Source organism: Mesorhizobium sp. ESP7-2 (genome assembly GCF_020164715.1).
Lineage (GTDB): Bacteria > Pseudomonadota > Alphaproteobacteria > Rhizobiales > Rhizobiaceae > Mesorhizobium.
Genome location: NZ_JAIUGQ010000027.1, coordinates 1 through 91,988, shown reverse-complemented (window position 1 = coordinate 91,988; position 91,988 = coordinate 1). Strand labels below are relative to the sequence as shown.

The following is a 91,988-nucleotide window of genomic DNA, read 5'->3' as shown; positions in this document are numbered from 1 at the left end:
GGCCCCCGGCGGCGATGAGAGCAAGAAGGTCATCCTCTGGAACAACCCGCAGTGAGCGATCGGTGGCCGGCCCCGCAGGGGCCGGCTTCCCCGCCAGGCAAAAGGAGGATGCAATGAGCCGCTACACGATCACGGTCACTGGCACCGTCACCGGACAAGGCCACTCGGACCCCGAAGCCGTCATCGGCTACGACCCGCCGCTTCGGACTTATTTCCTGCAGGCGTTCCCCCACGAAGTGACCGACGAACCCGCGCTCTGGCTTGGCACCCACGATCGCGCGTTCGAAGCGCTTGACGATCTTCACCACGCGGCAATTGCGCATGGCTACGACTTCATGCCGCTGCCGCCAGAGGTCGCCACGAAGCTGGTCGAGGACAAGGCCGCTGCCGGCGATCGTCCGCAGCGCGATGGAATCCTCGGGCGTCTTCTAAAGCGCCTCAACGACCCCGACTAGGCGAACGAACAAAAAGGGCCGGCGACAGAGCTCCGTCGCCGGCCCTTTTTTTGCACATGGCAAAGAGCCGTAACCGGCCCTCATCACCCGATGGGACAGCGACATCCGGCAAGCGGCTTATCCCTTCGGCAGTTTATGCTTGTGGGTGTGGATGTAGTCCTGCACCGCCTTGCGCAGCAACTCGGTCATGCTGTGTCCGTTGTTGATCGCCAGCAGCTTGAACTGGCGCTGCTCTACAGCGGTCAGATAATAACCGCAGCGCACCATCTCCTCCTCCCGCATTTTCCTTCCGGCGATCGGGTCCTTCTTCTGGCCCTGCCGCACCAGTTTGCGAAAATCGGGTGGAGTGGCCGATGCCGGCTCGGCCGGTTGCATCGCCGCTGATTTAGCCTTTGCCTGCGGTGTCTCGGCTTTCGGCGGAATAAACATGCTTGGAAGGGCCGGCAGCTGTGTCGAGATCGCCTTCATCATGCGGGCTTTCTTGTCGGCGCCGGCCTTGGTTTCGTCGATCATGCCACATGCCTCGTTGCTTCAATGAAGGTTTTCAGGACGTCGTCAAAGACGCCCTCGCTCTCGGCAATCGCCTTGGCGTCGGGTTCCGTCGGGGTGTAAAGCGTCTGTCCGGTCTGGAGATCGCGATAGGCGACGCGGTTGTGGAGCATGTGCTCGGCGACCGGCGTGCTGTTGGCCTGGATGATGGCGCGCAGCTCGGTCAAGGCGCGCGCCCTGCCATCGATGATCGTCTGTTTCGTCAGCACGAACACCGTCGGCAGTGGCCGGCCACGACTTTCGACTGCGAGCGGAATATAGTGATCGGTGACCTGGATGGCGGCGGTTACGTCATCGAGCGCGAGATAGATCGGTACGACGACGATATCGGCGGCAAACAGCCCGGCCATGAGATTGTCATTGGTCGTGCCTTCGGTGTCGATCAGGACGACGGAGCGTTCGCCATTGTGGTGAGCCGCCGCTTCGAGAATTTCCTGCGGCGTCATCGCGCTGACCAGCTGGAGGCTGTCGGGACGATTGCCGGCGTCACCCAGCATCTGGAACCACCGGCTCATGTTCTGACGACGGTCGCCGTCGATGAGGGTGACCGAATAGCCTCGGTGCAGCGCGACGGATGCGAGCGCGCGTAGCATGGTGGACTTGCCAGTGCCTCCCTTGGGGATCACAGCGGACATGATCAAGGCGGCCTCCTTCCCGCGTTGTCTCCTTGTCTCCTTGTTTCCATGTTAACATGGAAACAAGTCATCATGGACACATGGATTAATGTCACGGTCGAAACATGCTGACATAGTCAACGCGGCAGACCGGTTTGGCAACCCAGGAGCGCACCAGTAAGGGGCCTGCTCCGGGTGACAATCATGACGCAGCTTATCTTCAGTGGGGAAGGGTTCCGCTCGGACGAGCCGACTGCGAAAGCGCTCATTGTTTCCATGTTAACACGGAAACATCACGACGCGTTGCGCGCCGTCGGACTGAAGTGACTGGGCTGGTTGCGAGGAGGGACTGTTCGCGTGGTCTCACCGCTTCTCTTTCTTGTGGCAGGATAGCCTATTTTGTGATACACACAAAATAGGCGGCGCAGCCCTAACGGGCCTTAGCGCCCGCAAGCGGGCTTGAGAGATGGATGCAGACGCTCAGAAAGCTGCGGTGAAGAGCGCGTCACGACGCTATGGCGAGGTGACGCACATCCGGTTTTCGGCTGACGAGCTGGCCAGTCTCAAAGCCATTGCGGAACGGGAGGGCGCAACCGTCAGTGAGGTCGTCCGACGTCTGGTGCGGGCTGAGGCCGGACATCTGCCTGTCGCGTCAGAGGCGGTGCGGCCGGCGATCGTGGACATGACCGATCAGTTGCGGCGCGTCGGCGTCAATTTCAATCAGGCCGTGCGCGCCATGAACGACGGCCGAGTTGCCCATGATGAGGATCTTGAGCGGGCGCTGATCGCCGTGGGCGACCTCGTGCGGCGGTTCCGCGAGGAACTGAAGGCGATGACTGGCGGGTCCCGCAAGACGAGGGAGGCCAGGCCATGAGCGGTCGTCTTGCTGGTTACGCGGCCGAAATCGAACGCTATCTGCGGGGCGAGCCCGGCGTGCAGCGTGAGGAGCTGGACGACGACAAGTCCGAGACGGGCGCCCGGCGCGAGGCCGGTGAATTCCAGGCGATGAAGAATTATGAGCGGACCGGTGGCGGGGGCCTCGGGCAAGGACAAGCCGGCTCGATGGTAAGTGGCGGCAGGAGACCTCCTCGTTCGTCGCCGGGAGTAACAGGAGTGGCGGGGAGCTCCATGTCCAGCAGGGCACCGAAGTCCGCCGCGGCTGCGAGCTCCCCCAAGGCCGCTAGCGCCCCGATCATGGTCTATGGCGCCACGCTTGCCGGTTTTCGGCCGGAAGAGGAGGAGGAAGACTGGAAGCGGCGCGGCGGCGGTGGCGGCCGTGGTGCGGGTCGCCCGAGCGGTACCGGGCGAGCGGCGCGGGTCACCTATCAGGCGCGGGCCGTGGCGGCGAGGGCAGGCTATGCGGCGGGCGCGCAGCCTGCTGTGTTCAAGGTCATGCCCAATCCGCCATCCACGAAGGACGCGGCGTCGCGGCTGCTCAATTACATCGGGAAGCGCGAGGACGAAAAAGGCGAGAAACACGATATCGAAATCTTCGACGAGGACGGACAGGTTCTTGCGACAAGCGGCGCACGAAAGGCGTTCCTGGAAACGTTTTGCGAGACGTTCGAACCACCCTTGGAAAACACCAATTTTATCGAGGTTCGTTTCGACCTCGCCGGCGAGGTCACCGATGCTGCCTTGAGCGAGGCGTTGAATAAGGCATTCGGTTCGAAACCGTTCATCTATGCGCAGGACGGACAGACGGTGCAGGTATACGCGCACACCGATGAGCGGGCCGGGCCGCTTGCGAGGGTCTTGGCCGGTGGTCGGGAGAATTCGCGCAGCAAGGCGCTCGACAAGATCGAGGCGCGGTTGTCCGAGGCCATGGGCGCAGCGGGGGTAGTAGCCAAGGCAGAGGTAAAGGCGGCCGTCAGCCGTGAACCCAAAGCGAAATATTTCCTGCAGAAGTTCATCCGCACCCACAGCCAGGTCCGCCACGCAAATGGCGAGCCCGCGCCTGGGGCGAAGAATTCCACCAAGGCGGCGGCTTCGGTCTATGAACAATGGCGCCCGCAGTTTTCGGGGCGTGAACGCCGCAATGCCTATCACCTGCTTTTCTCGGCGAAGGCCGGCACCGATGCCAACGCCGTTATGGCCGCGGCGCGCGCCGTGCTCGAGGAGCGCGCGCCAGGATACAAGTTCGTCCTGGCGCATCACAAGGACACCAAGCACGTCCATATCCACGCGATGGTGCAGGCACGGTCAGCCGACGGCGAGCGCCTGAAATTCTACAAGCCAGATCTGGCAGCCTGGCGCGAGACATTTGCGGAAAAAGCACGCGAGAACGGCATTGCGATGGTGGCGACGCGGCGCATGGATCATGCGATGACGCGGCCCTTCACGAAGGAGCATGCCGGAGCCTACAGCCGCGCCCAGAGCGATCCGCGCTACCAGGTCAGCGCCAGGACGATCGAGCGGGTGGAGGCCAAGCGGCAACGCCGTTTGGATGGACAATCCCTTGTCGTTAACGGCGATGCAATCGCTGCCGCATGGCAAAAGACTGTGACGACGATGCGGACCGTGGGCGTAGTCGGTCAGGCTCTCACGGCAGCAGAGTCGATCGGCAACAGTTTTCTGCGGTTGCGTCGCGATCGGACAGTGGAGGGGCAGCCAGGTCCTGCCGCGGGTCGCGGAGCTGATCAATCGGGGCAGAAGTCTTTCCTGTCCCATCCCGGTATGAGAGAATTGAATGCAATGATAGGAGATTTGAACATGGCGCAAACCCCCTTGGAAATGCGGCGTCAGATGGCCCGCGTCAATCAGGCTCTGGACAACATGCGCGAGACGCTGCCGCCGGCGCATCAAGGACAGTTCGAACAGTATCGTGAAGAGGTGAACGACAAGATGCACGATCGTCTCGCGCGGCTGCAATTCGAGCGGCAGCAACAGCGTCGTGGTGGTGGCAGTGGCGAGCCGATCCCCGAGCGCGAGGCGCGAGGGCGAGACCTTCCAACTCGGGACGATCCCCGCCAGCCGGAGCAGCCACGCACAGGCACCGAGCAGGAGAAGGTGGGAGCCAAGCAGAAGGACGCGAACAAACAGAAGGCACGGCAGTCGGAAGAGCAGGACCGCAAGACACAGCGCTCGAACGATAACGATTACGAGCGCTGAGCAAAGATTGCTTGCCGGCCCTCTGAAGCGCGGGAGAGTGCGGAGAACTGTCGCCGAGACTCGTTCGGGCCTCGGAGGTTCAGGATCAAGAGCCAGGCATCTCATTGCGAGGATGATATTGAAATCCGCTAACCTGCCGCATCGCGGGTGATCAGATGCTGGTCCCGTTTCCGGCGAGCGCAAAAGGCATTCGTCAATGAAGCTGATGCACGACGCGGCATTAGCCACCCATCAGCCTGCGGCGCTGCTACCCATGATCGTCGGTGGAGGAAAGCCCGGACTAACGCCTCGACATTTGTGAGGCGACTGCGACGTTCCCGGTTACGCTGATCGGATCCGTTGGAGATCTTCGTATTCACGTTGATGACCCATCCGTGACCATCATTGTTCGCGTTGCGAATGGCTGCAATGCGCCGCCTGATTTCGGCCGTTCAAGTCATCGCGGCCATTCCCAAAAGCTGCCATTCCGCTGAGTTCACCATTACTAAATGCCGGGGTTTCTCCCAAGCAATCACGATGTCTGCAGGTCTCTTCCTCTTGGCGACTCTTGAGACGACACTCGCCGACCTGGATACTAGTCTAACTGAACCGTCCTTGCCTGATGGCAGTTGTTCCGAACGGGGGTGGGCGGCATCCAGCCAGCCCGAGGTCGTCGACAACGTCCGGCTCCAACTCCCAGGTCACCCCTTGGTGGAAACCCGAATCCTCGACCTTGCTCAGATAGCCTGCTTCATCTTGAGCAGTTGCTGCGCGGCGGCCGCGTTGTCGCCGCCACCCGCCACATGCACGGTGGGAACGGCGAGCTTGATGCCGTTCTCGTCGAATGCCTTCTTGATCATCATGAACGCTCGCCGCTTGATGCCGAACTGAGTTCCCGGCTTGGTCATCAGCTTCATCCTGAGGTCGATCCCGGAGTCGCCAAAGCTGTCGACACCTTGCATTTTCAGCGGCTCGATCGTATCGGCCGCGAACTCAGGATCGGCGGCCAGCTCCTGACCGATCTTCTTGATGAGCCTGCGAGCGAGGTCCACGTCGGAATCGTAGGTGATGCTGAGAGCCATCTTGTCCATCACCCAGTCACGGCTCATGTTCTGGATGGCGCCGAGCACGCCGAACGGCACGGTGAAAATTGGGCCGCGGTGATGCCGCAGCCTGACTGACCGCAGGCTGAACGATTCGACGGTGCCCTTATAGCTGCCGCTCTGGATATACTCGCCGACACGGAAAGCATCGTCGAGCATATAGAAAACGCCGCTCAGCACGTCCTTGACGAGTGTCTGCGAACCGAAGCCGATGGCGACGCCGAAAATGCCCGCGCCGGCGATCAAAGGTGCGATCTGCACGCCCAGTCCGGACAGGATTGTCAGCACAGCGACGGCCGAGATGAAGACAGCGAGCACGTTGCGGAATATCGGCAGCAGCGTACGCAGCCGGCCGCTGCGGGCAAGGTCGTCCGCACTTGACCCTTCCTTTGGCGCGAGCTCCATCCGATGGGCGATCAACGCCTTCGCCAACTGCCAAAGCAGATCTGCAACCAGGAGGACGATGATGCTATTAAGCAGGCCCGAAATCACGAGCGCGCCTGTTTCGCTGCCGGCAAGGGCTGCAGTCCTGACACGCCAGATATAGGCGAGCCAAGCGACCGCGGCGCCGATCACCGCTGCCCTGGCTCCCCTGACGATCAGCACGTTCAGCATGATGCCGAGGGCACCGCTGCGCTGCGCTCTGCCGGCGAAGGCCTGTGCGACGTTGCCAACCCCACGCACCGCCACCGGCAACAGCAACGCATAGAGGCCAAGCCACAGCACGCCGAGCAGTCCTGCCACCCAGGCCAGCCAAAGCGCGATCAGATAGAGCGTCAGCAGCGATTGCCTGACAGTGGAAGCTGCGCAGCCCGGCCGCCGCCAGACGATTTCGATGGCGATGGCCAGTATGCCCAGGCCACAAAGCAGGGCAACCACGCGCGCCACGTCGATCGAGAAACCGATGCCAGGCATGAGGCTGACCACGGCCCAGCCAAACAGCAGAAAGCCGGCGATGAGGCTCACGCGGCGAAGCCAGAAACGCTGCACTGTCTCGCTTGCGACAGGGACTGCCGTCAGCGTCTCATCCGACGTTCTGGTTTCCGCGCCGGCAAGTCCAAACAGCAGCCTGGCAGTTGCGCGGACGACACGCACGGCGATGAAGGCGAGCAGCAAGGTCAGCACGATGCGGCGTAGCAAAGGCGGCCATTCGAACGCGAGGAACGAACCAATGGCTGCCAGAGCAAACGTCAACAAGGCAGCGACCTCGGACAGGGCCGCCTGTCCGGGATCAACTGTTCGGTCAGAACCGCCCAGCGCCAAAGCCCGGCGGACCAGCCACTCGGCGCCGAAGCCGACGACAGTCAGGACTGCCAGGATAAGGACCACCAGGCCGGGCCTGCCTGAATTCACGTCGCGCGACACGATGTCGGCGGCGTTAGCTGCCTCCTGCGGGATGCGAGGAATGGCATCGGTGAGCGCGACGAGACGTGCGCGAACGGCCAGCTCCCAGTTCGAGATCGCGTCGGCAGGCGATGCGGCAGACGGTTCCTCGGCGGCTGCCGGTACCTTTCCTTCGAGCCATACCTTAACCTCCGGATCGGACAGCAGGTCGAGGAACTGCCGTGCCTTTTCGGGCGGCACGCCGACGGGAGGCTGCTGGGCCTGGGCCCAGGAGGTTCCAACGAGCACCCAAAAGAGAATCGGAATGACGGCCGACAGCAGAATACCAATTTTAGTGGGCAGTGCGTTCCTCATCGTGCGCTCCCGCAATTTTCGGTCGACAGTGCGACCAGACGTTCCTGCAATCGACCGAACCATGCCGGATCGAACCATGCTATTTGACCCCCTCGAACTCACCCGGCCGCCAAGCCTTGTCGAACCAGGGTTCGAGTTCGAGCGACACAGAACTTATCCGCACCATCAGCACATAGATTGCGGCGCCTTCATTCTTCCCGGGCAGACCACCTCGAACGGGGCGGTCACGAGAACCTCCGCCCGTTTACTGAAACGCGAAAACGCGCTTCCAGTCATTCTTCATGTCAACCACGGCCCATTTGTTAGAGGGCGCCGCGTCTAGTCCCTTGTCGAGCTTTCCGATGTTGGAATGGCGGTCGTAAGCCCATTCGCGCTCGGCATCGGTGTGGTGAACGATGCCGGCGAATCGTGCACCTTGTCCGCTCGTTGTCCACTGCAGCATCGGAACATCGCCATCGGAATTGCCGAAGGCAAAGATCGGCCTTCGTCCGATGAACCGGTTGATTCCAACTGGCTTGCCAGGCCCATCACTGAGGAACTCGAATTCGGCAAGCTTCACCAGCACGGGCTTGCCGTCCGCCCCGATCTCGAATTGCGTCTTGCCCGACGAGCCGACCGCCTGCTCGGGAGGAATACCGTAGACCTTGTCCGTCCATGGGCGCATGAAATCAATGCCGCCGCCGGATACGATAAATGGCTTGAACTCGTGGGCGCGCAGGTAGGCGAGCAGCTCCAGCATCGGCTGGTAGGCAAGATCAGTGTAAGGACGATCGAACCGGGGATGGCGTGCCGTTGTGATCCAGTCGAGCACGGTCTTTTGGAACGCATCCACCGTGGTTCCAGTGTGGGCCACAGTCAGGATCTCCAGCAGCTCCTTCTGGCCGACCGCCGCCAAAGCCTCCGCGTCCTGGTCGAGCACCGCCTGGAATGGCTGCTTTGCTCTCCATTCCGGATGCAGCGGGGCCAGTGCCCTTATCTGGTCGAATGCGAAGGCCGCCTGGGCGTATATCGGTTGCTCGCACCACAACGTGCCATCGTTGTCGAAGACGGCGATACGCTCGGCGGGAGGGACGAAATCGGCCCCGTCCGGAGCCGTGACGCGCGCAACGAACTCGATAATCGAGGCCTTGACCGGCCCTTCGTTCCACGACTGCAGCCAGTCGCCCTGCGTCTGAGCCTGTGCGTTTGCGCGCCTAAGCGGTGCGACCAGAACCGGAACCGCAGCAAGCGCCGAGAGCACCGTCCGGCGACTGATGCCATTTGATTTTGATGTCATTGTGGCGTCCTCGCGAGCTCTCGTTGAACCTTCGTGATGGCCTGAAGTCTAGGCGGCAGTAAACGCACCGCGCGGTGCTGGTAGAGTTTCGCTCTGCACACGTGCCGGCATCGACCGCAACAGTGCGTCCTGCGCCACACGTCGCTCGCCTATCATGGCGTCGCCTTCCGCAGGACAACTGAATTAGGGCCCCACGCCCGCAGCGACGCCGATTTTCGATATCGCTGCAACGCAGTCCTTCCACCATACCGGTTGAAAATTCGATGGAATGGATCAGCCTGACTTTTGTTCGGCCAGGCACTTGCGACCCGTTGCCATTGCCTTGAAGGTGCCCTTCAGATCGACGACAAAGGTACCCTGGGTTTGCGGAAACACCGTCATCGTGTATTTCTTCGCCACGTCGCGTTTGAAAGCTGGGTCATCCGTCAAAATGTAACCTCCCGAATACCCGCCTTTGAGTAGGCCGGTCGTTGTGGTTACCACGCCGCGGTAAAGATGGCCGTCGATATCGACGAAGATGTCCTTGACTCCGTTCTTGATGCCTATGTCCAGCTTCGTGAACACGCCAAGGTACCCGACCGCCTGGTTTGCGGCTACGCCCATTTGCACCGAACCTGGGCCAAACGCACTCACGATCAGGCAATCTCCGCGTGTTTTATTTGCGTAGACAGTCCAACCCTCGACGTCATCCCCGTATTTGACTAGCTTATCGCTAGCCTTGGGGAGGGGATTTTCTTCCGCGTAGACTGCCGTCGCGGATGAAAGTGCCACCGACGTTGCCATGATGAGTGCCGTAAAATTTCGCATGATGGTTATCTCTCTCAGACGTGTAAGAGTTGTTTTTAGATCATGGCCTTGGAAGACCGCGGGAAGCGAGGGTGCTGTCGACGAATGCCAGCACCCTTAATTGCAACCTTAGTTTTGCGATCGAACGCGGAACCCTGCTATTTGACCACCTCGAACTCACCCGGCCGCCAGGTCTTGTCGAACCAGGGTTCGAGCGGACCATAAAGCCGAAGCAGCGTGTACCAACCCTTGCCGGGAACGGTTTGGATCCAGTTGGCTTCCTTCCCCTCGGGCGCGGTCGGGCCGAAGTAGAGGTCGACCGAACCGTCGGAATTCTCGATGAGCTTGTCGCGCTTGTTATTCTTGCTCGGGAAGGTCTGGCCCGTCTGAAGCTCCGAGCGCGTCTGCGGATCGTAGATCACCACGGACCAGAAATCCTTGGCCGGCGGATTAGCGGGAATGCGGAGGCTATAGGTCTTGGCGCCATCCAGATAGTCGCCGTTCCGGTCGGTGGCGGCATAGGCGTATTGGGAACCGACGCCGACCATTTTCTGCACCATGGCAGGCGTGTTGACCGTCGCCTGGTAGAAGTAGAGGGTCCTGGCGTCGAGATTGCGGCCGCCCTTGCCTTCGTCTCGGAGCCATTGATAGCTGCCGCCCACGAAGGCCACGTTCCAGGCGCTGTTCGGATAGAGTTGGACGTCGTCCAAGCGCGGGCGGAACACCAGCGCGCGGGCGGTTGCGTTGCCGACAGCGACCGCTTCGACCAGCAGCTTCTTCATCCGTTCGTCCGGTTTGAAGGGCTTGCCCTTCTGAATGCCGACAGAGGCAAACAGGCCCAACATTTCGGGGTCGAGCATCGAGCTCGGCTCACGCTCGATGACCGTGTGAAGCTCTTCATAGAACTCGTAGTCGTTGGCGTGGATGGTGTTCCACGGCTTCTGCGATCCGCTGATGAATTCCATCTTCGGCGGGTTGTCGCGTTTGCTGAGCGGATAGACCTTCAGGCCCTTTTTGAACGATGCCACCGAGGCGTCGGTCTTTCCGTCGACCAGGAAACCGCGCAGGATCAGCCAGTTCACGTAGCTGGTCGACTTTGAGACAAAGTACTTCTGACCGTTGACCTTGGCCTCCATGCCGCCGACAGGCGGATTGAGATCACCCTTGTAGTCGGGCGGGAGGATCAGGTACTTGCCCCCCTTTCCTCGATCGGGACCCGGGCCGCCCATGTCGGTCACGAAGCGGAAATAGGCATCATTGACCGTACCGGGGCCGGAGCCGGGGGGAATCTCGACGACGGTTGGCCCGTCCTTCGCAAGATCGAGGAACACGCTGCAATATACGGTATCGGTGTTGCCAGTCAGGAACAGCGGCGCGGAGTCCAGCAACTGGTCAAGAATGAGCGCCTTGTTGGGGGTGTCGGCGCCCAGTTCCAGGTGACCGAGACGAAGCCCCTCGATGGAGGTCGCAGGAATGCCGTTGAGGAATGTCTCCACGCCGCGCATAATATCGAGATTGTCATAGAGTTTGCCGACCGTTGCGTCGTCCGGCATCCCGTCGAAGAAGTTCAGCGTTCCGATCGACGTCTCGACCTTGTCGGGCGTCATAATCTTCTCTGGAATCTTGTGATTGTAGCCGGGGGTGTTTCCCTCCTGAGCTGACGCGATATTGATCGCAAGTAAACTTGCGCCGACTAAAGCAAAAGATCGCATACCATACCGAAGCATCGTCGTCTATTCCCTCTAAAGATGTTGAATAATTCCTGGTAGACTCACACGCAGCGAGAAGATGCACAAGGCATACTTACAGTTGACGTAAAGTAATCGCAGATTCCCTTCCATCATTCAGACAATGTAGTTCATCCAACTTTTCATCCGCAGCAGGATTCGCCGAACGACCGCGACCGACGCCATATGGGTGCTGTACACGGCGACCTGAGCTGTCGATCCGGCAGGCAGCTCGTAACCCGAAACATCATCCGTTATTTCGATGCCGACGAGCGCGAGGCCCTGTGTCTGTCCGCGATCCTCAGGATTGAGAAGAGTGGGGCTTGCTTGCAGCTGCCCTTGCGAAACTGCATCCGCAACCCCGCTGACCTTGCCCTGAAATACCTTCCCGGGAATTGCATCGAACGCGATCTCGGCTTCCGAGCCAACGGTCAGACGTTGAACGACAGCTTGCGGGAAGGCTGCTGCAAAAACCCTGTCGCCCTCGTGAATGAAGATCAATGCCGGTGCCGTTCCTGCCATCATGCCGGGGCGGAGGAAGAGCTGGGTTACGTAGCCGGCGGTTGGTGCTCTCACCACGGTTTGATCGAGGTCGTATTCGGCGTCGCGCAAGTCGGCCGTCAACCTGGCGACTGTCGTATTTACGCCGCCGATCTCCGACAAATAGGCCAATCGAGCGCGTTCCAGTGCCGCCTGACTCTCGGCCAGCGACTGGTTGGCCGCCTCGAGGTTATGCGACGCCGTATCGACAGTAGCCTGCGCAACCACCTTTTTTTCGAGAAGTTGTGTTTGGCGATCGAAGGCCTGCTGGGCCAGCTCGACCTGCGCCTCGGCTTTCGCAACACTGGCGGCAGCCTGGTCCTGCGCCGACTTCAGCTGCTTGACGCCTTGTTCCGCTTCCGCGACAGCAGCTTCTTTCTGTGCAACGACGAATTTGTAGGGCTCCGGATCGATCTTGAACAGGACGTCACCCTTCTTAAGGGCGATGTTTGGCTCAACTGGAACCTCGACCACACGGCCTTTCACTTCGGGAATGATCGGTGTGGTGAAGAAATAGAGGCGTGCTTCCGTCGTAAACGGATGATTGTAGTTAATGATTGCGAGTAGCCCGCCGACGACCACCACGCCTCCCAGGCATGCGGTGGTCGCGGTCCATTTGTTGACCGGCAGACGCAGGAATTTGAAGACGACAACGCAGATCGCCGCATAGCCAAGCAGGAGAAGTGCACCCATGGCGTCTACTCCGCGACCTGCTCAAGCGCTGAATGCCGTCTGTCAAGCTGGGAGGTTTCGGCAGAATTTCCCGGAGCCGCGGCCGGTGAAAGTCCCCAGCCGCGATCTGGGTGGTAGAGGAACGCCCAGATCCATAGGAAAGGCCACAGCGCCCCCAAGGTAAGGAGGCTGACCCAGGTTGCAGCACCGATCGCGTCCTGATGTGGGTGGTTGCGGGCCTTGGCGATCTCGTAAGGGATTGCCCAGACAGCGACCGCGCCGTAGGCAACCAGCAAAAGTACGATGATCAAGGTAATGAGCGCGACGCTGTCGAGCATTGTTGTTTCCATCCGAAGCCGTCTTAAGTCCGCTTCCCGAAGTCGCCCGGCTTCGTGCTGTTCGAGCAATGCAGCCGGCGGGAAAGAAAAACCAAAGTCATGCAACCACAGTTGTGCATTGAAGGGAGCAATGCATCACCCACCTACGTTGGGGCATTGTCCTCTTGTTCGGAAGGTAACTAACTGTAGTCTACCCGCTAAAAATGCGGTCTGGCCGCTGCCGGTTCGTGGACACCGATAAGGCGTTTGACGGAACTGGAGGAATGCAGAGCCTGTCCTGCCGTCGGCTTCGTATCGAGCGCACGGCGTGCAAGGTCTACAGGAAGAAAGATGGCGCTAGGGCGGATGTGTTCGACTACCTCGAGCGCTTCGATAATCCTCAGCGACAGCACTCGGTACGGTACGAGACTGTCTCACCCGTCGAGTTCAAGGAGGGAGCTGTGCTAGCTTGACTGCGCGTCCGAAACTGGCAACAGCCAGTCAATCAGGGATCACAAGGCCTGCTTTTCTCAGCGAGCCGAGAAAGGTCTCGACATCTTGCGGGCGAGCCAAACGCATTGACACCTGCCCCCGCAGGTTTTTCACCAATGCCGGAAGATTCTTTTGAAGCCATTCGCTCTCGCGCTGGGCTTCCGCAACGTTCCCTGCCTCACCGTTTATCGCAGCGCCGATCAAATGATAGATCGGATTCATCGGGGAAGGAGTTTTCTTTAGCCAGTTTGCTGCTTGCACATAGTCGCCGTCAAAATAGGAGCAAAGGGCCAAGTCCGCCTCATAGTTGGCTGAGGCTCCCGGATTTGATTGACGCGACTCCGCTATCATCGGGCAACCTTGCTTCCATTTTCCCGAAACTGCCAGGCGCTCGCCATATTCGCTCAGGAACTCGGTGTCGTTGGGATTGAGTTTCAAGCTCTCCTCGCCTAGCTCCAACGCGGCATCAATCTGCCCGTCGAAATAGAGAGCCAGCATTTTTGCCTGGCGCGCTGGCAAATTTAGGGGATCGAGCGCCACGGCGTGCCGGGCGGCAGCGAAAGCGCGCTCAAGCGCTGATGCCGGGGGCGTCCCATCGGCTGAAAATCCAAACCGGTAGTCATCGACATAGACCGATGACAGGAGACCCCATGCCGTGGCGTAGCTGGGGAAGCGATCCACAGCTTTCTCGAGGCATGTACGCACCGCAGGACGGCGCTCCGGATCAACGCCCAGCCGATATGCATAAAAAGAAAGTGTACAATTATACGCTACCCAATCATCGGGAGCGTTGCTCACGTCGAGATCCTCGTCCGCTTGGAAGATTACACCGTAAACCTGAGCCAGATTTTGCGCTACGCTGCGCGCAATTTCCTTTTGCGTGTCCCGAAATGCCGAGACTTTCAATGGACCGTCGTAGCTATTTGCCCAAATTACCGACCCAGTGCCGCGATTGATGAGCCGGACCCGAAGCTGAAAGGCTTCGTCCGACAGCGTGATACTTCCCTTGATCACAAATCGTGGTGGCGCCAATGAGGCATCGTCCGGCTTCGGAGCTGACTCCATAACCAGCAAGTCTCTGAACTTGGAAAGTTGCTCGACAATTTCCTCCTTCAATCCACTTGCAACCACGCCTGCGGCCTGAGTGCCGCCCGGATTGTCAAACGCCTGCACAAGCACACGGGGCTTTTCTGGCCCGCCGTGTCGGGCGGGCCCCCACCACCACGCCGATACAGATGCCACGATCGCCAGAAGGACCATGAGCACGGCTATTAGCAGTCGCGGCAGGGTTCTCCACAAAGGCGGGCGCTCTGTGACTGGCTGCGTGACAAGTGGGGCTGGGAGCGGCGCTAACTGGGTTTCCGCCCGGCGTGCGAAGGAAGGAACATATCCACCCTTGGGAATGGTTATGAGTACAGGATCCCCTTGTCCTGAGGTCAGGTAGTAGCGTTCCAGCGCCCGACGAAGGTGGCCGGCCTCAATGCGGACGATCGGGTCCGTCTGAGGGTCGAATGATTGGCCGCGGCCGAACACTTCGACTGCGACGGTATACGCCTTAATGCGATCGCCACGCCCGGATAACGCTTCTTCGACCACGTAGCTAAGGAAACGGTGCTCACGGCCGGTGGCATCGAAGTCCGCGCTGCCGAGGATCAGGGCAAGCTGGGCGCGACAACTCTCAGCCGGGAGAGCAGCCTCCGCTGTGAAGAATGATTCAGGCTTATTCACTGACCCCTCGCACCGACCGATGATTACATGGTCTCCCACGTAATTTACATTCCGCTACTGGCTTTGGGCAATATACGATTCGTTCAGGTCGCGAATTGGCGAATTAAAAGCGTTAATTTCGGTCAGATCCCAGTCAGATCAACGAATTATGGCCAAACAAGACGGACCGTCCGACAGACAAAGAGCGATCCTAGCGGCAGTACGCCGCTTTCCGCAGTTTGAGTTGGCGATCCATCGACTGATCGTCCGGAGTGAGAGCTTTCTGGAGATTTGCGAGGAGCTTGCGGACGCGGAGCTGGCGCTTTCAAGCGTCGACAAGACCACAACAACGGCGTTGGTCGAGGCTAGACGAGCCGAATGGCAGGAACTCGTGGACCGGCTGGTTGGAGAAGTCGGCGAAGCGGTGCGGGACTCAGAGGCTGCTCGAAACTGGGGTGTCAATCCTCGGCCGCCGCCACGGTGAGCGCCACGAATGGTACAACTGGTCGGTAGTCAGCTTACAATTTTCCGCCATTCGGGACTTCAGGATTCGATTGCAATTGCACAATGGTGAACAAGATGAACCAGATCATGAAATCCGGCTTACTTTCGAGACTGCGCCCCAAGGGCGCCAGCCTGCTGGCAGCATCCGTAGGCCTGGCACTCTCATGTGCTTCGGCCTGGAGCCAGAGCGCAATAGACAAGGATGCTAACGACGTCCTCGTCACTTCGATGAACTACTTGAAAGGTCTGAAGACGTTCAGCGCCGACTACGATACCGACCACGAGGTCGTCGACACGACCGGCCAGAAGATCCAGTATAGCGCTTCGGGCTCTCTGACAGCCTCGCGCGGCGAGGGTTTCCGCATCAGTCGGAAAGGCCCTGTTGCCGATGTCGAGGTCACCTTCGACGGCAAAGTCATCTCGCTCTACGGCAAAACGATAAATGCTTTCGCCCAAATCGACAGCCCTGGTCCGAGCATTGACGACGCCGTCGAGGAATTCAGGGTGTCGACCGGCCTGGATGCTGTCGGCGCGGACCTGATGTCCGCGGACCCATATTCGGTCCTCACGGAAGGAGCCGTCGAAGGTACGCTCATCGGCGAAGCCGTTATCGGTGGCCAAGTCTGCGACCATCTAGCGTTCCGGACAGACGCCGTCGACTGGCAAATCTGGATCCGCCAGGGCGACCAGCCGCTGCCGCTCAAATATGTCATAACGACCAAATGGGTGACCGGAGCGCCCCAGTACACGCTGAGGCTGAGCAACTGGACCGTCGACCCCAAGGTCGACGGCAAGCTGTTCTCCTTCACGCCGCCAGCCGATGCAAAAAAACTGGAACACATAGATTCTGGCGAAATCGGCCAACTTTCCCTGGAGGACGCAGAATGAGAACGATCGCGCGAAATAGAACCGGGTTGGCCTTGAGCCTCGTCACGGCGCTCATAGTCGCTGACTGTGAACTCTTTCCCTCCGTTTCGTTCATCTCCAGCGCCGAAGCACGGGTCGGGAGGCCTCTGACCCCGGGAAGCGTTGCTGGCGTTGCCCGTCGCACAACGCGCCGCGTGGTTCGACGATCCACCATCTACGTGCCCGCGCTGCCGCCCGCCTGCGTAAAAGTCAATGTTAATGGCATGACGCTGTCGCAATGCGGTGGTGTCTACTATCAGCCCTACGGCGGTCGCTACGTTGTGGTCTATGTCGACTAAGCCTTCCAATGAAACCGGGACTGCGAGCCCGACTCAGAACCGAGCAAAGATCATGAAAACTTTCTGTCGGACGGTGACTGGTGGCTATGCAGCGCTTTGTATCCTTTGCCTTGCCAATAACGCCGGCGCGGCCGATCTGGTCTCCCCGGTGACGCCGGACCTGAAGCCAGTCGTGACCGAGCAGGGATGGACGTTCAGCGCCGCGCCGTATTTCTGGGCGGCTGGGCTCTCGGGTAACGTGGGGCAGTTCGGTTTGCCCTCCGTCGAGGTTGATTCTAATTTTGGCGACATCCTGAAAAATCTTGATTTCGCGGCCATGGCCGTCATCGAGGCACGCTACGACCGCTACAGCATTTTCGGCGACCTCCAATACGTCAAGATTTCCGCCGGCAATGGAACGCCCAAAGGCATCTTGGCAGACAGCGTCGATCTTACGTCCCAGACTTTTTCAGGTCTGGGCGGAGCTGGTTATTCAGTTCTCCAGAGTGACGCTGGACGTCTCGATGTGGTCGGCGCCATGAGGGTCTGGTCCGTGGATACGGAGCTTGACTTCCATGGTGGGATCCTTGACGGCCGCTCCGCCAGCGACGGCAAGACCTGGGTAGACGGGCTGGTTGGTATTCGTGCGAACTATTCGCTCACACCCGAGGTCTATGTCACGGGATGGGGAATGGTGGGAGCAGGTGCCGCCAATATCGATTGGGACGTCGCGGCCACGCTGGGCTATCGGTTCAATGATCGGTTTTCGGCGGTCGTCGGCTATCGCGCCTTGGGCGTCAACTACGACAATGACGGGTTTGTCTTCGATGTCGTGCAACAGGGTCCGATCATGGGTCTGATTATGCGTTTCTAGGATGGCGATTTGTTGCTGGTCCTAAAGCCCGCCTGCTGAAGTCAATTTCCGGCCGGGAGCTGCGGGGATCTGCCCGTAGGATACAGTTAGTTACCTTCCTTCCAGGGCACTCGAAACGTAAGCGGTTCCCGGGCCACCTTTCGGGAGTGATCGCAATCAGTGAGGCCGCCGATCCTGTATTGAGATCGGAGATCGGGTTGTGTCTGGACTTGACCTCACGCAAGTCGCGTCGCGCGACGACTTGTTTCCGATACAGCCAAAACTCGACGCGGGGAGGCACGGTCGCCTTCTCGGGGATGACATCGGGGTGCACGAGACAATGAAGCTGGTAAATTGCTGCTGGGGACTGGTGGGATTGAACATGCGAGCAAGGCGAAGCCTGGCAATATCCTTTGCTTGTGCGTTCAGTCTCGTCAGCCTCTCGTCTTGCGCAAGCAGGCCTGAGACCGGGGCCCTGTTGTCGAATACCTCCGTAGCTCAAGGTGCAAGTTCGCATACCATCCTCGTTGCCACCACTCGAGCGCGCGATGCTCGACCGGGAACTTACTTTGATGGTGAACGGTCATCTGCCCTGAACTTTGCGTCGATCACCGTCAGCGTTCCGCCGAACCATAAGGCTGGCAATGTCGAATGGCCTTCCTCGAAGCCGGGAAATGCTCAAACGGATTTTGTCACGCGAGATGGCGAACTCCTGCCGAACGACAAGCAGTTTCTGGCGGAGTTGAACCAGGGTTTGAAGGCTCAGCCCAAAGGCCAGCGCAAAGTGCTGCTCTTTGTACATGGTTATAACACGCTGTTTGCCGAAGGGCTCTACCGCTTCGCGCAAGTCGTTCATGATTCCCATGCGTCTAGCGTTCCCGTCTTCTTCAGTTGGGCGTCGCGGGGCAAGACGCTAGACTACGTGTATGACAACAACAGCGCGACCATCGCTCGCGACGGATTGGAGCGGACGCTGCGCGTTTTGCTGGCCAGCGATGCCGATGAAATCAACGTCCTCGCGCATTCGATGGGCAACTGGGTGACCGTCGAGGCATTTCGGCAAATCAAGATATCGGGAAACGTCACTTCCGCCAGCAAGCTTGGCACGGTGATACTCGCCGCTCCCGACATCGACGAGGACGTATTCAAATCGGAAATGCAGCGAATTGGGAAACCAAAAAAGCCGTTTTTGATCATTGTCTCGCGCGACGACAAAGCATTGGGTCTGTCGAGACTTATCGCTGGCGGCAAAGATCGGCTTGGGGCGAGTAAAGACAGTGCGGGCCTCGCAGCTCTCGGCGCGATAGTGGTCGACTTGTCGAATGTGAAAGCCACGGATGCGACCAATCACGGCAAGTTCGCCCAAATCGCGGAAATTGCGCCGGATCTTCGCAAGGTCCTAGCACAGGGGATTCCAGATCAGGAAGAGGGCGGGCTGGCCGGCGCGACTACCCGCGTTCTCACTTTGCCAGTCGCGGCGCCGATAACGATCCTGACGGCCAAGTAGAACTTGCCGCAGGTATTTGAATTTAGAGAGGATGAACGATGACAAGACTTAGCTTGAGATTGGCCGGTGGTGCGGCTGCGATAGCCTTCGCCATGATTTTTGGCGGACTGATCGACGAAGTTGTACCGCTCCCCTCTTTCGTCGGCGACGCGCAGGCGCGAGTTGGTCATCCGCTCACGCCTGGCAGCGTCGCTGGCGTTGCCAGGCGCACCACTCGCCGAACAATCCGCCGGACGAGTATCTACGTGAACAGCCTTCCGGCCGCGTGTGTGAAGACTACCGTCTACGGCCCCGTGCTGTGGCACTGTGGCGGCAGGTATTATCAGGCCTCCAGCGGGCGCTACGTCGTCGTCAACATACAGTGACTGAGGACGGCTCTGGCAATAGTTGCTACGGGAGAGGCGCGATGCGCCTGTCCGTTGGGGCCGTGCGAGCCGTCTGCGGTCCCACCGTTCCGGTTTTTCGCCGAAGCAGATCCATTTGTTCCGGAGCGCAGCGCTGTTGCTGGACCGCATGCGCCGCGCAAGCCACTGACGAAGCCCAGCCTCACAACTGAAAGCTGTTGAACTGGGAAGCTAAGGGCAGCGCCGACAACCGCTACAAGGAGTTGCGCCGTCGTGGCGTGCCAAAGCTCCGGGCCGCGGTTGCCGGTTCACCGACGGGATTCTGGCGCATGTCAGGACACCCGGCGGTCCAACAGGCCCTGCGCAACCACCACTTCGAGTCGCTCGGTCTCCCCAGTCTCTATGTCTCTGTCCAAGCTTAATCCGGTCGAACCGCCGTGGTACGTTATCCGTATGCCCGGTGGTGTGGGGGGGCGGCGCCGCGAGGCGTCCCCCTATCCCGATCTCCGGCCCCAATCGCGACATTTGCAGAATGCTCTAAAAAGGCGGCTCCTGGCGCAACTTTGTCGTCCCGGAGCAACCGGCTCGAGGCCACTAGCCCGTGAAACTGAATTGCACCGAAGAGCGTGCGACCTAGCCCGGCGGCTCGGCATGGAAATCCTTCGACAGGAGCAAAGAGGTACATACCCGTCCGACTTGTGGGCCGCGATTGTTCGCTTCCTTGCTGCAGTCGCGCGCCGACGTGTTGGTCAAATCCCGTGCCGGAGGGAACCTCTGGCACCCCTTTACGTGGCTGCTGGCGCATCAAATGCGGCCCGTGCGGTTGGTTCGTTGTCGGCGATCGCCGTAGGTTGCTCGGCTAATCGACTAGATCAGGCAAAGCATCTTCGACGATTCTGAGATTTCGATCGAAAGTCTCGGTGTCGGATGCGTTGGCGCGCAGGGACCGCACCTTGTTCAGGATCGCCGCAACCGCTGCCTCTTTGTCGGGCGCTATGCGTGTTGTCACCGCTTTGGCCGCCAAGGCGGAAAAATCTATGGCGGCATAAGCCGGTACGGCTGCAGCGTCTGTTGCTTTCAGCCGTTCTTTTACGATTGCGCGCCGGCCTGGCGGTGGAGCTACAGAGCCCGCTTTTGCGGCAAATGTTGCGCCGCGCTGCAGGCGGGTCTGCAAGAGGCCTGAGTGGTAGGCGGGTGGTGTCGGCAAAATCGTCGGGAGCCCAGGAGATGGAACCGCCGCGGAAGCGTCCAAAGCAGGTCTTTTCGTGCGCGAAACCTCGACAGAGGCGGGGAGGGGCATGAACGCACGTTTGGCTAGCGGGGCGTCGGCGAAATAGAAATTGCGGGTGCCGAGGATCGGCAGTTCCCCACGCGGTAATATGATGACCTTGTTCTTATCGAGCGTACGGATTTCGTCCGGCCGCATCAGGGGCCGCCGCACTTCCTTGCGGTGCTCCGAGCGCGTGTAATAAGTGTCGAACAACGTTGCCTTGGTGCGCGTCACGTCCTTTTGCACGTCCGACGTTTCGCCGAGCTGCTCAGAAACGTAGCGCAGATCGTCGGCGTCCTGCGCACCGAAAAAGATCTGCACGCGAGCAGCGTTGATGAGCGTCTTGCGCCCTTCCTGGCGATAGATCTCGTCTACGGCCTTCAGCGACTGCACGAAAAACCACATGGAAACGCCGTTGCCGCCAAGCACGCTCGCCATTTCGGTCACGTTCTCGAGCTTGCCGAGGTTCTGAAACTCGTCGAGCAGCACAAGCACAGGATGCTCGTCCGGACGCGGCATACTTTCCGACATGAAGTTCATCATCTGCGTAATCAGGACGTTGAACAACGGTCCAAGCGAGGTGATCTGCTCGCGCCGTACGTCGAGATAAAGAGAGATCCGCTCGCGCTTGAGTTTGCGAATATCGAACGTGCTGCGCGAGGTAGCTCGCATCAGGCGCTCGTTGAGAAAGGGGGCCATGCCGGTCCGCACGCCGGCGTAAATTCCGGAAAACTGCCGCTCAGACATTTCGAAATACGGCAGCAGGGTTTGCAGCGTAAAATGCGAGCATTCGCGGCGGCGTTCCTCGCGTAGCGAGCCGATGAACTCCAGGAGTGGCTGCTCGGCACCGTTCATAATCTCGAGAATTGTAGAGAAGGTCTTCTTCTCGTTTAGGATCGCAGGCGATTCCATTACGAAGGATGCTATGCCGGTAAAGAGGAGGCGGGCATCGTTGACCCAATAGGGATCCGCGTTCGAAGGGGGGCGCGGAAACAATGCCGCAGCGATGTTGCGAAGGTCGATGTCGCGCTGTGCTGAGTCCAGCGAGATGAAGTCCATCGGATTATAGCATGCGGTATTTCCGTCCGGATCAGCCGGCGCGAAACGCACCACGCGGCTCATGGTCGAACGGTAACCAGCAGTCGCCGCATAGGTCTCGCCGCGCAGGTCGAGAACCACGAGCGAATGCGGCCAGGTCAAGGCGTTCGGGATGATGAGAGACGTGCCCTTACCGGAGCGCGGCGGCCCTATGACGAAGCCGCCGACATCATCGCCATCAATCCACAATTTCTTGCCGCCGATCAGCTTGTGCTGCGTCAAGCGGATCTTGCCGGAGCGCTGATCACGGCCGGGCGACAGAATTTCGGCAAGCTTGCCGCCGACTCGCCCGACGAAGACGCCGCTAACTTTCGTCATACCGGTTTTTGCTACGTCGTTCATAGTCATGAAGCGAGAGTCATTGCGTTTTCTCGGACGCATGAGAAACAAGCTGACCAGTGGCAAAAGAAACCCTAATGCTCCTGCCGCAACGGCGTATTGCATCCGGCTAAAATTTTTCGCCATCGTGTCCGCCCAGGCCTGACGGACGACCGGCCATGGATTGGCGTTCAGCTGGTCGAACAGGACGTGGGAGCCCGTCCGATACCAATCTGTCGCGGCATAGGCGACCGTGAAGAGCAGGGCGCCCAGGGCCATAGCCAGGAGCACCATGAAAATTGCTGTTGCGAATTTCTGCATGGGGCCCCGCTAGATCGTCTCCGCCTTGGTGAACTTGATCTCGCTGATGCCGCGCCGGCCGCCCTCGGTGCGGACCATCTGGACGACCACCGGAATGACCTCGCGCAAGTAGTCGAGAATTTCGCTTCGTGAGAGGCCCGAACTGCTCTGCATGACCATGAGCGCCAGCCGCTCATAGGCGGACCGGGCGGAATTGGCATGAACGGTCGTAAGCGAACCCGGGTGGCCAGTGTTAATCGCCTGCAGGAACGCGAAGGTTTCAGCGCCGCGTAGTTCGCCCAATAGGAGACGGTCGGGTCGCATGCGAAGCGCTGCCTCGAGCAGTTGTTGCGCGGAGACTTTGGCAAGGCCCTGGTCGCCCTTCGAGGCTATCAGGGTAACGTTGTTGGGAGCCGGCAGCCTCAGTTCGCGGCTGTCTTCGATTGTGATGATCCGTTCATGGGCTGGGATTTCCTTCAGGAGTGCGTTCAAAAACGTCGTCTTGCCGGTCGATGTACCGCCTGAAACGACGATCGAGACGCGGTTGCGCACCGCATAGCGCAGGAAGTCCATCGGCGACGTGTCGTTCAACATCTCGACAAGTCGCTTTTCTTCGACTGACAGCGCCAGGCCGCTGCCCATCGCCGTATTCTCGAACGCGCCGAGATCCTTGTAGGCATCAAGGCCCATATCCATGATGGCCTGCTTGCGAATCGAAATCGCCCCGCCTTCGGGGGCCGCGGGCGGCAAGATGCATTGGATGCGCTCACCCGAGGGTAGAGCAGCTGACAGGACCGGCTTTTCTTCGTTGATGACCTGATTTGTCGCCGAGGCGACGCCCGTCGAGATGTTGCGGATCCAGCCGGGCGTGACCTCGCGCTTGACGACGTGCTCCATTTCCTTAGCGCCGAGGCGTTCGATGAACAATTCACCTGGCCTGTTGATCGCAATCTCGGAAACCGAGTCTTCGTTCAAATAGGACCATATTGGCTCCAGATGGGCGCGCAGGACCGGGGCTCTTACCCAAGGGTCGGGGAGGAGATACACGGCGTTCATTTCACCACGCTTCCATAGCCGGAGTAGAAATGATCCTTCGGCGTCCAGTAGAGAGGCGTTGGATCGATCGCCATCTTCGGCCGCCCACCTGCCTTCATTCTTGCAACTTCTTCCTGAACGGGATCGGCATACAAATCCGAGAAATCGAGATCTCGCCGCACCAGCACGACAACCGATGTGCCCTGGTCCACGTAGACTGTCGGGCCAATGTTCTGCGTGTCGCGAAACGCCTCTTGCGCGAGTTGCTGCAGGGCGGTCGATGACTTGTCGAACGCGATGCTGCGGGCGTCGCGCTGCGAGCCATTGCCACCATAAGTTACGGTCGTGCTCTCACCGGTTACGGGATCGATCGTCGTCACCTGGCGCTGTTGTCCATCCTGGCCGCTATCCCCAAGCGAGGACAGATATTCAGAGACGCCGCCAACGACGGAAAGCATGATGGCGTTGCCGTACCGTTCAACCCAGTGCGTATCGACATGGCCGCCCATGCCACCGCGGCCGAGTGCATCTGCACCGGGCGACTTGATATCGACGGAAATGCCGTCCGAGCGGATGACTCTGTTCCAGACGATGAAAACACGCTTCTGACCGCGCGCAAGCCCCGAGCGGTATTCCCCGGTCAGGCGCGACCCTTTCGGGATGAGAATCCGCCTGCCGTCGAGCGAGAAGACATCCTCACGCACGATAGCGCGCACGGCACCGGGAAGGTCGGTGTTAACAGCGGTTTCCAAATAGCCGCGAAGGATCGTTCCTTCAGGGATCAACGCATCGGTGCGTCGGAAGACCCTGGCTTTGACGACGCTGGAAGAACTTGCCTCAGACTGTGCCAGGAATGCCTTGTTGGGATCGCTGTCGGCGCCGGGGACCGGGATGATCTGACCGTCGGGCGCGATTTCTACCTGCGCCGCCTCGACGCCGGCATTCGTCGATCCGGTTTCATCATTCGTCACCATCTGGTTCGACCGCAGGCGTTCCCACACCGCCTTTTCATGCTCGGCGGCCTCAGCCTTGCGACGAGCATCTTCATCAGCCGCGGCCTTGCGGCGGGCTTCTTCCTCTTCGGCCTTGCGGCGAGCTTCCTCGGCCGCCATTTGCGCCTCCAGTGCGCGCCGCTGCGCATCAAGGTCGGCGCCGTCCTGAACGGTCTGATCGACATTGTCAGCTTGCTGCGTGCCCTTCTGGTCGGCGGCCGGTGGCGGCACCACGATCTGGTCGATCGTGCCGTCGGCAGGCTGTGGCGGCTCGTTCAACGCCGGCGGGCGAAACTCCGGCGGGCTGAAGTTTTCCTCGGCATCGCTGCGAAGATCGCGCGACACCGGCTCTCGAGGCCAGTTCAGCCATATCAGCGCGCCCACGAGAAACACACCGAGGCCGACCAGGGCGATCCTGGTACCGACTCCCGCACCGCGGCGTGCGACAGACGGGCTGCCGTCCAGTTGGTTATAGTCGATCTGCGTCATCACCGCCCCCCGCTGGATCCGAACAGGGTGGAACCGCGTGTCAGTTTCGTTGGACCGTAAACCTGCTCGACCGGGTCGACGGCGTTGGGTCGCGCCCGGTTGTAGAGGCAGAGCGTCTTGCCGTCGGCTCGCAGTGTGAATTGGCGGGCCACCTTGTCGATGACGGTGTATTTGCCCTGCGTGCGGACGTTGACCAGTGACTCATGGCGCTTGTCGTCGACCACGAAAATCGCCGGAATGTCACCCTTGAACTCAAGAAACACCTTCGTGCCGTCGTCGAATACGGTGCGCGGCTTCAGGCTGTCATCGCCTTTGTACGCATAGTCATAGTTGAGATCGGCATAGTTCAGATTCTTCAAATCCGGATCGGCGGCGCTCTCCTTGGCCTGCGAGAGCAGGCGCGCGTTGATATCCTCGTCCGGGTATTTGAACCGGACCTGGAAAGATGCCCGGTCGCGGTCATTGTCAGTCCCCTGCAGCAGCAGGGAATAGACGCGCCGGTTGGTGACGACGTTGACATTGGTCCAGGCATCGCGCTCCAGCGGCTTGACGAACAGAAATCTGGATCCACGTTTGGGAATGATCGACCAGCCCTTCGTGTCGCCAGCGGAGACGGTTTCGATGACTTCGGTCGGACTGAGTTCGACCATGGTTGAAATACCGAGAGCGGCGCGCACCGTGGTCACGTCGTCATTGTTGAAGGTGACATATCGGATGCGGCCATCGCGTGCGGCCGTGCCGTGGATCGTGCCGAGCAGAAGAGCGGTCGCCAGGGCGAGTCTCACGTGCCCTTTCATTGCAGGCTACCCGCAGCCGGCGCCGATTCCTGGTCGCGGCGGTAATCCGTAACCTGAAATCCCAACGGGTTGTCGAAACGCCATTCGTTCTTGAGTGGTGTCGAGGTGTAGCGGAATTTTATCACCGCCACCCAATTGTCGGCGGTGGACGAATTGTCCCGCCGCGTCGTCGTGGCAAAGCGCACCGAGGCCGTGTTGCGATTGAGCAGGGAAACCGACTTGATCTCGACCGCGACAGTGACATTGCGGCCATAGGTCTTGTCCAGCGATTGCGGATTTGCAGGCGTGAAAAGCCATGTCAAATCCTTGGAGGCCGCGTCGGTGGAGTAGAGCTGCGCCAGGTCGTAATTCTGTTTCAGTTCACGGGAATCGTATGTTTCCCGGGCCCTGATGTAGCGGACGAGATTTGCCGCCGTGACGGCTTCGTTCTGGGACAAATCTCCAGGCTTCAGCGCGCGCATGATCTCGAGGTAGCCCGTCGATTTGTCGACCTCGACAACGTAGGGTTCGAATTGCCGGAGCGGCAGGATCAGCACGAGCGCCAGCAGCGACAGCACCGCCACCAGTCCGGAAACGCCGCTGACGATCCATGCCAAGGTGCGCGATCGCCGCATTGACCTGTGCGTATCGTCTTCCCAGGTCGCGCCTGCCTTGTAATAGCGTCTGTCGACGAGTTCGCTGCCGCTGCTAGCAGTGGTTTCCGATGGATTTGACACTTTCCTATTGCCTCGTTTGCGCCGCATCCCGATCCAGCGTCGCGACCCATGATCGTTCTTGTGTTCTAGGCTAGAGGCCTGGCGTTATCGCGCGCACCTTGCTGGATGGCGGACCGAGCCGCTTCGTCTGCCCTTGCTTCGCGGGGAGATCGGAAGCTGTTTGCCGCTAACTGTCGGGCGCTCCGAGCGGCGCGGCCGGCGGCCCATTGGGCACCAGAGTAGCGCACGGCATTTCTGCCGAACCTCCCATATGAGTAGCGAGCTCCCACGGTGCTGAGATACCCGCCGCCATTCAGGATCGAAGCAATCGATGGGATCTGCATGAGAACGTAGATCCCGATGATCGTCACCAGCACCAGGGGCAGCACCAGCGACATTTTGCTGTCCATGGTAGCTCCGCCGGTCGTGGCGGTGTTCAGCGCCGCATTGACGAGCGAGAAGTAGAATCCGAGAAAGCCGTAGATCAGGATTTGCTGGATCATCAGAAAGGTGGTGAGCGAAAGGAAGCCTTCGCTCATTCGCGAGGACCAGCGGTAAAGCCAAAGAATGATCCATATCGGCGCCAGAGCGAGTGTGATGAACAACATCACCTTGGCGGCGATGATTGCGGCAATTGCAAGCGCTGCAAAGATGATGGCTGACAGCAGAACGAGCAGCGACAAGAGCGCGCCGAAAATGTCATAGAAAGAACCGCTATAGACCTGATTGGCGACGTCCTGCGCCCCTTGGTAGAGGTTGTCGATGAGCGCCGGAATTGCCGCCTGATCGCTGAGCTGATTGCCGGTGGCTCGCGACACGGCGCCGACAATGACCTTGCCCACCTCATCTGGAATGCTTTGAACAAGCTGGTAGATCGTCGCGGAAAATGTGCCCCATCCGGTCAGCAGCAGATAGATGATGACGGCGCGGCCGAGGCGATAGGCCGCTTCGAGTGGCGAAATCGACTCTCGCCCGCTCAGGATCGAATAGCCCCACCACACGATATAAAGGGTCAGCATAAGGGTGAAGATGTTGCCCATCGCATTGCCTAACTGCATATAGACGGTGCGGACGAAGTCCTCACCGATGTTGTCAATGCCACCGAGAATGCTTGCGGCGAGACCGTTCATGGATCCTCGTCAATGATGCTGGCGAACGGCGTTGAATTGACCGGTTTTAGCGCGCCGCATTCATCGGTGTGGGCATACGCCAAAGGCCCGCACGGCGCTTTCCGTTCGCGATTTGCGCATCCCAACAGCACTGCGCCGAGCGCAATCACAACGGATATGCGCAGGACTCGCCTCGACAAGCGCTCAGCCTCCGCTCTTGCCAAAGTCCGCGAACGGGTTAACGCTGCGCGGTGTCATCATCTTCTGCACCTGGCTCTGGCGGAGAAGATCTCCCTTCAGCTTCTCATTCAGAGCCGCGACCGCACCATTCTGGACGCCGATCAATTCGTTGACCGCGCGCGCGTTTTCCAGCTGCATTCGTGTGTTCTGGTCTACCGATCCCTTGACGTCCTGCGACTGCCCAATCTGCCCGCTCGCGGATTGCAGGGACTGTTGGCGCTGGGTAACGCCCTGCGAGGCCTGCGAAGTCAGCGCGCTTAGCAACGAGGCCACATTGACGCTGCCGCCATAGGCTGTGTTGACGGCGCTCGTTTCTTTGCCGTCAATCTGCTGGAGTTGCTTCACCAGCTGGAGCCCATTGATGACGGCGCCGGCGATTTTCTGGATTTCGGGGGAAAGGCCACCAAACGAAAGCGCGCCGCCGTTCAGGATTGATCCGAACGACGGAGCCTGCGCAATCGACATGTTGCCGCCAAGGCCCATTTGTCCGATCCCGAGCGAACCGTCACGGCTGCCGCTGAGAGCCTGCAGGATTTCCTCGCTCTTTTTCAGGATATCCTTGTTCGAATCCATGATGGAATTGGTGTTCTCCGCATTCTTGCGGGCGACATCGAGATTGGCGCCATCGATGACCGCAATCTGTGCAAAGCCCGCGTTCGTCCAAAGCGCCATGCCGGCAGCAATCGCGAATTTCTTCATGTCAGCCTCCTATTGCTCTAGAGAATTGATCACGCTGGCAGCGCCGGCAGGATCACTGGTGATGATGATCGAGCGGCTGTCGGCCGAGCTGGCCCCCACGTTCTCAACCGCGCATGGAAGCCACCGGCCGCGATCGATCTTCAACCGTTCCAGTTCCGCGGGATCACAAGAAAACGGGTTTGGAGACCCGCTCTTCGGCTGTTGCACCAGCTTGGACGACTGCGATGCCTGCACGTTCTGCAACGATAGAAGTTGGGCCAGCAACGCCGTAAAATCTCCGGCCTGGGCGAGGTACTGGTTGGTGACATCGGCGTTGATCCCACGAGCCGACGAGTTCAGCTCCCAAGCGTCCTTGTATTCAGTCACCTGGCCAACATGGCCCGACAGCGCGTCGATCGCCGCGTTGTTGGCGCCCATCTGCGATGAGCTTGCATCGAGGCCGCCAGCCGCCTTCCTCACCGTGCCCATAGCCGCGTCCTGGGCCGTGCCGCCTGCGCCGTCGGCCGTTACGATCGAGAATGGTGGCGGCGCAGCGGCCGGAGCCTTGCCGCTCGATACATATTCGTTGAAGTAGCTGTTCCAGCGGCCGACACCGCCGGCCCACTGGTTCTGCTCGCCTGCGTTCGATCCGTTGTAGAAGGAGGCGAGACAGCTGTAATTCGTCGCCCCGCATTGCTTCACGCCCATTCCGAGATATTTGACACCGCCTTCGACGTTCTGCTCGTTCACGTTGCGGTCAAGTCCCATTGACTTGCCAGTGCCCTTGGTCAGCTGCATGACGCCTTTGACGCCGGTGTGGCTCCCGGCGCATGTGTCGAAGCGCGATTCCTGATAGGCAACGGACAGCGCCAGGCCTTCGGGCACGCCGTATTTTTGCGCATAGTAGCGGATCATCTTCACGTTGCCCGCGTCGCGCTGCAACGCGTCGGCCGGGGATCGGCGAAACATCTGTGAGCGGTATTTGTTCGAATAGGTGCAGACGACGCTTTTCTTCTTGTCGGTTTCGTCCTTCTTGGCTTCGTCCGACTTTGTGCTGTGCTGCTCGTCCCCTTGCCGCTTGTCGAGGTTCGACCCGTCGATGACCGCGATCTGAGCGACAGCCGCGGTCGTGCTTCCCGCTGTCGCAAGCGCCACGGCCAGACAAGCGCGGCTAAGCCGCTTCGTCATGCTCGTCCTCCCATCCGCAGAAGTATGGCAGCCACATTTCCGGCTCGTCGCCGAAGGCCTCCCGCAGCCGTGCGCATTCCTTGCTGTTGGCTTCGTTCGAGGACAAGACCTTGATGAGATCGGGCATCGCCGACAAATCGAGCTTCGCTACGATCGAGTCGCTGTCGTGCTTGACGAGGAAAGTGCGTGTTTCCTTCGCGGTTCGGCGCACGAACTCGAATTCCTTCGCTGTCAGGGAGAAGCGCTCCACGTAGGATTCTTTGCTCGCCTTGGGGTTGGGGAAGAAAATGTTGGTCTTCGTTTGCTCGATCAGTGACGACGAGATGGAGGAACTGACGACGTCTTCCGCCGTCTGCGTGCCAAAGCCGACCACGCCGTTGCGGCGACGAATGGTCTTCAGCGTCTCATTGATGAAAGCGGCGAAAACTTCGTCGTCCAGCAGCTTCCAGCCTTCATCGAGGAAGAGCATGATCGGCGAGCCGTCGATGACTTCTTCGAGACGATGGAAGATGTAGAGCAACGCCGCCGAGCGCAGCTTTCGGTCGCCCAGGATCTTGGTCATGTCGAACCCGACTACGGGTTTCGAGAAATCAACCAGATCGACGGGATTGTTGAAAAGCCAGCCCTTGTCCTTGGGGTCGAGCCAGGGTTGTATGCGCGCCGCCAGATCATTCATGCCAGGCATGAGCGAGCCTCTCAGCACTTCAGGCAGCAGCTCGAAGGTCCGCTGTTCGCGCGGTATCTTGTAGATCATGTCGACGGCGGCGTTGATGACGCGCATCTCCGCCACATCAAGCGCACCGCCTTCCGGCGTCAGAATGTAGATGAGCAAGTCTTCAAGGAAAGAACGGTTTTCCGCCGTGTCATCAAGCTGCAACGGCGCGAACCCGGTCGGCTGAGAAGGTTCCATCACCTCGTAGCGACCGCCGAGCGCCCGAACGAAAATTTCAGCGCCGCGCATATAGTCGAAATATACACATCGCGGCCGCGGCATGATGCGCATGGCCTGCGCCATCAGGAATGACAGCACGACGGTCTTGCCCGAGCCGGTCGGGCCGAACACCGTGAAGTGCCCGACATCGTGAACGTGGAAGTTGAAATAATAGGCCGTCTGGCTGGTCGTTTCCAGCAAAGCGATGGGCCGGTTCCAATGCAGCCGTTCACGTTGGCCGGACGGGAAATTGTGTCCTGAGAAAAGACCGGCGAAATTTAGCGACGAGATCAACGCACGTCGCGCGATGTAGCTGAAATTTCCCGGCAACTGCGCCCAGAAGGTCAGTTCCGTGTTCAGTGTCTCGCGGACCGGCACGATCGACATGCGCGAGAGCTCCGCCGTAATGTCGGATAGCGCGCGGTTAAGGCCATTCATGTCCGAGGCCAATGCCATGACGCTCATGTGATGTTGTCCGAAGACGACTTCGCCGCCGGCCAGTTTGTCGGCGCCATCATGGACGGACTCCTCGACCGTCGTGCCCGCCTCGTCGGAACCCTCAACCTGGTTGGCGATGGTGTTGATCCTGCGCATCGCCGTTACACGGTCTTCGATCGCGAAACTCTGCGTCAGGACAAACTCATGTGGCAGGCGCAAGAGACCGTCCAACGAGCCCGGAGCGGTGAACGGCGGGTATTCCTTGATCGACACCACGGCGCCGAGCTTGGCTGCGTCCGGCCCGCGAAGTTCCAGCGCCGACTTGCCAAAAAACAGCTGTCGCGTTGCCAGCACGTCGCCAAGGGACATGCGCGGCAAAGGCATTTCCACGTCGCCGCCACCGGCGAGGATTTTCGCCAGAAATTCCGCAGGCTCGGAAAAGAAGCTGTCGCGACGCTTCACGACACCGAGAAGACGTCCCCCATATGCGGTGAAATCCTTGACCATGCCGTCAAGGATGTCATGCAGTTCGACTATTGCCTCTTCGCGGGTTTCTTCGCCCGCGGTGCTGATGCGGAATGCATTGAGCGCCTTGTCCACCCAGCCGACCCGGCCGACCATCGGACGGCGTATGACCGTCAGATACGCCTCGTTGACGAAAAGGTTTTTCGACCCAAGGTCATCCATGTAGCGGGCGTCGAGCTCGGCCACGAAAGGATTGTCAAAGTCGCCTTCGATCTCGGGTGTCACGTGGCGGCGGATGATCGTTGTGTAGACGGCAAATCGAGAGGTCGACAGGTTACGGAACGTGGTGTTGCGGTTGAACATTCGGCTGTTCAACTCGGCCTGGTCCATTGTCTGGAACGGCAGGCCGCTGAGCTGGATGGCGCCGACCAGAAAGCCGCTCTTCGTCACGATTAAATTGTCATCGACATGGCGAAGGTAGGGGATGTGCATCGCCGCGGGTTTTTCGCGGCGGCGCTCACGGCCAAATTTCAGGTCTGCATCGAGGGTCATGGCGAATAGCTCCTCGCCCCCCAGAAAGTGAGGTTCGCCACCGCTCCGCGTTTGGAGACGCGCCGCTCGAAAATATGAAATATGTAGGGGTCGCGCTGGCACAGATATGCGCTGACCAGATGCACGACGCCGAACACGCCAAGACCGAGCATGAAGCTGCTCGTGGCGATAAAGCCGATCACCGCCAGGATGCCGTTCAGTGCAAAAACTTCATAGCGCACGCCCCATTTCATCGGGGGGCGTGTGAGGGGCAGGCTGACCGGCTCGACATAGACTTCCTCGTCGTCCATCTCTCAGCTGCCTCCCGCCGTGGCGCGAACCGCGTCCACCAGCTGGGCAGCGCCGAAGATCAGAGCGATGCCGATGATGATGGAAAAAGCCATCATCCACGCCAGTCGCCCCGTCATGGCGAGGAAGCCGAGAAAACAGACCGCGATGATGGCGAATGAGCGCGCTATGTTGCCCTGCAGAACGCCGACGAACCACTCCAGCACGTTTTCGACTGGCGCGGCCGACTGGGCATAGGCAGTGGCTGGCGCGAGCGCTATCCCGACCGCTGAGGCCAAGGCCAGTTTCAGGGCAAATATGCCCGCTTTCCTGTATTCCACCCTTGGCTCCTTTCAGTTGCCGAAATCCATGACATGACCATCCTGCCAAGCGTCCTCGCTTGCTGGCGGAGCGGCCGCGAGCATTTCGGATTTGGTCAGGGCGGACTTCTTCACGACACCGCCGAACTTCCAGCGGTTTAAAATTTTCACGATGTATTCAGCCGTCTCCGGATTCACCGGAATGCCCTGCGCCTTGTAGACGCTGTTGGGCCCGGCGTTGTAAGCCGCAAGCATCAGCAGCGGATCCTGGAACTCGTCATAGAGTGACTTCAGATAGCGCAAGCCAGCCCTAACATTCACCTGCATATCGCAACGGTCGCTCACGCCGAGATCGGCCGCCGTGTCCGGCATCAACTGCATGATCCCAAGGGCTCCGGCCTTGGACTGACCCTGACTGGCGCCGAGATCGCTTTCAGCCCATGTAATAGCCTCGGCTAGATCGGCGTCGAATCCTTCTTCTTGCGCGATTGAACGCACAAGTTGCGCGACTTCAGTACGATCTCCGGTCTTGCACGCCCCGGGCTTCTGCGCCCCGCGTGAGGCAAGGGCTTGCGCGGGCGTTGCAAAAGCGACTGCGACGCGGTCTGATGCCAGGTCCCGGGCGTGCGCTTCCAACGGCATTGCAGCAGCACATAGGGTGAGCAGAAGAGCGAATCGAGTGTTCATACTGTCGCCAAAATTTAACACTTTACTATGGGTACACACAGCCCTAGTAAAGTGTCAACACGAGATGCACCGCGGGGACGGATTTCGATGAAACAGATTGCCCTTTGCACGGTTTTGCTGCTCCAGGGCACCGCGGCTTATGCTGCCGGCGCCGACGCCCCAAATGCCTTCGCGCAGCCGTCGGAGCGGTACCTGCTTCAGTTTGCCAAGCCGGGCGAGAAGGTGTTCGTCTATGAGCGCTACGATGCGAAAGGCACGCTCTTTCAGCGCGAGGCGTCCGCCCTCAGCTCGCCGGTCAAGGTGCCGTCGGCGACTGAGCGCATCATCAACGGTCTGACGTATCGACTGCGCGGCCTTGCGGCCTGCCCAAAACCAAAGATCACATACAAGACGCAGGAGTGGGACTGCACGAAGGCCGCGCAGGACTATGAAGAGGCAATCTACAACGATCGTGCATCCGTCGTGCTTTGCAAAACACTCGTGCTGCAAAGCAAGAAGGGTGAACCCGACGCTGTCTCGTGTTTCTCGCTCGTGGGTGCGGGTAACGCAAACGACCCGTACAACGTCGCCTACGACGACGACGAAATGGTTTTTTTCGACATGGCGGCGATCGGACGCAACAAGGACGGCAAGTCGCTGCGCCCAGATCTTGAGCATTCCGCCGACCTCGGTGGACAGTTCCAGGAATGAAGCGGGCGAGCTTGGCAGTGCTGGCCGCACTTGGTTTGTGCGCATCGGCACAGGCCCAGGATGCATCCGATGCCGTGCCAACGCCCTTCGCGGTATCGAAATCGGCTCAACTGCTGACCGGAGATACTTGGCGCGACGGAGATCAGCTTTTCCGCCTCTATGGCGTCCAGTCATGTCTTCGAGGCACGTCGGCTGAAGAGCCAAGTGGGAACAAAATGGATTGCGGGAACACCTCGCTGGCGCACCTTGCTGCGCTATTCGATAGCGCGGCGGTTACATGCCAGCCAATCGGCTACGCCCTGGACAAGGCGGTTTTTGTCGTGTGCGGTGCCCAGCTCAATGGCGAAACAATCGACGTCGGCACAGCGCTCATAGCGACCGGATACGCGTTTGCCGCAACGACAGCAAAGGGCAAAGCCGTCGATGAGAACTACCTCGTCGCGGAAATCAACGCTAAGATGAAACGTGCAGGATTGTGGGGCACGACGTTTCAGCATCCTGTGCAACTGCTGCTGAGCCAAAGGTCAGAGAAACAACAATGAAGCACGACGATGAAGCGCACAGGTATTATTATCCCGTCGAAGGACGCACCGACGGCGCCATTGGCGATGCTATCGCTCTCATCGCGATCATCTTGGTACCGGCAGGCCTCTATGCGGCCTGGAATACCGTGGCCTCATGGATTTCAGCGCTCTTCTCCTAGGACTGCAGTTTCGCAAAAGAACCGAGCAACGCGCGAAAATCGTCGACATCAACCTCGCACCAATCGTTCCCCAACAACCGCCGGAAATGAGCTGCCTTCATGTTCATTTCAACGACATCAGCCACCGGCGCAGCGGCCGCGCGCCGACGCGCGATAGCCTCCTCCGCCATGACCGAATCCAATCGCCGGCCGATCAGGGTCGCGTCCAGCCCTTCGGCCCTCATCCATCGCTTGCCGAGACGTTCAACGATGGCGACTGCACGACGATGCGCCGCGAGCAGATTCGCGACCCCATCGGCCTCTTCCATCACTCCGTTGTTACAGACTACTTGAATGGGCATCGACCGGCTCCACGCGCGTGACAATTCGTAAATGATGCCTGGGGAGGCGAGAGAAATAGGCATGGGTTCATCCCTCTGCTTCTCAGGCTCCCGAAGCCCTGGCTTCCCCTGCTTTTCGCCCATGCGGTCACACTACTCTGCCACCAGGCAAACGTTTCAGATTGTAGGCGAAATTGCCTTTGGCCGGCGGTTTGCGAAACATCTCCCACGCAACAACGGTGTTCAGCCTCTCCAGCGGCTCATCGTCATTCGATCTTCTCCCGGTGCCGGCCAAAATCGAGTTGATAAAAACGTTGATTGAGGATGAAGGCACGATAGGATACGAAGCCTAGCGAAACGGAACGAAACTAGAGCCTATAAGTTGTTGTTTAGGAACGGAAAGTTATTTCTCCCTCCGCCGAGAGACGAGAGTGATTTCAAAGAATTATTCAAACGACTGGCGGCGGTGGGTGCAGGCCGACTGTTGGGCAAAGACGGGTTTCCTGCTGGCCCATGGACGCCCGAGCTCCTTGCAGATGCGATTTCACAGATTGATTCCAACCGGGTTGGGGTCGATCTGCGAACGGTGCAGCTTTGGTTTCAAGAGAATGAGAAGGGAATTAGCACTGCCAACATTCGTTGGCTCGCGAGGATTTTTGGATGCGATGATCCGGTCGCAACTAGCGAATGGCAGATGGAGCTTAGTGAGGCGCAATCGCGGTTATCGGCCAAGAGACGAGAATGGAAGAGAGCCGGAAGCAGCGTTGCACAGGAGATTCCAGATACGGCACTGACTGCGACCTTCGATAACGAGACAGACCCCCCGGCGGAGCTGACACGGGATGCTGACCCCAAGGGGCCGACCCGGCGTTTTAGTTTGGCGGGGAAATCGGAGGCATTTTTTAGTCGCGGATCTCCCCTGAATTTACCGGCGTCGGTGTTTGCGGGTGTCACCGCTCTTGGGTTTTTGTCGTATCTTACGGGGATTCACAGCGTGACATACGGCCGGGCGGATGGCGTCGTCAAGCAGGTTGGGTTTCTTTGGACAGCGAATTGGACATTCGTCTTCATGGTATTTTTGCCACTGTTTTTTGCCTTCGTAACCGAACTGGTGACCTTTTGGAAAGATGAAGGCCGCCCAAAGCTTGTAGCGCAGGGCAACAAGATGGAAAGCGACGATGCTTGGGCGCGCAACGTAGAAGCTTCTTCGTATTCATATTGGGCGGTTTTTTTGATTTGTGTGATGTTCGCCGGTCTTTTTCAGTGGATCGGCGTGTCTTTAATCCCATTGCTCAAAGGGGGTGGCAACTATGCGACGGATTGGGGCTCGTTAGCGATTGTGCGCCCTGAGGTTATATCGGTGCCGGAAGCGGTCGTATTCACGGGGCTCGCTTACCTATACATGTGCCTCTGTTTTTATCTATTCTTCGTAGGCCTCATTCTGCTTTATACGGTAATCCATGATCTTTGGAGAATTCCAGAAGCAGTGAGTAATCGGCCGGGGGTGGATCATCAACACGAGCTCCATGAAGTCAGCCTGAGCGTTATGCGTGCGATTTTTCGGTGTACTGTTTTGGGGTTACTGATCGCCATAGTAATGAAGCTCCAGAGTGCTTACCTGACATCGCGTGGCGAGAATATTGTGTCTTGGTTGGTCGGCGATATGTCTTCCGCCTTCTATGGGCACAATGATGCGAGCGCCGGGATCAGCTACCGTAGGCCGACCCATTACAGTAGCCTTCTTATCGCTATTTCGACCTGTGTTGTATTTCTGTATGGCACCATCCGTTTAGGTGTCGAACGTGGGTTTTGTATGCCTCTGTGGAGGATGTCAGCGATCGTAGCATTACTGGTGGCTGGTTACTTGCTGATCGATGCATTTGCTGGCTTTTCGATCCTTCTAGGCGTTGGAGTGCTGCTCGCAGTATACGGCCTGTTTGATCCTGGGTTGGGGCGATGGCAAGCGAGTAAGTTAGGAAACAATCAGAGTGTATCATAGTTGGCTAGATCATTGGGATGAGCGGCGGGCGCGACGCGGCGAGGAAGGGAAGAAACCAACGGATTTCGTCCTTGACGCGGAACTCGCCTTTCCAGGTGCGAAGAAGATAACAAGTATCGAGGAATTCTGCGCCCTTGCGGATCAAGCCGTGGCTGATCCAGCCTTTTTCGATGAGCCCAGTGTGAGTGATCAGGGTTTTGAAAGGCTAGGTGGGTGGCTCAAATTTCCATCGGACATTTCTACTGATATCGAACAGAACAACGTCGTCTCGGCGAAAATCACAGAAAGCGGGTCGTTCGATCAGGCCATGGTGATTTTTCACCATTGGAATGCAAGCGCCCGGAATCGTCAGATTGCCAACTTTTTCTCGCAGCGTGGCATCACGGTTGTCGAGATTGCTATGCCTTATCACTTCGAACGTAGCCGTCCCAACTCCGTGCACGCCGACTATATGCTTAGCCCTAATCTCGGTCGAACGATCCAATCTGTAAGGCAGGCAGTGTTGGATGGGCGAAAACTCATACGTTGGTTGAAGATCGAAGGCTATCGAGAGATTTCGGTTCTCGGTATGAGCTTAGGCTCCTGGGTTGCGGGGGTGGTCGCGGCGCACGACTCGGCTGTGTCAAAAGCCTCGTTGTTTCTGACGGCCGGGAGTCTAGCGGATATGGTTTGGACGGGTCGCGCGACACGATTGATACGTGATAGCCTTGAGCCTGAGATTGAGCTGACCGATCTCAGAAGGGCCTGGGGTCCACTTAACTTGGAGAATTACGCACATAGTTTGGCGCGGCCTGATCTCGATTTTCATGTTGTGTTGGCTAAGAGAGACAAAGTGGTGTTGCCAGAGCTATCGGAGAGGTTCATGCAGAGGCTGGATGACGCCGGAGCTAGGCCAAATATTTTGAAATTAAACTGTGGTCACTATTCGCTCGCCATGCCGCCTTACATTTTGTTGGCCGGTTTGAGCTTGAAACGGTTTCTGTCGCGTGCTGACAAGTCGGGCCGGCGAGCATGAGTTTGGCTTTGGCCGGTCAATTCACCAGCAAATTCTCTGGCAGGCATCACGACACAAAAGTGATGAATGTGGGAACGGGCAGGGCATAGGAGCGGCGCCGGCGTTGGGCGAATTATAGGCCCTTTAGGAACACTCGTGGGGCGGCTAGGTGTTGACTCTGCTAGGAGGGATCTTTTCGGAAAAGAGGAAGGTCGCTGGATCAAGTTTCAACGCCTTGGCGATCGCGGCAATCGTGTCCACGCTGATGTTGCCGCTCGCGCGTTCCAGTTTCGTGAATGTCGCCTCCGCCACGCCAATGAGTTCAGCCATCTCATAGCGGTGCAAAGTACGTTGTTGTCGCTCAAAATCGATGATGTGCGCCAGCCGCTTGCGGATCGCATTGTCGTCCAACCGATGCGCCCATTCCGGAACTTTCTTGCCGCCCGCGAGCAGTGCTGCAAAAGACAGTTGCAAGCCGTTTGCCATGATCTGCAGCGTCGTCAATGTGACATTATTTTTCTGACGCACAGTCTGAATGTAGGTTCGATAGGCCAGTTTTTCGCCCTCGGCGGTCCGAAACAGTTCGGCCATGTGCATATGGGATAGGCCGCGTCTGGCCCTCTCCCGCTCAAGCGTCAGTGCAATGTTGGCGCGCAACGGGTTGTTGACCACACCTCCGTCGTCTCGTTTCATAAATCGATGTAGTCGCACAAACCTGCCTTTTCGACCTGTCCTTTTTCGCGCGGATCATCCATAGTAAACTGTCAAATCTGCAGTGAGGAAAGGCTATGACCATACTCAAATTCCTACTAGGGAGTGCCGTCGCCATCGCGGGCGCCGCAGCTCTTCCATCCCAATCAAAAGCGTCGGAATGGGGCTGTCAGGTCCTCCTATGTCTTTCCGGCGACTGGCAAGGCACCCCCTCGTGCCACCCGCCAATTTACAAGTTGATTGCGGCGATGGAAGTCCCGGGTTTTAATTGGCCGACCTGTCCACAAGCCAACTCCAGCGCGGCGAGATTTGAGAAGTATGAGGATTGTCCGTCCGGCTGGCAAGCAGTTGGCAGCTCCGAATCCGATCGGCCGGGCTTAGCTCAAGAACGGAACATCTGCCGCATCGCGGCCGATAGGCTCTCCTTGCCCGTTGTTTTCAAAAACAACGCCCTTGGCGGGGATCATGGAGACGGATCACGTCCGGTCCAAATCGAAATCGACGGCAAGGTGGTTGCGGCAACAATCCAGACTGCGGGAAACGATCGAGGGCATTCCCTTGGTAATGGCCCCACCTACTACACCATCCCTCGGCCGATGCGCGGAAAGCCCTGGTTCATCGAGTATGATGACGCGAACGGCGTGCGCCAGAAAAGCTGGTTCAATCTCAACATGCCATGAGCCAGGCGATCACGCAGGACGAGGTACTATGAGCGTGACAATTCAGGGAGGTTTGTAGTGTTCAAGGTGCTTCTCCTGTCCACTGTGATTTTGAACATAGGCGCTGTGTTGACAGCGGCTGGTCAGAGCGACAAGCCGCGATCAAACGTGGACAATCCTATGTGGCCCGCTTCACTAAAATGGGACTGCAACACAGCTACCAAAATCGTGTGCGAGCGTGATGGCAGTTGCTCAGTGGCTGAGGACCACACCGGATTTGTGCTGAACTACGGCAGCAACGAAGCTGAGTTCCCGGCCAGCAATGTCAGGATAAAACGCCACTATCAACAGACCGTGCAGGGGAGCCCTTTGCAGCAGGAAGTTAAAGTTGAACTGGCCGACAATCGCGTTCTTTGGCTGACGGCGGTGGATGCCAGCCGCACTTATTCGCAAGCGTGGGTCGGCGCACTGAGCGAGTTGAAGGGTGGCGCGGTACTGATGGAATCCGAGGGCGTCTATTGCATGCCGCACAAGTGAGTGCACCGAGAGGCGAGCGAGCGAAGGCCGATGTCCGACTTGGGACGCCGGCGGTTAAGAAGAGTCCATAGTTGCCCGCCAAGTTGTAAATCAGACGGTGAGATGGGCCATTTAACATCGTTCTGTCGATCTGAGGCTTATAGTAGGCTTGATTGCTGAAAAACTGACCGTATTTCTGACGATTACAATCAGAAAGACCGGGATAAAGTGCTATAAATACGTTGCAACGTTAAGAAATACCGACTTACACTGTTGAAAGTCGCATAATCTATCTTATGGAACTCGGAAATTGTAAATGAAAACAACGGCATGCTTGGCCTGCGGCAATTTGATGCGACATTTGCCAGAATAGGGCCGCGGATCAGGTTGCTGGAGCAACCGGGTCTAAATTGCGCCCTGAATGACGCCACCGGCAAGCTGCTTATCGTCGGTTTTGCCGCCGCACAGGACACCTTCGACAATCAACCCTAGACCGCTGATGCGCGGCTCCGATCGAGATAAATTTGCCGCAAGCGCTGGGTGACTACGCCCGGCAGCCCGGCGCCGATCAGTGTACCATCGATCCTGACGACCGGATTCACCAGCCCGGATGCGCACGTTAAAAACGCCTCGACTGCACATTTGGCCTCGTCCACCGTGAACGGGCGCTGTTCCACCCGCAGTTGAAGATCACTGGCGCACTGCAGAACAGCTGCCCGGGTAATCCCGTGCAGGATATCGGTCGAGAGATCGCGCGTGATGATCGACCCAACAGGGGTAACGATGCAGGCGTTGTTGGAGGATCCTTCCGTGACATAACCGTCCCTCACAACCATGCGTCATCGGCGCCCCGTGACTTCGCCTGCATTTTGGCCATGGATGGACAGAGGAGCTGCACCGTTTTGATGTCACAGCGCAGCCACCGCAAGTCTTCCACGGTGACGATGTGTTGTCCACGTATGGCGAGTGGATTGTCGACAAGCTCCTTCTTTTGTGTGAAGAGCACCACCGTGTTTGGCGTATCCTGAGCAGGAAAGATGAAATCGCGATCGGCCGCGTCGCGCCGCGGGTGACCTGCAAATAAACAAGCCCCTCGCAGACGTCGTTCCGCCGGACGAGTTCACTGTAGATCTTCAAAAGATTTTCTTCGGTCAAAGAAAACGGCGTTTCGAGCTCGCCAAGCGATCGGCGCAGGCGCGCCATGTGGCCGGCGAAATCGACGAGCTTGCCATCAAGAACGAGCGTGACCTCGTAGACTCCTTCGGCAAATAAAAACCTTCGATCGAAGACCGAAACGCGGGCCTCGCTTTCCGGCAGGTAGGTCCCATTCACGTAAACTTGGCGCATTGAATAAACCCCAAAATGCCGACGGCCGCTCCAGGAGCGAAACTGTTGAAATCCTGCTCGCCAAGTCTTTCTTTGAGGGGCGAAAGAGCCCCTGCCTCAGGTCGCCAGCCCAGAGTTTCCTGATCTGGCTCAGTCGCAAAGAACGAGAGAAACTAGTTGGTTCACTTCAATGCACTTCGCAGTGCGGTGACGAAAACATCGAGATCACTCTTCGGCATGTAAATGTGCGGTGAAACCCGCAGCCCCTCGACCTGCTCGACCTTTCGATACTTCACGTGGACCCGATGCTTCTCGCGCAGATCGCGCTCGAGTTCCTGTATGTCCAGGCCATCGATCGAGAAGAGGATGATCGCACCGACGCAGTCAGTGTCGGTGGGCGTATGGAGCCCGAAACCGGGGATGTCCTTGGCAAGGCTTACCCAGTATCGACTGAGCTCGCGCAGCCGTGCGTGCATTCTCGCTGCACCGATCTTCTTGTAGAATTGAATCGCCGGGGCGATCCCAGCCTGTATCGCGGAATTATAGGTACCCAGATTCCAGTGATCAAACTTGTCTATGCCCACGGCAGGCTGGTCGAAGGGTGCAAGCAAAGGCCAGGTCCGGTCGATCTGGCGTTCATTGACGATCAGCATCCCATTGCCGACAGGGGCACCGAGCCATTTGTGAAGGCTGGTGACAAAGAAGTCGCAGTCGAGTTCGCGAAAGCTGACCGGCATTTGGGCGAATGTCTGGGCGCCATCGACAATTGTGATGATATTGCGCTCCCGCGCTATTTCGCAAAGCCGCTTGACGGGAAGGACGCGGCCGTTCCAGTGGTACATATGCGTCAGTTGCAGGACCCGGGTGCGCGGCGTCATCGCTGCGAGATATGCCTCGATGACGTCTTCATCGCTGTCTAGGAGGCCGAACGTGCAATTGACGACCTCGATGCCTTCGCGCCCTTGCCGCTGAAGCCAACCTGCACGGACGCTGGGGTAGTCCCATGGCGAGATCAGCACCTGATCGCCTTTGGCGAGCGGTATTCCAAAGATTGCAGTCGACAGTCCCTCGGACGAATTCCGATTCAGCGCGATCTCTTCAGGCGCGCAATCAATCAATTCCGCCAGATCTCGTTTGATTCCAGGCAGAGCGGTATCCAGCTTGCTCCACATGTTGTAATCGGGATTGCGGCTGATGAATCGGTAAGCGTCGACCACCGCCTCCTCAACGACGTTCAGAGGGGGACTGACGGCCGCATTGTTCAAGTTCAGGAACGGTCCCTGCGTTGGATACTCGGCGCGGATACGCGCCCACTCAGCTTCGCCCGCGCCTTCGGCGGACCGATCTACCGCAAAATGGTTCATAGGGGACCATCCTAGACGTGGGATCTCATCTCGACCCTAAGCGCCCCGGCCCAGCTTAATTTGCCTATTCACATGACTGGACAGAATTTAATTTCGAACGCTCGTGGTTGTGCGGGACCTTTGACGGAAGCCCGAGAGCGGCATCGCCTTGCTTATGACCAGGAACACTTAGCCGATTGGCGCGGCCCTTACATGGCGAGGCTTGATTGGCGGCGCCGCCACGGAACCGACAGATCAAGATGTGTTTCATTTGCCCGAATCCTAGACTGACGCTAGGTCATGGGTGTTCCTGGTCACGCTTGCCTGCTGTAGCGCGATAGGACCGAGGCTCGTCGATCAGTGAGCACACAATGCAGCTAAGTGCAAAGACCGCCGTGAAGACCGATCTCAAGCATTCACGCTCGCGGCTGGAATGATCCCGCTGCTTCCGTCCAGGCTTTGATACCTTTCAGAAGTCCAATCGGCCCTTGGCCAAGGGATGCCCGATCCACTCAAAGTAATTAGGTCGCGGCTCCAGAATTGTCGCCGGCCGATATCATGGGTAGTGTGCTGAGGGTTCTGCAAATTCGCTGAGCGAGGGCGGTCTTGGCAGGCTGGTGATGTTCAACGTCACCTGATTCCCGCGAAGGAACGCCAGCATGACCAAGACAGAAGGTAAATCCGCCAGCGCTGCCGTCAAAGACATTCTGCTTTCGAACCCGGATGGGTTGCACGAAGTGATCCGTGCGGTGATGCAGCCTTATGTGCGAACACTCAATCGAAGACTTCCTAGTCTGCTCCCATCCAGTAGGCAATTGCTCTGCCCGGCTCAGGTTGCGATCAAGCATATAGGTTTCCCCCACTCGGATCATGGGCTCGAGGATCGACCGGACGGCGGGAGCGTCAGCGGATGAGGCGGGACGAATATGCATGACGGCGTGATCAGCGTTGCAGCGGGTGCTGAGAAGCGAATGACAGCGGCAAGGCGCGGCCACCTGCTCGCAGGTATGCGGTCTAGCCTCTGACCTTGACGAGCGCGCGCTCTAGGGATGCAAGGAAGAGATCGACATGCTCGGCCTGACAAACCAGCGGCGGGCGCACCTTGAGGGTGTCCTCATTAGCCCCTGTCGTGCTGATAAGAACGGCATCATCCCGCATTGCGTTGACCACATCCAAAGCCATTGCACGCCGGCTCGCTGCGGGAGCGCCTTCAGGACCCATGTCGACGCCAATGAAGAGCCCGGCATTTCGGATCCCACGAACGCTATCATGTCGCTTTGCGATCTTCTCCACGCCCGCACGGAGGCGCTGGCCCATGGCAAGGACATTCTGGGGGATCTGGTCACGTTGCAGGATCGTCAGTACGGCGTCCGCGGTCGCGATGCCAACCGTATTGCCGGCGAACGTGTTCGAGTACCGCGCAGTGGCGCCGAACCGCTCCATCGGGGATTTGCGGCCAACGACAGCGCCGATCGGAAATCCATTGCCCATCGGCTTGCCTAGGGTCACGAGATCCGGAACGATCCCGTGCCGCTCGAAGCCCCACATATGGGCGCCCGTTCGCCCGAAGCCCGGTTGAACTTCGTCGGCGATGACGAGGCCACCAGCCTCCCGCACCGCGGCCACGCTGTTGGCGATGAAGCCGGGAGGATCGACCCACACGCCGTCGCTGGAAAAAATACTGTCCACGAGCAGGGCCGCAACGCCGATCCCACGACGGCTCAGATCCAGAATGGCTGAACGGACCTGCGCCTCGAAGAAGTCCGCGGCCTGGGCTTCCGGCAAGCCCGACGGCCCGGGCAGCGATACCATGCGCACGAACGGGCTGAGCTTGACTGCGTCGCCCAGGTTCGGCGATACCGCGGCGACCGCAGCGCTTGTGCCGTGATATGCATAGGAGGATACGATGACGCCTTCGTTGCCGCTGGCAAATCGCGCGATGCGCAAGGCCAGATCGTTGGATTCGCTCCCCGTGCAGGTGAAAACGACCCGATCAATTTCGTTCGGGAAGGTATCGACCAACCGCTCGGCATAGTCGACAAGTCTCGGCTCGAGATAACGCGTGTTGGCGCTGATCTGGCCCGCCTGCTCGGCCATTGCGGCGTTCACTTCCGGGTGGCAGTGGCCGAGAGACGGTACGTTATTGTAGAAGTCGAGATAGGCCCGCCCGTCAGGATCGTAGAGCCACATCCCTTCGCCGCGAACAAAGTGCACGGGCCGGCGATACTGCAGCCGATAAGAAGCCCCTAGGACGCCGTCGCGGCGGGCAAGCAGCTCCGCCTCGCGCCTGGGAAGATGGGATGCGCCGGGCCTGTAACGATTAGGCATGAGATCTGTGGACATGTGCTGTTGCCTATCTGTGGAGTAACCTGGCCGATTCACCTTATTGGCGGCCGCGTCGACGATATCGCGGCCACGACTGCCGCCTCGCCCGCGCTGCCATCAAGAGGCGCCAGGATGGAGAGGCCGTGCTCGGCACGCGAGACGTTCTTTTTAATGTACTGGGTGTCAGCCGGGAAAAGGTGGGAGCGCCAGTAATTGACGAGGATCAATGCGCATTGCCGCGCCCGGATCAGGCCGGCGAGCAGACTTGCTTCCAGCGTCGAAAGCGCAATTACTGAGGCATAGCCGGCAATCAGATGTTCGGCCCCACCCAAGGGAAGGGCCGGATCCTTTACGACGTGACTTGCTGCGATCGCCAGATCCTGAATCCTGGGGCTCCAGCAGCCATCGCCAAAATCGATAAAACCCACTCCCTGGCCAGTCACCAGCATATTGAACGGGCTGGGATCATTGTGAGTGACCTGCCATGTTACGTTCGCGATTTGTGGCTTGATGAACTCCACATACTCCGCCATCGCTGCGCGGACGCTGTCGGCAATCCCCCCGTATGGTAGGTATTGCTCCAGTTCCATCAACCGCGACCAGCACCCTATATGCCAAAGAACAGGGCGATGGGCCGCGGGTACATCGACCCGCTCAAGGGCAAGGTCCAGCCGGGCCAGAGCACTGCCACTTCGAAAAAGCAGGTCTGGGGTAGCCGTCTCCCGGTGCAGCGGAACGCCCTCAAGCCGGCTCTGTAAGTATCCGTATACCCCCTCTTCCTCGAACATCAACGCGCCGCTTCCCGTGCGGAGCACTTCGGGTGCAACGAAGCCCGCAGCCCCTTGCAAGGCCGCCATGGCGGCGGTTTGGAAACGGAAACTGTCAATCGCCTCCGGCCTTGTCGAGGTCTTCAGGATCAGTCGGCGGCCGTCCGCGAGGTTGACCTCGACGGTCCGCTCGAGCTCGGAAGACAATGTCGCGATCGATCCCGCCAACCCATAATGGCGCTTCAGTAGTGCCGCCGATATGTCCGGTTCGGCGGGATCCGGCCGCGCCGCCAGGATGGCGGCGGCTGCGCGAAAATAGGCCTCAGTTGAGGCTGCCGCGCAAGGCATGTGGTCTCGTCCCGCAGCCAGTGAGATATTGTGCCGAGCTGCTTTTTTATCGGGGACTAGATTCCTACAAGCACCCAATTCGAATGATCCTCACCTGTTGGAAATGGTGTTCTTCATTCTGCCAGAGGGGGGGAGCGCTCATGCCATGAGGCCCGCGCTTTCATTTTTTTGCGGCGGTTGTGGCAGCTCCGCTGACAGCGGCGCGAAACCGGATGTGAAAGGCCGCCGCCCATCTTCGCCGTCAGATCCCGAACACGCCAGGTAGCTGCGTCACATCGCGGATTTCGGTGTACTCATAATAGGGGTTGGCTGGCTCATGGCCGCGGTTTACCCAGACCTTGCTCTTGATGCCCAGATCATAGGCGGACATCAGGTCATGGCGGAACGACGAGGAAACGTGCGTAATGTCCTCCGGGCCGCATCCGAGCATATCGAACATGTATTCGAACGCCTTGAAGTGCGGCTTGTAGGCGCCCGCCTCTTCGGCGGTCAAGACGGCATGAAAGGGCGCACCGAGCTTTGCTACGTTCGACGGAATCTGCGCCACCATCGAGTTCGTCAGGGTGACCAGCGGAATTTCCTTGGCCAATCTGGCCAATCCCGCGGGCACGTCGGGATGCGGTCCCCACGTCGGGATACGATTGTAGATCGTTTCGGCGTCTTCGGCGCGGAACGGGACATTGTTGCGGCGGCAGGCGCGCTCGAGCGCGTTGTGGACGATATCCGCGTAGGGCTTCCAGTCCTGCATCACCTCATCGAGGCGGTAGCCTTGGAAATTCCTGATGAATTCATCCATGTGCGGCCCAACCAGAAGATGACCGAGCAGGTCCCGAGCGGCTTCCGCCATCTGGAAATTGATCAGCGTGCCGTGGCAATCGAAAGTTACGTATTTCGGCCGGAAGCGAGCCATGTTCCTGATCCCTGTAATCTGCCCATAGGTAAAAGGATAGCCACAGGCGTTGGGCAGAATGTGCCGGAATGCATGGTCATTCAGCAGAGGGCCCTCCGATCTGTCGCAAACCCAGCACGACCTTCGGCAGCACTTGTTTCGTTCGCCCTCCCGAGCCGAAACCGACCTGTAGCGCTCGCACTGTGTGCAGATCCGAGCCGAACAGATCAGGGTCGTACTCGGTTCGGTCGGCGTCTAGCGCGTCGTCGAGGTGTCATGACCACGGTGAGGAACCGCAAGAAGCTATTGTGCGCCAGTTTATGCAATTCATCTCGAGGAATGGGCGAGGGAATCCTCAACCCGTCATTCCGCCGACAGGATCAACTGACGGGCCATGCTCCGCAAACGCTATGAAGAGGTGCAGTTCGTCTGCATCAAACGTCACCATCCAACTCCCGTATCATCCCCGACAAGCGAACGAGTAGTAGTACCACGGCGGATCTCCTCTTCTTCGACGAGGTTATCCGCCCCACGTCCGACGTCGAGCGCCAGATTTCGTGATTGACCAGCGCGTCTGCTTCATCCGCGCGATCGCCGGTCGCCTGCTACACTGCGCGGACAGAACAAGTATCCAATACCGAATGCCTTATCGGAGCTGTTCAAGATCAAGACGCAGCCGGCCGGCGGGTCGGTCGCTGGAAACGGCCGGCACGAGATGTCTTGCGGTGAGCGGTCGAGCTATGGAAACCAAACATGGGAACACCAACGCCCTCCGGGCGCGGCGAATATGATGCTTAGAAATAGCCAAGAATAGATTTGACCTCGAGATACTCCAACATGCCCTCGAGGCCGTACTCGCGTCCGTTTCCGGATTGCTTGAAGCCGCCAAACGGTGCGTGGGGATCCCAGGCCGGGTAGTTGAGATGCACCTGACCGGCGCGGATCCGCGACGCGACGTCCTTGGCGCGGTCCATATCTCCGCCCTGCACATGTGCCCCGAGGCCATAGACGGTGTCGTTGGCGAAAGTGACGGCCTCCTCCACCGTTTCGTATGGGATGATGCAGAGGACCGGACCGAAGATTTCCTCCTGGGCAATACGCATGCCCGTGCGCACCTCGGAAAAAATCGTCGGCTTGACGTAGAGCCCGGCATTCATGCCGCCTGGACGACCCTGTCCACCAGTGACGAGCTTCGCGCCTTCGGAAATGCCGATGCCGATCATGGTCTGGATTCTGTCGAACTGGGCTCGGTTGGCGATCGCACCATGGGTGGTGGTCTCCGCCAGAGGATCGCCGACGACGATCTCGTCCGCGGCGCGCTCGGCGATCGACTCAATCTCGGCAAGCTGCGCGCGCGGCACGATCATGCGCGTTGGCGCGCTGCATGACTGACCGAGATTGCGGAAGGCGGCGGCTGTGCCCAGAGAAATGGCGCGATCGAGATCTGCATCCGGCAGGATCACGTTCGGCGACTTACCGCCGAGCTCCTGCGCGACGCGCTTCACAGTCGGCGCTGCCGCCTGGGCCACCGCAATGCCTGCACGGGTAGAGCCGGTAATCGAGATCATGTCGACATTGGCATGGGACGCAAGGGCCGCCCCGACGCAGAGGCCGTCCCCATTGACGAGATTGAAGACACCCGCCGGGAAGCCGGCTTCCTCGATCGCCTCCGCGAACAGAAGGGCGCTCAACGGAGAGAGTTCGCTTGGCTTCAGCACGAGTGTGCAGCCCGCGGCGAGTGCCGGCGCGACCTTGGCGGTGATCTGGTAGAGCGGCCAATTCCACGGCGTAATCAGCCCGCAGACACCGACCGGTTCGTGGGTGACGGCCGTGTGGCCGCGCTGCTCGACGAAGGTGAACGATGTCAGGACATCGCGGGCGGTCTTCACATGGGCAATGGCCAGCGGTACCTGCGCTGTGCGCGCATACCCGATCGCCGCGCCCATTTCCAGGGTGAGGCATTGCGCAAGCAGTTCGCTGCGTGCTTCGAGCAGCGCATGCAGGCGATCGAGCAAGCTCGCGCGGTGTTCCGGCTTTGTCCGGCTCCAGGTCGCAAATGCCAGGCGGGCGGCGGAAACGGCCGCGTCCACGTCCTCCCCGTTTCCGAGCGGAAACCTGGTCATGACCTTTTCCGTGGCCGGATTGATCACGTCACTCGTAGCGGTGCCACTCGGCTCGCGCCATTCGCCGCCAATGAAGAACCTATCCACGCGGCCTTTGCGGGAAAGGTGCTCGAGGGGTGCAGTCATGTGACTAGGTCCTTCATCCGGTAATAGGCACCGAGGATCGGTCGGAACCAGGGACGCCAGAAATAGCGGTCTTCAAGGAGTTTGGACGAGCCTTGATCGAACGGCTGAGACGTGTCCAGCTCGTAGGAGCTAGGTTTCATTTGCATCACCAGACGACAGTTTCCATGGGCGCCATGCGAAGCGTGGAGATCGGAGCTCCTACCAGCCGCGAATCCGCTCCCAGCGCGCTTCAATCTCGGGACTCTCTCCGTTAACGACGCTGTAGAAGTCATGCTGCGCGGCCATAGCGCAGGCATGGTTGGGCAGGATGCGGATCCGAGTCCCGACGGGGAGCTCGGGCATGCTCTTGCCGGACCCGCTGCGGATCGCGAGGATGCCGTGCTCCTGGCTGGCCTGGCACACGATAACGTCCTCGAAAATCCGCCCCGTCTCGTCGCAGACTACACCATAGCCCTGGTCGAGCCGCTGGTTCGCGGTTCCACGGTCGCGCGAAACCGCCATCCACCCGGCATCGACCAGCACCCAGCCTTTTTCAGGCTTGGCGCCGATTACGGTGGCCAACACCGAGATCGCGATATCGTCGATGGCACAGACCCCGACCCCGTGCTGGACGAGGTCGAAGAACATGTAGACCCCGGCGCGCACCTCGGTGACGCCTTCCAGATTTTCGGCGAAGAGTGCGGTTGGCGTCGAGCCGAGGCTGACGATCGGGCAAGCATGACCGTGGGCACGCAGGATTTCGGCGGCGCGCACGGTGGCCAAACGTTCGTTCTCGGCTGCCTTCACCAGCGCATCGGGAGTGTTCAAACAGTACGACTCGCCCGCATGGGCCAAGACGCCGGCGACCTTGGCGCCCGCCGCGACGACCCTGTCGGCCACTTCGACCAGCTTTGGATCGTCCGGCTTCAATCCACCGCGATGGTCGTCGCAGTCCAACTCGATGAAGACGGACGGTGTCACGCCGGTGTACGTGCGCACGTTGTCCAAGCTATCGGCCTGCCCCACGGTATCGAGGAGCAGCTTCAAATCGATGCCCGTGCGGCGACAGAGCTCCATAGCGCGGGTCGCCGAAGCCGGCGACAGGCCGACCGCATAGGTCATGTCGCGAAAACCGTGGCCTGCAAAATATTCCGCCTCGGCGATGGTCGAGACTGTGATCGGGCCGGGTCCGCTGGGGAACACCTGTCGGGCGACATCGATGCACTTGGCCGTCTTCATATGAGGGCGCAGCACCACCCCGAGCTTTCTGGAGTGCTCGGCGAGACGCAAAATGTTGCGCTCCAGCCGTGCTCGATCCAGAAGCAACGACGGGGTAACGAGGGCATGGATCGTTTTGCCTCCTTCACGCATACCTAGATTCGTCTCCATCGCTCCGGGTCCTCATTAGCTTAACCGAACGACTGGTTCGCCAGCGCGTACATGCGGGCCGGCCCTACGGAGACGGGTCGCAGCCCCTTGACCATGGCGGTCGCTTGACCGACTTGCTTGAGCCCCAAGCTTTCCAGCCAATCTCCCAATCCGTGTTCGGCATGGATGTCGATGCGCACGAACTGCCCTTTGAGCCCCGAAAGCTGGGCCAGGATTAGGCGCTGCGCGTCGTGGACGCTTTCGGCTGCAACAGGGCCGATGACGTGGCCGCGCCCGAATCTCCTGGCGATGGCGTAGCCCGCAACCCGCCCGCCGAGATCGATCACCGCCACGTCGCCGACATCGGCAAGCGCAGTCACCATCGTCTGACGGGGCATGCCAGATGCCCGTTCGTCGAAAGCTTGGATCGCCCTGAGGTCCGAGACAGTCGCCGGGCGGATGTCGTCGCGGTCGTGCTGAACCACCGCGACACCCAATGGGCCTTGGTGCTGGAACACGGTGCCCCAGGCGGTAAAGCCGCGCCGATTGTAGAGCGTAAGCCCCTCCTCCGTCGAATTGAGCAACACGTTCCGTCCGCCTGTCACTTCAAGCAGGCCATCAAAGAGCCGCGAGCCAAAGCCGCCGCCTTGCGCGGATGCAGTGACGATGATCATGCCGGCACTGGCGTAGGCCTCTCCATAGTTCCACCACATGGCCGTACCGATCACGCCGCCGTTCCGCATCAGGACTAGCCCCTGGCCGACAGCAGCGGCAAACTCCCAATCCTCGGAGCGATAGGGCCAGCCCATCTCCTGCGACAGCTTCAGCGCGCCCGGCACATGTCGGGCTTCGAATTTCGTCAGATCGAGCGGGGCACTAAGGGTTTTTCTGGCGTGTTCGAGGGTCATAGGGAAATGCGGTCTTTTCGTCCTAGGTCGATTGAAATTGGACTTAGAGTCGCCTCGGACGGGCGGATTTCCTTGCTGTTTTGCCCTCACAAAACGGCGGAATCATTCGTTCTAAAGCCGCCCTTCGGCATGCCAGATGGCGTCTGTCGAGCGAGAAATTATCTGCCGCCTTGCGCCGGGCGCCATGGCTGCAGCGACAAAGCTCACGAGGCACTTGGATGATCTATATCAGCGAAGAGGAGTCGGCCGCCCTTGTTACGCATGACCTTGCTTTCGAGGCGGCACGGGCCGCCCTTGTGGCGGCAGCATCGCCGCAAGGCAGGGTCTTTCCCGCTGTTCTCGGACGCGCGCGGGAGGCGTCCAATACCTTCTCGATCAAGTCCGGCTCGTCAGGCGGCCTGACTGGAGTGAAGATCGGCTCCTTCTGGTCCGGCAACCCGGCACGGGGCCTTCCCCGCCACAACTCCACCATCGTGCTGCTCGATCAGCAGACAGGCCGGCTCGGCGCCGTGATCGAGGCGGGAAAGGTCAACGCCTACAGGACGGCGGCTGCCGACGCAGTTGCGGCCGACCTTCTCGCGAGAAGGCAAGCCAAGGTTCTAGCGATATTCGGCGCCGGCAACCAGGCGAGCTTCGAAGTCACGGCTCTGGCGCGCATCCGTCCAATCGAAACTGTGCTGGTCGTGGCCCGGCCTTCGCCGCAACGCGACGCTTTTGTCAACCAGATCGGCCAACGGGGCCTGGAGGCGCGCGCCGTATCGGTCGAAGAGGCCGTGCGCGCGGCCGACATCGTGGTGACGGCGACGCCCTCACGCGAACCGCTGTTCGATGCCGCTTGGGTGAAGCCCGGAACTCACGTTGTTAGCATGGGCTCGGACGCGGCGGGCAAGCACGAATTGCCAAGCGACCTGTTGTCGAAGGCAAGCCTGTTCTGCGACTTGCTTTCGCAGTCCGTTCAGATCGGCGAGTTCCAACACCTCCGCGACGCGATCGAGGCGGGCCTGCTTGCCGTAACACCAATCGGCGACGTCATTGAAAAGCGTGCGCCCGGACGCCGCTTCGAAGACGAAATCACAGTCTTCGACAGTTCCGGCATCTCCCTGCAGGACCTCTACATCGCCGACGCGCTGATCCGCGCAAAGCTCCGCCGATGACCTAGCCTGGGGCTTTGACGAACATCTACTTCATACGTGCTCAGCCAAACGAAATTTTGCATTGTGCTTCCAGCCATCCGGCAAGATCGTGAACTTTCCCAGCCAGTTCAGTTTCTCCTATCCATATGAGCCCATAGTGGCTTCCGTCGGGATCGAATCCGGCCGGTGCGATGAGCCGCTCTCTATCTATGTCGTCGGTTGCAAGGACCATGGGACTGAGCGCAACGCCCAACCCCGCCGCTGCGGCTTCAACGATTAGGAAGTGGTGGTCGTAGAAGCGGATTTCCGTGGGGCGCGGCACCGAGGAGTGGATGGAAAGCCAATGCGACCAGGCGTCCGGCCGGGTCTTTGAACCCAAGGCGACATATTCCCCCGATGCAAACGCCGGCGCGAGCTGAGGGCTCATGACTGGGCCCACCTTCTCAGGAAAGAGGCGCTGGACATGCCAGGCGTCGGGCAGCCCGAAGTCGAGCCGGCGGACGGCGAGATCTATCCTGTCGCGACGGAACTCGACAGGACCGCCACCCACCGACAGATGTAAGGCGATGTTGGGATGCGTGCTCTGGAAATTCGCTAATCGCGGAATGAGCCAACGCATCGCGACCGAGGGCTCGCATGAGAGAACCACGGCGTTTTGCTGAACGTTGGCAGCCCGCAGGCCTTCGACCGTTGTCGTCAATTCCGTGAAGAAGCGGCCAAGGGTAAGGTTGAGCGTCTCCCCGGCCGCCGTGAGGCGCAAACCCCGGCCACTTTTCTCAAAAAGTTTGAATCCAAGGTCTTCGGACAGCTTGGTAATCCGACGGCTGACGGCACCATGGGTCAAGGCGAGACTGTCTGCGGCTAGCCGGACGGAGCCGAGACGAGCCGTCGTCTCGAACGCTCGCAGATCATCCAGTGAGGGTATTTCGGACCGCTTCATCGGTGAGTTTATATCACCGATTCGATATAGAAACTATCGCTTTTCAAGCGGCGTAGGATCGGCATGATTGATCCATGCGAACCAATAGCCAATATACGATCGGTATCCTCGCCGACGACCTGACCAGCGCCGCGGATGGCGCCGGACCGTTCGTCGAGCGAGGTTTGCAAGCTGTAGTCGGCCGAGCCTGCCTGCCGGCGGAGGAGGCAACGGTCGTCGCCGTCGACAGCGGATCGCGATCTGCTACCGCCTCGCAGGCTGCGGAACTCGCGGCGAAGCTTGCCGTGCAGCTCGCGTCGCGCGATGTCCTCTACAAGACCGTGGACTCCACTCTCCGGGGCCATGTGGCGGCTGAACTGGAGGCCGCTTTCAAGGCAAGCGGTCGCAAGATGCTTGTCTTTGCTCCGGCGTTCCCTGCGGCAGGTCGCACGACCGTGAGCGGCGTTCAGCTCGTTGATGGCGTGCCGGTAGCGGAGACCGCCTATGGTCGCGACCCCGTTCATCCGGCGCGGCAGTCACGGCTGGTCGACTTTGTTCCGGCCTCCGTCAGCAACGCCGTCATTCTCGATGCCACGACGCAGGATGATCTCGACACACAGATTGCCGCCCTGCCGGATCCGGAAGCGATCCTTTGGGTGGGTTCCCCGGGCATGGCGGCGGCCCTGGCGAAGCGCCTTGCGCCGGTTGCGGCTGCATCGAATGCGACCGTGCCGGCCTGTGGCGATATTCTCGTCGCGATCGGCAGCGCCAACCCCCTCAGCCATCGTCAGGCCGATCAGATCGCCGCAGAGGCTGGTGTCACCTTGCTCCGCGCTCCAGCGCAGCGCGCGGATGATCCCATGTCCGTCTTACACGACATCGCTCGGGATGCGGCCGGACAGCTGCTCGACAAGGGCTTCGACGTCGTGATTGCCACCGGCGGGGATACCATGGAAGCGATTCTCGACCTCCTGGAGATCCGGGGCTTCGAGATCCTGCGGGAGCTCGAGCCAGGCTTTCCGCTGGGCCGCGCCTTCCTCAGGGATGGGCGCGAGCTTCTTATCGGCATGAAGGCAGGCGGCTTCGGTGACGACGACACGCTGCGCCGCGCAATCGCCCAACTCCGCCAGAATGCGTTAGAACCAGGACAGGCATTGTCATGACGCAAGCCGCTCCCCTTGCCATCACGATGGGCGACGCCTCCGGCATCGGCCCGGAGATCGTGTCGAAGACATTGGCCAACGGCAGTGAGCGCGCGGTCGTTTTCGGCAGCTACCTCGTGATGGAGGAAGTCGTCCATCGCCTGGGTCTCGACCTAGCGGTCAAGCGCATCGCGGGACCTGAAGAGGCGCGCTTCGCGCCGCGGTCCATCGAGATCGTCGAAGCGACCCAAATCTTGGCGCTGCCGCCGCTTGGGATCGTCAACGCCATTTCCGGCCAAGCTTCCTTCGACGCAATCACATCCGCCATAACGGCCGCCAAGGCCGGCAGCGTGAGCGGTATCGTTACCGCCCCTATCAACAAGGAAGCGATGGGATGCGCGGGCATTCGCTATCCAGGACACACCGAGATTCTAGCGGAGTATGGCGGCGCAAAGCGAGTCGCCATGATGCTGGCCAATGACGATATCCGCACGGTTCTGGTCACCATCCACACATCGCTTCGCAAGGCCATCGACCAGGCCGATTTCGACGCACAGATGTCGGCGATCCGGTTGGCGCATGACGGCGGCAAGGCCCTCGGGATCGCGGCACCGCGAGTTGCAGTCGCAGGGCTCAATCCACACGCCGGTGAAGGTGGTCTCTTCGGTGACGAAGAAATCCGGATCATACGGCCCGCGATTGAGGCGGCGCGCGCCGAGGGCATTGATGCCAGCGGACCCTGGCCTGGCGACACGGTATACATGCAGACCCGCAAGGGTCGCTTCGATGTGGTCGTAGCCCAATATCACGACCAGGGGCTGATCCCGGTGAAATATCTTGGCCTCGAAAAGGGCGTCAACATCACGCTGGGCCTGCCGTTCGTCCGCACTAGCCCCGACCACGGAACGGCGTTCGATATCGCAGGTCAAGGCATAGCCGATCCCACGAGTCTGGAAACCGCGATCGCTTACGCACGGCGGCTCGTTGCTGCGCAAACCGAGACCAAAGAACATGAAAGGGTAATCTGATGGGCCTCCGCTTCATCTTCATGCTCACGCGCAACGACCGCACCGTGGAGGACGCGTCGAAACAACTTCAGACCGCTTTGAGGCTCGGCGTACGCCATATTGGCTTCAAAGATATCGGCCTGCCGACCGACCAGCTGATGGCCCTCAACGCAGCCATCAAGGCGGGCGGCGCGACCTCCTATCTCGAGGTTGTGTCGCTCGACCGGGACAGCGAGATCGTTTCGGCACGCGCCGCGACCGAGATTGGCGTGGATGTGTTGCTGGGCGGTACGCGCGTCGATGACGTCCTGCCGGTGATCGCCGGCACAGACATCCAGTATTGCCCCTTCCCGGGCCGTATCATGGGCCATCCCAGCGTTCTGGAGGGGAGCATCGAGGAGATCGTCGAAAGTGCCAAGGCGCTTGCGGGGCGGGAGGGCGTGCATGGCCTTGACCTGCTGGCTTACCGGTCCAAGGAAGACGTTCCAGCTCTTATGAGGGCGGTCTGCGCCGCTGTGTCCAAGCCCGTCTACATCGCCGGCTCCATCGACACGCCCGAGCAGATCGCCGTGGTGAAGGCGGTTGGCGCTGCCGGCTTCACGATCGGCACCGCCGCGCTCGATGGCAAATATCCGGCGCAGGAGGACGGCGTGCCGGGTCAGCTCGCCGCGATCATTCGCGACGTCGCCGCGCTCAACAATCATATTTCACCATTCCACAAGAGAAACCTGACGAACGCGTTCCAGCGCTTCTCCGACACCTGGACGCCGAAGATCGCGGGCCAGGTCAACGGTATGCAGATCAAGCTCGCCAAATTCGAGGGCGAACTTTCCTGGCGTTTCCACAAGAAGGAGGACGAGCTCTTCTTCGTGCACAAGGGGCGTCTTCTCATGAAGTTTCGTGACCGTGACGAGATTGTCGAGGCGGGCGAATTCATCATCGTGCCGCATGGCGTCGAGCATTGCCCAGTCGCTCTGGACGACACCTGCGATGTCATGCTGCTCGAGCCGGGGATCACGAACACCGGCACGGCAACCGATGCGCGAAGGATTGCTGAACGCGGCCAGGTTTGAGGAGCGTGCGCGAACTAGTAAATTGGCACCAAAATTCGGTGGCACCGTAATTCACTTCCACAGGCTATCAATCATGCAATCCAATGCTATCCGCCTCGATTTCCGCTCCGATACGGTCACCCGCCCCACCGCGCAAATGCGTGCGGCGATGGCGGCCGCCGACGTAGGCGACGATGTGTTGGGCGATGATTTCACAGTCCAGGCGCTCGAGGCGCGCGTTGCAGCGATGTTCGGCAAAGATACGGGACTCCTTCTGCCGACCGGAACCATGGCCAATCTCGCTGCGATCATGAGCCATTGCCAACGCGGCGAGGAATATCTCTGTGGAAGCGAGGCTCATACCTATCTGTGGGAAGCTGGAGGCGCTGCCGTGCTCGGCTCGGTTCAGCCGCAACCTTTGCCGGTCCGGGCTGACGGCACGATCCAGATCGATCGATCTTCACGCAGCGGTTAAGGCCGACGATCCACATTTTGCGGTCACGCGACTGGTAACGATCGAGAATACGTTCGTCGGGCGGATACTGCCGCGAGATTATCTGGACGAGGTCGTGGAGTTTGCACGGGATCGGAAGCTCGCCACCCATCTTGATGGTGCGCGGGTGTTCAACGCGGCCGCGGGGCTCGGAGTCGACGTCGCCCGCTTGGCAGAGGGCTTTGATAGCGTGTCGGTGTGCCTTTCAAAGGGGCTCGGGGCGCCGCTCGGATCGGTGCTGGTCGGGGATGTCCCGTTGATCGTGCGGCGCCGTTGGCGCAAGATGCTCGGCGGGGGGATGCGGCAGGCAGGAATAATTGCAGCGGCGGGACTGCACGCGCTCGACCATCATGTCGAACGTCTGGCCGAGGATCATGCCAACGCCAAGGCACTGGCGGATGGATTCTCGGAAATCAAGGGACTGACGGTGACACCGCCGCATTCCAACATGGTGTTTGTTGAGCTCGCGTCCGAGCTGACGATCCGGCTATCCGAGGCGCTGCGTGAGCTCGGCATCGCAGCGAGTTTTTGGCCGGGTGGACGAATGCGCTGGGTCACCCATCTCGACGTTGATCGTGTCGCCGTTGACGAGGCAATCGCAGCGGTGCGCGAGGTGGCTGCGAGTCGAAGATGAAAGACGCTCCAAACGGGTTGAATAATATCGCAAGGGGATCGGTTTCAAACGACTTCGGCACGCCCGGAGCGCGTGAAGGATCTCGCCGCTGGCGTAAGATGTTTGGTCCCGGCATTCGCCGCGCCGCAAGATGTTTCATCAAGGGGAGGTAGAAGGCAATTGCTCGAACGTGAGCCGCTCGAACAACGTAAGGACATACTCTCCCGGTTTCGGCATCCACAAAATAGTTGGTGTTCTCAATGCCGGTTGCGATCCCGCGAATGGAACGGGCCGGCACCGACCGAGCGCTCGAAAGAATGCGGCCACTTTGTCGACTGACAGCTCCGTATGAACAGCCATAGGCCAAAAAACGGTCCCCGATCGCTGAAGCAGCTCTTCAGCAGGCTGTACCCTGCACGATTTCAGCGATGTAGGTCTTTACGGCCTGTGCATCGGCGGGAAGCACTTTGAACCGTCTGGGCAATTGCTCCATGCCATCGAACCGTTCCGGACGACCCGGCTCTCGGCCCAAAGCCTCCCGTATGGTCGCGGCAAACTTGATCGGCAGGGCCGTCTCGAGCACGATCATCGAAACATCCGGCACGGAATGTTCGCGCGCGACTTTTACGCCATCTGCCGTATGTGGATCGATAAGCGTGTTTGAACGTTGCCAGATGTCACGGATCGTCGCCAACCGCTCGGGATGGGTGCTTTTGCCGCTGCGGAAACCGAAGCGATCTGCCGCCCGCGCGAAGGCCAGATCCCGGCTGAGATCGAAGGACCCGCTTTTCCGGAGGTGATAGTCGAACAGCGATTTCGTACGCCCCGCATCACGGCCGAGCAAGTCGAACACGAAACGCTCGAGATTCGATGCCTTGGAGATGTCCATCGAAGGGCTTGAGGTTTCAAACGTGTCGGCTTGGCCGCGCACGCGATAGACACCGATCCGAAAGAATTCGTCCAGCACGTCGTTTTCGTTGGTCGCAACGACGAGACGGGATATGGGAAGGCCCATCATGCGCGCGACATGACCGGCGCAGATGTTGCCGAAATTGCCGGAAGGAACCGTGAAGTCGACCTCTGATGCGTTCTCTGCGGTCACCTGGAAATAGGCCGCGAAGTAATACACCACCTGAGCCAACAGCCGGGCCCAGTTGATCGAGTTGACGGCACCGATCCTGTGGCGCCTTTTGAAGTCGGCATCGCCGGACACGGCTTTCACTATGTCCTGGCAATCGTCGAATACCCCCTCAATGGCGATGTTCTGGATGTTTTCGTCCTGCAGGCTGAACATCTGGGCTTGCTGGAAGGCGCTCATGCGTCCGCGGGGCGACATCATGAAGACGCGGATGCCCTTCTTGCCCCGCATGGCATATTCCGCCGCACTGCCAGTATCGCCGCTGGTCGCGCCGAGGATGTTCAGTTCCTCATGCCGACGCGTCAGTTCGTACTGGAGCAGATTGCCGAGTAACTGCATGGCGATGTCCTTGAACGCCAGCGTCGGACCGTTCGACAGTTCCGCCACGTGGAAGCCCGTCGCAAGCGCTCGCACGGGCACGATCCTAGCGGTCCCAAAAATATCAGCTGTGTAGGTTTTCGCACAAATTGCCTTCAGATCGGCGGGCGGAATATCATCGATGTACAGCGACAGGATTTCAAAGGCGAGGTCCGGATAGGACAAGCCACGCCAGCTGTCGAGCATGGCGTCATCCACCGGCGGGTAGGCCTCGGGCACATACAACCCGCCATCTGGCGCGAGACCTTCAAGCAGAACCTCGCAGAACGTCTTGCGTTCGGGATAGCCGCGAGTGGAGATGTAGTGCATGTGATGCTCTTCCTGAAGCCGGATCGCAGCTAAGACGCTCGCTTGGAACCTCGCCACCCTTCGGCTGTCAGCGGCTGGCGCGCCATAGGTCGATACGGTCCTGTATCCGATAGCCCTGGATAATGGCCGGCATGAACCACGGATTGCCACGATAGAGCGGAATGGAGGCGGGAGGCCGAAAGTCAAAGGCCGTGCGCGCCTGCTCTCCTTGTCCCATCAGCTTATGGGCAGCGCGCATACCGATCCATGGCGCCCAGACCACGCCCGAGCCGCAGAAGCCAGTGGCATAGAGAACACCGTCCTTCTCAAAAATGCGGGGCAGCATGTCGCGGTTCATCGCCACGTTGCCGAACCAGCAGTGCGAAAGGCGCACGTTCTCCAACTCCGGGAAAAGGTTCACCAGACCCTTGCGCAGGAGAAGTTTCGGGGCCACCGGATCCCCGACGCGAGAACTGTCACGGCCCCCCAGCAGGATGCGTTTTCCGTCGGGCGATGGACGATAATAGAAACCGAGTTGCCGGTTTTCGCCCATCATCATCAGCTTCGGCATCAGCCTCGCCATGACATCCGGCGCGAGTTCCTCGGTCACGATAATGCGGCTGCGGACCGGAACCAGGCGGCGGCGCAGGAAGGGAGCGGCGCCGTCGGTATATCCATTGGTACAGACCAGAACTTGCCGGGCATCAACCGTCCCAGCCGACGTCACGACGCGGAACCCCGAACCGTTCCTCTCGATCGACTTGACCCCTGCATGCGAATGGACCGTCAACCCGGATGCAAGCGCCACCCGCAGGAGTTCAGAGTGGAACTTTGCGGGGTGCAGCCCGCCAATGTCCATCCGAACGGTTCCGCCGCGGTAGAAATCGGTGCCGATATAGTTCCGCTGCTCGGCATGCGGAACGGCGTAGGACTCGATCCCCAGTTTCTTCGCAAGCGCCTCGGCGCCGCGCGCCATCTTTTCATACTGTTCATATCCGAAAGCGCCTTTGAACTGGCCAACCAGTCGGAAGTCGCAATCGAGCCCTTCGGTCTTGATGAAGTCGTAGAGGAATTCACGCGCAACCTTGCCCTCGGCCTCGATTGCCAATGCCTTCGCTTCACCGAAGCGCCGGGTGATCGTGGCATGGTCCGGCCGGATGGTCCCGCTCGTAATTCCGCCGTTGCGGGTGGAAGCACCTTCGCCCGGATTCATCGCATCAAAAGCGGCGACCGAGCGTCCCTCGCGCGCCAGCACAAGCCCGGCGGAAAGTCCGGCATAACCGGCACCGACAATTGCCACGTCAAGTGTCTTTGCAACCGGCTGCGGTGGCAGCGGCATGACGGGCGCCGCTTCCCACCAGTATGGCGTGTTCTTTTCGATTCTTGGCTCGTGCATGTGACTGACTTCTCTTGTAGTTCCAGGGATTATGAGAGTGGTCGCTCGCGGCGCTTCAAATATGGTCGTCCCGGACGTCCAGAGCGTCACGCAGTCCGTCACCAATGAAATTGAAACTGGTCACAGCGATGGTGATGGCCGCTCCGGGAATGATGGCCAGCCAAGGTGCGCTGCCCAGATACTGCTGGGCGCCGTTGAGCATGTTGCCCCAACTTGGCAGTGGCGGCTGGATCCCATAGCCGAGGAAGCTGATGTAGGCTTCCATGAGAATGGCGCGCGCCACTGTCAAGGTGGAAGCCACGATGATCGGTCCCATGGCGTTGGGCAGTATTTCGCGGAACATGATGTGGGTGCCGCTCAATCCCAGCATGCGCCCGGCGAGGACGAACTCGCGTTCGCGCAACGAGCGCACTTCCGCTTCGACGATACGGGCAACCTCCATCCAACTCGTGAGGGCGATGATGACGGTGATCATCACGGGGCTGGGCTTGAGTGCCGCAGCCAGCGCCAGCAGCAGAAAGATCGATGGAAACGACAGGAAGCCATCGACCGTGCGCATCAGCGTGGCCCCAATCCAGCCGCCGCGATAGCCCGCGATCACGCCGACCATCGTGCCGACGAGCGTCGACAACACCATGGCGAAGAAACCCACCAGCAGCGAGATTCGTCCCGCCATCAAGAGTCTGGCCGCAAGGTCACGACCAAGTGGATCGGTGCCTAGAAAGTGGTAACCGGTCAACGGGGGGGCAAATCGGGCCCGCAGATCGATGTAGAGTGAGTCATAAGGCAAGAGATGGGGACCGACGACACAAGCCAGGGTCAGGAGAACGATCATAGTCAACCCGAGCAGGGCCAGGCGATGCCGCATGAAACGACGTGCCGCGCGGTTGTTTCTCCAGCGGCTTGGAGCTGCATTTACGGTGAGAGCGGTCATATCGGCTGTCTCCTGTCGGGAAGTTGCGCGCTCAGGCCAGACGAATGCGCGGATCGACAATAGCGACGACTATGTCGGCGATCAGGTTTCCAAGCAGAACGAGGATAGCCGAGAACATCAAAAGCCCCATCACAACCGGGTAGTCGCTGTAGCCCAGGCTATCGAGAAACAACCGTCCCATTCCTGGCCAGGTAAAGACAGTTTCGGTTACCAGCGCGCCGGTCAGAATGCTGGGAAGCTGCATCCCGGCCAGGGTGATCATCGGCAAGAGCGCGTTGCCGACGACATGCTTCATCAGAATCCGGCGTTCACTCAACCCCTTGGCCCGAGCCGTCTTGACGAAGTCCTGGCTGATGGCGTCGAGCGTCGCCGTCCGCATGTAGCGGCTCCAGATCGCCACATGGACCAGCGACAGCACGATGCTTGGCAGGATCAGATGATGAAGGTAGCCCAGGATCGAGCTATCGCCGATCTCGGACATGTTGCCCGCCGGCAGCCAGCCCAATTTCAGGGTAAAGATGTAGATGCCGACGAGGCCGAACCAGAAGGTTGGGACCGACAACGCGACCATGGCGCCAACCGTTGCAAGATAATCGAAGAGCGAGTAGCGGCGCGTGGCGCCACGGATCCCGATCCAGGCGCCGATGGAAATCGCAATTGCGGTCGAGGACCCCATCAGCAGCAGCGTGGCGAACACATGGCTGCCGATGATCTGCAATACCGGCGCTCCGTCGCGGAAGGAGTGACCCCAGTCGCCCCGCACCAGTCGCCATGCCCAGTCCAGATATTGGATCCATATGGGTCGATCGAGGCCCAGCAGCCCCTTGAGGCGCTCGATATCCTGCTGGGTCATTCCGGGATCGAGCCCGAATTGCGCCAGCGGGCCGCCAGGAAGGAGATTCAAAATGCCGAAGCCGATGATCGAAACGATCACAAGCAGCACTAGGCTCTGCGAGAGGCGATTGAGCAGGAAGCCGCGCATTCGAGTCCTCCTTGATGGATTTTGCGATTTCGGTCTGTTGCCGCCGCCCGCGTGAAATCGGCCGGCGGCAACTGCGTGGATTAGGCCTTCCAATGCCAGGCCGCGGCATCCCAGGAGGCCGTGCGGGTGTTGGCATTAGGCTTGAAACCGTCCAAGCCGGCCTTGCGTCCGAGCACGTTTGTAAGCGCTGACAGCGGCAGGAAGGGCAGATCCTGGCGCACTATTTCCTGCACGCGATTATAGATCCCGCGCCGCTCCTCAGGATCGAAGATGCGAGCACCCTTTTCGAGAAGGGCATCGACCTCAGGATTGGAATATTGCCCGGTGTTCGAGCCGTGTCCGCCTTGAGCGGCGATTGCCTTCGTATGAAGGCGATTTGTGGCATCGGGGTCCGCGGCAATCAGATAGGTAACGCCGACCATAGCTGTGTCGAATTGTGACTTCAGCCAGAATTCGCCCCACATGACTGCGGCCGGCAAATTTGAGATCGTCATCTCGACGCCGATCTCCGCAAACGTCTGCTGCAGGAACTGCTGCGTCTGCTCGCGGAGGTTGTTGCCAGACGTCGTTGAGTTGGAGAAGGACAGCCGCACTCCATCTTTGGCGCGGATTCCATCCGGCCCTGGCTTCCAGCCGGCCTCGTCAAGAATCTGACGCGCACGGTCCAGATTGAACTCCTGCACGGGCAGGTTCGGATTGTAGTAGTAGGACTCCTTCGGCATGAAGGTCTCCGTGAGCGTGCCGACGCCATAGTAGATCGTGTCGACGATGGCTTTCCTGTCCATCGCGGCGTAGAGCGCCTGGCGAACTGCCAAGTCCTTGAACTGCGGGCGGCCCAAATTCAGATAGATCGACTCCAGGGATGACCCGGTCTCCAGCGTTACTACACGGTCCGGCAATTCGCGGGCTTCAGCGTAATGGTCGGCAGTGATATACGCCTGATCGACCAGGTCTACGTCGCCACTCTTGAACTGCGTGTAGAGCACGGTCAGATCGGGAATGTATTTGAAAATGAGTTTCTCGACATAAGGACCTTCGCCGGCGTACTCAGGATTGGCGACGAGCTCGATATGATCACCCGCGACGCGCTGGCTCCATTTGAATGCGCCGGTGCCGACCGGCGCCTGGTTGAACGCCGCTGTATTCGGATCCGCCTCTTTCTCCAGAATGTGCTTGGGAACGATGAATGTTTCGGCCAGGAAGGAAAGATAGGGAGCAAAAGCCTCCTTCATGCGCCATGTGATCTCGGTTGGGGAAACCACTTTGATGTCCTGCACGAGCGAATGGCCGCTTGTACGCCAGGCGCGAAACTTTGGGTTCGTGATTAGCTCAAGAGTGTACTTCACGTCCTCGGCCGTGAAGGGCTCACCGTCGTGCCACCGGGCATTGTCACGCAATCGGATGCGCCAATTTAAGCCGTCCGCCGAAATGCCGCCATTCTTCTGACTTGGCACCTCGGCTGCGAGATTCGGCTGGAGGACGCCTTCAGCATCCATCCTGACCAGCGCATCGAAAACCGAGAAGTGGACCGCGTCATCGACTTCGATATGCGCCATCAACGGATTGAACACCGTTGGCTCTTGTGAAAGACCGACGACGACGCGACCGACCGGACCCGTGGCAGGGGTCTTGGCGAAAGCGGACTTGCCCAGAAGATTGGGCGCGATCAAGCCTGCAGCTCCGCCTAGCGCCATCAGTCGCAGCGCCTGGCGTCTCGAGTAGTTGGATGTGGTCGTTGAATTTTTGGTCATGGTAGTTCCTCTCTTGTTATTTCTTATGCGTTTGCTGCAATGGGACGGGTATTGCCCGGCCTCTCCCCTGGAATTGCCGCCACGAGTTGGCGCGTGTACGCCGCTTGCGGGTTCAGGAATATCTGGGAGGGCGGTCCGCGCTCGACGATCCGGCCCTTCTGCATCACGGCGATTTCGTCGCAGATCTGGCTGGCCACGCGCAGGTCGTGGGTGATGAAGACCATCGACACGCCGGTCTCGCGCTGGATCTGATCCAGAAGCTGAAGGATCTGTGCCTGGATCGACACGTCGAGCGCGGAGACCGCCTCGTCGGCAATCAACAGCTTCGGCTTGAACATCAGCGCACGGGCGATGCCGATCCGCTGGCGTTGCCCGCCCGAAAACTCGTGCGGATAGCGGCCGAAGGCGCCGGCATCGAGACCGACATGAGCCAGAAGAGCACGCGCTTCGTCGCGCGCCTGGGCATAGGGCATCCCGTGAGCCACCGGACCCACGGTCATGATGTGGCCGACGGTTGAGCGTGGGTTCAGAGACGCGAAGGGATCCTGGAAGATCATCTGGATCCGCGGTCTAAGCGGGCGGAACTTCGCTTCGGAAAGCTTGGCTATGTCGGATCCCTCGAACAAAATCCCGCCGCCGTCGCTGTCCAGCAGCTTGATCAGCAGCCGGCCCAGTGACGATTTTCCCGAGCCGCTCTCGCCTACGACTCCCAGCGTGCGGCCAGGAGCCAGTTCGAACGAAACCTCGTTCACCGCCGTCACAATCCGCTGCGCGCCGAACAGCGCGCTGCCGCCACGATAGGTCTTCACCAGACCCTCGACTTTCAGGATCGGCTCCTTGCTAGCGGGCTCGGCACGAGGGCGATCCTCGCCGGTCAGATGCGGTACGGCTGCAATCAGGCGCTGGGTGTAAGGATGCTTGGGCGCCTTCAACACCTGCTCGGCCCCGCCCTGTTCGACAATGTGGCCCTTTTCCATCACCACCACGCTGTCGGCTATCTCGGCCACCACGCCGAAATCGTGGGTGATGAACATCACGCTCATGCCCTTGCGGCGCTGAATGTCGCGGATCAGTTCCAGGATCTGTGCCTGGGTGGTGACATCGAGCGCGGTGGTTGGCTCATCGGCGATCAGCACCGTCGGCTCGAGTGCCAGGGCCATGGCGATCATGACGCGCTGCCGCTGCCCGCCAGAAAGCCGGAAAGGATACTGGTGATACATGAGTTCGGGGTCTGGCAGGCCCACTTCGGCGAGCAGCTCAATGGCGCGGTCGCGGCAGGTTTTTGGCGTGCCGTATCCATGCGCTGCCATGACCTCGTCAATCTGCGCGCCCACGGTCATCAGGGGGTTGAGCGCCGAGAGCGGATCCTGAAAGATCATCGACACGACCCGGCCACGCAGGTTGCGCAGCTTGTCGGGCGACATGCCGATGATGTTCATTCCCTCCAGTTGGATGACACCCGACGTGGTGCGGATCACCTTTGGCAGAAGTCCCATGATCGCGTTCGCGGTGACCGACTTGCCCGATCCGGACTCACCGATGATGCAGAGGATCTGGCCGCGTTTCAGATCAAACGAGATATTTTCGACCGCATGGACCCGCTCCATGCCGGCCGGCAGGCTTACGGTCAGATCGCGCACCGAAAGCGCCACTTCATGAGGAGCTACAGCTTGGATGCTCGCGATCATCGAGACCTCTCCCTTTTCATCTGCGCTCTTCAGCCCGCTGCGGATTGCGTTTTCGATCTCCGCCTCGGGGCGATCAATCGGTCAAACTGTTCCCTATCGTGAACTCTCCGGCTCACTTTCCAAGCCTCCCCTTCTGAAGCCTGCCGCCTACTTGGCTCTTGGCACTGTCCGGGGAGTAACGGACCTTAGTCACCGATGAGTGTGACTCTTTCTGGCCGAGAGAATCGCCGAAACTTAGCAGGCAGGCAGCAGGAACTTCCGCAGAGGGAGCCCAAATTGGTATTTCACTCTGCGCCTATTCCGGCATTCGAGCCACGCGAGCGGGTTCGGTGGACGTTTACATTTCGGCTGTTGCAGTCGCCGCCCTGAAAGTTTCTGACGGTGGTCACGGAATGCAACGCACAGCGCCACGGCGTGGTAATGTGGGATGAGATCGCGGCCGAGGTGTCGCGGGAGTGACGCGCGTGGGACAAGATACTGGTTGATGCTATGACGGTACGTATGACGCTCAAACATCGCAGTGGCGAAACGATTGTCGCCACCGCCCTTCATGGCGATATATTGTCCGACATTGCAGGGGCGCTGGCGGGGGGCCTGGGGGTGGACACCACCGCAAACGTTGAGCCCGATCGATATCCCTTGATGTTCGAGCCAATTCACGGCTCGGCTTTCGACGTTGCTGGCAAAGGTATCGCCAACTCCATCGCCACCTTCTGTACCGCCGCCCGGATGCTTGAACATCTGGGCGAGAGCCCAGCGGCCATACGGTTGATGAGGACCGTGGAAACGGTCTCGAGCGAAGGCGTGCTGACGCCGGATGTGCGAAGGACAGCGACCACGCACGAAGCGATCGATGACGTCTGCCGGACGACCCGCGGTTCGAACGTGTGACAGGTTTACGATGAAGCTCGACAAAATCGACATCAAGATCTTAGCACAACTGCAAAAGAACGGGCGGCTCACGAATGTCGAGCTTGCCGACTTGGTCAACCTTTCACAGAGCCCTTGCCTGATGCGGGTGAAAAAACTTCAGGCAGAAGGTTTCATCACCGGTTATTCGGCCCAGATCGACGTCGCGAAGCTGGGGCAGACTCTGACGGTTTTCACCGAAGTGACGCTCAAGCATCATCAGCATAACGACTTCGCGAGATTTCTCATCGCCATTCAGAAGGTAGAGTCGGTCATAGAATGCCACCTGGTTTCAGGGGGTTACGATTATCTTGTGAAGTTTGTCACAGCTGGGATTACTGAATACCAGACGATCATGGAGCGCTTGATCGAATTGGATATTGGAATCGACAAATATTTCAGCTTCGTCGTGCTGAAGTCACCGATCGCGAAGTCCCATTTGCCACTCGATACCATTTTCGACAGATGAGAAGGCAGCTCCCGGTCTTCAGCCCAGAGAGCGCTCCCTTCAAACCGAAGTCCTCTCGAGCAACGTGAGTGACACCTGGTCGAAATAGAGAAAGGGGCGGTCTCCACCGCCCCTTTCTGTTGTTCCAGCGCGCCTATACGCGTTCAGTCTCTGCAGAAACTAACCAAGCCCGCCAACATGAAAGGTCTTGATCTCGAGATATTCCTCGATGCCGAGCTGCGATCCTTCGCGGCCAACTCCTGACTGCTTGACACCGCCGAAAGGCGCAACCTCGGTCGAGATCAGGCCTGTGTTGAGCCCGATCATACCGAACTCCAACGCCTCGGCAACACGCCATGACCGTTTGAGATTGTCTGTATAGAAGTAAGCGGCAAGGCCGAACGGCGTATTGTTCGCAATTGCGATGGCCTCGTCCTCCGTCTCGAAGCGAAAAAGGGGCGCCACCGGACCGAACGTCTCTTCCGATGCCAGGAGCATCTCGGTAGTGGCCTCTCCCAGCACGACGGGCCGTGCATATTGCTTGCCGTCGGGCACTGCCTCGCTTTGGGCGATGATCTGCGCGCCTTTCTCTTTCGCATCCGCGATGTGACGCTCGATCTTGTCGAGCGCGGCCGCGTTGATCATTGGGCCGATCTCAGTACCCTCGTCGGTCCCTGCGCCAACCTTCATCCGCGCGACGCGCAGGCTCAGCTTTTCGGCGAAAGCGTCGTAAACGCCTTCCTGCACGAGAATTCGGTTCGCGCAGACGCAGGTTTGACCGCCATTGCGGAACTTGGATGCGATCACCCCTTCAACTGCCTTGTCCAAATCGGCGTCATCGAACACGATAAAGGGCGCGTTGCCGCCGAGCTCGAGGCTCAGCCGCTTGATGCTATCGGCAGCGCCACGCATGAGCAGCGCACCGACGCGCGTCGAGCCGGTGAACGAGATCTTGCGCACCGTCCCGTTCGCCATCAGTTCGTTGCCGATTTCGGTGGGCATGCCGGTGACAATGTTGATCACCCCGGGCGGAATACCTGCCCGTTCCGCCAGAACGCCGAGCGCCAGTGCCGAGAATGGTGTAAATTCCGACGGCTTGATGACAACCGTACAACCCGCAGCCAGCGCCGGCGCCACCTTGCGCGTGATCATCGCGTTGGGGAAATTCCACGGCGTGATGATGGCGCAGACGCCGACGGCCTCCTTCAGCACCAGAATGCGGCGATCGGGCGTGGGTGACGGAATTGTCGAGCCACCGATCCGGCGTGCTTCTTCGGCGAACCATTTGACGAAGGAGGCGCCATAGCGGATTTCGGCGCGTGCCTCCGCCAAAGGCTTGCCCTGTTCCAGCGTCAGCAGCAATGCCAGGTCAGCCTCATTTTCCAGTATCAGACTATGCCAGCTTTCCAGAAATGCTGCACGTTCGGCATGGGTCCTGGCCTTCCAGTCGTAAAGCGCCGCCTGCGCCGCGTCTATTGCTGCCCTTGTTTCATCAATGCCCATATCGGGCACCGTTCCAAGGACTTCCAGACTTGCTGGGTCGGTCACATCGACCGTCTCATTGCTGTGCGCATGCTGCCAAACATCTCCGATGAGCGCCCGTTGGCGAAACAGGTCCGCATCCTTCAGGAAACCAATCTTCGTGATTGCATTCATGGTCGTCATTTGTCCTTTCAGCCGATGCCGCCGGCGCGCCTTGCACGATGGAATTCGTCCGCGTGTCGCCGCAATCGTATCTTTCGCGAATCCTTGATCGATGAGCACGCTCTTGAAATTACCGGGCGAAACAGGTTTCCCGCCCGATATCCTGCTGCTGCTAGACCCGTTGTAGCCGCCGCTCGGAAGGTCGCCCAAGCGCGCCCAGTTGCTAACGGATGAATCGCGCATTTCCAGCGCGCCGTCCGTCCACGCCCGTTTATTCCCGATGAACAAAGTTTCCTGTAACGGATCGAAGCTCTACGTCGCGGTATCTGATGATAGTGGAGAGCACACCGCATTTTTCATTGAGATTGCGCCCTCTGACCGTGATCACATTGCGTCAGCCAGGACTTCGAAAGCCGATCGTGCTGCAATCGCGGCCGTTCTATTCGGCGGGATCTTGTGCATTGAAATTAGTCATTCACCACTACGTAGATCTTGCGCACGGTCTTGATCGTGCGCCACACGCCGACAAAACCAGGTTTCATCACGAAACTGTCGCCGGCGCGATAAGTCTTGGTCTCGCCGTCCTTCTCCTCGATTTCAATCACACCCGAAATGATGTGACAGAACTCGTAGGTGCTGCCTTTCACCGAATGCGTAACGCCGGGTGTAGCCTCCCAGACGCCAGCCAGAACCTTCTCACTTTTCGAAGCGTCCTGCGCCCAAGTCTTGAAGGATGGAGCGCCGGAGATGAGTCGCTCCGGCAACGGCAATGACTGCTTCGGCGTGAAGGCGGGATTCGTGTCGATCGAGATCAGAAGTGACATGTGATGTTTCCTGTTAGCAGCCAAGTTTCCGATCGGCGACGCCGATCAGTTCTCCCAGGCGCGGTGACGCCGGGTATTCTCCACCAGCGATCGCGCAGCCCTATGCATGCTGGGGCTGCGGAAAATGCGATCAGCTTCGCGAAAACTTCTTCGACATTCACGAGTACCGCTGACTGCTTCGGCGTGAAGGCGGGATTCGTGTCGATCGAGATCAGAAGTGACATGTGATGTTTCCTGTTAGCAGCCAAGTTTCCGATCGGCGACGCCGATCAGTTCTCCCAGGCGCGGTGACGCCGGGTATTCTCCACCAGCGATCGCGCAGCCCTATGCATGCTGGGGCTGCGGAAAATGCGATCAGCTTCGCGAAAACTTCTTCGACATTCACGAGTACCGCTCGCCAGCGCTATTCATCGGATGCAGATAATGTCGCAGCCCGCGGGAGCATTCCCTGCCGAACGGCGCAGCGCTTTGGCTGAAGATTTTGAATATTAGGTCAGAACCAGCGAAACTTGCTGGCCTTCGAGTGCAACTTTGGGGCAAAAGAGGGCTGCAAAACCGTGCAACAGGCACCCGATCGAGACGTGCTCGCGAGCTTGGCAATTCGATAAAGGAGCGGGTCGACCTAAATGCAAAGATCAGTGCACCTGAAATCTTTCGAACTGGTCGCGCGCGACATTGATGATGTCGACGTAAAGCTGCTGCATGCGCTCTCGATTTCGGTCCGGTGGCCGCATCGGCCAAAGGATTGGGAACTGCTGCGCCGTGCCGGCCGCGGCATCGTTGCTGTGGACGGGATCGGACGGGTTTTCGGCAGTGCGATGTGGTTTCCCCATGGGGACGATTTCGCCACCATCGGTTTGGTCATCACAACGCCCCGCACGCAAGCGCAAGGGGGCGGTCGATGGCTCATGAACTTGGTTCTGAAAGAGTGTGGCGATCGGAGCTTGACGCTCAACGCCACCCACGCTGCTTATCCTCTCTATGTCTCACTCGGCTTCACCGCCGAGGCGACTGTATACTTGCGCCAAGGCGAGGTCTCACAGTCGCTCCCGGCTCCGCACTTGGACGGCGAATTGAAGGCCTTGTCGAGCGATAGGCTGCAGGAGATCACGGCGCTGGATACCCGCGCGTTTGGGACAAACCGCGAGAGGCTGCTCGCGTTGCTCGCCGCGGATGCTTCAATTTGCACTTTGAGCCGTAGCGGCGAGATCGTCGGGTATTCCATGTGTCGCGAATTCGGGGGTGGTTTTGTAGTCGGCCCGATCGTCGCGCGCGACGAACTCGACGCGATCCATCTTACAGCTGTGCATCTGAAAAATCTGATCGGGCGGTTCGTCCGCGTCGACACGCGCGAAAAGGACGGCGCGTTTGCCGAGTTCCTCCAGCAGAGCGGCCTTGATATCGCGGAGTCTGTTACGACCATGTCCAAAGGGCGCCGCTTCCTCAACCGAGAACACAACCAACCTTGGGTTTACGGTCTGGCCAGCCATGCATTCAGCTGAATACGAGCACGGTCTAGTAAACGCGGAGCGTTCGCCGACAACTCGAAAGCCCGGAGCAGGAGGGCCATCATAGGAGACTGCCGCCAGCCACTACCGCGATCCCAATGATCGTGAATATTTCCGAAGACGTTGTCAGGCTGGCATACCCTGCCCATCAGATCGAAATGACCGATTTCCAGCCCCCTGCCTGCCGCGTGGCCCCGAGTGCGAAATGGCACTGGCCGTATACTGGACACCGGTCCAGACGAGGTCGCGCGGGAATGGACCGAGCGATTCCTGAGCGCATTCTGATGCGACTCGTGCCGGTTTGCCTCATTCCCCGCAAGACTTAGGAACGTGGGTCCCGCTCACTTGTCTGCCGACACCTTGACCTTGCTTGGAGTGCCTGTTTTCCATCTCTTCAGATGGCGGCGATGTCCAGCTTCGAACCGTCGACCAGACGCGACAGCCGGAACGGTCCGGGATTGACGGAAGGTGTGTCGTTCACGACAAGTTCTGCAGCTAGATAGCCGAGCCCCGGGCCCAAACCGAAGCCGTGACCCGAGCAGCCCGCCGCGAGGACGAGGCCTTCCACCCCGTCGATCTGCGAGACGACAGGCACCGCGTCCGGCGTGCAATCAACGAAGCCACCCCAGGCGCTATCGATCTCTATGTCGCGAAGTTGGGGAAACGTTTTCCGGACACTCTCCAACACTTGGCCCACCAGCCATTTCAAGGGCGGTGGATCCAGCACGCGATTCTGTTCAAAGATCCGATCATCGTTGGTCAGCAGCGCCTGCATTGAATCCGGACCCGAAACGAACGAATGACCGACGCCGAGCCTGACGTTCTTCAGGCGGCGCAAGAACTGCGGCATGAATTCCCGGCCGTACCGGATAGCCTGGGGCGTAATCTCGAGGTTTGCCTTGCCGCTGATGGCAAGGGTATAGCTGCCGTCCAGTCGGCGTGTGATCGTGCAGTAGGGGGTGGAGACTGCCTCGCCTATGTTGATTGTCGGGGTGGAACGCAGCGCGGTCTGCCGAATGCTCGCTTGGGGGAAACTGATCCCGAGCGGCCGAAGAAAGCGCGAGGACCAAGCGCCGGCGGCGCACAGCACCGCGCTGGTTCTGATGTGGCCCTTCTCGGTGTGCACGCCCGCAATCTTGCCATTGGTCAAGTCGAGCGCCCGCGCGGCGCATCCCTGGTGGATCGTGGCGCCCAGAGCTCTGGCCCCTTCGGCGATAGCCGGCGCGGCGAGCGCAGGTTCGGCCTTGCCGTCCCGCTCCGAATAGGTCCCGCCGACCCATTTGTCGCGCGCTTCGGGGACGCGCTCGGCCACCTCCGCCCGGCTCAGCACGCGGGTGTCGACCTCGTACTCCCTGGCGACCTCGCGCCACCTTTCCCAGCCGGCGAGCACAGCCTCGTCGTGGGTCGCATAGACGAGACCGCAGCGTCGGAATCCGAGGTCCCGATTGATATCGCGCGTGAGTTCGTCCCACAGTCGCATGGAGATCACCGAGAGCGGCAGTTCGCGCCGGTCGCGGTTCTGCTGGCGGCACCAACCCCAGTTTCGGCTCGATTGTTCACAGGCGACGTGGCCCTTATCGAGGAGCGCCACAGAGAGGCCACGCTTCGCCAGGTAATAGGCGGCCGTAGAGCCGAGGATGCCCCCGCCGACGACTACGACGTCGGCCTCGGCCGGGAGACGCTCATCGCTGTGAATGCGTTCGACGCGGGGCGACATGTTCAAACCAACCTCGGCTGCCAGGAATGCGGAAGCAAAGTTCCGATCAGCCTTCATCGCATCGTGCGCTCGATAGAATTTGCCGAAATCATCCAGGACTTCGCAAGATGTTCGGGTTTTTGACCGCTTGATCGATAAGAGTTGCTCAAGCGCCGACCGAGTTCCAGTTCGGCGTCGAGCGGCGCAACATGCGCGCGTGCTCGTTATCGCACTTGTGGGCCTGCTCCGCTTTCGGCCGGTGGCGTTGAAAAACTCGCGTTTGCGCTTGCGTCGAACCGGCGGCTTAGAGCCGCCTGGTAGCTATCGTTTCTAGCTATCAAATCCGCAGAGCGGGCTGGGTCAGCGTTGATCAAGCAATTTGATCTGGAGATCTTCCCAGTGCTCCTTGAAAGCTTCTCGGGCGGTGTCGTAGTGGCGGCTTCTCAGGCCGTTGATGAGCCGCTCGTGCTCTAACGCCATTTCCTCAGCCGTCCCATAGAAATCCTGCCGCTGGACGAGGAGAAGCTCAATCTCGCCTTCTAGGCCCGAATAGGTTCGCTCCAGTCGAGCGCTCCCACTCGCCGCGACAATGGCGCGATGGAAGTCGCGGTCCGCGGTAACCAGCGCGGACCTGTCAGATGACAGGGTGGAGGCATGCATAACCGCGACCGCCTTGAGCGCCAGGGGCGGAATGACTCCGGTCAGCACGATCAAACGAATGGCTTCGCCCTCTATGGCGCCCCGAACGCGTGTGATGTCGACAATGTCGTCTGGTCCGAATTCGGGCAGCACGAACCCTCGGTTCGGTATTTGACGCAGCAAGCCCTGGGTGACGAGTACCTGGGCCGCCGTACGGAATGTGTGCCGTGAGGTCGAATGCTCCTCGCACATCCTGGCGTCGCGGAGAAATTCGCCAGGCTGGAAATCTCCCGACAAGATGCGCCCTCGCAAGTCGTGCGTCAGGGCTTCTACTGCGCTAACGGGGAAAGGCTCAGCGTTGGTTTCTATGTCTTGGACTTGCTTCATGGCCTTGGTCTTCGATGTTGCGCGTGCAGCTACGCCATATGCGGCGATGTAGGGCAAGGAAGATCATGCTGTATCGCACCCTACTTCTGCACGGACCGAAGCGCCGCGTCGACGCCCTCGAGCAGACGTCCTGCGTTGGACGATGTGAAGACAAGCGGAGGCCTAATCTTGAGGATATTGGCATCTGCTCCCGTCGCGGAAATGAGGATGCGCCGGTCGCGCAAGGCGTTGACGGCCGCTAGCGCACGGTCCATGTCCGGAATCTTCCGGTCGCGATCTTTGACGAGTTCGACGGCGAAATAGAGGCCCGTCCCCCGAACATCGCCGACGAATTCGTACTTGTTTTGCAGGTCGCGGAGGCCGTCGAGGATTTCGCCGCCGACCTTGGTAGCGTTGTCCATCAAACCCTCTTCGACGATTGTGTCGAGCACCGCCTGCGCAGCGGCGATGGCGACGGAGTTGCCACCGAACGTGTTGAAGTAGCGCATGCTGGACCCGAATTCGGCCACGAGTTCGGACCGCACCACCAAGCCCGCAACGGGATAACCGTTGCCCATAGGTTTTCCAAGCGTGACGATATCCGGGTCGACCTCGTGACGGGCGTGCCCCCAAAGGTGGGTACCGGTCCGCCCGAAACCGGATTGTACTTCGTCGGCTATAAACAGGCCTCCAGCCTTGCGTACTACTTCGGCTACCGGTGCCAACGCGTCCTTGGGCTCGACATAGAGACCATCGGAGGAGAAGACGGAGTCGGCGATGAAGGCAGCCAGGCCCCCGCCATGCCTTTCGAGGTCGGCAATCTGTCGCGCAACATCCTCCGCCATCCGCCGCCCGATTTCCTCGACGGGCAGACGGTAGGAATCAGGCGCGGCGACCGTTCGAACATAGGGATCGAGGGTCGATTTCTTGCCGAGTGACGGCGAGATTGCCGCCACCGCGCCGCTGTTGCCGTGATAGGCCTCGGCCGTGACAATGACGCCGGTCTTGCCCGTGTGGTACCGCGCGATGCGCAAGGCAAGGTCGTTGGCTTCCGAACCTGTGCAGGTAAACATCGCGCATCCGGTTCGCCCGAGTTCGCCATCGAAGGTATCGATCAGGGATTCGGCGTAGTCCAGCAGGGGCTCCTGCATGTAGCGCGTGTGGGTGCAGAGCGTCTCGAACTGCTTCTGGATCGCCGCAACGACGCGCGGATGAGCGTGTCCTAGCGACACCACGTTATTGTAGGCGTCAAGATATTCGTTGCCATGCTTGTCATAGAGGAAGACGCCCTTGGCGCGGGAAATCTCCACCGGCGACCTGTAGAATAGCCGATAAGCGGGGCCAAGCAGCCTTTGCCGCCTGGCCACATGCGCCATGTCTTCACCTGGGAGATGAGACGCATCCTGAGGGTTGAAGCCATTGGCCATGTCGCCACGGTAACCCTTGGGCAGGGCAGTCGCTTGTTTGGGCATTACGGTTCCTCTCGGGTCAGAAGATCGGATATTTGTGCGGTCGACACCGAGTTGAACCACTCTAGATGAGCCCACCCGGCTTCGGTGTGGCGCAGGATGTAGCGGCTGTTCTCAGGGAATATCTCGGCGCGCCAGCAGGTCAGAAGCGCGCGGACCGCAAGTCGGCCCATTGCCAGGAAAGGGATAAGCCGGAGTTCTTCGTCCGTCAGTTCGGCGTAGCGAAGATAGCCGCGCAGAACATCGCGCGGTTCATCGAACAGGTCACGCCGGTTCGCATGGTCGATGGTCTTTGGCATCTGATTCATCAACGCAGTGGACACGTCGACCGCGATGGCGGTGCGGACGGCATCGCCAAAATCGATGACCCCAGTCAGGAACTGCGGGCTGGCGTGGTCAACGACCAGGTTCGACGTATTGAAGTCGTTGTGGAGCACTTGCCGCCGGCACAGGTCGAGCCGCGGCTTGATCTCGGCAAACCGCTCAAGCGCGCGGACCGTCCACGCCCGCTTGCCGCCCTCTGGAATGAAGCTCAACAGATCGGAGAGATCGAGCAGATGGGTGACGTCCCATGCCAGCGCGCGATCGTCCGCAGGATGGGAAAAATCGGCCATTGAATGACGTAGCTTCGCCAAGACCTCGCCAATCCGTTCGCGCTGTGGGGCGGTGGAAGTCGTCCGGTCGAGCGGCACACCGCAGAGGAAGGTGATGAGCCGCACCACTCTCCGCTCGCCGTCACTGGTCGTGACGATGGGCAAATCCGCGCCGTCGACGCCGCGATGTGCACGAGGGATGGGTAGGTCAGGAGCCCGCTGCTCGAGATGGCGCAACAGCGCGACCTGGAAATCGAGTTCCTCCACCCGCTCGGAAGGATGAGCGATCTTCAGGACGAACTTCCCTCGGCCGGCGCAATCGAGGAGGAACGTGTCGTCTTTCTCGGTTTCAAAGCGCGTGGCCGAGCCACGCACGCCATACAGAAGTTTGGCGATTTCTTCGGCTTCCGCCGCAACCACGGGATTGCACGCCTCGGAAAGCTCCGAGGCGCGCGCCGGCTGAACCTGATGATTGTGACCCATCTTCCACTCAATTCATATGCTGCCTGAAGAGTGCGCAGCGCCGCTTGACTATCTCACATTTCCATTTTTGTACAACAATTTGTTTATCAATCAAGGCAATTGCAGTTTTGGAATCGAAGGTCGCAGCCCAATTTCGACCCAATTTTCGACAGGATCATGCACGTGACTTGGATACACTTTAGCTGGAAGGAGCAATAATGTTGAGGATAATCAACGGTATACCAAGTCGTGATCCAGGCGCGGCTCGCGATATACCAACGCTGACGAAAACTCGCTGGACGTTTGATGCTTCTATGGATTGTTGGACAATCTCTTGCAATCGCCGCTTCGCTGTGCTTTTGTGCTCCGGCGGAACCGGAATGCGGCAGCTGGCGCGGCGCTCGGCCTGGGTGGGGTGGCCGATGTGAAAATGGGGAATGAAATGAAACTGGTCAGACACCTTGAAGGTACTCGCGCCGCTACGGCATCGCGGTCCGTCGCCGCGCTCGACATCCCCAAGCAGACGGCGTTGATCGGGGGCCTAGCTGGGCGAGTTCAAGCAAGACGGTCCGCCCACAACCATGCAGCGTCACCAATGCGAGGAGCCAGGCCACCCGCGGCACCAGTATGGGACGGAGTTCCCACATGAAGCTCGACAAAATCGACATTAAGATTCTGTCTGAGCTGCAGAAAAGCGGGCGGATCTCGAACGTCGAGCTTGCGGATAAAGTCAGCCTATCGGCAAGCCCGTGCTTGATGCGGGTGAAGAAGCTGCAGGAGGAGGGCTTCATCGTAGGCTATTCCGCCCGGGTCGACCTGGCCAAGCTGGGTCAGACAGTGACGGTCTTTACCGAGATCACGCTCAAGAACCATCGCCCGATAGATTTTTCGCGGTTCCTCGCGACGGTCGAGAAGATCGATAGCGCGATCGAATGTCACCTTGTGTCTGGCGGCTACGATTATCTGGCGAAGTTCATCACGCCGGGGATCAGCGAGTATCAGGCGATCATGGAGCGCTTGCTCGAGCTCAATATCGGGATCGACAAATATTTCAGCTTCGTGGTGCTGAAATCGCCGATTGTTAAAGCGCACCTGCCGATTGACGCGATCGCTACTCACTAGAGATGGAAAGGCAGAAGATAATCTGCCAAATAAGCGACAAAATTCAAAACAATTCGCTTCAAATAGCGAAACTTTGGCAAATGATATTCTGTATTTTATACAAGATTGGTTGCGCCTTGAACAGAAAATCTGCGTCATCGAATTAAAGGTAACACACAACATGACCACTTTTATACCGAAATATGTAACCTTCGACTGCTACGGTACGCTGACTAACTTCGATATGGCTGGTGCAGCGCGGCGTGTGTACGCCGAGCGTCTCTCCGTTGAGGCGATGGCCAGTTTCGTCGAGGCTTTCAGAGGCTATCGCCTGGACGAGGTGCTGGGGGCATGGAAGCCTTTCCGCGAGGTGGTGCACAATGCCGTTGAACGCAGCTGCAAGCGCATCGGTATCCAGTTCAAACCCGAAGACGCGCAACGCATCTATGAGGAAGTGCCAACGTGGGGTCCGCACCCGGACGTCCCGGCAGGACTCACCAAGGTGGCCAAGGAAATCCCACTGGTGATCCTGTCGAACTCGATGAACGACCTGATCATGTCGAATGTGGAAAAGCTCGGCGCGCCCATTCACACCGTCATCACCGCTGAAGAGGTTGGCGCCTACAAGCCACTGATGAAGGGCTTTGAATACATGCTCGACAAGCTCGGCTGCGGTCCCGAAGACATCACTCATGTTTCCTCCTCCTTCCGCTACGACCTGATGCCAGCCTATGATCTGGGGATCAAAAACAAGGTCTGGGTTAACCGCGGTCACGAACCCGCCAATCCTTTCTATGAATACACCGAGATCAAGGATATCGGCGGACTAGCCGCCGCCGTAGGCCTGGAACCCGCCCGGAAGCGCGCCTGAAAGATCGGTAGTGAGCCCTGGGGCTGTCGGCAAGAACGGGGCGGGTCCATCCGCCCCTTTTGGCCAAGCGCATGTAGGGCTTGGCTCACCAATGTGAGAGCGCTTCGATGTCAGCTTTCAAGTAGCCGGACATGCCCAAAGTCGACCTAGCAGTGGCAACGTTAGGACCGACGCGCTTCGTCAGAACAGGCGTTCGCCACCTCGCGTTTCGAATCTTTTCCGGTGAATGAGTTCACGGATCTGGCTACGCCCAGAGCGACCAGAATCCGATAAAGACGGCGGGCTATTTGGCGTAAAAGCTGGTAAGGCCCAGTACCTCCAACGAGTGCGCTTTTCGCCAGTTGTCGACATTGCTCCAGCTGATCTGGTGAGCGCTGATGCCCTTGGACGCGCTGGCCATCCGTTTCGGACCGAGGTTGGTCGCATCGGCCAGTACGCCAGCCAGCATGGCCGAGACATTCCTCGGAGTGTCACCCGTGCAAACATGCGTAAAGCAATCCGCAAAGCCGTTCCATTCATGCACTTCCCGCAGGAGGTCCGGCACCTCGATCAACGGATAGAGTTCACTGATCTCGGCGTTAAGATCCTCAGCTTCCACGGGCACCTCACCAGGGGTTGGCGTGACGATCAACGTGCCCGTTTCCAGACGAGCGCCTTCGAGCTTTCCGGATCGTGCTCTATGCGCCAGCCGCTTCAGGTTGAAGTCGAGCATGTGTCGCGCTTCCGCGAGCCAGGCCGCACCGTCACCCTGAACGCCAAGTCCGAGCCTATCTGTTTCATCCCAAGCTTTAATGGTGCACTATTTTCCTTTGGATGGAAGGAGGCATTATGGGCCAGGTTCTGCAGGGCGCGCCACGACGACAGAGGCAATTCGTCGAGCAATACAAAATAGTCAAGAGAGCCTGAGGAAGCTGGCGAAGCGCTACGGGATAGACCCGAAGACGGTCGCCAAGTGGAAGGGGCGGACTTCGGTTGCCGATCTGCCGACTGGGCCCAAAGACCCAAAATCGACGGTGCTGTCGACCGAGGAAGAGGCCGTCATCGTCGCTTTCCGCAAGCATACGCTGCTGCCTCTGGACGACTGCCTCTACGCGCTCCAGCCGACCATCCCGAACCTGACGCGTTCGTCATTGCATCGCTGCCTGCAGCGTCATGGCATTTCGAGGCTGCCTGAGGTCGAAGGCGACAAGCAGCCGAAGAAGAAGTTCAAGGCCTATCCGATCGGCTACTTCCATATCGACATTGCCGAGGTGCAAACCGCCGAGGGCAAGCTGTATCTGTTCGTTGCCATCGACCGCACCTGCAAGTTCGCCTACGTCGAACTGCATGAGAAAGCTGGGAAGATGGGCGCCGCCGAGTTCCTGCGCAATCTGATCGCCGCCGTTCCCTACACATCCATACCGTGCTGACCGACAACGGCATCCAGTTCACCAACCAGGAGCGGCATCGCTATGCATTCGAACACATCTTCGACCGCGTCTGCGGCGAGCATGACATCGAGCACCGGCTGACGAAGATCAAACATCCATGGACCAACGGACAGGTCGAGAGAATGAACCGAACCATCAAGGACGCAACCGTCAAACGCTTCCATACGACGATCACAACCAGCTGCGACGCCACCTCGCCGACTTCCTGTCAGCCTACAATTTTGGCCGACGGCTGAAGACCCTTAAGGGTCTCACGCCCTACGAGTTCATCTGCAAATGCTGGACAGACAAACCTGAAACGTTCAGACTCGACCCAATCCATCAAATGCCGGGACTAAACACCTATCCTGCTCCTTCATTGTGGTGAACGTTGACCGCGGCATCAGATGCTCATCGATTGGTCGGAAGGATCGACTGCCGTCGACCCATATGTCCGCCGACCGAAGTCGATCTCGTAAAGCCGCGAGCGTTGCGATTTCATAGAGACGCCGATCCGGCTTCTCCTGCCCAAGGATGAGCCGTCGATCAGCTTGGCTAAGGTGGGTCACCGGGACGCGATCCGGAAGTATCCGCCGCTTCTTGGCATAGAGGCGTTTCAGCAACGCAGTCGCCGCAAGAAGCGGATCGTGGCGGCGCGCTGAGCGGAACGTGAACGCCTGCAGGAACGCACCGGCATATTTGTTGACAGTCGCATATCGCTCGGCCGCTAAGGTCAATGGCTACGCCTCATTGTCCTCAACCATTGACTGGAGTTCAGGCTTGATCCGCAGCAGCCGGTGCCATCCAACTTCCTGATCGAGAACCTCCAGTGCGTTCCGGCCATAGTCGTTCGCGGACTGCAGGGCTGTGATCGTGTCAAGGAACATGCGCAGCGCTTTGGTGGTATCCGGCCTGCAATCCATGTGCCGCTGCTTCTTGCGGTTGTTGGCTTGCGAGAACAGCCGACCGATCAACTTGATGAACATCGACACTGCATCGTCGGTGAGCTTCTGGCCGAGCTTGATGACCTGCGCGACGATCAAAGCGTGCCGGCGACTCGCATTGAAGTCGTTGGCCAGCCATGCCGGCGTGGCGTTGCCCTCACGGATCATCTGCTCCCACCGTCCCGATGACATACGCGCCTGCAATTTCGGATCGATCTCCGGCGTCCGCAGGAATGCAATCCGTTCAGCCAGTCCGACCAGGTTGGATGCACCCGGCGCTTCTGACGCCGATCGCAGCCAATGAAAGCGCGTCTGGCCGATGGCCGGGTCAACCTCCAATAGCTTATCCAATGATTGAAGGGTATCGACCGAAATTTCTTCGATGAGCGCTCTCTCTGCGAGCAATCGAGCGGCCCGCGAGCCCTATTCGCTCGATCGTCTCGGTCACTGGAAGCAGGGAACCGCGTTCCCGGAAAGACGCAGCGATGGCTTTCGCAATCCCGACGCTGTCGTCGGATATCGTTGCCGTCTGAATCGCAGCCAGTAGCGCCACGACGGTCCTCCCTTGCGCTTTTCGTATCCAGATACATCATCAAGCGCGCGGCGTGGTCGCGACGGGTTTCTTCACGGCGCGCATAGAGCGCGAACGTTCCGAGGTCGGCGCCGACCTGATCGGCAACATGCTTTAGCATTGCGCGAGGCGGAGTCTCTCCGGCGGCGAGCACTCTGCCTGGGTAGCGCATAAGGCAAAGCTGAACGGCAAAGCCGAGCTGATTGTGTTCTCGCCTGCGAAGGCAAGTCTCAAGCATGTCAGCCGAAGACAGCGAATAGAGTCGGATGAGGCTGTCCTCATCGGTCGGCACACTGAAAAGTTTTTGCCGATCTTGATCTTTGAGAAGCTTCCGTCTGCGCATCGCCTGACTCCATCACAATACTCGATGGAACGATGTCAAACTGGGCGGCACATACGTCGGCCTTGGCTACGCTATCCACAGGGATCAAGTTCAAGGCGGCCGATATGCACTCGGGTTCTCGCTCCGTTCGACCTTAGCTTACGATTTTGAGCAGTTCTTGTTCCGACCCCAATCTCGGAGACCGCAGTCCAAGGCGGACCTAGGGCGACGATGTCTGTCGCAGCGCCGAACGTCGGCAGACTAAACGGCCTTGAGTGCTGAAAAGTTGCGAGGGAAATCGGGATTGAGGGCCGCGAGGCCGACCAGCGGCCCGGAGCCGAACGTATTGAGGTAGCGCACCATTTCGTCGGTGCGCCGGTTGCGCGCGCCAAGGGCGAGAAGGATGGCGATCGCCTGACCTTCGCCAAGGTCAACCGCGAGCTGGCGGGGGCCGGCCTGGTGCTGAAGCGGCCGACCGCGAGGCCGACCAGCGGCCCGGAGCCGAACGTATTGAGGTACCGCACCATTTCGTCGGTGCGCCGGTTGCGCGCGCCATTCTTTTGCGGCCATCTTCGAGCGTACGGCGCCTGAAAACCGGCAGCTTCACTGTCCGCCAAGCTTACGTCGTGCGACGCTGCAGTGTCCTCCTGTCGTGCCGCGCATACATCGAGTAGACGATCGGGATGAACCATGGGCGTCCGCGGTAGAGTGGGACGGCCTTCGGCGCATGATCGAAATCGAACGCGCTGCGCGCTTGTTCCTCGTTTCCGAGCACCTTCATGGCTACCTTCTTGCCGAGCCAGCGCGCCCAGACGATCCCCGATCCGCAATAGCCGGTCGCGTAAATGGCGTTGTCGCGCGAAAAGATGCGCGGAATCATGTCGCGATGCATGGCGACATAGCCGAACCAGCTGTGGGTTATGCCGATGTTGGCCAGTTCCGGGAACAGCCTGGCAAGCTCCGTCCTGAGATGCGCGGTCGGCGCCAGCGGATCGCCTTCCGTGGTTCCATCGCGTCCGCCGAACAGGATGCGCGATCCGTCGGGCGCAGGGCGGTAGTAGTAGCTCAGCTTGCGGGTGTCGTCGTACATCATGCGCTTGGGCATGAGCCGATCCATGACCTGCTTAGGCAGCGGCTCGGTGGCAATAATGCGGCTGCGCACCGGGACAAGGCGGCGGCGAAGCCACGGGTCGAAGCCATCCGTGTAGCCGTCGGTACAAATGATGAGCTTTTTCGCCCGTACCTGGCCTCTCTGGGTGGATACGCGCACCCCGGCCGCATCGCTGGCGAAGTTAAGGACGGCGGCGTTCTCGTGCAGGACAGCGCCGCTCGCGGCCGCAATGCGCAGCATGCCCGCAAGCAGCTTCGCGGGCTGGAGCCCGTGGATGTCCATACGGACCATGCCGCCCCTATAGAGGTCGCTCCCGATATAGTCATGGACGTCCGGCCGGTCGACCGAATAGGCTTCGATGCCCAGCCTCTCTTTGAGAAAATCGGCGTGGCGGCGGAGGTCTTCATTCTCTTCGGCGTTCATCGCACCTTCGAATGCTCCCGTGTGCGTACCGTCGCAGTTGACATTCTCCGCTTCGATGAAGCGCCAGAGATCCTGGCGCGCGGCATGGCCCTCGGCGAGGATGTCATTCGCCCTGTCGGTGCCGAAGCGCCTGATGAGATCGTTGCGGCCCGGCCTGATGCTGCCGCTCGCCATGCCGCCATTGCGGCTGGATGCGGCGCGCCCGATCATTTGCCGGTCGAAGAGCTGGACGTGCTTGCCGGCGCGCGCCAACTCTATCGCCGCGGACAGGCCGGTATAGCCTCCGCCGACGATCGCGACGTCGCAGGTCTTCTCCAGCTGCCGTTCCGGCAACTGGGGAAAAATGCAGTCGTCCCACCAGTATGGCGTCGACTTGATGGATATCGGGAGTGATTGTTTCATGAGGAAAATCCGTTTAGGGCGAAGCGCGTTTGCCCGATCAGTCGCGGCATACCCAAAGCTTGCGCGTGGTCTCAATCACCTTCCACACGCCGGTGAAGCCCGGATGCATGACGAAGGCGTCGCCGGCTGTGACCCGACGCGGCTCCTTGCCGTCTTCGATCAGCTCCGACACGCCCGAAAGGATGTAACAGAACTCGAAGGTCGTGCCTTTGATAGACCGGTACGCGCCGGGCGTTACCTCCCACATGCCCGAGCGAATCCCGCCATCGGCAGTCTGCGCGATATCCCAGGTCAGGAAGCGCGGGTCGCCCTCGATGAGCCTGTCGGGCGCCGGCTTGCCTTCGCGGGGCTTGGGCAAATTGTTCTGGTCGAAGAAGGTGAGGTTGGACATGGTCTTTGCCTTTCAGGGCGCTGGTACGAAGCCCACGACTGATGATGTGTTTTCGGAGTTCGCCGCCATGGCCCGTGGGGCGCGATCATGAGCCTGCCGGCGAGCCAAAACGTTTGACAGGCATGGCGGGCTGCAGACGCTGGCGCCCGCCGGATATCTCAGCCGACGTTCGCGATGATCGCCAGGCAGTCGCCCGGCTGGACCCGTCCCGGGAAGTGCCTGCCCGTCAGCATCCCGTCGCGGAGCGCGCGATATTCGGCAGCGACATTGTCCGTGCGCTCGAAATCGTGGATGCGGACGACCAGCTGCCCCATCTTCACGACCTGGCCCAGGTCAACGCAAGGCTCGATCAAACCGCGGCGTTCCGCAAAGATGTAGCAGTCGTTGTCGGGCATATCCAGGAACTGAGCGTCGGCGGCGACGATCTCGCCTTCGAGCACGCCTGCATGAACGAGGAAATTGTGTACGCCGCGCTCGGCTATCTTCAGCGAGGCCGCTGTCAATGTGCCGCCGCCGCCGATCTCGGTACTGACGAAAATCTTGCCCAGTTCTTCGGCGGCCGTATCCAAAAGACCAACCGGGTCGATCTCCTTAATGACTAGATTATAGGGCGCGCCGAACGCCTTCATCGCGGCAATGCATTTTTCTTCCTGAGACTTGTCGGGGAGACGGTGGCATGCGGCAGCAGGAATGAAATCCAGCGTCCGGCCACCGGAGTGGAAGTCGAGAACGTAATCGGCCATGGGAAGAACATAACGCTGCATATAGTCCGCGATCTTCTCGGTCACGGTCCCGTCCGGACGGCCGGGGAATGTACGATTGAGGTTTCCCTTATCGATCGGCGACGTCCGGCTCCCGCCCTGCACGGCCGGAAAGTTGAGGCACGGCATGATGATGACGCGGCCCTTGACTTGGCTAAGCTCGATCTCCTTCGCCGCTTTCAGCAGGCAGACCGGGCCTTCGTACTCGTCGCCATGGTTTCCGCCGGTCATGACGACCGTCGGCCCTGATCCATTCTTGATGACGCAGACCGGAATAAGAACGGCGCCCAGAGCCGACTCGTCACGCGAATAGGGTAGACGCAGGAAGCCGTGTTGCTTCCCGTCCTTTTCGAAATTAACGGTGGGCGATACAGGTGAATTTCTTGTCATGTCGCGAACTCAGGCCTGCTCAAATGATGAAAGGGAAATTGGAGGTAGCATTCTGCCTGAACGGCAGGTAGGATGTTACGATAAATGTGTATTGTTTATTGCATACCTGTCAAGGGGGATTTTTGCGTGAACTTATCCAGGGCCAAGCCGATTCGTGCTCGACGGACTCAGGCAGAGCGCACCGAAGAAACACGGATGCGGTTGCTGAAGGCAACGATCGCCAGCGTCAGCGAGGGCGGATTTAGCCGTGTGACCTTTACGGAGATAACCAAGCGCGCCGGTGTTTCGATCGGCGCTGCACAACATCATTTTCAGTCCAAAGCGGACCTGATCCTTGCAACGGTGGGATACGTTTTTACGGAAATGGACCTCTTCGTTTCGGAGATGAGCCCGACAAGCGGCGGCGTCGACGAACGATTGGACAAGATAATTTCGGTCTACTGGAGCTGGTTCAGCTCGCCGGACTATCTCGCCGCCTGGGAACTCGTCCTGGGCGCGCGCCACGACGCCGAGCTGTTTCGGCAGCTAAGCGAGCGCGTGGTGCTCGCGGTGGAACCGGTCAACGACCTGTGGAGAGCCGCGTTCTCAGATGTTGAATTTAGCAATGACGAGCTACGCCAGCTGGTTCAGTTCACATTCGCGATGATGCGCGGCCTGGTGCTGAGCGACGTGGTCCAGGTGAACAGCACTCAGGACAAACACAAGATCTTAGAGCTTCTGCGCTCGATGCTGCGCTCTGTCATGGAGAGGAAATCGCCTCGGTCGTAGCGATGAGCGCCGCCGAGGCAGCGCAGCCGCGGTTCAGGTCAGATCGATGTGGCCGGATGCTCCTCTCATGCATCCACCGATCAATACTTCAGCACCTTCGACAGAAACGCCTGCGTCCGCGGCATCTTCGGCGAATCGAGCAGGGTGGTCGGCGGACCCGCCTCGACGATCGCTCCGCCATCCATGAAAACGATCTTGTCGGCGACCTCGCGGGCGAAGCCCATCTCATGCGTGACGACCACCATGGTCTGGCCCTCGCGAGCCAGCGAACGCATGACGTCGAGAACCTCGCCGACGAGCTCCGGGTCGAGAGCGGAGGTAGGCTCATCGAACAGCAGGAGCTTGGGGCGCATCGCCAAGGCGCGCGCGATCGCGACGCGTTGCTTCTGACCACCCGAAAGCTCGTGGGGATAGGCGTTCTCCTTGTCGCTCAGTCCGACGCGGTGCAACAGCTCGCGCCCATAGGCTTCCGCTTCGACGCGGCGATCCTTTCGAACCTGGATGGGCGCCTCGGTGATGTTCCCCAGAACCGTGAAATGCGGGAAGAGGTTGAAGTGCTGGAACACCATTGCCGTATCGGCCCTGTTCCTGGCTGCCTCGCGTGGCTTCATCTCGTGCAAGCGACCGTTGACCAGCTTGTATCCGACCAGCTTCCCATTGACGTAGATTCTGCCCCGATCGACCTTCTCGAGATGGTTGATGCAGCGGATCAGGGTGCTCTTGCCCGCGCCCGAGGGTCCGATCAGACAGCAGACCGTTCCGGCCTCCACGGTGAGGTTGATGTCGGTCAAAACCTGAAACGTGCCGAAGCTTTTTGCGACCGACGTAATCTGTACTATCGGCTGTTTCATGTGTTCATCGCGCATTTAGGTTCAGCCCAATCTAGACAGAGGCCGGCTTACGAACATGTCCTTGATCGGAGCCAGCAGGATCGACAGCCCGTCCAGGCGCGAGACCGAATGCCCTCGCCCGAGGCGGCGCTCGCATATCCGCTGGAAGAAGGTCAGCGTCGTCGATGCGACCAGGTACCAGATCGACGCGACGATAAGCAGCGGGATCGTCTCGAACGTTCTTCCGTAGATCCCCTGCACCGAATAGAGCAGATCGGCGATCGCCAGCACGCTGACGAGAGATGTCGCTTTCAACATTCCGATGACCTCATTGCCGGCTGGCGGCACGATAACGCGCAGTGCCTGCGGCAGGATGATCCGGCGTATGGTCGTGGCGGGCGTCAAGCCCAGCGAGGACGCGGCTTCCCGCTGTCCGGGATCGACCGACAGCAGGCCGCTTCTGACGATCTCTGCCATGTACGCCGCCTCGTTCAGCCCCAGGCCCAGGATCGCCGCCGCCAGCGGGGTGATGAGGTCATTCGTAGAATAGGACGCGAATGGCGGAAGGAATGGGATCCCGATCTCGATCGTGGGATAGAGGGCCGCGAGATTATACCAGAATATCAGCTGCACGAGGAGCGGCGTGCCGCGAAAGATCCAGATGAAGGCGGCGGCGAATACGGCAAGGACGGGGTTAGTCGACTGGCGCATCAAGGCGATCACCAGGCCGAGAAGCGATCCTATCGTCATCGCGACGACGGTCAGCCCGATCGTCCACAGGAAGCCCTTCAGGACGACCCCGCTGAAGAGATAGTGCCAGACGACGTCCCACTGGTAGGCTGGGTTGGTGGCAAGCGATATGAAGAAGAAAATCGCCACGATCAGACTTGCCGCGACCGCGACCCACCGCCCGGGGTAACGCGCAGGGACCACCACATCCGCGTCAACTGATGCCCCGTCCTGGGATTTATAGGTCGCGGTCATCGAAATGCACTCTCCGCTGCGAATTCGGCCGGCCAACGCCAGAGCATCGCCGTCGTGCACGCTATCGGCAAATTGACTGCCCCGGGCCAAGTCCCTCGACCCGTCGCGCTGGTCTCGTCACGCGCCTCGCGACGCATCGCCGATGCGCCGGCAGGATAACGAAGCTGTCGAACAAAACCAAGCCACGGGGGCGGCACCCCGCCCCGTCCTATGATCGCGGCATCAGCCCGGTTGCACCTGGTTCTTGAGCGGTTTCGGGATCGCTCCGTCGGCCAAACCCCACTTTGTCATGATCTCCGTGTAGACACCGGACTTCATGAGCTCGCCCATGGCATCGAAGAATGGCTGGTAGAGTGGCGACCCTTTTGGAATGGCGATTCCGTAGTACGGCTGGTCTCCGTAGACTTGGCGTCCGACGTTCTTGATCTTCGGGCCGACCTGCTTTGCGGCATAGCCGTTCGATGCGGAATCGCCGGAAACCGAGTCGATGCGGCCGGACATCAGGGCAAGAATCGCGTCGTTCTGGTTGGGATATGTGTTCACCGTGATTTCCGGCTTTCCCATGCCCGTGCATTTCGTGCTGGCTTCCTTCGCCTGCTTTTCCGAGGCAGTGCCCGCAAGGACGCCGACCTTCGTGCCGCAGATATCCTCTAGAGCCTTCGGTTCCGTCGCGGTTGCGGGTGTCAGGAACGACGTGCCGCCACGATAATAGTCGACGAAGTCCATTGTAACTTCGCGGGCGACATAGTCTCCTACTGACGAAATGCCGACATCGAACCGTTTCGCCTGCAATCCCGGCATGATTGCAGAGAAGGGTGTTTGTTGATTTTCGACCGGGACACCCATGATCAAACCTAATGCCTTCGATAGATCGATGTCGGCGCCGATAAGTTTGTTCTCGGAGTCCAAGAATTCGAATGGAGCGTAGTCAGCTTCAGTCGCCGCAACGATCTTTCCGGCCTTTTTGATGTTGTCCGGAAGAGCCGAATAGATTGCGTCGACTTTCTGGAGCTTGTCGAAAGAAATCTCCTGCGCTTGCACGCCTCCGCCATGAAGCAGAAAAGCCACTGCTGCCACGGATATCTTCTTTATGAATCCTGCATGTCTATGCGATTCCAAGGTCATTTTCATTCCCCTTTTTTGTCATTTATCTAGTGCTTTGGGCTCTTTCAAAACGGTAACGCGGCGTTGGTGACGGCAGCATTTGCTCATCCACCAGTCATGTTACGATAAATGTGTATTGTTTATTGCTAAGGTGTCAAGGAGATTCAGCGAGCACTCGCGATTATGGTGTTGTGACCTGGGCGAAGTGCCTCGTTACCAGTTCAAACCGTCAGCCCCGAGCCTCAAGCGACAGCTTCTGGCGAATTCTTCGCGGCTATAGGACAGCTTGAGGAGGCAAGGCGACTTGGCGCCGGTGCTGGGATGGTGGGCGTACTCACATATCCGCTTACGAACCAACACTGGCCAGCAACGATGTTGTGAACTGGCGAGAGGCGTCTCGACGGCGCTGCCATTCGCGATCGCTCGATGGAGATCGACAGCCGTGTCTAGGCTAGTAGTCTGAAAATGGGGCCGGACGACCGTCTACCATGTAAGATCGCCGGTTAGCTGCAATTCGGCGGCCGTCCAATTGCCGACGTTGGGCCTACTGGAGCAGCCAGGAAAAGGCACGCCGCAAAAAGGCTTCGCCACCCGTCCTGACAACCTCACCGTGCGCCACGACGACGTGCTCGGGATGTTTTCCGATCAAGTCACGAATCTTTGGGCGCGCGGTTGCACGGTTGCGGAAACTGATCCGATAGTCGATCGGCGGATAGCCCCAGCCTTCGACCATTTTCGAAAGTTTTGCGATTGGCCGCATCCACCAAGGCCAATGGCGTTTCAAGAAAGTCTCGCTGAAGGTCTGGGACAGGTCGGCGATGATGGCGGTGCGCGATGCGCGGTGCAAGAAGATCAGTTCGTCCATGAATAGCGAATTGGTGAAATAGAACTGGTCGATCTGCCCGTTCCATTCGGCGGGCGGATCGTCGGCCAGCACCCCGGAAAAGCGGAGTTCCTTGCACTTGGCAATTGTTGCCGCCGTCGCCCATAAATTCGCGTCCGGAAATGCGGCCTGCCACTCGCCCAGATACAGATAGTGCAGCTTGTTGGGGCTGACGATATTCCGAACAGGGCCCAGCGCCCGAATCTCGTCCTCAATCGCTGCCGTCCTTTCGATAGGCGACCATAACCACAGCCCCCCATCGGCAAGACGCACGACGACCATGCGTGTCGGATAATCGAAGCCTTTGAATGAGACGACCCCGCCATCCGCAAACCATAGGTTCAATCCCAGCGGCTCCAGCATGATCGCCAAGTCTAATTCAACAGATGGGCGCTTTCCACCCCATGAAGGAGCTTGCAGCGCGATTGCAGCGATATCGAAAACGGCCGTCCGACAGATCGTGTCCCAACGCGTGGTGTAGTTAACGGCTATGGTGGCCGCCCTATCCGGCATGGCCTTTCCTCAGCTTCGGATGCGCAGCTCGACGGTCCCCGCCGTGCCTCCCAGTCCCGGTCGCGGTAGCCGTTGCGCAGCCGGCGCGGGTTCTTCTCGCCATAGCCGTCGCGCCGGTCGCGGCGCCCGGCCTCAACAGCGCCTTGGAGCGTCTGCCACGCCCGCCTGCATGAGAAGCATCGTCGCTGCTGGTCAGATGAGCTATTTATAGCAACAACAACTAATTTCTTAAACAGTGCGCAAGCAGCTTAAGCGCTTATTCATTATTCAAGCGCATTTTTCTTGCAAGTGTGTGCGGGCTTCGAGAAAAAAGCATGCTGAAGGTCTACACCTGCATTGCAACGGAGCATGATTTGCGTCTGGTTGCGCTAGCGGCCTTCGTTTGCGCACTGGCCTGCTTCGCTGCGGTTAATCTTCTCCATCATGTCCGGCGCAGCGAACGTGCGATGCAACGGTTCTGGCTCGCGGTCGCTGCCGTCGCCACCGGCTTCGGCATCTGGGCTACCCATTTCATCGCCATGCTGGCCTTCCAGCCCGCGATGCCGAGCGGCTACAACATCGCCTTGACAATCGTCTCACTGGTCGCGGCTATCATTTTGACGGGAACTGGCCTTTCCATTGGCATCTCACCACGCGTGCAGCATGGCCGCTGGATTGGCGGCGCCATCGTGGGCGGCGGGATCGCCGTTATGCATTATACCGGCATGGCCGCGTTCGAGATCGCCGGCCGCATCGACTGGGATCCGCCGCTCGTTGCCGCCTCCATCCTCCTCGGTGGTATGTTCGGCGCCGCTGCATTGCCGGTCGCGCTTCGGGAAAACAACGTCAGGTGGAAGGCGCTCGGTGCCCTGGTGCTGACAATTGCGATCTGCAGCCACCATTTCACGGCGATGGCCGCGGCAGCGATCATACCTGATCCGCGTGTTGTGGTTCCGGCCTCGGCGCTGCCTGCCGAATGGATGGCGATCGGTGTGGCGCTCGCTTCGACTGTCATCATCCTTTTAGCCCTTGTCGGTCTCGGCCTCGATCTGCGAGACCTTCGCCGCGCGGGTGAGACTGCGCGTATGCAGGAACTGGCGGACGCCACCGTCGAGGGGCTGGTTGTGTGCAACGAGGCCGGGATTGTTGCAGCCAATAAAAGCTTCGCCGCACTTGCCAGCGTCGACAGATCGGAAGTGGTCGGCCGCTCGCTCGCTTCTTTCTTCCCCACGCTGTCGCAGGACGAACTCGTTAACACGGAACGGAAGCCACTGGAGGCGGGGCTTTGGGCGACGAACGGCACCACGATACCGGTGGAGTTGATCCGCCGCAGCATCGTCTTTAGCGGCAAGCCACACAAGGTTCTTGCAGTGCGCGA

83 protein-coding genes and 5 pseudogenes are annotated in these 91,988 nt (G+C 59.5%); 31 read left to right on the top strand and 57 right to left on the bottom strand.

The genetic code is table 11. From position 1 onward, the window contains the following. Positions 1 to 113 precede the first annotated feature (113 nt). Positions 114 to 455: a hypothetical protein gene (locus LB543_RS22935; RefSeq protein WP_224615633.1), complete on the top strand. Its 342-nt coding sequence runs from the start codon at positions 114 to 116 to the stop codon at positions 453 to 455. Between the two features lie 117 nt (positions 456 to 572). On the opposite strand, the gene LB543_RS22930 is transcribed toward LB543_RS22935, so the two are convergent. Next, positions 573 to 968: a hypothetical protein gene (locus tag LB543_RS22930; protein ID WP_224615632.1), complete on the bottom strand. Its 396-nt coding sequence runs from the start codon at positions 966 to 968 to the stop codon at positions 573 to 575. Continuing rightward, positions 965 to 1,639, bottom strand: a complete 675-nt coding sequence (locus tag LB543_RS22925; RefSeq protein ID WP_224615631.1) for a ParA family protein — start codon at positions 1,637 to 1,639, stop codon at positions 965 to 967. The genes LB543_RS22930 and LB543_RS22925 overlap by 4 nt, the downstream gene beginning before the upstream one ends. Before the next feature lie 445 nt (positions 1,640 to 2,084). Between LB543_RS22925 and LB543_RS22920 the strand changes: the two genes are divergently transcribed. Next, positions 2,085 to 2,492 carry a ribbon-helix-helix protein, CopG family gene (locus LB543_RS22920; protein ID WP_224615630.1) on the top strand — a complete coding sequence of 136 codons (408 nt, stop codon included), beginning with the start codon at positions 2,085 to 2,087 and terminating at the stop codon, positions 2,490 to 2,492. Then, the gene (locus LB543_RS22915) at positions 2,489 to 4,729 is read left to right on the top strand and encodes a relaxase/mobilization nuclease domain-containing protein (RefSeq protein ID WP_224615629.1); all 2,241 of its coding nucleotides are present in this window, start codon (positions 2,489 to 2,491) and stop codon (positions 4,727 to 4,729) included. The genes LB543_RS22920 and LB543_RS22915 overlap by 4 nt, the downstream gene beginning before the upstream one ends. 716 nt (positions 4,730 to 5,445) lie before the next feature. Here the strand turns inward: LB543_RS22915 and LB543_RS22910 are convergent. The 7 genes from LB543_RS22910 to LB543_RS22875 all read right to left on the bottom strand — a co-directional run bounded on the left by LB543_RS22910 (position 5,446) and on the right by LB543_RS22875 (position 15,047). Beyond that, positions 5,446 to 7,509 (bottom strand): mechanosensitive ion channel family protein, encoded by a 2,064-nt coding sequence (locus LB543_RS22910; protein ID WP_224615628.1) that lies wholly within the window; start codon positions 7,507 to 7,509, stop codon positions 5,446 to 5,448. A 244-nt stretch (positions 7,510 to 7,753) separates the two neighbouring features. After that, positions 7,754 to 8,785 carry an HAD family hydrolase gene (locus LB543_RS22905; protein ID WP_224615627.1) on the bottom strand — a complete coding sequence of 344 codons (1,032 nt, stop codon included), beginning with the start codon at positions 8,783 to 8,785 and terminating at the stop codon, positions 7,754 to 7,756. 273 nt (positions 8,786 to 9,058) lie between these two features. Beyond that, positions 9,059 to 9,592: a hypothetical protein gene (locus LB543_RS22900; protein ID WP_224615626.1), complete on the bottom strand. Its 534-nt coding sequence runs from the start codon at positions 9,590 to 9,592 to the stop codon at positions 9,059 to 9,061. 137 nt (positions 9,593 to 9,729) lie between these two features. After that, positions 9,730 to 11,298: a DUF1254 domain-containing protein gene (locus tag LB543_RS22895; RefSeq protein WP_224615625.1), complete on the bottom strand. Its 1,569-nt coding sequence runs from the start codon at positions 11,296 to 11,298 to the stop codon at positions 9,730 to 9,732. 117 nt (positions 11,299 to 11,415) lie between these two features. After that, the gene (locus tag LB543_RS22890; RefSeq protein ID WP_224615624.1) at positions 11,416 to 12,531 is read right to left on the bottom strand and encodes an HlyD family secretion protein; all 1,116 of its coding nucleotides are present in this window, start codon (positions 12,529 to 12,531) and stop codon (positions 11,416 to 11,418) included. A 5-nt stretch (positions 12,532 to 12,536) separates the two neighbouring features. Next, positions 12,537 to 12,848, bottom strand: a complete 312-nt coding sequence (locus tag LB543_RS22885) for a DUF3302 domain-containing protein (RefSeq protein ID WP_224615623.1) — start codon at positions 12,846 to 12,848, stop codon at positions 12,537 to 12,539. A gap of 480 nt (positions 12,849 to 13,328) precedes the next feature. Then, a complete protein-coding gene (locus LB543_RS22875) occupies positions 13,329 to 15,047 on the bottom strand; it encodes a hypothetical protein (RefSeq protein ID WP_224615622.1) in 1,719 nt (572 codons plus the stop codon). A 558-nt stretch (positions 15,048 to 15,605) separates the two neighbouring features. Here LB543_RS22875 and LB543_RS22870 point away from each other — a divergent pair. The 5 genes from LB543_RS22870 to LB543_RS22850 all read left to right on the top strand — a co-directional run bounded on the left by LB543_RS22870 (position 15,606) and on the right by LB543_RS22850 (position 19,439). Then, entirely contained in the window at positions 15,606 to 16,418 is an 813-nt protein-coding gene (locus tag LB543_RS22870) for a DUF2092 domain-containing protein (RefSeq protein WP_224615621.1), read from the top strand. Then, positions 16,415 to 16,735 (top strand): hypothetical protein, encoded by a 321-nt coding sequence (locus LB543_RS22865; RefSeq protein ID WP_224615620.1) that lies wholly within the window; start codon positions 16,415 to 16,417, stop codon positions 16,733 to 16,735. The genes LB543_RS22870 and LB543_RS22865 overlap by 4 nt, the downstream gene beginning before the upstream one ends. 52 nt (positions 16,736 to 16,787) lie before the next feature. Then, positions 16,788 to 17,588, top strand: coding sequence for a hypothetical protein (locus tag LB543_RS22860; protein ID WP_224615619.1), 801 nt, complete (start codon positions 16,788 to 16,790; stop codon positions 17,586 to 17,588). Between the two features lie 457 nt (positions 17,589 to 18,045). After that, complete coding sequence (locus LB543_RS22855) at positions 18,046 to 19,074, top strand: alpha/beta hydrolase (protein WP_224615618.1); 1,029 nt, start codon at positions 18,046 to 18,048, stop codon at positions 19,072 to 19,074. A 38-nt stretch (positions 19,075 to 19,112) separates the two neighbouring features. Continuing rightward, on the top strand, positions 19,113 to 19,439 hold the full coding sequence (locus LB543_RS22850; protein ID WP_411908779.1) for a hypothetical protein: 327 nt from the start codon (positions 19,113 to 19,115) through the stop codon (positions 19,437 to 19,439). Positions 19,440 to 20,277: 838 nt separating this feature from the next. Here the strand turns inward: LB543_RS22850 and LB543_RS22845 are convergent. The 12 genes from LB543_RS22845 to LB543_RS22790 all read right to left on the bottom strand — a co-directional run bounded on the left by LB543_RS22845 (position 20,278) and on the right by LB543_RS22790 (position 33,287). Next, positions 20,278 to 22,425, bottom strand: a complete 2,148-nt coding sequence (locus tag LB543_RS22845) for a type IV secretory system conjugative DNA transfer family protein (RefSeq protein ID WP_224615617.1) — start codon at positions 22,423 to 22,425, stop codon at positions 20,278 to 20,280. A 9-nt stretch (positions 22,426 to 22,434) separates the two neighbouring features. After that, on the bottom strand, positions 22,435 to 23,460 hold the full coding sequence (virB11, locus tag LB543_RS22840; RefSeq protein WP_224615616.1) for a P-type DNA transfer ATPase VirB11: 1,026 nt from the start codon (positions 23,458 to 23,460) through the stop codon (positions 22,435 to 22,437). Then, on the bottom strand, positions 23,457 to 24,920 hold the full coding sequence (virB10, locus tag LB543_RS22835; RefSeq protein WP_224615615.1) for a type IV secretion system protein VirB10: 1,464 nt from the start codon (positions 24,918 to 24,920) through the stop codon (positions 23,457 to 23,459). The genes virB11 and virB10 overlap by 4 nt, the downstream gene beginning before the upstream one ends. Beyond that, positions 24,920 to 25,705, bottom strand: coding sequence for a TrbG/VirB9 family P-type conjugative transfer protein (locus LB543_RS22830; protein ID WP_224615614.1), 786 nt, complete (start codon positions 25,703 to 25,705; stop codon positions 24,920 to 24,922). The genes virB10 and LB543_RS22830 overlap by 1 nt, the downstream gene beginning before the upstream one ends. Before the next feature lie 8 nt (positions 25,706 to 25,713). Then, positions 25,714 to 26,433, bottom strand: coding sequence for a virB8 family protein (locus tag LB543_RS22825; protein ID WP_224615613.1), 720 nt, complete (start codon positions 26,431 to 26,433; stop codon positions 25,714 to 25,716). A 65-nt stretch (positions 26,434 to 26,498) separates the two neighbouring features. Then, on the bottom strand, positions 26,499 to 27,542 hold the full coding sequence (locus LB543_RS22820) for a type IV secretion system protein (protein ID WP_224615612.1): 1,044 nt from the start codon (positions 27,540 to 27,542) through the stop codon (positions 26,499 to 26,501). A 183-nt stretch (positions 27,543 to 27,725) separates the two neighbouring features. Then, positions 27,726 to 28,460 carry a type IV secretion system protein gene (locus LB543_RS22815; RefSeq protein ID WP_224615611.1) on the bottom strand — a complete coding sequence of 245 codons (735 nt, stop codon included), beginning with the start codon at positions 28,458 to 28,460 and terminating at the stop codon, positions 27,726 to 27,728. A 9-nt stretch (positions 28,461 to 28,469) separates the two neighbouring features. After that, a complete protein-coding gene (locus tag LB543_RS22810; RefSeq protein WP_224615610.1) occupies positions 28,470 to 29,627 on the bottom strand; it encodes a transglycosylase SLT domain-containing protein in 1,158 nt (385 codons plus the stop codon). Further along, complete coding sequence (locus LB543_RS22805; RefSeq protein WP_224615609.1) at positions 29,611 to 32,013, bottom strand: VirB4 family type IV secretion system protein; 2,403 nt, start codon at positions 32,011 to 32,013, stop codon at positions 29,611 to 29,613. Before LB543_RS22805 ends, LB543_RS22810 begins: the two co-directional genes overlap by 17 nt. Continuing rightward, positions 32,010 to 32,303 carry a type IV secretion system protein VirB3 gene (locus LB543_RS22800; RefSeq protein WP_006339854.1) on the bottom strand — a complete coding sequence of 98 codons (294 nt, stop codon included), beginning with the start codon at positions 32,301 to 32,303 and terminating at the stop codon, positions 32,010 to 32,012. The genes LB543_RS22805 and LB543_RS22800 overlap by 4 nt, the downstream gene beginning before the upstream one ends. A gap of 3 nt (positions 32,304 to 32,306) precedes the next feature. Continuing rightward, complete coding sequence (locus LB543_RS22795; protein ID WP_224615608.1) at positions 32,307 to 32,621, bottom strand: TrbC/VirB2 family protein; 315 nt, start codon at positions 32,619 to 32,621, stop codon at positions 32,307 to 32,309. A 12-nt stretch (positions 32,622 to 32,633) separates the two neighbouring features. Further along, positions 32,634 to 33,287 (bottom strand): lytic transglycosylase domain-containing protein, encoded by a 654-nt coding sequence (locus LB543_RS22790; RefSeq protein WP_224615607.1) that lies wholly within the window; start codon positions 33,285 to 33,287, stop codon positions 32,634 to 32,636. 87 nt (positions 33,288 to 33,374) lie between these two features. On the opposite strand from LB543_RS22790, the gene LB543_RS22785 reads away from it, so the two are divergent. Genes LB543_RS22785 through LB543_RS22775 form a run of 3 tightly spaced genes read left to right on the top strand, consistent with a single transcriptional unit; the run spans position 33,375 to position 34,680 of the window. Further along, the gene (locus tag LB543_RS22785; RefSeq protein ID WP_224615606.1) at positions 33,375 to 33,977 is read left to right on the top strand and encodes a hypothetical protein; all 603 of its coding nucleotides are present in this window, start codon (positions 33,375 to 33,377) and stop codon (positions 33,975 to 33,977) included. After that, on the top strand, positions 33,974 to 34,519 hold the full coding sequence (locus LB543_RS22780) for a thermonuclease family protein (RefSeq protein ID WP_224615605.1): 546 nt from the start codon (positions 33,974 to 33,976) through the stop codon (positions 34,517 to 34,519). Before LB543_RS22785 ends, LB543_RS22780 begins: the two co-directional genes overlap by 4 nt. After that, a complete protein-coding gene (locus tag LB543_RS22775; protein WP_224615604.1) occupies positions 34,516 to 34,680 on the top strand; it encodes a hypothetical protein in 165 nt (54 codons plus the stop codon). The genes LB543_RS22780 and LB543_RS22775 overlap by 4 nt, the downstream gene beginning before the upstream one ends. On the opposite strand, the gene LB543_RS22770 is transcribed toward LB543_RS22775, so the two are convergent. After that, positions 34,677 to 35,084, bottom strand: a complete 408-nt coding sequence (locus LB543_RS22770; protein WP_224615603.1) for a hypothetical protein — start codon at positions 35,082 to 35,084, stop codon at positions 34,677 to 34,679. The genes LB543_RS22775 and LB543_RS22770 overlap by 4 nt on opposite strands. A gap of 301 nt (positions 35,085 to 35,385) precedes the next feature. Here LB543_RS22770 and LB543_RS22765 point away from each other — a divergent pair, with 301 nt between their 5' ends. Next, entirely contained in the window at positions 35,386 to 36,999 is a 1,614-nt protein-coding gene (locus LB543_RS22765; protein WP_224615639.1) for an RcgA family putative transporter, read from the top strand. Next, the gene (locus LB543_RS22760) at positions 36,989 to 38,014 is read left to right on the top strand and encodes an RcgR family putative quorum lactone hydrolase (RefSeq protein WP_224615602.1); all 1,026 of its coding nucleotides are present in this window, start codon (positions 36,989 to 36,991) and stop codon (positions 38,012 to 38,014) included. The genes LB543_RS22765 and LB543_RS22760 overlap by 11 nt, the downstream gene beginning before the upstream one ends. Before the next feature lie 144 nt (positions 38,015 to 38,158). On the opposite strand, the gene LB543_RS22755 is transcribed toward LB543_RS22760, so the two are convergent. Then, the gene (locus LB543_RS22755) at positions 38,159 to 38,686 is read right to left on the bottom strand and encodes a helix-turn-helix domain-containing protein (RefSeq protein WP_224615601.1); all 528 of its coding nucleotides are present in this window, start codon (positions 38,684 to 38,686) and stop codon (positions 38,159 to 38,161) included. Between the two features lie 95 nt (positions 38,687 to 38,781). Between LB543_RS22755 and LB543_RS22750 the strand changes: the two genes are divergently transcribed. From LB543_RS22750 to LB543_RS22740, 3 genes are all read left to right on the top strand, one after another. Then, a complete protein-coding gene (locus LB543_RS22750) occupies positions 38,782 to 39,384 on the top strand; it encodes a hypothetical protein (protein WP_224615600.1) in 603 nt (200 codons plus the stop codon). Between the two features lie 57 nt (positions 39,385 to 39,441). Continuing rightward, positions 39,442 to 39,900 carry a hypothetical protein gene (locus LB543_RS22745; RefSeq protein ID WP_224615599.1) on the top strand — a complete coding sequence of 153 codons (459 nt, stop codon included), beginning with the start codon at positions 39,442 to 39,444 and terminating at the stop codon, positions 39,898 to 39,900. A 309-nt stretch (positions 39,901 to 40,209) separates the two neighbouring features. Then, the gene (locus LB543_RS22740; protein ID WP_224615598.1) at positions 40,210 to 40,371 is read left to right on the top strand and encodes a hypothetical protein; all 162 of its coding nucleotides are present in this window, start codon (positions 40,210 to 40,212) and stop codon (positions 40,369 to 40,371) included. On the opposite strand, the gene LB543_RS34200 is transcribed toward LB543_RS22740, so the two are convergent. The 3 genes and pseudogenes from LB543_RS34200 to LB543_RS22730 all read right to left on the bottom strand — a co-directional run bounded on the left by LB543_RS34200 (position 40,368) and on the right by LB543_RS22730 (position 42,569). Next, positions 40,368 to 40,715, bottom strand: coding sequence for an aminotransferase class IV (locus LB543_RS34200; RefSeq protein WP_411908778.1), 348 nt, complete (start codon positions 40,713 to 40,715; stop codon positions 40,368 to 40,370). The two genes, LB543_RS22740 and LB543_RS34200, sit on opposite strands and share 4 nt — an antisense overlap. Before the next feature lie 172 nt (positions 40,716 to 40,887). Then, positions 40,888 to 41,082: pseudogene (locus LB543_RS34195) on the bottom strand (hypothetical protein); the annotation flags it as partial. Positions 41,083 to 41,387: 305 nt separating this feature from the next. After that, the gene (locus LB543_RS22730; RefSeq protein WP_224615597.1) at positions 41,388 to 42,569 is read right to left on the bottom strand and encodes an aminotransferase class V-fold PLP-dependent enzyme; all 1,182 of its coding nucleotides are present in this window, start codon (positions 42,567 to 42,569) and stop codon (positions 41,388 to 41,390) included. Positions 42,570 to 43,207: 638 nt separating this feature from the next. Here LB543_RS22730 and LB543_RS22725 point away from each other — a divergent pair. Continuing rightward, positions 43,208 to 43,462, top strand: coding sequence for a hypothetical protein (locus tag LB543_RS22725; protein ID WP_224615641.1), 255 nt, complete (start codon positions 43,208 to 43,210; stop codon positions 43,460 to 43,462). Positions 43,463 to 43,562: 100 nt separating this feature from the next. On the opposite strand, the gene LB543_RS22720 is transcribed toward LB543_RS22725, so the two are convergent. The 6 genes from LB543_RS22720 to LB543_RS22695 form a co-directional block, all read right to left on the bottom strand. Beyond that, positions 43,563 to 44,891, bottom strand: a complete 1,329-nt coding sequence (locus LB543_RS22720) for an aspartate aminotransferase family protein (RefSeq protein WP_224615596.1) — start codon at positions 44,889 to 44,891, stop codon at positions 43,563 to 43,565. Between the two features lie 35 nt (positions 44,892 to 44,926). Continuing rightward, on the bottom strand, positions 44,927 to 45,988 hold the full coding sequence (locus LB543_RS22715; RefSeq protein ID WP_224615595.1) for a phosphotransferase enzyme family protein: 1,062 nt from the start codon (positions 45,986 to 45,988) through the stop codon (positions 44,927 to 44,929). A 241-nt stretch (positions 45,989 to 46,229) separates the two neighbouring features. Further along, positions 46,230 to 46,898, bottom strand: a complete 669-nt coding sequence (locus LB543_RS22710) for a haloacid dehalogenase type II (RefSeq protein ID WP_224615594.1) — start codon at positions 46,896 to 46,898, stop codon at positions 46,230 to 46,232. 773 nt (positions 46,899 to 47,671) lie between these two features. Continuing rightward, on the bottom strand, positions 47,672 to 49,126 hold the full coding sequence (locus LB543_RS22705) for an aldehyde dehydrogenase family protein (protein WP_224615593.1): 1,455 nt from the start codon (positions 49,124 to 49,126) through the stop codon (positions 47,672 to 47,674). A gap of 198 nt (positions 49,127 to 49,324) precedes the next feature. Beyond that, positions 49,325 to 50,494 (bottom strand): alanine racemase, encoded by a 1,170-nt coding sequence (locus LB543_RS22700; protein ID WP_224615592.1) that lies wholly within the window; start codon positions 50,492 to 50,494, stop codon positions 49,325 to 49,327. Between the two features lie 20 nt (positions 50,495 to 50,514). Then, positions 50,515 to 51,381 (bottom strand): GNAT family N-acetyltransferase, encoded by an 867-nt coding sequence (locus LB543_RS22695; RefSeq protein WP_224615591.1) that lies wholly within the window; start codon positions 51,379 to 51,381, stop codon positions 50,515 to 50,517. A 218-nt stretch (positions 51,382 to 51,599) separates the two neighbouring features. On the opposite strand from LB543_RS22695, the gene LB543_RS22690 reads away from it, so the two are divergent. After that, a complete protein-coding gene (locus tag LB543_RS22690; protein WP_224615590.1) occupies positions 51,600 to 52,535 on the top strand; it encodes an ornithine cyclodeaminase family protein in 936 nt (311 codons plus the stop codon). A gap of 40 nt (positions 52,536 to 52,575) precedes the next feature. Here the strand turns inward: LB543_RS22690 and LB543_RS22685 are convergent, their stop codons facing one another. Beyond that, positions 52,576 to 53,454, bottom strand: a complete 879-nt coding sequence (locus tag LB543_RS22685; RefSeq protein WP_224615589.1) for a LysR substrate-binding domain-containing protein — start codon at positions 53,452 to 53,454, stop codon at positions 52,576 to 52,578. 74 nt (positions 53,455 to 53,528) lie between these two features. Here LB543_RS22685 and LB543_RS22680 point away from each other — a divergent pair, with 74 nt between their 5' ends. Genes LB543_RS22680 through LB543_RS33935 form a run of 5 tightly spaced genes read left to right on the top strand, consistent with a single transcriptional unit; the run spans position 53,529 to position 57,761 of the window. Continuing rightward, positions 53,529 to 54,596: a four-carbon acid sugar kinase family protein gene (locus tag LB543_RS22680; RefSeq protein ID WP_224615588.1), complete on the top strand. Its 1,068-nt coding sequence runs from the start codon at positions 53,529 to 53,531 to the stop codon at positions 54,594 to 54,596. Further along, positions 54,593 to 55,603, top strand: a complete 1,011-nt coding sequence (gene pdxA, locus LB543_RS22675) for a 4-hydroxythreonine-4-phosphate dehydrogenase PdxA (RefSeq protein ID WP_224615587.1) — start codon at positions 54,593 to 54,595, stop codon at positions 55,601 to 55,603. Before LB543_RS22680 ends, pdxA begins: the two co-directional genes overlap by 4 nt. After that, entirely contained in the window at positions 55,603 to 56,655 is a 1,053-nt protein-coding gene (locus LB543_RS34075) for a cupin domain-containing protein (RefSeq protein WP_318013000.1), read from the top strand. The genes pdxA and LB543_RS34075 overlap by 1 nt, the downstream gene beginning before the upstream one ends. Beyond that, the gene (locus tag LB543_RS33940) at positions 56,621 to 57,109 is read left to right on the top strand and encodes a beta-eliminating lyase-related protein (protein WP_263498792.1); all 489 of its coding nucleotides are present in this window, start codon (positions 56,621 to 56,623) and stop codon (positions 57,107 to 57,109) included. Before LB543_RS34075 ends, LB543_RS33940 begins: the two co-directional genes overlap by 35 nt. Further along, positions 56,994 to 57,761: a GntG family PLP-dependent aldolase gene (locus tag LB543_RS33935; RefSeq protein WP_318013002.1), complete on the top strand. Its 768-nt coding sequence runs from the start codon at positions 56,994 to 56,996 to the stop codon at positions 57,759 to 57,761. The genes LB543_RS33940 and LB543_RS33935 overlap by 116 nt, the downstream gene beginning before the upstream one ends. Here the strand turns inward: LB543_RS33935 and LB543_RS34190 are convergent. From LB543_RS34190 to LB543_RS22630, 7 genes are all read right to left on the bottom strand, one after another. After that, positions 57,682 to 57,981 (bottom strand): hypothetical protein, encoded by a 300-nt coding sequence (locus LB543_RS34190; protein ID WP_411908780.1) that lies wholly within the window; start codon positions 57,979 to 57,981, stop codon positions 57,682 to 57,684. The genes LB543_RS33935 and LB543_RS34190 overlap by 80 nt on opposite strands. Before the next feature lie 156 nt (positions 57,982 to 58,137). Next, positions 58,138 to 59,565, bottom strand: a complete 1,428-nt coding sequence (gene thrC, locus LB543_RS22655) for a threonine synthase (protein ID WP_224615586.1) — start codon at positions 59,563 to 59,565, stop codon at positions 58,138 to 58,140. Between the two features lie 67 nt (positions 59,566 to 59,632). After that, positions 59,633 to 60,940 carry an NAD(P)/FAD-dependent oxidoreductase gene (locus LB543_RS22650; protein WP_224615585.1) on the bottom strand — a complete coding sequence of 436 codons (1,308 nt, stop codon included), beginning with the start codon at positions 60,938 to 60,940 and terminating at the stop codon, positions 59,633 to 59,635. 55 nt (positions 60,941 to 60,995) lie between these two features. Then, positions 60,996 to 61,874, bottom strand: coding sequence for an ABC transporter permease (locus LB543_RS22645; RefSeq protein WP_224615584.1), 879 nt, complete (start codon positions 61,872 to 61,874; stop codon positions 60,996 to 60,998). Positions 61,875 to 61,905: 31 nt separating this feature from the next. Beyond that, positions 61,906 to 62,856 (bottom strand): ABC transporter permease, encoded by a 951-nt coding sequence (locus LB543_RS22640; RefSeq protein ID WP_224615583.1) that lies wholly within the window; start codon positions 62,854 to 62,856, stop codon positions 61,906 to 61,908. Positions 62,857 to 62,936: 80 nt separating this feature from the next. Then, complete coding sequence (locus LB543_RS22635) at positions 62,937 to 64,607, bottom strand: peptide ABC transporter substrate-binding protein (protein WP_224615582.1); 1,671 nt, start codon at positions 64,605 to 64,607, stop codon at positions 62,937 to 62,939. A gap of 23 nt (positions 64,608 to 64,630) precedes the next feature. Next, complete coding sequence (locus LB543_RS22630) at positions 64,631 to 66,295, bottom strand: ABC transporter ATP-binding protein (protein WP_224615581.1); 1,665 nt, start codon at positions 66,293 to 66,295, stop codon at positions 64,631 to 64,633. A gap of 336 nt (positions 66,296 to 66,631) precedes the next feature. Between LB543_RS22630 and LB543_RS22625 the strand changes: the two are divergent. Both LB543_RS22625 and LB543_RS22620 read left to right on the top strand, forming a co-directional pair. Further along, a pseudogene (locus LB543_RS22625) lies at positions 66,632 to 67,186 on the top strand (isocitrate/isopropylmalate family dehydrogenase); the annotation flags it as partial. 10 nt (positions 67,187 to 67,196) lie between these two features. Then, a complete protein-coding gene (locus LB543_RS22620) occupies positions 67,197 to 67,673 on the top strand; it encodes an Lrp/AsnC family transcriptional regulator (protein WP_224615580.1) in 477 nt (158 codons plus the stop codon). 159 nt (positions 67,674 to 67,832) lie between these two features. Here LB543_RS22620 and LB543_RS22615 read toward each other — a convergent pair whose 3' ends face one another. From LB543_RS22615 to LB543_RS22605, 3 genes are all read right to left on the bottom strand, one after another. Beyond that, on the bottom strand, positions 67,833 to 69,308 hold the full coding sequence (locus LB543_RS22615) for an NAD-dependent succinate-semialdehyde dehydrogenase (protein ID WP_224615637.1): 1,476 nt from the start codon (positions 69,306 to 69,308) through the stop codon (positions 67,833 to 67,835). Positions 69,309 to 69,763: 455 nt separating this feature from the next. Beyond that, a complete protein-coding gene (locus tag LB543_RS22610; protein ID WP_224615579.1) occupies positions 69,764 to 70,120 on the bottom strand; it encodes a cupin domain-containing protein in 357 nt (118 codons plus the stop codon). Beyond that, the gene (locus tag LB543_RS22605) at positions 70,108 to 70,344 is read right to left on the bottom strand and encodes a hypothetical protein (RefSeq protein WP_224615578.1); all 237 of its coding nucleotides are present in this window, start codon (positions 70,342 to 70,344) and stop codon (positions 70,108 to 70,110) included. The genes LB543_RS22610 and LB543_RS22605 overlap by 13 nt, the downstream gene beginning before the upstream one ends. A 402-nt stretch (positions 70,345 to 70,746) precedes the next feature. Here LB543_RS22605 and LB543_RS22600 point away from each other — a divergent pair, with 402 nt between their 5' ends. Further along, positions 70,747 to 71,622, top strand: coding sequence for a GNAT family N-acetyltransferase (locus tag LB543_RS22600; protein WP_224615577.1), 876 nt, complete (start codon positions 70,747 to 70,749; stop codon positions 71,620 to 71,622). Between the two features lie 400 nt (positions 71,623 to 72,022). On the opposite strand, the gene LB543_RS22595 is transcribed toward LB543_RS22600, so the two are convergent. The 4 genes from LB543_RS22595 to LB543_RS22580 all read right to left on the bottom strand — a co-directional run bounded on the left by LB543_RS22595 (position 72,023) and on the right by LB543_RS22580 (position 76,811). Beyond that, positions 72,023 to 73,345: an NAD(P)/FAD-dependent oxidoreductase gene (locus LB543_RS22595; protein ID WP_224615636.1), complete on the bottom strand. Its 1,323-nt coding sequence runs from the start codon at positions 73,343 to 73,345 to the stop codon at positions 72,023 to 72,025. Positions 73,346 to 73,684: 339 nt separating this feature from the next. Further along, positions 73,685 to 74,350: a GntR family transcriptional regulator gene (locus tag LB543_RS22590; RefSeq protein WP_189605989.1), complete on the bottom strand. Its 666-nt coding sequence runs from the start codon at positions 74,348 to 74,350 to the stop codon at positions 73,685 to 73,687. Positions 74,351 to 74,430: 80 nt separating this feature from the next. After that, positions 74,431 to 75,801 carry an aspartate aminotransferase family protein gene (locus LB543_RS22585; protein ID WP_224615575.1) on the bottom strand — a complete coding sequence of 457 codons (1,371 nt, stop codon included), beginning with the start codon at positions 75,799 to 75,801 and terminating at the stop codon, positions 74,431 to 74,433. Then, complete coding sequence (locus LB543_RS22580; RefSeq protein ID WP_224615635.1) at positions 75,801 to 76,811, bottom strand: phosphotransferase; 1,011 nt, start codon at positions 76,809 to 76,811, stop codon at positions 75,801 to 75,803. The genes LB543_RS22585 and LB543_RS22580 overlap by 1 nt, the downstream gene beginning before the upstream one ends. A gap of 687 nt (positions 76,812 to 77,498) precedes the next feature. Between LB543_RS22580 and LB543_RS22575 the strand changes: the two genes are divergently transcribed. Together LB543_RS22575 and LB543_RS22570 are read left to right on the top strand one after the other, a co-directional pair. Continuing rightward, complete coding sequence (locus tag LB543_RS22575) at positions 77,499 to 77,975, top strand: Lrp/AsnC family transcriptional regulator (RefSeq protein WP_224615574.1); 477 nt, start codon at positions 77,499 to 77,501, stop codon at positions 77,973 to 77,975. A 160-nt stretch (positions 77,976 to 78,135) separates the two neighbouring features. Further along, entirely contained in the window at positions 78,136 to 78,825 is a 690-nt protein-coding gene (locus LB543_RS22570; RefSeq protein ID WP_224615573.1) for a haloacid dehalogenase type II, read from the top strand. 355 nt (positions 78,826 to 79,180) lie between these two features. On the opposite strand, the pseudogene LB543_RS22565 reads toward LB543_RS22570, so the two are convergent. Beyond that, positions 79,181 to 79,603 (bottom strand): annotated as a pseudogene (locus tag LB543_RS22565) (Tn3 family transposase); the annotation flags it as partial. Positions 79,604 to 79,653: 50 nt separating this feature from the next. On the opposite strand from LB543_RS22565, the pseudogene LB543_RS22560 reads away from it, so the two are divergent. Next, a pseudogene (locus LB543_RS22560) lies at positions 79,654 to 80,622 on the top strand (IS481 family transposase). Here LB543_RS22560 and LB543_RS22555 read toward each other — a convergent pair. The 5 genes and pseudogenes from LB543_RS22555 to doeB form a co-directional block, all read right to left on the bottom strand. After that, positions 80,597 to 82,092 (bottom strand): annotated as a pseudogene (locus LB543_RS22555) (DUF4158 domain-containing protein); the annotation flags it as partial. The pseudogenes LB543_RS22560 and LB543_RS22555 sit on opposite strands and share 26 nt — an antisense overlap. Before the next feature lie 240 nt (positions 82,093 to 82,332). Beyond that, positions 82,333 to 82,641 (bottom strand): hypothetical protein, encoded by a 309-nt coding sequence (locus LB543_RS22550; protein ID WP_224615572.1) that lies wholly within the window; start codon positions 82,639 to 82,641, stop codon positions 82,333 to 82,335. Between the two features lie 49 nt (positions 82,642 to 82,690). Continuing rightward, positions 82,691 to 84,007: an NAD(P)/FAD-dependent oxidoreductase gene (locus LB543_RS22545; protein ID WP_224615571.1), complete on the bottom strand. Its 1,317-nt coding sequence runs from the start codon at positions 84,005 to 84,007 to the stop codon at positions 82,691 to 82,693. Between the two features lie 37 nt (positions 84,008 to 84,044). Then, positions 84,045 to 84,398 carry a cupin domain-containing protein gene (locus tag LB543_RS22540; protein ID WP_224615570.1) on the bottom strand — a complete coding sequence of 118 codons (354 nt, stop codon included), beginning with the start codon at positions 84,396 to 84,398 and terminating at the stop codon, positions 84,045 to 84,047. A 158-nt stretch (positions 84,399 to 84,556) separates the two neighbouring features. Continuing rightward, on the bottom strand, positions 84,557 to 85,549 hold the full coding sequence (gene doeB / locus LB543_RS22535) for a N(2)-acetyl-L-2,4-diaminobutanoate deacetylase DoeB (protein WP_224615569.1): 993 nt from the start codon (positions 85,547 to 85,549) through the stop codon (positions 84,557 to 84,559). Positions 85,550 to 85,744: 195 nt separating this feature from the next. On the opposite strand from doeB, the gene LB543_RS22530 reads away from it, so the two are divergent. Continuing rightward, positions 85,745 to 86,317 (top strand): TetR/AcrR family transcriptional regulator, encoded by a 573-nt coding sequence (locus LB543_RS22530; protein WP_224615568.1) that lies wholly within the window; start codon positions 85,745 to 85,747, stop codon positions 86,315 to 86,317. Between the two features lie 80 nt (positions 86,318 to 86,397). Here the strand turns inward: LB543_RS22530 and LB543_RS22525 are convergent, their stop codons facing one another. The 4 genes from LB543_RS22525 to LB543_RS22510 all read right to left on the bottom strand — a co-directional run bounded on the left by LB543_RS22525 (position 86,398) and on the right by LB543_RS22510 (position 90,631). Further along, positions 86,398 to 87,168, bottom strand: coding sequence for an amino acid ABC transporter ATP-binding protein (locus LB543_RS22525; protein WP_263498790.1), 771 nt, complete (start codon positions 87,166 to 87,168; stop codon positions 86,398 to 86,400). Positions 87,169 to 87,189: 21 nt separating this feature from the next. After that, complete coding sequence (locus LB543_RS22520; protein WP_224615567.1) at positions 87,190 to 88,131, bottom strand: amino acid ABC transporter permease; 942 nt, start codon at positions 88,129 to 88,131, stop codon at positions 87,190 to 87,192. Between the two features lie 222 nt (positions 88,132 to 88,353). Continuing rightward, a complete protein-coding gene (locus LB543_RS22515) occupies positions 88,354 to 89,256 on the bottom strand; it encodes an ABC transporter substrate-binding protein (protein ID WP_224615566.1) in 903 nt (300 codons plus the stop codon). A 523-nt stretch (positions 89,257 to 89,779) separates the two neighbouring features. Next, positions 89,780 to 90,631 (bottom strand): DUF4336 domain-containing protein, encoded by an 852-nt coding sequence (locus tag LB543_RS22510; RefSeq protein WP_224615565.1) that lies wholly within the window; start codon positions 90,629 to 90,631, stop codon positions 89,780 to 89,782. Positions 90,632 to 90,945: 314 nt separating this feature from the next. Here LB543_RS22510 and LB543_RS22500 point away from each other — a divergent pair. Next, positions 90,946 to 91,988 (top strand): MHYT domain-containing protein (locus tag LB543_RS22500; protein WP_318012999.1); only part of this gene is annotated, 1,043 nt, incomplete at its 3' end.

Coding starts and splice junctions, on each gene's coding strand:
- LB543_RS22935 (WP_224615633.1), top strand. CDS start 114: ATGAGCCGCTACACGATCACGGTCACTGGCACCGTCACCGGACAAGGC.
- LB543_RS22930 (WP_224615632.1), bottom strand. CDS start 968: ATGATCGACGAAACCAAGGCCGGCGCCGACAAGAAAGCCCGCATGATG.
- LB543_RS22925 (WP_224615631.1), bottom strand. CDS start 1,639: ATGTCCGCTGTGATCCCCAAGGGAGGCACTGGCAAGTCCACCATGCTA.
- LB543_RS22920 (WP_224615630.1), top strand. CDS start 2,085: ATGGATGCAGACGCTCAGAAAGCTGCGGTGAAGAGCGCGTCACGACGC.
- LB543_RS22915 (WP_224615629.1), top strand. CDS start 2,489: ATGAGCGGTCGTCTTGCTGGTTACGCGGCCGAAATCGAACGCTATCTG.
- LB543_RS22910 (WP_224615628.1), bottom strand. CDS start 7,509: ATGAGGAACGCACTGCCCACTAAAATTGGTATTCTGCTGTCGGCCGTC.
- LB543_RS22905 (WP_224615627.1), bottom strand. CDS start 8,785: ATGACATCAAAATCAAATGGCATCAGTCGCCGGACGGTGCTCTCGGCG.
- LB543_RS22900 (WP_224615626.1), bottom strand. CDS start 9,592: ATGCGAAATTTTACGGCACTCATCATGGCAACGTCGGTGGCACTTTCA.
- LB543_RS22895 (WP_224615625.1), bottom strand. CDS start 11,298: ATGCTTCGGTATGGTATGCGATCTTTTGCTTTAGTCGGCGCAAGTTTA.
- LB543_RS22890 (WP_224615624.1), bottom strand. CDS start 12,531: ATGGGTGCACTTCTCCTGCTTGGCTATGCGGCGATCTGCGTTGTCGTC.
- LB543_RS22885 (WP_224615623.1), bottom strand. CDS start 12,848: ATGCTCGACAGCGTCGCGCTCATTACCTTGATCATCGTACTTTTGCTG.
- LB543_RS22870 (WP_224615621.1), top strand. CDS start 15,606: ATGAACCAGATCATGAAATCCGGCTTACTTTCGAGACTGCGCCCCAAG.
- LB543_RS22865 (WP_224615620.1), top strand. CDS start 16,415: ATGAGAACGATCGCGCGAAATAGAACCGGGTTGGCCTTGAGCCTCGTC.
- LB543_RS22860 (WP_224615619.1), top strand. CDS start 16,788: ATGAAAACTTTCTGTCGGACGGTGACTGGTGGCTATGCAGCGCTTTGT.
- LB543_RS22850 (WP_411908779.1), top strand. CDS start 19,113: ATGACAAGACTTAGCTTGAGATTGGCCGGTGGTGCGGCTGCGATAGCC.
- LB543_RS22845 (WP_224615617.1), bottom strand. CDS start 22,425: ATGCAGAAATTCGCAACAGCAATTTTCATGGTGCTCCTGGCTATGGCC.
- virB11 (WP_224615616.1), bottom strand. CDS start 23,460: ATGAACGCCGTGTATCTCCTCCCCGACCCTTGGGTAAGAGCCCCGGTC.
- virB10 (WP_224615615.1), bottom strand. CDS start 24,920: ATGACGCAGATCGACTATAACCAACTGGACGGCAGCCCGTCTGTCGCA.
- LB543_RS22820 (WP_224615612.1), bottom strand. CDS start 27,542: ATGAACGGTCTCGCCGCAAGCATTCTCGGTGGCATTGACAACATCGGT.
- LB543_RS22815 (WP_224615611.1), bottom strand. CDS start 28,460: ATGAAGAAATTCGCGATTGCTGCCGGCATGGCGCTTTGGACGAACGCG.
- LB543_RS22810 (WP_224615610.1), bottom strand. CDS start 29,627: ATGACGAAGCGGCTTAGCCGCGCTTGTCTGGCCGTGGCGCTTGCGACA.
- LB543_RS22805 (WP_224615609.1), bottom strand. CDS start 32,013: ATGACCCTCGATGCAGACCTGAAATTTGGCCGTGAGCGCCGCCGCGAA.
- LB543_RS22800 (WP_006339854.1), bottom strand. CDS start 32,303: ATGGACGACGAGGAAGTCTATGTCGAGCCGGTCAGCCTGCCCCTCACA.
- LB543_RS22790 (WP_224615607.1), bottom strand. CDS start 33,287: ATGAACACTCGATTCGCTCTTCTGCTCACCCTATGTGCTGCTGCAATG.
- LB543_RS22785 (WP_224615606.1), top strand. CDS start 33,375: ATGAAACAGATTGCCCTTTGCACGGTTTTGCTGCTCCAGGGCACCGCG.
- LB543_RS22780 (WP_224615605.1), top strand. CDS start 33,974: ATGAAGCGGGCGAGCTTGGCAGTGCTGGCCGCACTTGGTTTGTGCGCA.
- LB543_RS22775 (WP_224615604.1), top strand. CDS start 34,516: ATGAAGCACGACGATGAAGCGCACAGGTATTATTATCCCGTCGAAGGA.
- LB543_RS22770 (WP_224615603.1), bottom strand. CDS start 35,084: ATGCCTATTTCTCTCGCCTCCCCAGGCATCATTTACGAATTGTCACGC.
- LB543_RS22755 (WP_224615601.1), bottom strand. CDS start 38,686: ATGAAACGAGACGACGGAGGTGTGGTCAACAACCCGTTGCGCGCCAAC.
- LB543_RS22750 (WP_224615600.1), top strand. CDS start 38,782: ATGACCATACTCAAATTCCTACTAGGGAGTGCCGTCGCCATCGCGGGC.
- LB543_RS22740 (WP_224615598.1), top strand. CDS start 40,210: ATGCTTGGCCTGCGGCAATTTGATGCGACATTTGCCAGAATAGGGCCG.
- LB543_RS34200 (WP_411908778.1), bottom strand. CDS start 40,715: ATGGTTGTGAGGGACGGTTATGTCACGGAAGGATCCTCCAACAACGCC.
- LB543_RS22730 (WP_224615597.1), bottom strand. CDS start 42,569: ATGAACCATTTTGCGGTAGATCGGTCCGCCGAAGGCGCGGGCGAAGCT.
- LB543_RS22725 (WP_224615641.1), top strand. CDS start 43,208: ATGACCAAGACAGAAGGTAAATCCGCCAGCGCTGCCGTCAAAGACATT.
- LB543_RS22720 (WP_224615596.1), bottom strand. CDS start 44,891: ATGTCCACAGATCTCATGCCTAATCGTTACAGGCCCGGCGCATCCCAT.
- LB543_RS22715 (WP_224615595.1), bottom strand. CDS start 45,988: ATGCCTTGCGCGGCAGCCTCAACTGAGGCCTATTTTCGCGCAGCCGCC.
- LB543_RS22710 (WP_224615594.1), bottom strand. CDS start 46,898: ATGGCTCGCTTCCGGCCGAAATACGTAACTTTCGATTGCCACGGCACG.
- LB543_RS22705 (WP_224615593.1), bottom strand. CDS start 49,126: ATGACTGCACCCCTCGAGCACCTTTCCCGCAAAGGCCGCGTGGATAGG.
- LB543_RS22700 (WP_224615592.1), bottom strand. CDS start 50,494: ATGGAGACGAATCTAGGTATGCGTGAAGGAGGCAAAACGATCCATGCC.
- LB543_RS22695 (WP_224615591.1), bottom strand. CDS start 51,381: ATGACCCTCGAACACGCCAGAAAAACCCTTAGTGCCCCGCTCGATCTG.
- LB543_RS22690 (WP_224615590.1), top strand. CDS start 51,600: ATGATCTATATCAGCGAAGAGGAGTCGGCCGCCCTTGTTACGCATGAC.
- LB543_RS22685 (WP_224615589.1), bottom strand. CDS start 53,454: ATGAAGCGGTCCGAAATACCCTCACTGGATGATCTGCGAGCGTTCGAG.
- LB543_RS22680 (WP_224615588.1), top strand. CDS start 53,529: ATGCGAACCAATAGCCAATATACGATCGGTATCCTCGCCGACGACCTG.
- pdxA (WP_224615587.1), top strand. CDS start 54,593: ATGACGCAAGCCGCTCCCCTTGCCATCACGATGGGCGACGCCTCCGGC.
- LB543_RS34075 (WP_318013000.1), top strand. CDS start 55,603: ATGGGCCTCCGCTTCATCTTCATGCTCACGCGCAACGACCGCACCGTG.
- LB543_RS33940 (WP_263498792.1), top strand. CDS start 56,621: ATGCGCGAAGGATTGCTGAACGCGGCCAGGTTTGAGGAGCGTGCGCGA.
- thrC (WP_224615586.1), bottom strand. CDS start 59,565: ATGCACTACATCTCCACTCGCGGCTATCCCGAACGCAAGACGTTCTGC.
- LB543_RS22650 (WP_224615585.1), bottom strand. CDS start 60,940: ATGCACGAGCCAAGAATCGAAAAGAACACGCCATACTGGTGGGAAGCG.
- LB543_RS22645 (WP_224615584.1), bottom strand. CDS start 61,874: ATGACCGCTCTCACCGTAAATGCAGCTCCAAGCCGCTGGAGAAACAAC.
- LB543_RS22640 (WP_224615583.1), bottom strand. CDS start 62,856: ATGCGCGGCTTCCTGCTCAATCGCCTCTCGCAGAGCCTAGTGCTGCTT.
- LB543_RS22635 (WP_224615582.1), bottom strand. CDS start 64,607: ATGACCAAAAATTCAACGACCACATCCAACTACTCGAGACGCCAGGCG.
- LB543_RS22630 (WP_224615581.1), bottom strand. CDS start 66,295: ATGATCGCGAGCATCCAAGCTGTAGCTCCTCATGAAGTGGCGCTTTCG.
- LB543_RS22620 (WP_224615580.1), top strand. CDS start 67,197: ATGAAGCTCGACAAAATCGACATCAAGATCTTAGCACAACTGCAAAAG.
- LB543_RS22615 (WP_224615637.1), bottom strand. CDS start 69,308: ATGAATGCAATCACGAAGATTGGTTTCCTGAAGGATGCGGACCTGTTT.
- LB543_RS22610 (WP_224615579.1), bottom strand. CDS start 70,120: ATGTCACTTCTGATCTCGATCGACACGAATCCCGCCTTCACGCCGAAG.
- LB543_RS22605 (WP_224615578.1), bottom strand. CDS start 70,344: ATGTCACTTCTGATCTCGATCGACACGAATCCCGCCTTCACGCCGAAG.
- LB543_RS22600 (WP_224615577.1), top strand. CDS start 70,747: ATGCAAAGATCAGTGCACCTGAAATCTTTCGAACTGGTCGCGCGCGAC.
- LB543_RS22595 (WP_224615636.1), bottom strand. CDS start 73,345: ATGTCGCCCCGCGTCGAACGCATTCACAGCGATGAGCGTCTCCCGGCC.
- LB543_RS22590 (WP_189605989.1), bottom strand. CDS start 74,350: ATGAAGCAAGTCCAAGACATAGAAACCAACGCTGAGCCTTTCCCCGTT.
- LB543_RS22585 (WP_224615575.1), bottom strand. CDS start 75,801: ATGCCCAAACAAGCGACTGCCCTGCCCAAGGGTTACCGTGGCGACATG.
- LB543_RS22575 (WP_224615574.1), top strand. CDS start 77,499: ATGAAGCTCGACAAAATCGACATTAAGATTCTGTCTGAGCTGCAGAAA.
- LB543_RS22570 (WP_224615573.1), top strand. CDS start 78,136: ATGACCACTTTTATACCGAAATATGTAACCTTCGACTGCTACGGTACG.
- LB543_RS22550 (WP_224615572.1), bottom strand. CDS start 82,641: ATGGCCGCAAAAGAATGGCGCGCGCAACCGGCGCACCGACGAAATGGT.
- LB543_RS22545 (WP_224615571.1), bottom strand. CDS start 84,007: ATGAAACAATCACTCCCGATATCCATCAAGTCGACGCCATACTGGTGG.
- LB543_RS22540 (WP_224615570.1), bottom strand. CDS start 84,398: ATGTCCAACCTCACCTTCTTCGACCAGAACAATTTGCCCAAGCCCCGC.
- doeB (WP_224615569.1), bottom strand. CDS start 85,549: ATGACAAGAAATTCACCTGTATCGCCCACCGTTAATTTCGAAAAGGAC.
- LB543_RS22530 (WP_224615568.1), top strand. CDS start 85,745: ATGCGGTTGCTGAAGGCAACGATCGCCAGCGTCAGCGAGGGCGGATTT.
- LB543_RS22525 (WP_263498790.1), bottom strand. CDS start 87,168: ATGAAACAGCCGATAGTACAGATTACGTCGGTCGCAAAAAGCTTCGGC.
- LB543_RS22520 (WP_224615567.1), bottom strand. CDS start 88,131: ATGACCGCGACCTATAAATCCCAGGACGGGGCATCAGTTGACGCGGAT.
- LB543_RS22515 (WP_224615566.1), bottom strand. CDS start 89,256: ATGACCTTGGAATCGCATAGACATGCAGGATTCATAAAGAAGATATCC.
- LB543_RS22510 (WP_224615565.1), bottom strand. CDS start 90,631: ATGCCGGATAGGGCGGCCACCATAGCCGTTAACTACACCACGCGTTGG.